The sequence below is a fragment of the Paraburkholderia sediminicola genome (assembly GCF_902859805.1).
Taxonomy (GTDB): Bacteria; Pseudomonadota; Gammaproteobacteria; order Burkholderiales; family Burkholderiaceae; genus Paraburkholderia; species Paraburkholderia sediminicola.
Window position 1 is genome coordinate 1,722,764 of the sequence record NZ_CADIKC010000001.1, and the last position, 112,363, is coordinate 1,835,126.

Below are 112,363 nucleotides of genomic sequence, written 5' to 3' on the forward strand. Positions count from 1 at the left end.
GGGCAGGCCGCTCGCTTTCATGGATCGCGCCGGCGTTCGCTGACACCGCGCCCGCCGGTGGCGGACTCGATGCCTTCCTTGCGCTCTCGCAGCGTCTCACCGGTCACACGGGCTTCGACGCCGTGCTCGCCAAACGCGTCTACGACGCCCTCGCCAGATCCGACAGTCAGTTCTCCCAGAACGTCGCCGCGCTCAATACGTGGCTGCAAGGCCATGGCGGCGTGCCGTCCGATACCGTCACGCAGGCCTTGCAGGCCGACCAGCCTGCGCTCGCGAAATCCGTGAGCGCGATCATGCGTGCGTGGTATCTCGGTCTCGTGGGCGACATGCCGCATGTGGATGTGGTCGCTTATGAAAAAGCGCTGATGTTCGAGCCCGTCAAGGACGTGCTGACGATTCCGTCCTATTGCCGCGACGTGCCGTTCTACTGGACGCAGAAGCCGGTGAGCGCGTGAACGATGTTCCTCTCACGCGTGCTGTGTCGTCGCATGGCCTGATTGAGCCATTCGACGAAACGCCGGTACGCGAGATCAGCAAGCAAAGATAAGCCAGTAGAGAAGAGGGCAACAATGGCAAACACAAATTCCGCCGACATCGTCGTAGTCGGTTCGGGTGTGGCAGGTGGACTGGTTGCGCATCAAATGGCGCTGGCGGGCGCATCGGTGATTCTGCTCGAAGCCGGGCCGCGCATTCCGCGCTGGCAGATCGTCGAGAACTTTCGCAACTCACCGGCCAAGTCCGACTTCGCGACACCCTATCCCTCCACGCCCTACGCGCCGCATCCCGAGTACACGCCCGCTAACAATTATCTGATCCAGAAAGGCGACTATCCGTACAACTCGCAGTATGTGCGGCTGGTCGGCGGCACGACGTGGCACTGGGCGGCCGCTGCGTGGCGGCTGTTGCCGTCGGACTTCCAGTTGCACAAGCTGTATGGCGTGGGACGTGATTGGCCTTATCCGTATGAAACGCTGGAGCCATGGTATGGCGCAGCTGAAGTGCAATTGGGCGTTTCCGGACCGGACAGTACGATCGATCTCGGTTCGCCGCGCTCGAGGCCCTACCCGATGAGCGCGTTGCCGCTCTCGTACATGGATCGGCGTTTTAGCGACGTGCTCAACGCTCAGGGTTTCAAGGTGGTGCCCGAACCGGTTGCGCGTAACAGCCGTCCTTACGATGCGCGCCCTACCTGTTGCGGCAACAACAACTGCATGCCGATTTGCCCGATCGCCGCGATGTACAACGGCGTGGTGCACGCAGAGAAGGCCGAACAGGCCGGCGCGAGGCTGATTCCCGAGGCGGTCGTGTACCGCGTCGAAGCTGACAACAAAGGGCTCATCACGGCCGTCCATTACAAGGACCCGAACGGCAATAGCACACGCGTGACCGGCAAGCTTTTCGTGCTGGCCGCGAACGGCATCGAAACGCCGAAGCTGATGCTGATGTCGACTTCCGACAAATTCCCGCACGGCGTTGGCAACAGCTCCGACCAGGTGGGCCGCAACCTGATGGACCATCCGGGCACGGGCGTCACCTTCCTCGCCAACGAACCGCTGTGGCCCGGACGCGGGCCGATGGAGATGACCTCGATCGTCAACTTCCGCGACGGCGCATTCCGCTCCGATTACGCGGCAAAAAAGCTGCATCTGTCGAATGGCGTGCCGACCATGGGTGTGACCGCCGATCTGTTGAAGAAAGGCCTGACCGGCGCCGAGCTCGACCGCCAGATTCGCGACCGCGCCGCGCGCACGCTGAACATCAACAGTTTTCACGAGCATCTGGCGGAGCCGCAGAACCGCGTGGTGCCCTCGGCGGATCACAAGGACGCGCTCGGTATTCCGCAGCCCGAGATCTACTACTCGATCAACGACTACGTGAAGAAGAGCGCGGCGAACACGCATGAACTCTATGCACAGATCGCCTCGCTGTTCGGCGGCGCCGAGGTCTCGTTCGACGATACGTTCGCGCCGAACAATCACATCATGGGTACCACCATCATGGGCAGCGATCCTGGCGATTCAGTTGTCGACGCGGACTGCCGCACACACGATCACTCGAATCTGTTCATCGCCAGCAGCGGCGTGATGCCGACTGCTGCCTCCGTGAATTGCACGCTGACGATCGCCGCCTTGTCGCTGAAACTGGCCGACAAGCTCAAGCGTGAAATCTGAGCCCTGAACGGAGAGCCACAATGACGAAGAACACCTCTCGCGTGCAGCCGGCCGATGCGCTTGTTCAGCGTGCGCGTCGTCGGCACTTCCGGGTGGCGACGCTGGCGGCCGTCTTTGCACTGTTTGCGCTGTATGTCGCCTGGCACGAAGCGCATGGGCCGATCGCACGACATAACGACGAACTGCCGATCACGCAGGCCCACGCGGATGACGCCGCGCAACCGGACAATGCGGCGGCCACACCGACGGCAGCGGCCAGCAGCGATCTCGTGAAACGCGGTGAATACCTTGCGCGCGCCGGCGATTGCGTCGCCTGTCACACGGCTGACAAAGCACGCCCGTTCGCGGGCGGCCTGCCGATCAACACACCGTTCGGCACGATCGTGACACCGAACATCACGCCCGACCCGGATACCGGCATCGGCCAGTGGACCGACGCCGATTTTCTGCGCGCGATGCATGAAGGCGTCGGCAAGGGCGGCGAACGGCTCTATCCGGCCTTCCCGTACGCGGAGTACACCAAGGTCACCGATCAGGATGCGCTGGCGATTCGCGCGTATCTGAACACGCTCACGCCGATCCACTATGCGCCACCGAGCAACAGCCTAAAATTCCCGTTCAACCAGCGCTGGCTGATGGTGTTCTGGAATCTGTTCAATTTCGACGAAGGCCGCTTCGTGCCCGATCCGAAGCAAAGCGCTGAATGGAATCGCGGTGCGTATCTGGTGCAGGGGCTCGCGCATTGCGAGGAATGCCACACGCCGCGCAACTTCACGCAGGGCCTGAAGACGAGTTCGCGCCTCTCCGGCGCGGTGCAGGCCGGTTGGCATGCATACAACATCACGTCGGACAAGAACAGTGGCGTGGGCAACTGGAGCGACGACGAACTGGCGGCGTATCTGTCGACTGGTGCAGCACCGGGTCGGGCCAATGCCGCGGGTCCTATGGCTGAGGTGGTGACCGATAGCACGCAGTATCTGACGAACGAAGACGTCCGCTCGATCGTCACGTATCTGCGCTCGGTGCCGCCGATCAGCGGGGGCGAATCGCGTCCGCGCGACCAATGGGGCAATCCCGCCGTCGACGACGTCACCGCGCTGCGCGGCACCAAAATCAACGCTGTAAATGGTGCGCAACTGTTCATCGCCAATTGCGCGACGTGCCATAACTGGACCGGTCAGGGTGTCGGCGCCAGCGCGCCGGGCGCGTATCCGTCGCTGATTCACAACTCGGCGGTCGGCGCGAGCGACGCCAACAATCTGGCAATGGTGATCCTGCACGGCGTTAGCCGTACGACGAAACAGGCTGACGTGTTGATGCCCGCGTTCGGCACCCAGCTTACCGACGACCAGGTGGCGGCTATCACGAACTACGTGACCAGACAGTTCGGCAATCCGCAGTCCACGGTGACGGTCGATCAGGTCGCCAAACTGCGCACACAGCAATAACAACTGCGCGGACGGCGCGTTTTCCGGTAAGTCCTGCCGGAGACGCGCCGTTTTTGCGTCGTTTCCACGTCATTCGAGCGATGCGGGACGTCAGGATAAGATGGGCAACGCGCATACGCACTTGCGGATGCCGCACTATCATGAGCGAATGGATTCCGTACTCGTCAACTCCGTTCAGCATCATCCGGCCAATCAGAGCGGCCGCGACTTTGTCGTCGGCGATTTGCATGGCTGTGTCGATGCGTTGCGCTATCTGCTGCGCGACATCGCGTTCGATCCGGCGCGTGACCGGCTCTTTTCGGTCGGCGATCTGGTAGACCGTGGTGAACATTCCGAGGAGGCTTTGGCTCTCCTCGACAAGCCGTGGTTTCACGCGGTGCTCGGCAATCATGAAGACACCTTGTGCGCTGTCGCCGATGGGCGCGTGCGGCGCCAGTGGTGGTATGGAATTGGCGGGATATGGGCGGCGAGTTTGTCTGACGAACGTTTGCAGCAGTACGCCGAAAGACTGCGGCCACTGCCGCTCGTGCGCGTGGTCGGCAGCGGTAAGGAGCGCTTCAATATTCTGCATGCCGAATTCTTCGGCACGGACGCCGAACTCGACGCCGGGAATTTTTCCGCGGAAACGCGCCAGCAATTGTTGTGGGGGCGGGATCTGGCCTTGGGCAATGGCGATCCGCAGCGGCAGCATGGGCTTTCACTGACCTATTGCGGTCATACGCCGATGCGTGACATCCAGCAGATCGGCTCGCAGATTTTCATCGACACCGGCGCATTCGGGCCCGGTGGCAAGCTGACCATCGTCGAGCCGCAGGCGTTGCGACGCTGGTCGATCTCGGTTGAGGCGGCGCGGGAGAGCGGGGCGGCGGCGTTGGCGCTGCCCTGATCGTTTGGACTCTCCTGGCTCTTAGCCCACCTGATTGAGCTCGAACACGATATCGATGCTCGTGCCATTCCAGTTGTATTCCAGATACGCCGCGTGATGACAGTCGCGTAGCAGCGTGGTTCTGAACGCGGCGAGACACTCGCCTTCCTCATCCCGCACCGATGGATACACGATGCCTGGCGCGCCGCCCTCGCGCACGGCACGGCCGAGCGATTGTCCGGCGACATAGTCGTTGGGCGACAGCACCGCGAGATCGAGCGATGCGTCGCCGCGGATATCGACCACGTTGCCTTGCGCCACGACGGTGTAGAGCCGCATCTGCTGCCGCATGGGTGGCTCGGCGGTCGCTTCCAGAAATTTCCCGGTGTGATAGCGCGTCTCCGCGATCGCAGTGGCACGCGAACGGGCGCAATAGAACACGCCGTATGTGCCATCAGAGAAGCGGCTGCCGAGCGGATTCAGGTGTGTCAACGCGGCCATGATCGGCCCATAGCCCGGACCGAAACGGCGCTCCTCGCGCGGCACGAGATCGAGTTCGCCGACTTCGGTGCGCAGGCGGTCGTTGGTCATCGCTTCGAGCGCGTAGAGAGCGTCGAAATCTTCGGGCGATGCAACCCGATCGAACAGATTGACGGCCGGAAAGCGCGTTGGAATCACGCGATACGCGGGCGACCAGTCGAGCGGCGCGCTGCGCCAGCGGTGCTGCCAATGCGGTTCTGTCACGCCCAGCCGCCTCGCATCGCGTCAAGATACTGGCGCACGGCCACGAGATCGCTGATATTGCCGGCCAGCATGCGGTCCAACGCGCGGCGGCCGCCGAACGGCGGCGCGCTGTTGGGGCGCTTGATCCAGGTGTCGGCGGCGCCAGGCTGTGGCAGCAGGATTTGCAGCGCCTTATAGATACCAAGCAGCAGCGACAGGCGTTCCAGCGTGTCGCGCCCGACACGCGCGGTTCCCGGCGCGGATTTCCATTTGAAGTAGGTGGAACGGCCCGGCGAGCCGAGCAACACGATCTGCTCCTCGGCGCTCAAATCCCAGTCTCGCGCGATGTTGAAGAACGCGCGCAGGCCTGCCGCCGACATTTCCGTAAGCGTGGGTTCCGAAACCGGCCGGCGGATGGGCGGTTCGGGCTGGGTAATGCGGGCGGCGTGAGCCATGATGGGGTGAGTCCTTATTTGTACTTGTTGTTGATATTAGTCTAAAAATGGATTTTTGCAAGAGAATATAATCCCGGCTCGTTATGAAGTCGAAGATCAGGAGAAGCAGGAGATGTGGGTTCGAGCAGTAGCAACGGCAGTTGCAGTGTGGTGTGTGTCCGGGGCGGCAATGGCCGCTGGTTATGCGGAAGTGTGGAATCCGCCCGAATCGGCCGGACATACGGCGAAGCACGCAAAGAAAACGACGGGTGCCGCCAAGATCAAGTCTACCGCCGGCGCAAAGGCTGGTTCGAAGCAGGCGGCGAAGGGTCAGCATGGGACGCAACGGGTTGCGTCTGCGTCGAAGAGTGGTGCCAGGCCGGCGGCGCACGGCAGCGTGAAGAAGGTCGCCGCGAGGAATGCTGGCCACAGTGGCGCGGTGAAGGGCGCGGGCAAACCCAAGTCGAAGGCAGCGGTGGTGGCGCAGGGCAAGAAGCCGCACGCAAAACTCGCTCAAGCGAAACCGGCTCAAGGCCGGATCATGCACGCCGACCTGGTTCAAGGCCATGCGGCGCATGGCAAGGTGGTCAATGTGGCGGCGAAAACCAGTGCGGCCAAACCGGCCGTGGTTCACACGAACGCGCCTGCCAAGGCTGCAAACGTAGCGGCGAGTCCCGCGGCGCCCGCGCCCGCTAATCCGGCGACTGCCAGCAGCGGTTCGTTGCCACCGATCCTCCACTGACCTTCTGTTCCATTCAGGCGGCGCGTTTGCGTTTGGCCTTGGCGCCCGGCGGACCCAAGGCGGTGCGGCCGAGTTCGACGATGCGCGCCGAGAGCTTTTCGAGGCGCGGCGACTGGACCTTCCAGGCGTGCCAGTACAACTCGACGTCGGTGGGTTGCTTCGGCGCAAGGTCAACCAGTTCGCCGCGCTCGACGGCATCGCCGAATTCCAGTTCGGGCACCATGCCATAAGCGAGGCCGCGCTGGATCGCCATGTAGCGCGGCACCGGCGCGGGCACGTAGTGGCACGGATAAGCTTCCGGCGGCAGGCCGAAGCGCGTCTCGAGAAAGCGCGCCTGCAGCGCGTCTTTGCGTGAGGACAGGATGACCGGCGCGCGCCGCGCGCTTTCACGCGTCAAGCCATTTGGAAACCATCTCTCGACGAACGCTGCTGATGCCACCAGCCGGTAGCGCATCGCGCCAAGCCGTTCCGCGAAGCAACCGCGCATCGGCGCCGGTTCGGTGGTGATACAGCCGATTGCGAGGCCTGAGGCGAGCAGTGCGTGGGTGTGGTCCTGGTCGTCGACGGTCAGATCGAGCAGCACGTTTTCCTGCAACAGGATTTCGGAGAGCGCGGGGAAAAACCATGTGGACAGCGTATCTGCGTTGACGGCGGCGGCGACGTTCAGCAGCGCTTCGTTGGCGCCTGCGAGATCGCCGGCGAAGTCGTCTTCGAGGAGGGCGGCGCGCCGTAGATATTGCAACAGACGCTGGCCCATCTGCGTCGCGCGACATGGACGCGTGCGCACGATCAGCGGATTGCCCAGGCGCGTTTCGAGCGCCCGCACACGCTGCGATACTGCGGACGACGTGATGTTCAGGCGCACGGCTGCCTGCTCGAAGCTGCCGGTTTCGATGACCGCGCGGACGGCGGCGGTTTGTCGGGGGTCGAGGTCCACTGTTCTGTTTTTAAGTGAAATGGTTAACTTTCCAGCTTAAGCCATAGCCGGCGAACTTTATTCATGGTTTAGGGCGAGAAGTCGTTTTGTCATTGCGTTGCCAACCCATTCGTCACCAACCGCAACGTCTCCATCGACCGCGTATCCCTCACGCGCGAATGCAGGGTCACGCGTGATTCCGGCAGCGGCGGCAAGCCCAGCCGTGCACCGACATCGATCAAGCCACGCGGCGCCACTCTGCGCGCCAGCGGCGACACCGCAAGACCAGCCGCGACCGCGGCGCCGACGGCAGCCACTCCGCCACCGACGAACACTTCCTGCCATGCAATCCCTGCCTCATTCAGCGTGTGCAGCGCGACGTCGCGCACATTGCACGGCGGACTCAGCAGCGCCAGCCCCAACGGCTCGCCGACGCGCGGCAGCCATTCCGGCGTGGCGAGCCAGCCGAGCGGCTCGCTGAACAGCACTTGTGCGTCGTCGCGCGGCGGCTCATCGGCGCCGTAGCGAATGATCACTGCGTCGAGGCGCCGTTCATCGAATTGAGCGAGCAGCGCCGCAGACATGCCCAGATGCAATTCGACCACCAGACCCGAATCATGCGCGTTGAGCCGCGCGAGCAACTGCGGCAAGTTCGTTCCGGCGACGTGCTCGCTCAGCCCCAGCGTGAGCCGCCGACGCTCCACGGACAACGAACCCAGCGCCCGCTCATGTGCACCCAGCAGATCGCGGGCCGCGCCAAGGAACGCATTGCCATCCGCGGAAAGGCGCACGACACGCGGCGTACGCTCCAATAACTGCTTGCCGAGATGCGCCTCCAGCCGTTTCAGCTTCAGGCTGACGGCCGATTGCGTGGTATCGAGCGCGTCCGCAGCCCGTGTGAAGCTGCGCAGATCGGCGACCAGCACGAAAGCGCGCACCGCATCGAGATCGAGGACTTTCATTTCAGTTGGATATGGATGAAATAGCCAAAGATGGCTGTTCATTATGACTGAGTCCGCCTAAGCTGTGTTTACCCAATCACTGCAACCAAGGAGTTTCATCATGCCGCTTACACGAATCGCATTGCGCGCCGGCAAGTCAGAGGAATACCGGAAGGCGCTGACGGAGAGCATCCAGCGTTCGCTGGTGGAGACGTGCAATGTGCCGAAAGACGACATCTTTATGCTGATCACCGAGCACGATGCCGGCAATTTTGTGTACGACAAGCAGTATCTGAACATCGAACGCAGCGACGATCTCGTGGTGATTCAGATCACGTTCAACAACACGCGTACGCTCGAACAGAAGAAGGCGCTGTATAAGCGCATGGCGGATGAACTGGCGGAGTCGCCGGGGCTGCGACGAGAGGATGTGTTCATCAATCTCGTCGAGGTGCTGAAGGAGAACTGGTCGTTCGGTAATGGGATCGCGCAGTACGCGCTTTGAGTGACTGACGAACTCAAGTGGCCTGCGCGTAACTGAGGCGGGTGGGAATGGATGCGCGAGGCAGCCAGACAGGCAGCGATGCGTCGCTATAATGGTTCGCTGTCCTTTCCTAACCCACCGACACGCTGCCGCCATGACATCCGACCGCATCGATCCATCCCACGAAGCCCTCGAACTCGGCGGCTCCGTCTGGTTTAAAGCAGGCGCGCAAACGCTCGGCGGCGCGTCGCGGATCGCGCTGCTCGCGGCGATCGGCGAGACCGGTTCGATCACCAGCGCGGCGAAAGCCATTGGCATGAGCTACAAAGGTGCGTGGGACGCCGTCGACACAATGAACAACCTCGCCGGTGAGCCGCTCGTCGTGCGCTCGACCGGCGGCAAAGGCGGTGGCGGCACGATACTCACGCCACGCGCTGTGAAGCTGATCGATACGTTTCGGGCGGTTGAACGCGAGCATCGGCGTTTTCTCGAACGCGCGGGTGCGGCGATCGAAGGCTTTGCCACGGATTGGGACCTGATCGGCCGCATCGGCGTGAAAACGAGCGCGCGCAATCAGCTTTATGGCACGGTGTCGGCCATCACGCGTGGGACGGTCAACGATGAAGTGTCGCTGGCGCTGCCAGGCGACCATACGATCGTCGCCGTAGTCACGCATGAAAGTACCGAGACGTTGGGCCTCGCTGTGGGGGCGGCGGCGTTTGCGTTGATCAAGGCGTCGTGGGTGGTGCTGTTTGTCGAAGACGAAGCCGGTGCGCCGCTGAAGCTCTCTGCGCGCAATCAGTTGCGCGGCACCGTGCAGAGCGTGAAGCGCGGGGCGGTCAATGCGGAGGTGTCGCTGCTATTGGACGGCGGCGCGGTGATTACCGCGGTCGTCACGAATCAAAGCGTCGATACGCTCGGACTTGTGGAAGGCGGGATCGCGGTCGCGGTATTCAAGGCGTCGAGCGTGATTCTCGGCGTGAAGGATTGAATGAGCCAGGAGCGCTGACGTTATGGCACGCTGCGCTCGTACCCAGCAAACGGATGGTTTTCACGCACACAACCATCGCTGACCTGCACGACCTGATCGCCAAACGCGGCGACATCGTCGGGATCGTGCGTGATCAACACCATCGGAATGTCGAGCCGCGTTTGCAGGTCCGACAACTCGCTCCGCATACGCTGACGCAGCGCGCTATCGAGTGCGGAAAACGGTTCGTCCAGCAATAGCAGGCGAGGCTCAGCGACGAGCGCCCGCGCCAGCGCCACGCGCTGCTTCTGTCCACCCGAAAGCTGTGCCGGATGATTTCCCGCCACACTCTTCAACTCGAGCGCATCGAGCCAGTAATCGACTTGCGGGTGCGAGATTCGCGCGCGCGGATTGAGCCAACCCTGCTGCAAACCGAAGCCGATGTTTTGCCGCACGTTCAGATGCGGAAACAGCGCGTAGTCCTGAAACAGATACGCGATCTTGCGTGCCTGCGGTTTCTGATCGATGTTGCGCGCGCTGTCGAACAACGCGTTGCCGTGCAGCGTGATCGTCCCTTCGTCGGGACGCAGCAAGCCGGCGATGGCCTGCAGCGTCAAACTCTTCCCCGCGCCGGACGGCCCGAACAGCACGACGCGCTGCGTGGTCGCCTTGAACGCGACGTCGAGCGTGAAATGGCGCTCGGCGCTCTCGAAAGTCTTGCGGATGTCGACGGTAAGCAACATATCAGCGGGACGTCAAAAGCGTGTGCTGCGGCACCAGACGGCCCGCCAGCAACAGGATCACGACACACGTCGCCGAAGTCACGAGCACGAGAAAATTGGCGGTGCTGTCGTCGCCGGCCTGCACGGCTGAATAGACCGCAACCGAAAGCGTCTGCGTGCGTCCCGGCAAATTGCCCGCGATCATCAGCGTTGCGCCGAATTCGCCGAGCGCCCGCGCAAACGCCAGCAGACCGCCGGCGAGAATGCCGCGGGCGGCGAGCGGCAGTGTCACGCGAAAGAAGACCGCCGTTTCGCTGACGCCGAGCGTGCGCGCGGCTCGCTCGAGTTGCGGATCGACGGATTCGAAGGCGGCGCGCGCCGACTTCAGCACGAGCGGAAACGCCACCACCGTCGACGCGATCACCGCACCCTGCCAGGTGAACACCAACTGGATATCGAGCTTGTCGAGCCACCCGCCGATCACGCCGCGCCGTCCGAGCAGGACCAGCAGGTAGTAGCCGAGCACGGTGGGCGGCAAAACGAGGGGCAGCATGAGCAGCGAATCGATCACATCGCGCGCGCCCGAGCGCCAGCGCGACAAACCGAAACCGGCCGCGACGCCGAACACCAGATTGAGCGCGGTGGCCCAGCCCGCCACTTTCAGTGACAGCAGGAGCGGAATCCAGGCCTGTTGCATGTGCGTGCGGTACCCAGGTTAATGCGCGGGCTTGAAGCCGTATTTCGCGAGCACGGCCTGGCCGGCCGGCGAGAGCACAAAGTTAATGAAGGCCTGCGCGTCGGCCGCATGACGGCTGCCTTCGACCTGCGCGATCGGATAGGTAATCGGCGTTTGCGTCGGCACATTCATCGCGACCTTGACCTTGTCCGGCATGACAGCGGCATCGGTGCTGAACACGAAGCCGGCGTCAACTTCACCGCGCGACACATAGTCCAGGCTCTGGCGTACGTTCGATGCCAGCACGGCTTTCGCGCTGACTGCGTCCCACACGCCTGCGGCTTGTAGCGCGCCCTGCGTATAGCGGCCGACCGGCACCGAAGCCGGATCGCCATAAGCCACGCGCTTCACATTCGCCGACGTCAGCTCGTTCAGCGAGGCCGGCGCGAAATGGCTGTCGGTCGGCACGATCAGCACCAGCGAATTGGCGGCAAAGTCCTTACGCGTAGCCGGAACGATCACTTTTTCCGCCGCGGCCTTGTCCATCGCTTTCTGATCCGCCGAGGCGAACACGTCGGCGGGCGCTCCCTTGACGATTTGCTGCATCAGCACGTCGGACGCGCCGAAGTTCAACAGCACCTTGGTGCCCGGATGCTGCTGTTCGAAGACCTCGCTCACTGCTTTGAACGCGTTGGTGAGACTGGCGGCGGCGGAGACCACCAGTTCGTCGGCACGTGCGTTGGCGCTGACGGCAACGGAGATGGCGCTGGCGATGAACAGCGCGTGTTTCACAAGGCGGCGGGACAGTGTCATGAAGGCTGGATGTCCGGCGGAGGCCGGAGCGGCGGGTTAAAACGCTATCGTAATATATGAAAGGTTATAGCGGTACCCATGACGATTATTCAGTTGCACGCATAAAGCGGCCCGCGAGCTGCGCATCGGCAGGCGTGGGCTTCAGTTGCGGAACAGGAAATCGATTGAACGTGCTTCAGACGTCTGGCGAGTTCGGTGGCGTCAGCGTGTTGAGCGTCTGCGACAGCGGCGCCGTGGCGGGACGTACGTCGCGCACGGCTCGCCACTTGGCGCGGATAAACGGCCGGTCATGGCCGGACACCTTCAGCGCGATATGCGTGACCCAGCGTTGCGTTGGCACATGCACACCGTGCATCAATAGCGCGAGGATCATGAGACTCGCGGCGACGGGCGCCGCCGACAGCCGGCCCGGCTCGGCATGCCACGCCATGCGCACGAAGAACAGCGCCGCCAGCGCGCCGACCAGGCAGCCGGTTACGGCTTCAGACGGTGAGTGAGCGCTCAGTACGACGCGCGACAAACCGACCGCAATGCCCGCGGCTAGGCCCAATAAGACGCCGAGCAGACGAATCCCCGGACGCGCCGGCAGCAACATCAGGAACAACGCGACCGGATAGACGGCGGTAGACAGCATGGCGTGCCCGCTGACGCCAGTGAAATCCAGTTCGCGCACGCCGACGCCCCAGCCGAGGAAGGCCAGCTTGGTCACGGTCACAACGCCGATGGCCGCGCCAAGCAGCAGCAACCAGCCAGCCGCCATGCGCCACGTGTAGCCGACCGCCAGCCAAAGTGCGATGGCGAACGCAAGCGGCAGCGTCATGCCGGCGGCGCCGAGGCTGGTGATCGAGTACCACAGATGGGCAGGTAAATCGGGCATGGCAAAGACGCGACCAAGGTCGCGTAGAATCGGGTTGGTAATGGTTTAACGCGCGAACGGCGCGAATCGCCGACGCAGCAAAGGTGCCTACCGACAATATTTACCCCGCCAGTATAGACGGGTGCTGCGGGCGGGATTCGCCACGCATCAGGCTTTTTGTGGCGGGCGTTGGCTAGCGAACAAGCTTTGCCATGGTTTGACGTTGGTGCTGCTGCAAGGTTCGCCGGGCGGAAAATTCGGTACCCGGCAGAGGCTTAGGCCGCCAGCATCGCATGAGGATTGGTGTTATTGTGCATTGCACAACAAAGCGTCGTTCGATCGAACGGCACCTGTCTCTTTTTGCGAGGTTACCCACCGATGGCAAAAAGTCTGTCGAAAATCTGGCTGCGCGGTCTTAAGCGGCTGCTCGCGATTCAAACCGAGCACGCTCACGCAACGACCAAGCGCGCCCCCACGCGGCCGGCACGCGCCGCCACCACCAAACCTTCGGCCAAGGCCCGCCCGGCCAAGCCGGTGGCCGCGTTGCGCGCATCCGCAAAACGCGAGGCGCCGCGCGCCGCTCCACGGGAATCACGGGTTCGCCCGCGCGCTTCGGCATGGGCGAGCGGTTCATGGACGCGCTCGTTCCATTCGGCGCCTACCGCGCCTGGGCGGCTCGTCAACCACCTTCAGTACGGGCTTTACATCCCGTCCGGCCACGCGCACGAGGCGATGCCGCTGGTCGTGATGCTGCACGGCTGCACCCAGTCGATTGACGAATTCGCCGAAGGCACGCGGATGAACGTGCTCGCCGACCGGTTCGGCTTTGCCGTCGTTTATCCGGAACAGTCGAAGCATGTGCATTCGCATCGCTGCTGGCATTGGTACGACGCCAGCGACAGCGCCGGCGGTGCCGAGGCGCGCGCGGTCGTCTCGCTGGTGGATTCACTGGTGGCCCAGCATGGTTTCGATAGCGAGCGTGTCTATGTCGCTGGGATCTCCGCTGGGGCCGGCTTGACGGCGCTTCTGGCCGCCAACTATCCGGACCGTTTTGCGGCGGTCGCACTGCATTCCGGCCCCGCTTTCGGCGAGGCTCGCTCCGGCATTACGGCGATGGATGTGATGCGGCGCGGCGCGCGTCGCGAGCCTGCCGAGCTGGTCGACGAACTCGTTAACGTGGCTGAATACCCCGGAATGCCGGCCATCATTCTCCACGGCGACACCGACCATGTGGTCGCGCCGGTCAACGCGGACCAGTTGGCGGTGCAGTTTCTCCGTCTGAACCGGATCGTCGACGAGAAAGGCACGCGCAAATCCGGCGAAGTGAAGGAAGAGCGCAAAGGTGGCGTCGTGATGCGCGACTATCTGCGCGGCGGCCGGCGCGTGGTGCGGCTGTGCCGTGTCCAGGGGCTCGCGCACGCCTGGAGTGGCGGCGACGACGCCGTACCTTTCCATTCCGCCAAAGGTCCGGACGCAAGCGCCATGGTGTGGGAATTCTTTAGGCACCAACGCCGCACGGGCACCGGCCGTATCGCGGAAAGCACCGCCACAGAGGCTTCGGCAGGCGCGCGGTGACATTGGAGCAACACTTCGAAATGAGTATTGGCGTGTTCCTAGGGTTTTCCCTATAATGCGGGTTATCCCTTAGGCGTTAACGCCTAAATTCATTGTCGAGGTTGACCATGTACCTGCTTAGCCGCCTGTTTCTGTTCCTGACCAAATCGCCCGATCAACTCGCGAAAGAACGCGCTGACGCTTTCCTCGCAGAGGCAACCGATCTTTACGATCTGGAATTCCGTATGCGCAAGCTGGACCGCGAGGCGACCGCCCGTCATCCGGCGTGGATGAGCCAGCACTAAGCTGCTCGAGTTTGAAGCATCGGCGCGTAGCGAAACGCCGATGTTTGGGGCAAGCCGCCCAAGCTGTTATGAGCTATTGGAAGGGCTCAAACACGCTTAAACGGCCAGATTCAATTGCCACAGTGCGTTGATTCAACACCGCGGTAAAAGCCACCAAGGCAACCAGGGCTCGAGCAGTTTGCCAGCCCAGCGGTCCCGTTGCCAGAACGCAAGCGGCAGTGCGGCGTTCAGCACTAGCGCGCGAGCTGCGGCCGCAAACGGCGCATCCCTCAGTCTTCGCCAGACGCTTCTGATCAAATCAATGTGAGCGGGCGCTTACTTGCCGAAACGGGCAAGCGTACGCTGCCGCGCGTCGGCATGGTCGACGATCGGGGCGGGATAATCCTTGCCCAATACCACACCACATTCTGCGAGCCGATCCGCACCTGCCAACCATGGCGCGTGAATCCATTTGGCCGGTAGTTTCGCGAGCTGGGGCAGGTAGCGTTTGATAAAGCGCCCTTCGGCATCGAATTTTTCGGATTGCGTGATCGGGTTGAAGATCCGGAAATACGGTTGCGCGTCGCATCCCGTCGATGCCGCCCATTGCCAGCCGCCGTTATTCGCCGAGAAATCGAAGTCGTTCAGTTGTTCGGCGAAGTAGCGCTCGCCGCGTCGCCAGTCGACACCCAGATCCTTCACCAGAAAACTCGCTGTCACCATTCGCAGGCGGTTGTGCATGTAGCCCGTGCGGTTCAGTTGCAGCATCGCCGCATCGACCAGCGGATAGCCCGTGCGGCCGTCGCACCATGCGGCGAACGCCTCGTCCGCTTCGGGGCCTTGCTCCCAGCGCAGTCGGTCGTACTCTTCCTTGAACGACGCACCGTCCGCCAGCCTCGGATGATGCGAGAGAATCATGAAGTAAAAATCCCGCCAGATCAGCTCAGACAACCACGTGGCCGAACCTTGCCCGTCCGGTTGCAGCGACATCTCGTGCGCGAGCCGCGCGAGCGTGCGGATCGAGACAGTGCCGAAGCGCAGATGCATCGACAGGTAGCTCGGGCCTTTGACTGCGGGAAAGTCGCGCCGGTCCTGATAACTGTCGATGCGGGTCATGAAGTCGTCGAGCAGGCGTTGCGCGCCGCTCATGCCGGTGGGCAAGTTCAGCTCTGCAAGATTGCTCGGTGCGAAGCCGAGTTGATCGAGCGCCGGCAACTGGCGGTCCAGCCTGGGCGGCAGTGCTGGCAGATGCTTTGCGTAGGCTTCCACCGGATACGGTTTCAGATCGAAGGCTGTCAGCTGCCTGAGCCATGCATTCTTATAGGGAGTGAACACCGTGAACGGTTTGTTCTGGCCTGTCAGCACCTCGTCGCGCTCGAAAATCACCTGATCTTTAAACGTCAGCCATTGGCGTCCGGCCTCGACAAGCCGTTCGTGCACCGTCTCGTCACGCCCGATCGCGACCGGCTCGTAATCGTGATTTGTGAAGATTGCATCCACGCTGAGTTCATCAGCGAGTCTGGGCACGAGATCGACCGGATCGCCGTACAGCACGATGAGGCCGCCACCTTTGGCGCGCAACGCCTCGTCTAACTCCCCCAATGCAGCAAGAATGAACTCGACGCGGCGGTCGTGCGGTTGCGTATCGGGATGGCGAGTTTGCCAGGCGTCGCTCAGCGGTTGAAGGATCGTCGTGTCGAATACGAACGCGCACCAGACGCGCTCGCAATGCTTGAGCGCGTAGTAGAGCGCGGCGTTGTCCGTGCTGCGCAGGTCGCGGCGAAACCAGACCAGACCGGTATCGAAGGTGTCGTTCAGGCGCCGGAGGCGTGTCATGGGTAACGTGGGTCGGGTAAAGGGCTGCGCGGCGAGACATCGACCGGCGCAATGATTAGCTGCCAGGCGACGATATTACTGAACTGCGCGCTTACTAACGAAGTAATCGGCGAAGTCGCGTGACGGCAGGTGATCAGTCGGATCGGTGCACGCACATTGCGTGCCGCGTCCGCGAATGCCTATTGCGCCGCAAAATGGCACAACGCCCGCGCCTGGTTTGCAGGGTGCGGGCGTTATTCATGACGGCGTGGTTGTGCCGCGCTCGTCAACGATTCATTGGCAATCCATTCAAGCCGCTTGAGCTTAAGCGACTTGCAGGCGCACCGCGACGTTGTTGCGCGTAGCGTTCGAATACGGGCAGACCTGATGTGCTGCGTCGACCAATTCCTTGGCTGCGTCTGCAGCGAGGCCCGGCAACGAGACGCGCAGATCGATGTCGAGCGCGAAGCCGCCGTTGTCGTTCGGGCCGATCCCCACTTCCGCCGTGACTTGCGTGTCAGCCGGCAAAGCCTGCTTGCGCTGGCCAGCGATGAACTTCATCGCGCTCAGGAAACACGCCGAGTAGCCGGCCGCAAAGAGTTGTTCCGGGTTGGTGCCCGCTGCGCCCGTGCCGCCCAGTTCACGCGGTGCCGCCAGCTTCACGTCCAACGCATTGTCCGACGATACTGCACGGCCGTCACGGCCACCGGTACTGGTTGCGCTTGCTTTGTAGAGGATGTTCATTGTGTTGCTCCTAAATCTCGGTTGTCAGGGTGGTTTGCATGCTTGCCGCTGCTTGGCCGCCTTTCTGGCGGAGCGCTATCGAAGCGGCATGTGATAAAGATAGTACACAAATCATTTGTGTGCAAATGAATTTTTGCATCACCGCGATAGCGTGCCTTTTGAAACAGGCTGCCTAGTGGTCCATGTAATCGTTGAGCGTAGTGCGCAGGCGCGTCAGATCGTCGCGCAGACGGAGCAGGAATTCGGGTGTCTGCTGGGTCGCGCAGAAGATTTCCGCCGGCACTTCGCGTGCCTGACGCTTCAGCGCGGTGCCCGCTTTGGTGAGCCGGATATAGACGAGCCGCTCATCTTCGACGCCGCGTACCCGTTCCAGGTAGCCCTGCGCCTCGAGGCGTTTGAGCAGCGGCGTGACCGTGGCCGAGTCGAGATTCAGGCGCGCGGCCATGTCTTTCACCGTGACGTCGTCGGTTTCCCACAGCACGAGCATCGTCAGATATTGCGGGTACGTCAGGCCGAGCTTGTCGAGCAGCGGTTTGTACGCCTTCGTCATCGCAAGCGAGGTCGAATAGAGGGCGAAGCAGAGTTGCTCGTCGAGCGTGAAGGGCAAAGCGGGGCGCTGGGTCATGATGCATCTCGCGAAAAAAAGAGCGTGCAAATCGATTGCGCGCAAACTATTGTGCCGCAAGTCGAGGCGAGATGCCGAACGCGGATGGTGATTTGACGAAGCGCGCGGCCCTGACGGCAGCCTGGCCGGCGCTCAAGCCGCCGGCGTGGTGGGCAGATCCGGTGCTTCGGGCGTTTGCACGCCGAAGCAGCCGCGATAGGTCGCGTAGAACGAGCAATACAGCATGGTCGTGACGATCATCGTGGCCGGCATCAGGATCGCGAACGCGAAGTCGCCCGCGCCCAGCGCCTGCATCAGCGCGGACAAGCCGAACGAGACGGTGGTAGCTACGGCGAACCACAATGCACCGAACACGATGAACGCGCCGCGATTGCGCCAGCAACTGACGACGCTGAAGAACATCGCCTTCACGGGAGGCACGTCATGCCAAGCGATAAGAACCGGCGAGAACCAGAAAATCATCGCGACGGGAATGTAGAAGGCGAACGCGGCGATCACGGCTAGCGGAATATTGCTGTTGGCGATCGCGTCCTGATCCATCGTAGCCATGCCGAGCATGACCTTCAGCAGCATGCCGCCGTCGGCGAGCGCCGAGCCGGCCAGCACCAGCGCCATCGCGACGACATACAGCACGCCCAGCACCAGCAGACGTTTGGCGACCGCGGGGCCGTACGAGTGAAAGCCATCCACCAGAATGGTCGGGAACACCGGCTTGCCCGCGATGGTGTTGCGGCACGCCGCCATGAAACCGACGGCGACACCCGGAATGAAGACCAGCGGCAGCACGCCGCCGACAACCGGAATCTGCGCCGCCAGTGTCATGACCAGCAGATAGGTGAAGAACAGCGTCAGAAACGCGAGCGGGTTCTTGCGGAACAGCCAGATACCCTGCCGGAACCAGACATAGCCGGTTTTCGCGGGGACTTCGATCAGTTGCATGAGGTATGAATGCCTGGAAGAGCAACGCCGGACAGGCGTTCGCGCAGAATGCGCTCGAAATGACCGGGGTCGTGCGGTTTGAGTAGCTCGGCCGCGCGCGGCAAATGAAAATCATACAGGCGCGAGACCCAGAAGCGGTAAGCGCCGGCACGGAGCATATCGCCCCAATGGCGATTTTCTTCGACGGTGAACGGGCGCACGGTCTGGTAGGCGCGCAGCATGGCTTCGGTGCGTGCTTCGTCGAGCTTGCCCGTAGCGAGGTCGACGCACCAGTCGTTGACCGTTACCGCGACATCGAACAGCCATTTGTCGCAGCCGGCGAAATAGAAGTCGAAGAAGCCGCCGAGGCGCACCTCGTGGCCGGTGTCCGGTGCGGCATGCGCGAACAGCGCGTTGTCGCGGAACAGGTCGGCGTGGCAGGGGCCTTCGGGCAATGCGGCGTAATCCGCCGAGGCGAAGAATGCTTCCTGGTGCGCCAGTTCGGACGACAGCAAGTCGCGCTGCGCCCCCTCGAGAAACGGCAGGATGGTCGGCACGGTTTCCCGCCACCACGGCAGGCTGCGCAGATTCGGCTGATAGCGCGCGTAGTCGCGCCCCGCCAGATGCATGCGCGCGAGCATGTGCCCGACCTCGACGCAGTGCTCGATTTGCGGCGCCAACTCCGGCGCGCCTTCGAGCTTGGTCACGATAGCGGCGGGCTTGCCGTGCAAGGTGCCGAACAGCGCGCCGTCTTCGCGCGGCATGGGATCCGGCACCGGCACGCGGTGCGCGGCCAGATGCTGCATCAGATCGAGATAGAACGGCAGTTGTTCGGCCGTCAGCTTTTCGAAAATCGTGAGGACGTATTCACCGCGCGTCGTCGTCAGAAAGAAGTTGCTGTTCTCAATACCGGACGGAATGCCGCGAAACTCGACGACTTCGCCGAGATCGTAGTGACGCATCCATTCTGCTAGTTGGGGTTCGGTGACAGCGGTGAATACAGCCATGCGGGAAACGTCGGATCAGGTTAGTCGGGCTGGCGCTAGGCGACAGTGCGAGATGTGGCAAATGCGTTGCAGAGAGCGCGGTCAAGGTCACGCGGTCAGGTTCAATCAGGCAGCGAATCTTGCCTGCCAATCCTGGCCACCCGCAGGGTCGCCAGGCGCTGTGACAATTCAACGCGGTTTCGCCATGCTGCAGGCGGTGCTGAAAATCGGCAAGCAGGCTAAAAGCCCGAGGCGACACCCGCGGGCCGCACAGCTTTGGGAGCGGCTCATGTCACGCCGCCGCCCCGGCAGCCATCAATAAGTCAGATTCACCGACGGCAAACGCGTGCTCGCGCGGCCGTTGTCGCGCACGGTAGGCGACGTGTCGAGCGGTGCGCTCATCTGATAGCGCGTGCCGAGATTCGAATGCACGTTGATTTCAACGGGCTTGCCTTTGTCGCGGTATTCGGTGATTTCGGTGCCGTTAGCGCTGCGTTCGTAGAAACTCGGCGTGCGCGGGACGTTGATTTCGACCTTCGAGCTGACCTCGGCGGCCGGACGATTGATCTTCTCCAGATCAGGCAGACCGGCCCGTTCATTGGCGGACTGGGGCGCGCCGGGGGTCGGAGTGTCATCGACAGGCTGGGCAGCCATCGCCGCGTTGCCAAAGGCGAGGGCCAGTGCAACGGCGACGGGAAGGAACGGCTTCATGGTGATTCTCCAATATGGTGCCCCGATTCTAGCAAATCCAGCTTGGCCTACGGGCGCGATCGCCTTATTTTGCGCCGCTTTCGCGCGACGTGCGCGCAATCTTGCGGCCGCTGTTGCGGCAGTTGTGGTAGGCGCGGCGAGGTCATTTGGCGATCGCGGGTTCCGTGGTAATGTCATCTCATCAATAGGGGCGAATGAAGATGAACAACGATACCAATCAACGCGCGGTGCAGACTCCCGCCAACAGCTTCCCAACCGAATCCTTTGACGACGCGGCCGAGGCCGTCACGCGTCTGTCGGCGATCTACGAAGCGAACACCTCGTTCCTGCGCGACGCCTTCGCACGCTATCGCCGCAACGAACTGTTCGAGCGCCGGGTGCGCGCCTGCTACCCGTTCGTCAGAGTGCGCACCGAAGTCAACACGCATATCGACTCGCGCCGCTCGTACGGTTTCGTCGCGGGCCCAGGTGTGTTCGAAACCACCGTCACGCGGCCCGATCTGTTCGGCAACTACTATCGCGAGCAATTGCGCCTGCTGGCGAAGAACCATCACGTGAAGATCGAAGTCGGTGTGTCCGACCAGCCGATTCCGATCCACTTCGCGTTCGCCGAAGGCATCCATCTCGAGGGCGATCTGGATCGCGAGCGGCTGTTCCTGATGCGCGACGTGTTCGATACGCCTGACCTCGCGCTGCTCGACGACCGAATCGTCAACGGCACATACGAGCCGCTGCCGGGCGAGCCGCATCCGCTCGCGCTGTTCACGGCGGCGCGGGTGGATTTCTCGCTACATCGGCTGAAGCACTACACGGCGACCTCGCCCACGCATTGCCAGAACTACGTGCTGTACACGAACTACCAGTTCTATATCGACGAATTCGTCAAACTCGGCCGCACGATGATGGCCCATACCGACGACGAAGAACTGCGCGCCTATCGCAGCGAATACACGTCGTTCGTCGAACCGGGCGACGTGATCACGTACAACGAGAATCTCGGCGAGCAGGCGCAGGAAGGCACGGCGCCGCCGCGTTTGCCGCAGATGCCCGCGTATCACCTGAAGCGCGCCGACGGCAGCGGGATCACGATGGTCAACATCGGTGTCGGGCCGTCGAACGCGAAGACGATCACGGATCACATTGCCGTGCTGCGTCCGCATGCGTGGATCATGCTCGGTCACTGCGCGGGTCTGCGCAATACGCAGCGTTTGGGCGACTACGTGCTGGCACACGGCTATGTGCGCGAAGATCACGTACTCGACGACGATTTGCCGCTGTGGGTGCCGATTCCCGCACTTGCCGAAGTGCAGGTGGCGTTGGAGCGGGCGGTCGCGCAGGTTACGCAACTGGACGGCGTCGAGTTGAAGCGCGTGATGCGCACGGGCACCGTGGCGAGTGTCGATAACCGCAACTGGGAACTGCGCGATCACCGTGAGCCGGTGCAGCGGCTGTCGCAAAGCCGTGCGGTCGCGCTCGATATGGAAAGTGCGACGATTGCGGCCAACGGGTTCCGTTTCCGCGTGCCTTACGGCACCTTGCTATGTGTATCGGACAAGCCTTTGCATGGCGAATTGAAATTGCCCGGTATGGCGGATCAGTTCTATCGTGCGCAAGTCGATCAGCATTTGCAGATCGGCGTGAAAGCGATGGAGTTGTTGCGTATGAATGGCCTGCATCGTTTGCATAGCCGCAAGTTGCGGAGTTTCGCGGAAGTGGCGTTTCAATAAGCGCCATTCGATAAGGCGCGGTAAGGCGAGGGCGGGCGTCTGCTCCTCTCGCCTTGGCGCCTTAAAACTGCCCAAACCCCGTCAACCCGATCAAACTCCCGGCCGCCAGCAACCACAGCGGATGAATGCGCGTCTTCAACGCCAGCACAGCGGTAAATGCACAGATTGCCCATGCAATAGCTGTCGGGTTCGACGCTTCGGCGATCAGGGACGCGCTCGCCGCGACGATGCCGGCCGTCACCGGCACCAGTCCCATTTGCGCGTAACGCCGCCACGGACGGTCTTTGAACCGGTCCCACGCATGCAGCGCAAGAATTGTCACGAGCGAAGAGGGTCCGAACTTCGCGATTGAAGTCACCAGCATTCCCGCCCAACCCGCCACGTGCCAACCAACCAGCGTCACGATCATCAGATTCGGCCCCGGCGCGGCTTGCGCGAGCGCGAACAGCGCGCTGAATTCGCTGGCCGGCATCCAGTGATGCACATCCACCACCTGTCTCTGCATCTCCGGAAGAATCGTGTTGCCGCCACCGAACGCCAGCAGCGAAAGCTGACTGAAAATGATGGCAAGAGAAATGAGCGTGTCGTTCATCGTGCAGCCCTCGACGCGATGTAGATGCTGAGTGGCGTGAGCACCAGCATCGTCGGCAGAAGCGGCAGGCGCATGATGGCGATCGCGATGAAGCCGAGCGCCGCGATAAGCGCGGCCATCGGTTTATCCCGCAACGGCAGAAGGATTTTCACGGCCATCGAGATCAGCAGACCGGACGCTGCCGCAGCGAGACCGGCAAACAGATGGCGAACGTGTGGGTCGTTTTGCGTATGTTCGTACAGCACGCCAAGGCCGATCACCACCAGCGAAGGCCCCGCGATCAAGCCGAGCAAACCTGCCAGCGCACCCGGCACGCCGCGAAAGCGCATCCCGATCGCCACGGAAAGATTGATCACATTGCCGCCCGGCAGGAATTGGCACAGGCCCAGCAAGTCGGTGAATTCCGCGCCGGTCAGCCAGCGCCGTTGCTCGACCACGATGCGCCGCGCCAGCGGCAGTGCGCCGCCGAACGAGATCAGCCCGAGTCCGAGAAAGCCGCCAAAGATTTCCCGCAATGTGGGCTTGGGCGCCCCGTCGGCCGTGGCTGAGGTGAGTTCGTGATCCATTTCGCTAAGCTTCCAGTTCAAGCTCTGGAGGTTAGCGCCGAACCGGCTCTGGGCAAAACGATTTTTGAGCGCGCCTTTGTGATCTAGAATCACAAGCATGGCTCGCAATCTTCCTCCTTTTCCGGCGCTCCGTGCCTTCGAAGCTGCCGCGCGGCATGAAAGTTTCACCGCTGCGGCGAACGAATTGCATGTGACGCACGGTGCAATTAGCCGGCAAGTCGCGGCTTTTGAAACCTGGCTCGGCGTGCAGGTGTTTCATCGCCGCGGCAAGCGCGTACGCCTGACCGACGACGGCCGCCGCTATCTGGGCACCGTCCAGGCCGCGTTCGACAGCATCGCGCTCGCTACGGATCAACTGCGCGATACGGGCGTCGTTCACGTTTTGAAGGTGAATGCGCTGCCGACATTCGCAATGAAGTGGCTGCTGCCGCGGCTTCATCAGTTCCAGCGGAAGGTGCCGAATGTGGAGTTGCGGCTATCGACTTCAAACGCACCGGTCGAAACGCTGGACGGCTTCGACGTCGCCGTGCGGCGCGGGCCGGCGCATTGGCCGAACTGCGTGAGCGGCCATTTTCTGGGCGAGAGCGAGATCCCGGTGTGCAGTCCCGCGCTCCTGCAACGCTCGCCGATCAAGGTCGCTGACGATCTCGCGAAACACGTGCTGCTGCATTCGGACACGCGGCCCGATGCGTGGAGCAACTGGTTATCGGCGGCAGGTGTCACGGCGACATGCCGGAAGAAGCAGTCGTTCGATCACTTCTATCTGGCCTTGCAGGCCGCGGTGGATGGGCTCGGCGTGGCGCTCGGCCCGTTGCCTTTATTGGCGGATGAGCTGGCATCAGGACGGCTCGTCGTGCCGTTGGCCGGTCCGCGTATCGATGCACGCGGCTATTGGTGGGTGGCGAGGCGGGAGGTCGCGCAGGCGCCGCTGGTGGCGCAGTTCTGCGAATGGCTGCAAGCGCAGGGCGATCAAACCGATGTAGCGGAAGCGAGCGACCTGGAGGCCACTCGCTAGAACCCGCGTGCGTTGCTCTGCTCAATACGCCTTGAACATCAGCAAGCTGACTTCGCGCACGAGGCGCGAAGCTGCTGCATCACAGATAAAACATCCGGTCTTCATCCGACTTGGCCGGATGCGGTTCGGCTTCTTCACGGTCTTCGTAGAACTTCAGCACCGCTTCGAGCACCTGGTCCGGATCGTCGATCACCTGCATCAAGTCCATATCCGTCGGATTGATCAGGCCCATCGGCGTGAGCGAGTTCTTGAACCACGCAAGCAGGCCTTCCCAGAACTCGCCGCCCACCAGAATGATCGGCACGTGGCGCGACTTCTTGGTTTGAATCAGCGTGAGGACTTCGGCGAGTTCGTCCAGCGTGCCGAAACCGCCCGGCATGACGATCACCGCATCCGAGTTCTTCACGAACGTAACTTTGCGCGTGAAGAAATGGCGGAAGCGCAGCGAGATGTCCTGCCATTGATTGCCCGATTGCTCGTGCGGCAGTTCGATGTTCAGGCCGACCGAAGGGGCTTTGCCCGCATGGGCGCCCTTGTTGGCCGCCTCCATGATGCCGGGGCCGCCGCCCGAGATAACCGCGAAGCCGGCGTCCGACAGCTTGCGCGCGATTTGCGTGGCGAGTTTGTAATACGGCGAGTTCGGTTTCAGGCGTGCTGAACCATAGATGCTGACAGCCGGACGAATCTCCGAGAGGTACTCGGTCGCCTCGATAAACTCTGCCATAATCGTGAACATCTGCCACGATGCGCGGGCCTTCTTAGCCGTAGCGCGCTCTTGATCTGCGAGTGATCGCAGACTCGGAATCACTTTTCTCTTAGTCATAATGCCTGAAGAACGAAGCCTTGAAGGTAAGACCCTGCTATTGGTCGACGGTTCGAGTTATCTGTACCGGGCCTACCATGCGATGCCTGATTTGCGCGGACCCGAGGGTGGCCCGACGGGTGCGCTCTATGGAATGATCAACATGCTGCGGCGCATGCGCAAGGAAGTCACAGCAGAGTATAGCGCGTGCGTGTTCGACGCCAAGGGCAAAACGTTTCGCGACGACTGGTATGCCGACTATAAGGCGAACCGCCCGTCAATGCCCGAGGATCTCGCGCGTCAGATCGAGCCGATTCATGTCGCCGTGCGCGCGCTCGGCTGGCCGCTCCTGATGATCGAAGGCGTCGAAGCTGACGACGTGATCGGCACGCTCAGCACCGAGGCGGAAAAGCGCGGCATGAATGTGATCGTGTCGACTGGGGACAAGGATCTGGCGCAGCTCGTGTCGGATCATGTCACCCTCATCAATACGATGACTAACGAGAAGCTCGACCGCGAAGGCGTGATCGCCAAATTCGGCGTGCCGCCGGAGCGCATCATCGACTACCTGTCGTTGATCGGCGATACCGTCGACAACGTACCCGGCGTCGAAAAATGCGGGCCGAAAACGGCGATCAAATGGCTGACGCAGTACGAAACCCTCGACGGCATCGTCGCACATGCGGACGAGATCAAAGGTGCGGTAGGAGACAATCTGCGACGTGCGCTCGATTTTCTGCCGATGGCGAAGAAACTCGTCACCGTCGAACGCCAATGCGATCTGACCGGCCATATCGTGTCGATCGAAGAAAGCCTGGAAAGCCGGCCGGAATCACGCGAAGAACTGCGCGATGTATTCACGCGCAACGGCTTCAAGACCTGGCTGCGTGAGGTGGAAGTCGCGGAAGTCGTGGAAGGTCCTGAGACCGATGTACCGCCTGCGCTTACCGTGGATCACGAACGTCACTACGACACCGTGCAGACCTGGGAACAGTTCGACGCGTGGCTTGAGAAGATCAACGCCGCTGAGTTGACTGCGTTCGATACCGAAACCACCTCGCTTGATCCGATGACCGCGCAAATCGTGGGCTTGTCGTTGTCGGTCGAGCCTGGCTATGCCGCTTATGTGCCGGTCGCGCATCGCGGTCCCGACGCACCCGTGCAACTGCCGCGCGATGAAGTCCTCGCGAAGCTCAAGCCGTGGCTGGAAAGCGCCGAGCATAAGAAAGTCGGCCAGCACATGAAGTACGACGAACAGGTGCTGGCGAACTACGGCATCGAAATGCGCGGCGTCGAACACGACACGCTGCTGGAATCGTACGTGCTCGAATCGCACCGTACGCACGACATGGACAGCCTCGCGCTGCGCCATCTCGGCATCAAGACGATCAAGTATGAAGAGGTCGCGGGTAAAGGCGCGTCGCAGATCGGCTTCGACGAAGTCGCGCTGGAAACGGCCGCCGAATACGCGGCGGAAGACGCCGACATCACCTTGCGTCTGCATCATGCCTTGTATCCGCAGGTGGCCGCCGAGAAGACGCTCGACTACGTGTATCGTGACATCGAAGTGCCGACCTCGCGCGTCTTGCGCAAGATGGAGCGTACGGGCGTACTGATCGACGCAGAAAAGCTGCGCGCGCAAAGCAGCGAAATCGCCACGCGTCTGATTCAGCTGGAAAGCGAAGCGTACGTGTTGGCCGGCGGCGAATTCAATCTTGGCTCACCGAAGCAGATTGGTCAGATCTTCTTCGAGAAGCTCGAATTGCCGGTGGTCAAGAAGACGCCGAGCGGCGCGCCGTCCACCGACGAAGAAGTGCTGCAAAAGCTCGCTGAAGACTACCCGCTGCCGAAGATTCTGCTCGAACACCGCGGTTTGTCGAAGCTGAAATCGACCTATACGGACAAGCTGCCGCGCATGGTCAACGCCCAAACCGGTCGTGTGCATACAAACTATGCGCAGGCAGTGGCGGTCACGGGCCGGCTGGCGTCGAACGATCCGAATCTGCAGAACATCCCCGTGCGCACTGGCGAAGGGCGTCGTATCCGCGAGGCGTTTATCGCGCCGCCGGGCCACAAACTCGTCTCTGCCGACTACTCGCAGATCGAATTGCGCATCATGGCGCACATTTCCGGCGACGAATCCCTGCTGCGTGCGTTCTCGCAGGGCGAAGACATTCACCGCGCCACTGCCGCGGAGATCTTCAGCGTGACGCCGCTCGAAGTGTCGAACGACCAACGGCGCGTAGCGAAGGTCATCAACTTCGGCCTGATCTACGGCATGAGCGCGTTCGGCCTCGCCGCGAACCTCGGCATTACGCGTGACGCGGCCAAGCTGTATATCGACCGCTATTTCGCGCGTTATCCGGGCGTCGCGCGTTATATGGACGAGACGCGTCTGAGCGCGAAGGCCAAGGGCTACGTGGAAACGGCGTTCGGCCGCCGCCTGTGGCTGCCGGAGATCAACGGCGGCAACGGTCCGCGCCGTCAGGCCGCAGAGCGCGCGGCAATCAACGCGCCGATGCAAGGCACGGCCGCCGATCTGATCAAGCTGTCGATGATCGCAGTGCAGAAGTGGATCGAAGAGTCGAAGGTCGGTACGCGCATGATCATGCAGGTGCACGACGAACTGATCCTCGAAGTGCCGGACGCGGAATTGTCCGATGTACGTAAGCGCTTGCCGGAACTGATGTGCGGTGTCGCCGCGCTGAAAGTGCCGCTGGTCGCCGAAGTGGGCGCCGGCCTGAACTGGGAAGAAGCGCATTGACGTGCATGTGACGGCGCGTGCGATAGGCGATATCGTCGCGCGCATGTCACATATGCGTATTGATGGCTTGTGACAACCCGTGCCGCTCACGGACAATCGCCAGGACAGACGGCGCGCGTTTCATGCTTCATGCGCACCGTTGCGACGCATAACCCATCGGCAAATACGGAGAGTTCAATGCATCGTTTTATCGTCGTTGGCGGGGGCGCGGGGGGACTGGAACTGGCGACGCGTTTGGGCGACCGCTATGCACCCCATAAGAACAAAGGCGGCGTGCAGGCGCAAGTGACGCTCGTCGACCGTAATCCAACCCATATCTGGAAGCCGCTGCTGCATGAAGTGGCAGCCGGCAGCATGGACCCGTTCACCCAGGAACTCGAATATGCGGCGCAGGCGCGCTGGCACGGCTTCGAGTTTCAGCAGGGCGATCTGACCGGTCTGGACCGCGCGAACAAGCGTCTTACGCTGGGTACCGTGCTCGACGACGACGGCGCTGAATTGCTGCCCGCACGTGAACTCGAATACGACACGCTGATCATCGCGATCGGCAGCACCACGGCGTTCTTCGGCGTGAAAGGCGCGTCGGAGTTCTCCCTCGCGCTCGACACAGTCAGCCAGGCGGAGCGCTTCCGCAAACGCCTGATCGCGGCCTGCATGCGTGCGGAGCATCAGGTGCATGAACCGGTCGAATCGGGCCCGGGAACGTCGTCGACCTCTACTGAGCCGCGCATCCAGGTGGCGATCGTCGGCGGCGGCGCGACGGGTGTCGAACTCTCGGCCGAGTTGCGCAATACGGCCCAGGTGTTGTCCGCGTACGGTTTGCATAAGCTCGATCCGCGGCACGACGTCGGCATCGTGCTGATCGAGGCGGGGCCGCGCATTTTGCCGGCTTTGCAGGAGCGTGTGTCGACGGCCACCGCCGAATTGCTCACCAAGCTCGGCGTGAAGCTGATGATCGGCGAGACCGTGGCCGAGGTCGCGCCAGGCATGATCCGCACGGCCAGCGGTAAAACGGTGCGCGCCGATCTGACGGTATGGGCGGCGGGTATCAAGGCGCCAGCCATTCTGAGTGAACTCGACGGCCTGCCGGTCAACCGTCTGGGGCAACTCATCGTGCGCCGCACGCTGCAAACCGAAGTCGACGACAACATCTTCGCGCTCGGCGATTGCGCGGCCTGCCCGTGGCCTGGCAACGAGCGTAACGTGCCGCCGCGTGCGCAGGCGGCTCACCAGCAGGCGAGCTTCCTGATGAAGGCGCTTGCGGCACGGCTCGAGAATAAGCCGCTGCCTGAATTTACCTATCGCGACTTCGGTTCGCTGGTGTCTCTCGGGCACTTCAGCGCGGTCGGCAATCTGATGGGCGGCGTAATCGGCGGCAACATGCTGATCGAGGGGCTGTTCGCGCGCTTCATGTACATGTCGCTGTACCGGCTGCATATCGCGGCGCTGCACGGCTATGCGCGGATGGTGCTCGACACCTTCGCACACTGGTTGCGGCGTACCACGCTGCCGCGGGTCAAGCTGCACTGACGGCTGACTGCGCTTGATAAGGTTGCAAGTGCAACAGGATGCGGGCGAAGCGTATCCTGTTGCCTCCAACCTTCACCCGAGGAGCGCCGCATGCTGAAACCCGATATCGACAGCCTGGTCCCGCACGTTCCCTTCAATCGACGCACCTTTATTAAAGCCGCGCTCGGCACCGGTTTCGCCGCGGCCGTGATGCCTGTGTCGGCCCAAACCATCCATACGGATAGCGATGGTCTCGAAGCCGGCGAGATTGGCGTGCGGTCGGGCGATACGCTCGTGCCGGCCTATCGCGCGCAGCCGAAGGGCAAGACGCATCTGCCGGTGATCATCGTGATTCACGAGGCGTTCGGCGTGCACGAGCATATTGCCGACGTGTGCCGGCGCTTTGCCAAGCTCGGTTATCTTGCAATCGCGCCGGATCTGTTCGTCCGAGAGGGCGATCCGTCGGTGCTGCCGACCATCCAGCAGATCAGCGAGCAGATTCTTAGTAAGGTGCCGGATGAACAGGCGCTGGACGATCTCGACGCCACCGTCGCGTGGGCGGGCGAGCACGGCGGCGATCTGAACCGGCTTGGCGTGAACGGGTTTTGCTGGGGAGGACGCATCGCGTGGCTGTATGCCGAGCACAATCCCCGGCTGAAGGCGGCTGCGGCGTGGTATGGCCGGGTCGGCGGCGATCACAGCGCAACGACGCCGGCGAACCCGCTCGATCGCGTGGCCGATCTGCATGCGCCGGTGCTAGGGCTGTATGGTTTGCAGGATCAGAGCATTCCGCAAGCGTCGCTCGAGCAGATGAAGCAGGCGATCGCTCAGGGTCCGCAAGCGGGCCGCAGCTCGCAATTCGTCGTGTACGACGACGCGGGCCACGCGTTTTTCGCGGATTACCGGCCGAGTTACAAGAAGGCCGATGCCGAGGACGGCTGGCGGCGTGTGCTGGTGTGGTTCAAGCAGCACGGAGTCGCCTGAGGGCGCCAGTTCGATACCTTCGGTTGACGCGCCATAACGGCGTGTCGATGTGCTCGGCTGGAAGAATGCAAAAGGCCGTGGCCGCTTTCCAGCGGCCACGGCCTTTTGCTAATCGTCCTGCTTGATGGACCGCTTAAGGATTCGGACCCGTTGCAACCGGCCGCTTCGGATCAGAGCTCCATTCGCTCCACGACCCCGCATACAGCGCCGCGCCATGCATGCCGGCGATCTCCATTGCGAGCGCGTTCACGCACGCTGTCACGCCCGAGCCGCATTGCAGAACGACGTGTTCCGGTGACGTGTCGCCCAGCAATGCATGGAATTCCTCGCGCAGCGTGTGGGCCGGTTTGTAGCGGCCGTCGGCGGTGAGGTTGTCCTTGAAGAACCGGTTGAGCGCGCCAGGAATATGGCCGCCGACGCGATCCAGCGTTTCGTTTTCACCGCGATAGCGATCGTTCGCGCGTGCATCGACCACGACGCGTTCTTTCGTACCGAGGTTGCGCTCGACGGTTTGCGCGTCGACGGTAACCGAAAGTGGCGCACCCGCTTTGAAGTCGCCGGTGTTTTGTGCCGGAGCGTCCTGCGTCAGCGGCTTACCGGCCGCCTCCCAGGCTTGCAGCCCGCCGTCGAGCAGCGCCACCGCATCGTGGCCGAGCCAGCGCAGCAGCCACCATGCGCGCGCCGCATACATGCCACCCTGCGCGTCATACGCGACCACCTGCTGACCCTGCTTAAGCCCGCGCGACTCCAGCGTCTCCACCAGCCGTGCGCGATCCGGCAACGGATGGCGGCCATTGTGGCCGTTTTTGGGCCCCGACAGATCGCGATCGAGGTTCAGATAGTGCGCACCTGGCAAGTGCCCGGCCAGATAGGCTTTCTCGCCCGCCTCGGTGTCCGCCAGATCGAAACGGCAATCGATGACGAACACGCTGCCAGGCGCGGCTGCCAGCCGCTCCGCGAGGTTTGTCGCGGAGATGAGTGTGGTGTAGTGAGTGTGGGGCATGACGTCTCCAGTCCCATGCAAGATGGTTGCGGCGCTTACGCGGCGGCTTGAGGCCGTTAGCGAATGGCCGAACGATACTGATAGTCTAAACAAAAAAAGACGGGCCGAAGCCCGTCTTCCATGTTTTGATGCGGACCGCGCGAATCAGATCGCGCCGAGTTCTCGCCGCAGGAACTCGTGGAAGTGCTGCATGCCGTCTTCCATCGGGCTCTGATACGGGCCGACCTGCGATTCGCCGCGTTCCATCAGCGCGCGGCGGCCGGCGTCCATGCGTTCGGCGATCTCGTCGTCTTCGCGGGCCGTTTCCATATAGGCGGCGCGCTCGGCTTCGACGAACTCGCGTTCGAACAGCGCGATTTCCTCAGGGTAATAGAACTCCACCACATTGGTGGTTTTCTGCGGACCACGCGGAATCAGCCAGGACACGACCAGCACGTGCGGGTACCACTCGATCATGATGCCGGGGTAGTACACCATCCAGATCGCGCCGAAATCGGGCGGATTGCCGCCGCGGAAGCGCAGCACCTCGTCGTGCCATTTACGGTACGTCGGGCTGCCAGGCTGCTCCAGATCCTTGTGGACGCCGACCGTCTGCACGCTGTACCACTCGCCGAATTCCCACGTCAGATCGTCGCAATTGACGAAGCTGCCGAGGCCCGGATGGAACGGCGCGACGTGGTAGTCCTCCAGATAGACCTCGATGAAGGTCTTCCAGTTGTAATCGCACTCGTGCACTTCGACGTGATCGAACATGAAGCCCGAAAAATCAAAGTGTTGCTTGGTGCCGAGGCGCGCCAGATCCCGCGCGACGTCGCGCCCCTGTGCTTCGAACAGCAAGCCTTGCCAGTTCTGCAGCGGCGTGGCGCCGAGATTCAGGCAGGGGTTATCCGCAAAATGAGGTGCGCCGAGGAGCTGGCCGTTCAGGTCATACGTCCAGCGATGCAGGGGGCAGACGATGTTCTCCGTCTGGCCGCGGCCGTTGAGCATGATGGCTTGCCGGTGGCGGCACACGTTCGACAGCAGCTCTACTTGCGACTGCTGGTTACGGACGAGCACACGCCCTTCGCTCTCGCTGGGCAAAGCAAAATAATTTCCCGCTTCGGGCACCATGAGATCGTGGCCGATGTAGCGAGGACCTTTCTTGAAAAGGGTGTCGATTTCGCGCGTTAGAAGCGCTTCGTCAAAGTAAGCCGTGACTGGCAGCTGGCTGTGGACAGACCGCAACTGCAATGCATTGCTCAGATTGGACATTCCCACTCCCGTGAAGACGTGAAAGCAGTGAACAACCCAACCATCGATAGATTCGATTTAGGGAGCCCGCGATTATACCTGATTCCCCCTCCTCGGGGCGCTTAAGTGCCTGATTTGGGTCAAAAATGTCAAGGAAGTTCAAGGTTTTCGCCGCAGACCAATCGTTTTTTTTCTGAGAGACTGAGGGTCGGGCGCGAAGGGTAAAGGCGGGGCGCGGGCCGGCGATGGGATCGGAAATGTCGCTTTTGCCGTAGAATGTCCGACTTGTTTTAATTTTGCGACTATTCATGGCGAAGACCGCGTCGAAAGATACTGCTGCCGCGCCTGCTGAAGGCGTCGATACCACGCCGTTGCCCGAGAACTACGAGGCCGCCCAGGCTGAGCTGGAAGGGTTGGTGGCGCGTATGGAAGGCGGCAATCTCAGCCTCGAGGAATCGCTCACCGCCTACCGGCGCGGCGCGGCGCTCGTCGCGTTTTGCCAGCAGCAGCTCGAGAAGGTCGAGCAACAGGTGCGCGTGCTCGATGGCGAGACGCTGAAACCGCTGCCTATGAATAGCGCAGGCACAGCCGCTACTGAAAGCGGGGACGACCTATGACATTCGAACAATGGACACGCTCGGTGCTCGAGCGAGTCGAATCGGCACTAGAACACTATCTGCCCACGGAAGCGACCGAGCCGGCCAAGCTGCATGAAGCCATGCGCTACGCTGTGCTGGGCGGCGGCAAGCGGGTGCGCCCGCTGCTGTGTCATGCGGCCGGCGAGTTGACCGGCGCGCGCGCCGAGTGCCTGGACGCGGCCGCGGCGGCGCTGGAAATGATCCACGTGTACTCGCTCGTGCACGACGATATGCCCTGCATGGACGACGACGCGCTGCGTCGCGGCAAGCCCACGGTACACGTCAAGTATGACGAAGCCACGGCGCTGCTGGTCGGCGACGCGTTGCAGTCGCAGGCGTTCGTCGCGCTGACGTCGGACGTACTGGCGCCGGCGCAGCAGGCCGCGCTGGTGCGTGAGCTGGCCCTGGCGAGCGGCTCGATCGGCATGTGCGGTGGTCAGGCCATTGATCTCGCGAGCGTCGGCCATACGTTGACGCGCCCGCAACTCGAAACCATGCACCGGATGAAAACCGGCGCCTTGCTGCGTGCCGCGGTGCGCATGGGCGCGCTGGCGGGCGAGACGCCGAATGCGGACGCCATGCGTTCGCTCGACGCGTATGCGGCCGCCGTAGGCCTCGCGTTTCAGGTCGTCGACGATATTCTCGACGTCACGACCGATTCCGCAACGCTTGGCAAGACAGCAGGTAAAGACGCGAAGGACGGCAAGCCGACCTACGTGTCGATTATTGGGCTAGATGCGTCGCGTGCGCTCGCAGCGCAGCTGCGCAGCGACGCCCACGCTGCGATTGCGCCGTTTGGTGCGCGCGCGCAGCGTCTTGCCGAATTGGCCGACCTGGTGGTGAACCGGGTCAGCTGAACGCGAAAGCCCGCCGCCGCGCACCTTTGCTACGGGGTGCATGTATGAAGTGCGGGCGCGTAAGTTTTCCTACAATGGAACGACGATGTACGACTTGCTGAAAACTATCGACGACCCGGCAGCCTTGCGCCGCCTCGATCGCCGCCAATTGCAACCGCTTGCCGACGAGTTGCGTGCCTTCGTGCTCGACAGCGTATCGCAGACGGGCGGCCATCTTTCGTCCAACCTCGGCACGGTCGAGTTGACCATTGCTCTGCACTACGTGTTCGACACGCCGCGCGACCGGATCGTGTGGGATGTCGGCCATCAAACCTATCCGCACAAGATCCTGACGGGGCGCCGCGACAAGATGCACACGCTGCGTCAGCTCGGCGGCATCTCGGGCTTCCCGAAGCGCGACGAGTCGGAATACGACACTTTCGGCACCGCGCACTCCAGCACGTCGATTTCGGCCGCGCTCGGCATGGCCGTTGCCAGCAAGCTGCAGGGCGATAACCGCATGGGCATCGCCGTGATCGGCGACGGCGCGATGACGGCCGGCATGGCCTTCGAGGCGATGAACAACGCCGGCGTCGAAGACGACGTGCCGCTGTTGGTCATCCTCAACGACAACGACATGTCGATTTCGCCGCCGGTCGGCGCGCTCAATCGCCATCTGGCGCGCCTGATGTCGGGCCGTTTCTACGCCGCCGCACGTGCGGGTGTGGAACGCGTGCTGCGCGTCGCGCCGCCTATGCTCGATCTGGCTCGCAAGCTCGAAGAGCACGCGAAGGGCATGATCGTGCCGGCTACGCTGTTCGAAGAGTTCGGTTTCAACTACATCGGCCCGATCGACGGTCATGACCTCGATTCGCTGATTCCGACGCTGCAGAACATCAAGGAATTGCGCGGTCCGCAATTCCTGCACGTCGTCACGAAGAAGGGGCAGGGCTACAAGCTGGCCGAGGCCGATCCGGTGCTGTATCACGGCCCCGGCAAGTTCAATCCGGCTGAGGGCATCAAGCCTGCCACCACGCCGTCGAAAAAGACGTACACGCAGGTGTTCGGCGAATGGCTGTGCGACGCGGCCGAGCTGGACGCGCGCGTGGTCGGCATTACGCCCGCCATGCGTGAAGGTTCGGGCATGGTCGAGTTCGAGAAGCGCTTCCCGGATCGTTACTTCGACGTCGGCATCGCCGAGCAGCACGCAGTGACGTTCGCCGGCGGCCTGGCTGCGGACGGCATGAAGCCGGTGGTCGCGATTTACTCGACGTTCCTGCAACGTGCTTATGACCAGCTGATCCACGACGTCGCACTGCAGAACCTGCCGGTGGTGTTCGCCATCGACCGCGCGGGTCTGGTCGGCGCGGACGGCGCCACGCACGCGGGTGCTTACGATCTCGCGTTCATGCGCTGCATCCCGAACATGACGGTGATGGCTGCGTCGGACGAAAACGAATGCCGTCAGATGCTGTACACGGCATTGCAACAGCCGAACCCGACGGCGGTGCGCTATCCGCGCGGCGCCGGCACGGGCGTGGCAACGGTCAAGCAAATGACGGCGCTGCCGCTCGGCAAGGGCGAGATTCGTCGCGAAACGTCGCAACCGGCCGGCAAGCGGATTGCGATTCTGGCATTCGGCACGATGGTTGCGCCTTCGCTGGCGGCTGCAGAGCAACTGGACGCCACGGTGGCGAACATGCGCTTCGTGAAGCCGCTGGACGCTGAACTGGTCCGTCAACTGGCCGAAACGCACGACGCCATCGTCACGGTGGAAGAAGGCTGCGTGATGGGCGGCGCGGGTTCGGCATGCGTCGAAGCCCTGCTTGAGAGTGGGGTTATCCGGCCCGTACTACAATTGGGCCTTCCGGATCGCTTCATCGATCATGGGGATCCGGCCAAGTTGCTCGCCGCCTGCGGTCTGGACGCAGCGGGCATCGCCAAGTCGATTCGCGAACGCTTTCTTTCCAGCGGCGCGGTCGCTGGCCAATCCTCGGTGAAGCGCGTCGCTTAATTGCGGCATTAAGTTGCGTCACTCAGTTGCCAGTTGCCTCACCTGGCTGCGTGGATTGGCTGAGTCGTTCAGCTGCACGGCCGTGCGCTACGCCGCGGCTATAGCGGCCATAGCAATCTCCAACTTGAGTCGATGGACCTTCGGGTCCATCATCCAACGCCGGCAGGGGCCGGCGTTTGCCGTTGCGCGATCTGATTCGCACGGCCGCTGAGAGCCCTCAAACGTGTCGTTGTGCGACACCCGCCAATGGGGCAATCTCCAATCCTTGAAGGGGTTTCCTTCGGGGCGGGGGACTTCCTGTGGAGCGGAAAACATGGGACGGCCCGGCGTTTCCTGAAAGGACAAGAATATGAACCAGATGAATCCCGCCTTTGTGATGCCCGACGTGCAGAGCACGCCCGATACGCGTCAGATTCCGATTCAACGCGTCGGCGTCAAGGCAGTGCGCCATCCGTTGACGGTGCGCACGCAAAGCGGCGAAGTGCAGCCTTCTGTGGGCACGTGGAATCTCGACGTGCATCTGCCCGCCGATCAGAAGGGCACGCACATGTCGCGCTTCGTCGCGCTGCTTGAAGAAAACAAGGCGCCGCTCGAGGCGGCCACATTCCGCACCATGCTCGCCGCGATGCTGGAAAAGCTCGAGGCCGAGGCGGGCCGCATCGAAGTGTCGTTCCCGTACTTCGTGAACAAGACCGCGCCGGTGTCGGGCGTGCAAAGTCTGCTCGACTACGAAGTGACGTTGACGGGCGAGACCCGCAATGGCGCGACGCGTCTGTTCCTGAAGGTGCTGGTGCCGGTCACGAGCCTGTGCCCGTGCTCGAAGAAGATTTCGCAGTACGGCGCGCACAATCAGCGCTCGCACGTCACGATCAACGCCGAGCTGGCGGGCGACGTAGCGGTGGAAGAGCTGGTTCGTATCGCCGAAGAAGAAGCCTCGTGCGAACTGTGGGGCTTGCTCAAGCGTCCGGACGAGAAGTTCGTCACCGAACGTGCCTATGAAAATCCGAAGTTCGTTGAAGACCTGGTGCGCGATGTCGCGCAGCGTCTGAATGCGGACGAGCGCATCGTCGCTTATGTGCTCGAAGCTGAGAACTTCGAATCGATTCACAATCACAGCGCGTATGCCGTGATCGAGCGGGACAAGCGGGCGGCGTGATCACGCTCTGACTTCCTGCTTGCAGTAAATAGAAAAAGCCGCTTTCGAAGCGGCTTTTTCTATGGTGTTGCGATTCTCATCGTGTGGCCCGGTATGCGAAGGGCGTCGCGGGTTCAGCGTGCTAGAGAAGTCAGATCCCAGCGCGGCTTCACGGTGAATGCGTAGTCTTTGCCCGATTGATCGGGCCAGCGTTGCAATCGCAACGCGCCTGCCAACGCGATCATCGCGCCGTTGTCCGTACACAGCGACAAATCCGGGTAGTGCACAAAGAAATTGCGCTTCTTCGCCGCAGCGGAAAGCGCCTCGCGCAATTGCCGGTTCGCGCCGACCCCGCCTGCCACCACCAGCCGATTGAGCTTGGTCCGTTTGAGCGCGGCCAGGGATTTCGCCGCCAGCACTTCCACGGCTGCGTCGACGAAACCGCGCGCCAGATCCGCTTTCGCCTGCTCGCAGATATTCGCGCCGCCGAGCTTCTTCGCGTGGGTGAGAACAGCGGTCTTCAGGCCGCTGAAGCTGAAATCGAGGTCGCCGGAATGCAGCATGGGGCGCGGCAGGACCACGGCGCCAGGTGTGCCGAACTCTGCCATCCGCGACACTTCCGGGCCGCCCGGATAACCGAGGCCCAGCAGCTTGGCGGTTTTGTCGAAAGCTTCGCCGGCGGCGTCATCCAGCGTTTCGCCGAGCGTCTCGTAGACGCCCACGTCCGTGACGCGCATCAACTGCGTGTGCCCGCCCGACACCAGCAGCGCGACGAACGGAAACGGCGGCGGCTCGTCCACCAGCAGCGGCGACAGCAAATGCCCTTCGAGATGGTGAATGCCGATGGTCGGCTTGTCCCACGCCATGGCCAGCGAATTCGCCACGCTCGCGCCGACCAGCAGTGCGCCCGCGAGGCCTGGGCCTTGCGTATAGGCGATCGCGTCGATGTCGCTGCGCACCGTGCCGGCGCGTTCCATCACCTCTTCGAGCAGCGGCAGCGCGCGCCGAATATGGTCGCGCGAGGCCAATTCCGGCACCACGCCACCGTACTCCCGGTGCATCGCAATTTGCGAATGCAACGCGTGCGCGAGCAGGCCGCGCTCTGTGTCGTAGAGCGCGAGACCGGTTTCGTCGCAGGAGCTTTCGATGCCGAGAACGAGCATGATGGGTGGTTTGAGCGGGCGCGGGAGCGAAGCCACTCCGGCGTCCAAAAGTGAAAAGGCAAGCCTGAAAGTATAGCAGCGCGGGCAGGGCGCCGCAGACGCGCAGGTACAATGCGGCCCCATGGAATCCTTTGATATCGCAGTGATCGGCGCGGGCGCGGCCGGCATGATGTGCGCGGCCGTGGCCGGGCAACTCGGCCGCCGCGTGGTGCTGATCGACCACTCGCAGCGCCTCGCAGAGAAAATTCGCATTTCCGGCGGCGGCCGGTGCAATTTCACGAATCTGTATGCCGGACCGGCCAATTACCTGTCGGCCAATCCTCATTTTTGCCGCTCAGCGCTGGCGCGCTACACGCCGCGTGACTTCATGGCGCTACTCAAGCGCCATCACGTGACGTGGCACGAGAAGCACAAGGGGCAGCTGTTCTGCGACCAGTCGAGCGACGCGGTCATCAACGTACTGAAGAACGAATGCGACGCGGGCCGCATTGCGTGGCGCACGCCGCTCGCGGTCGAGCAGGTGCGGCAGGACGCCGAAGGGCGCTTCACGCTGGACACCCATTCCGGCCCGATCACGGCTCGCGCGCTCGTGGTGGCGACCGGCGGCCTGTCGATCCCCAAGATCGGCGCTACTGATTTCGCCTATCGTGTCGCCAAGCAATTCGGGCATAAGCTGATCGACACCCGCCCCGCGCTGGTGCCGCTGACCTTTGCTCCGGCTGACTGGGAGCCGTTCTCGGCGCTTTCCGGCGTGTCGCTCGAGGTGCAACTGGCGACCGGCAACAAGAAGACCGGTGCCGAGTTCAACGAAGACTTGCTGCTCACACACCGCGGCCTGTCGGGACCGGGGGTTCTGCAGATTTCGAGCTACTGGCAGCCCGGCGAGCCGATTCACATCAATCTGCTGCCCGAGCAGGACGCCACGACCGCGTTGCTGGAAGCCAAAACCGGCACCAAGCGCCAGATCGCTAATCTGCTCTCGGAATGGGTGCCACAACGGCTCGCCCACGTCTGGCTGGAAACCCACCAGATTCCCGCCGAAGCGCGCGTGGCCGATCTGCCGGACAAGACGCTGCGCCGCATCGGTGAGGCCTTGTCGCGCTGGACGCTCACCCCGAATGGCACCGAAGGCTACCGCAAGGCCGAAGTCACGCGCGGCGGTATCGACACGCGCGACCTGTCGTCGGCAACGATGATGAGCGCCCGCACGCCGGGTTTGTACTTCATCGGCGAGGCGGTCGACGTGACTGGCTGGCTCGGTGGCTACAATTTCCAGTGGGCATGGGCCTCGGGCGTGGCGGCCGGCCAGGCGTCCGCGGAGTACGTTTTAGGGGCTTGACGGCGCAATAGCTTTGTGAGAAAGCTCTGCTATACTCCTGAACCTTTACAAAGTTCCGTTATTGAAAAATGACGACCGTCCTCGTAAAAGACAACGAGCCGTTTGAAGTTGCCATGCGGCGCTTCAAGCGCACGATGGAGAAAAACGGGCTGCTGACGGAGCTCCGCGCCCGGGAGTTTTACGAAAAGCCTACGGCTGAGCGCAAGCGCAAGAAGGCGGCTGCGGTTAAGCGTCATTTCAAGCGTCTGCGTGGCCAGATGCTGCCAAAGAAGTTCTACTGATTCTGGCGTTGCCGCGGTTCCCGTTGACGGAGCGGCGACATCCAACGGTGACGGCACAGCAGGTGCCATCGCGGAAAACACGGCCCTTCGGGCCAGCCGGCAGGGTCGCATCCACTACGCAAAATTGCGCCAACCCGCTTGAGGAAGCAGTCCCAAGCGGGCGTTTGTGTTGGATGCAGCGTATTGGTACGGCGGGTACGGCGCATGGGTGCGGTAAGCGACCGGTTTTTAAATTTTCAACGTATTCAGGTGAGTGATGAGCCTCAAGGACCAGATCAACGACGACATGAAAGCGGCCATGCGGGCGCGTGAGACAGAGCGTCTCGGCACGATCCGCCTGCTGCTCGCCGCGGTCAAGCAACGCGAAGTCGACGAACGTGTTGTCCTTGACGACGCGGCGATCACCGCAGTCATCGACAAGATGATCAAGCAGCGCAAAGACTCGATCAGCCAGTTCGAAGCCGCTGGCCGCACGGATCTCGCCGACAAGGAAAAGGCCGAGCTGGCCATTCTGTCCGCCTATATGCCGGCGCAGATGTCCGAAGCGGAGATCGTTGCCGAAGTTCAGGCCGCGATCGCGCAAACCGGCGCTGCGGGCCCGCAGGACATGGGCAAGGTGATGGGCGTGCTCAAGCCGAAACTGGCCGGCCGCGCCGACATGACCGCTGTCTCGGCGCAAGTCAAAGCCGCGCTCGCGAAGTAATTCCTGTATTTCCGGTCTGCGCGCGCCGTTGTACGACGGCGTGCGCAGCCTTGAGCTTTTTAGGTAGCGTCATTTACTGTGATTCCACCGTCATTCCTGCAGGACCTGCTCAACCGCGTCGATATCGTCGACGTGGTCGGCCGGTACGTGCAGTTGAAAAAGGGCGGCGCGAACTTCATGGGGCTGTGCCCGTTTCACAACGAGAAGAGCCCTTCGTTTACGGTTAGTCCGACTAAGCAGTTTTATCACTGCTTCGGCTGCGGCGCGCACGGTACGGCCATCGGTTTCCTGATGGAGCACGTCGGTTCCACGTTTCCCGAGGCGGTCAACGAACTCGCGCAATCGGTCGGGTTGACCGTGCCGAACGAGCCTTCGCCGGGCTATGGCGGCGGTGGCGGCTCCGGCGGGTATTCGCCGGGTGCGTCCAAGGCAGTGACCACCGCGCTATCCGATGTCATGCAGACTGCTTGCGACTTTTACCGCAAGCAACTGCGCGGCGCGCCGGTCGCGATCCAGTATCTGAAGAAACGCGGCCTGACCGGCGAGATCGCCGCCCGTTTCGGCCTCGGCTATGCACCGGACGGCTGGCAGAACCTCGAGCCGGCTTTCCCCAACTATCGGGACGATTCGCTTGTCGAATCGGGTCTTGTGATCGTCAGCGAAAAGTCGGATGCGCAAGGTCAAAACCGCCGCTACGACCGCTTCCGCGAGCGGATCATGTTCCCGATCCGCAATGTGAAAGGGCAGGTGATCGGCTTCGGCGGGCGCGTGCTGGACAGCGGCGAGCCGAAGTATTTGAATTCGCCGGAAACGCCTCTATTTAACAAAGGCAGCGAGCTTTACGGGCTGTTTGAGGCCCGTTTGGCGATTCGCGAACAGCATTACGTGCTGGTGGTCGAAGGCTACATGGACGTGGTCGCGCTGGCCCAATTGGGGTTCCAGAACGCGGTGGCCACGCTCGGCACGGCCTGCACGCCGATTCATGTGCAGAAACTGATGCGCCAGACCGATACGGTCATCTTCAGCTTCGACGGCGATTCGGCGGGGCGCCGCGCCGCGCGCCGGGCGCTGGATGCCTGCCTGCCCCATGCGGCGGACAACCGGACCATCCGGTTCCTGTTTTTGCCGTCCGAGCACGATCCGGACAGCTACGTGCGCGAATTCGGCACAGAAGCGTTCGCCGAGCAGGTCGAGCGCGCCATGCCGCTATCGCAGTTCATGCTGAACGAGGTGCTGACCGGCAAAGAGCTGGACCAGCCGGAAGGCCGGGCCCGCGCGCTGTTCGACGCGAAGCCGCTGTTGCAGCAATTGCCGGCCAATGCGCTGCGCGCGCAGATCATGCATATGTTTGCCGACCGGCTCGACGTGCCGTTCGAAGAAGTCGCCGCTTTATGCGAAGTCGACGCCCGGATTGCGGCGGCCGCCCGATCGGCGCCAGCGCGCAAGGACCGGCGCAGTGTGACCGGGATCGAAGAAAAAACGCTGCGCAATCTGGTGATGTATCCGCGGACGGTGGCGGTGCTCGACGAGGAAGCCGAACAGGCGCTTCTAAGCGTCACGCGGCACGGCGAACTGTTCGAAGAAGTGACGACGCATGCGCGTGCGCTGGGCGATTCGGCGGAGTTTCAGTTGCTGTCCGACCTATTGCGAAACGGCGCAAATGCCCCAACTTTCGAGGAAATCTTTCGCAAAATTCTAGACTATGATGAAAACGTCCGGGATTTGCTGCTGAAGGACCCGGAGGATGCGACCGTCATCGAGGAACGGCGCGAGCAGGAACGGATCGTCGGAGAGGAGTTGAAAGCGGCGATTCTGAAGATGCGATATGACGCTTACTGCGATCGCCTCGAGCAGCTTTCGCGGCAATCCCGGCACACGCCGGAGGAGTTTGCGGAGCTGACGGGCCTGAATCAGAAGCGGGCTGAGATGAAGCGCCAGCTCGGGCTGTAAGCGGGATGGCAGAAAGCTGAGTGCTATAATAAAAGGTTTCTAGCGGTTTGTTTTTTCAATGGTTTTCCTAGCAAAGGCGAAAAGGCGATTGCGATGGCAAAGACACCAGGCGGAAAAAAAGCAACGGGCACAGGTTCGAACGAGCCGACCAGAAAGGTCACCGAGGCCAAGTTAGCTTCTTCCCCCAGAAAAACGTCTGCCGCGAGCGTCACACCTGCTGCCGGGAAGAAACCCTCGACCACCGCTGCTGCGCGAGCGGAGCCGGTCAGGGCGGCGAAAGCTGTACCACCACCGGCCGCAAAACGGCCGGGTGTCAGAAGCGCAAGGGAAGCGCCTGCCGCGCAGGACGATGCGGTAGAGCGTGAGACTCCAGTATCCACGGTTCAACCGGCTGTTGTCCAACAGCCGCGAGTCGAGACTACAGCCGGTACGACGAACTCCATGACGAAAAAGCTTAACGAAACACCCGTCGATGACGATGCAACCCAAAGCGAAGAAACCCCTGCGGCCGTTCCCGGCAAGGTGGAAAAGGTCAAGGCTCGCGATCGTCGTGCAAAGGAAAAAGCGCTGCTGAAGGACGCGTTCGCGTCGTCGCAGCCTGGCACCGTCGAGGAACTCGAAGAGCGCCGCGCCAAACTGCGCGCGTTGATCAAGCTCGGCAAGGAGCGCGGCTTCCTCACGTACGCGGAAATCAACGACCACCTCCCGGACAACTTCACCGAGACCGAGGCGATCGAAGGCATCATCAGCACGTTCAACGACATGGGCGTAGCGGTGTACGAGCAGGCGCCGGATGCTGAAACGCTGCTGCTGAACGACAACGCACCCGCTGCTTCGTCAGACGACGAAGTGGAAGAGGAAGCGGAAGTCGCGCTCTCCACCGTCGACTCCGAATTCGGCCGCACCACCGACCCGGTCCGCATGTACATGCGTGAAATGGGTACGGTCGAGCTGCTTACGCGCGAAGGCGAAATCGAAATCGCGAAGCGGATCGAAGACGGCCTCAAGCACATGGTGATGGCGATCTCCGCGTGCCCGACCACGATCGCCGACATTCTGGCAATGGCCGAGCGCGTCGCGAACGAGGAAATCCGCATCGACGAACTGGTCGACGGCCTGATCGACGCCAACGCGGAAGATGCGGACGGCTTCTCGGCGCAGGAAGCGGAAGCGATCGAAAGCGAAGACGAGGAAGTCGAGGAAGAGGAATCGGACGACGAGGAAGAAGACGACGGCGCGGCGCAAGCCACGGCCAACGCCGCGCAGATGGAAGCGCTCAAGCGTGCGTCCCTCGAGAAATTCGCCATGATCAGCGAATGGTTCGACAAGATGCGTCGCGCGTTCGAGAAGGAAGGCTACAAGTCGAAGTCGTATCTGAAGGCGCAGGAAACGATCCAGAACGAACTGATGACGATCCGCTTTACCGCGCGCACCGTCGAGCGCCTGTGCGACACGTTGCGTGCGCAAGTGGACGAAGTACGTCAGGTCGAGCGTCAGATTCTGCATACGGTGGTCGACAAGTGCGGCATGCCGCGTGCGGAATTCATCGCGCGTTTCCCGGGCAGCGAAACGGATCTCGAGTGGGCCGACAAGATCGTCGGTGAAGGTCACGCGTATAGCGCAATCCTGACGCGTAATATTCCGGCCATTCAGGAACAGCAGCAACGCCTGCTCGATTTGCAGGCGCGTGTTGTGTTGCCGCTGAAGGACCTGAAGGAAACCAACCGTCAGATGGCGGCCGGCGAACTGAAGGCGCGTCAGGCAAAGCGCGAAATGACCGAGGCGAACTTGCGTCTCGTGATCTCGATCGCGAAGAAGTACACGAACCGTGGTCTGCAGTTCCTCGACCTGATTCAGGAAGGCAACATTGGCCTGATGAAGGCGGTGGACAAGTTCGAATATCGTCGTGGCTACAAGTTCTCCACGTATGCAACGTGGTGGATCCGTCAGGCCATTACGCGTTCGATCGCTGACCAGGCGCGTACGATCCGGATTCCGGTTCACATGATCGAAACGATCAACAAGATGAACCGCATCTCGCGTCAGATCTTGCAGGAAACCGGTCTCGAGCCGGATCCGGCAACGCTGGCCGAGAAGATGGAAATGCCGGAAGACAAGATCCGCAAGATCATGAAGATCGCGAAGGAGCCGATCTCGATGGAAACGCCGATCGGTGACGACGACGATTCGCATCTGGGCGACTTTATCGAAGATACGAATACGGTCGCGCCGGCCGACGCCGCACTGCATGCCAGCATGCGCGACGTCGTGAAGGACGTGCTCGACTCGCTGACGCCGCGCGAAGCGAAGGTGCTGCGCATGCGTTTCGGTATCGAGATGAGCACCGATCACACGCTCGAGGAAGTCGGCAAGCAGTTCGACGTGACGCGTGAACGGATCCGTCAGATCGAGGCGAAGGCGCTGCGCAAGCTGCGTCATCCGAGCCGTTCTGACAAGCTGAAGTCGTTCCTTGAAGGGAATTGATCGAAGCAGGCGGTCGCGAGAAATAACGTAGTAGTTTGAAGGGGCCTTTTCCGGCTGTTTCGCTTAGGCGAAGCGGTTGCGAAGGTCCCTTTTTCGTGTAGTATGTCGGCCAATCAACGAATTGGCCCGGCCTTCATGACCGGGTCTTTTTCTTGGGCCGGACGCCGTGCTGGTTGCAGGCAGCGGACTCATAATCCGCCTCCGAAAGGACACCGTCGGTTCGACTCCGACCCGGCCCACCATAGATGTAAAGAAGGGTTCCGAGTTTTCGGAACCCTTTTTGTTTTATGGTGAGAATCCAATATCAGATGCGGCAATATGCCGCTGATTAAGCGTTGCATGTTCCCGCGGCAATATCCCGCTTCACTTCGAGAAGAGATCGGCGAACTTGATGCAAGCGTGCGCCGACTCTTAACGCCTAACCGGCTTCACGGCAGGCGATATGGAGGGCCGGCAACCGGTGACCGGGCAGTAAGGGAAACTCCGTGTAAAAAAAGTGCACGGCTGTGCCGTTAAATGAATACGGAAGGCTGTTCGATGTATGCCGTCCGCTTTCAGCACGGGTTCTTGTCACGCGGCGGTCGGCGCCGCAGCTCACCTCCGGGCAACGCCCGTGCTGAAGGCTTCACTTCGCCTGACTCCACTTCATCAAGCCGGGTGACAATTCACAGCCCGCGTTAATCACAGCTAATGCAGATATTCGTTTCTCGGAATAGTCGAGAGTTAAATAGACGACTGCATTAATTCAATTAAGTTCCCGCTTTTCCGAAATAAATTTACTCCGCGTCGAATTAGGCCTGCCGCAATTGCCTGATTTCCAGGCAATCAGATGTCTCTCATTTTTCAAACGTTCCGACCCGATTACGTCACGCATATTAAATGCTGTTGCATTCACACAACTTTAATATTGAGATGTTGCGGATAACTTTTGTCCGGAGCGGGCGTACGTTCATCCACATTTTGCGATAAACGTATGAAAGATAAAGACTTAATGCCTATCTCGGTCTGATTGTTGCGGATTCTGAAAAATCCTGTTGCGTAAATTGCGGGCGTTGCTACTAGGGTCTCCACCTACACTCACGCTTCGTTTCAAGGGTGCCCAGCTGATCCGGAACGGTTCGGCGAACAGGGCGGCAGCGAATGATGCATGCGCTGCTGAGGCAGGTCCCGCTCCCCGCGTAAATTTATCGAACTGGAGTCCCACGCATGAAAAAGAGTCTCATCGTCGTTGCGGTTGCCGCATCGTTTGCTTCCGTCGCTCACGCACAAAGCAGCGTGACCCTGTATGGTCTGCTGGACGCAGGTCTGACGTACACCAGCAACGTCAACCACAACGCCAAGTACTCGGCAGGCAGCGGCGGCATCAACCAGAGCATGTTCGGTCTGCGTGGTTCGGAAGATCTGGGCGGCGGTCTGAAGGCAATCTTCACGTTGGAAAGCGGCTTCAACATCAACAACGGCAAGTTCGCTAACAACAACGGCATGTTCAACCGTCAAGCGTTTGTCGGTCTGTCGAGCGCGCAATTCGGTACGGTCACGCTGGGTCGTCAATACGACGCAGCACAAGACTACCTGGCACCGCTGACCGCAACGGGCAGCTGGGGCGGTACGTACTTCGCTCACCCGTTCAACAACGACAACCTGAGCACGAACGGCGGTTACGCAGTCAACAACTCGATCAAGTACTCGAGCGCTAACTACGCAGGCTTCACGTTCGGCGGCACGTACGGCTTCTCGAACCAGGCTGGCGCATTCGCAAACAACCGCGAATACAGCGTTGGTGCTGCATACCAGTGGCAAGGCCTGCACCTGGGTGCTGCTTACGCACAGCAGAACAACCCGGGCGCAGCTAACGGCGGCGCTTCGGACGGTTCGTACGTCAACGCACTGGCAGGCAACGTCGGCAGCTTCCGTCAACGTGAATTCGGCGTTGCTGGTTCGTACGCATTCGGCCCGGCTACCCTGGGTCTGGCATGGACGCAATCGCGTTCGGACAACTTCGTCGGTGGTGCACAGTCGCTGCGCGCTAACAACTACGAAGTCAACGGCAAGTACAACGTGACCCCGGCTCTGGGCCTGGGCGTTGCTTACACGTTCACGGACGGCAAGGGCTACGGCGTTGCTGCAAACGGTGGTTCGGAGTCGGTTCGCTACCACCAGATCGGCGTGCAAGCTGACTACTCGCTGTCGCGTCGTACGGACGTCTACGCTCAAGCCGTGTACCAGCACGCAATGGGCGACGGCGGTGTAGCTTCGATCTACAGCGGCGACAACACGCAACTGCCGTCGTCGTCGAAGAACCAGACGGCTGCTACGGTCGGTCTGCGTCACCGCTTCTAAGCTTCAGCAGAAGAAGCTAGTTGTTGCAGAAAAGGTGCCGTTCGCGGCACCTTTTTTTATGGGCACGCCACTTTGGTGGTCGGCACCCGGCGTGAATGCCGGATGCCTTGCTGCGCCTCGCTGGATCTTGCCGCGCCGTGCTGCGGTGCTTAGAAAATCGTACGCAGACCGAGTGCAACGCCGGTCTGATTGTTCTTGCCCGGCAATTCGACCGAGGCTGCTCCCGACACCTTGTCAAAATCGACCGTACCGTACACCTCGGTGCGCTTCGACAACGCATACTCGGCCAGCGCCACGAACGTATAGCGATTGCCGCTACCCAGCTGACCGTTGCCGATCGCCGCATTGGACATGTGGTCGTAATACGCAGCGCCAGTCAGCATGAGCGTGCGTGTGGCCTGCCACGTTACGCCGGCAAATGGGCCGTTGTCGACACGACCCGAACCCTTCAGGATATCGACGCCCGGTACGAGCGTTTGCTGCGCCAGAGCGCTATCCACAAAGCCAGTGTCGTCCTTCGAATGCAGATAGCCGACGTACACCTTCGCCGAGCTGAACGCATAGACCGCGTTCGCGTTGAAGATGGTCTGCTTGTGATTGCTGTTGTCGCTGTTCTGTTGCATGCCCGCCGCGACGCTGAGCGGCCCGGCCACGTACGACAGCGTGAAGCCGTACATATTGCCGGCGCCGAGATGCCCCGGCACCTGTCCCGAGAACCCGCCGACGCCCGTCGATTCCGAGTTGGTTCCGAACGAGTACATCGCAGCCATGGTCAGGCCTTTGTACGTGCCCGTGTACTTAACGGCGTTGTCCGCGTAAAGTCCGGCGCCGAGCGCGCCCGGCAGCCACGAATTCTCCGCGTAGTTGCCGACCGTGAGCGGATCGTAGGTGTCGCCCAACAGATCGAACAATGGCGTCTTCTGACGGCCAAACGTCACCGTGCCGTACTGGCTGCTCAGGCCGACATAGGCGTTGCGATTGAAGAGCCGCTGGCTGTCCGAGGCCGAACCGTCCTGCAGGTTGATACCGCTTTCCAGATCGAAGATCGCCTTCAGACCGCCGCCCAGATCTTCCGAGCCACGCAGGCCCCAGCGGCTGTTGGTGATCGCGCCGTTGGTCATATAGAGGCGCCCGTCGTTCTTCGCATTGGAGTTCGTCAGATAGCGCACGCTCACGTCGGCGACGCCATACAGCGTGATCGAACTCTGCGCCGAGGCCTGCTCGGATGTCATGGCGAGAGCTGCACCGCCCACGAGTGCGGCGGTCTTGAGGAGTCTTATTTGTCTCACTGGAATTCCTGTGTGTGGTTATGGATTTTTAATTCAAGGCGCAGGGCGCGCGGACTTGCTACGCGCCGGGCGCGCCGATGATAGACCACCACCTCCACCGCGCCATTAATCCATCGGCGCAATAACGTATTGCGATTTCTAACAATTATGCACACGACTCTGACAATAGTTGACTTTCGCGGCAGCGCGCTTGGGGTAGTCTGAAACGATTGAGTTATAGACATTTTTCGCGGCGACGCTAGCACGTGTGCTGCAGGTGCGCGTTCTTACTGCATGGATACTCCCGCTTCAAACCCGCTGGCTTGTTCGCCGGCCATTCAGGATCTCACCGACGAGCAATGGCATCTCATCGTGCCGCTCCTGCCTGAAATGAAGGACCACGGACCTCGGCGTGGCCGTCCCAGCATCGACATCCGTTGTGTGGTGAACAGCGTGCTGTGGGTGCTGCACACGGGCAAGCCATGGCACGCCATGCCCGACCGCTATGCGCCTTATCAGACTGCGCATCGCTATTATTTGCGCTGGAAGAATTCAGGGGTGCTGGCCAATATCGCCTTTGCGCTGTTCGATACCGACGCCATGCTGACGCGGCCAGTCACTCGCAGGGGCTACCCGCGCACGGCATAGCAGGCTTAAGAGCGCTGCGGCATAACAAGCAGAAAGGCCGTCATCCGGTAACCGGATGACGGCCTTTTCAATCGCATACTTTGGTCATGCTGCATGAAGGTGTTGCTTGAGAGTGCTGCATCAAGGCATCACTCAATCATGCATGCTCTTCAACCTTGAACACTGCAACCGCATTTCGCAGACGTTCGGTCTGCTCATCGAGTGATCCGGCCGCAGCCGCTGCCTGTTCGACCAGCGCGGCATTGCGTTGCGTCACATCGTCCATCTGGCGGATCGCGAGATTGACTTCGCCGATACCCGAACTCTGTTCTTTCGAAGCCGCCGAGATTTCGTTCATGATCGCCGTCACGCGTCGAACAGCGTCGACCACTTCGCTGATCGTGCTGCCGGCTTTGCCTGCCAGTGTCGAGCCTTCGCCGACCTGCGCGACGGACTGATGGATCAACACCTTGATTTCTTTGGCCGCCGTCGCGCTGCGCTGCGCGAGATTGCGCACTTCGCCCGCGACGACCGCAAAGCCGCGGCCTTCTTCGCCGGCGCGCGCCGCTTCCACCGCTGCGTTGAGCGCGAGGATATTGGTCTGGAAAGCAATGCCTTCGATCACGCTGATGATCTCGCCGATCTTGCGCGAACTATCGGTGATGCCGGCCATTTTCTCTACGACGTCGTTGACGACTTCGCCGCCACGCGCGGCAATGTTCGATGCATCCGCTGCGAGTTCTGACGCGGTCGCTGCGTTGTCGGCGTTCTGCGTGACGGTCTTGGTGAGCTCGTCCATGCTGGCGGCGGTCTGCTGCAACGAAGCCGCCTGTTCTTCGGTACGGCTCGACAGATCCAGGTTGCCCGCGGCGATTTCTTTTGAGGCAACCGTGATCGTTTCGGCGGACGTCTTGATCCGCGCGACGGTGGCAGCCAGTTGATTGCGCATCTCGCGCAATGAGAACAACAGGCTCGACGTGTCGTCGCGACGCAGGTCGATGTGAGTGGCGAGATCGCCGCGCGCAATCTGCATGGCAATTGCCGCCGCCGCGGAAGGCTCTCCGCCGATCGAGCGCGATACATTGCGCACCACCCGCGAAGCCACGAACGACACCACCACGCCCAGCAGCACCAGCATGCCGGCCGAGCGCGCGAGCGTCGCGTAGAACTGCGCCTGGATGTCATCCATATAGGCGCCGGCGATAAAGTCCCAGTTCCACGGGCCGAAGCGCTTCACATAGCCGATCTTTTCGCTCGGTACCGTCTCGCCGGGTTTCGGCCACCAGTAGCGCAGATAGCCTGCGCCGCTCGCCGAGCCGCCTGCCTGCGCGATGTCTTGATACAGCGCATTGCCTTTGGCGTCGCGGAAGCTGCTCATGTCCTTGCCGTTAAGCTTCGGGCTCATCGGATGAGCGACCATCACCGAATCGCTGCGCACGATCGTCACGTAGCCCGATGCGCCGTAACGTTGCGCGTTGATGCGAGCGATGGCCTGCTGTTTGGCCTCATCGACCGGGAGCTTGCCGGTGTCGGCCTGCTTCGCGTAGTCCGCGACGATCGACACCGCCATGTCGGTGACGTCGGCCAGATCCGCGCGGCGTGCGTCCATTTGAGCGTTTCGTGCATCGAACGCATTGACAACGGTCACGATCAGGAGCGCCGCCCAGCAAAGCAGTATCGGCACCCACAATTTCTGTTTTAGTGTCAGACGGTTCATTATTGGTTTCGACAATACGTTGAACTCGGAATAGGGACGGGCTGCAATCTGCGTTGCATAGTCGGCATAACGGCTATTGCTGTGGATTCTTTATTCCGGCGTCCGAAATTGCTGCCTGAAACGTGAATGTTCGGTCTGAGGTGGTCGATGAAATGTGGAAAACGTCGAGGAAAATCGGGGAAAGTGGAGCCAAACCCGTGGAAAATCACGGGAAACTGTAGCGGGCAGCATGGCGCAGCGCACGCGCTTACCCTAAATCTGCTCCTGACCAAACGCTGACAAGCGTTCGAGGTCCAGCACATCGATCTGGTTGTACGAGAGGCGCAAAATCTGCAGCCTTTCGAGGTTTTGCAGTGCCTGGTTGATCCGTTGCCGCGACACGCCCGCCAGCAGGCCGACTTCTTCCTGTGAAATGGCCAGCGTACGGCCGGTGTCGGGGTAGAGGTCCGGATTGAACAGTTGGGCGAGCGACTGGGCGACGCGCGCGTCGACATCCAGCAGACGGCTATTCTGGATCGACGCGATGAATTCGCCCATGCGGTTGTTCAACTGCCGGATCACAAAGCCGGTAAACGGCAGGCTCGACTCGAGCAGCGCATGGAACGTCTCTGAGGGCACGAACATCACGAGCGAAGGCTGAATGGCGGCCACGTCGTATTTGCGCAATTCGCGCTTGATCACGCTGCCTTCGCCGAACCAGCCGCCGGGCGGCACGCCGGAGAGCGTGCAACTGCGTCCCGAGGCGTTGTAGATGGCGAGTTTGATGAGGCCGGAATGGACGCCGATCCAGTAGTCTGACGGCTCCTGGCGGCGCGCGATCCATGCTCCCCCTTCCAGCCGCTCCGCGTGCGCGCTGGCAAGGATCATGGCCTGGTGCTCGGTGGCGAGCGCCCTGAACCATGCGCAGGTGCCGAATAGCCGCGGCAGATCGGCGCGCGGAACTCGTTCAGGCCGGTGCGGGCGGGAGTCTGCGACGGCGGTAAACGGTGCGTCATCCATAAGCAGCGAGCGGGGTGCAGGCGAGTGAAGTTGGGTGAATGGAGCCAGAGCGCGCCACTCTGTCATTTGAATGACAGACAGTTCACCCTGACAATTGCTAGGCTAGCTCATCAATCAGAAAAATCGACGGCGCGGCCAGCGCCTCAGGAGACAAAGCGATGACGCACATGTTCGAAGAGGGCCTCCAGCGGCGCGAGGCCAATTATGTTCCGCTGACGCCCATCGATTTCATCTTACGCGCAGCGGAAGTCTACGGTGAGCGACTGGCGGTCGTCCATGGGGAGATTCGCCGCAACTGGCGCGAAACCTACGAGCGCGCGCGGCGTCTCGCCAGCGCGTTGCGGCAAGCCGGTGTAGAGCGCGGAGACACGGTTGCCGCCTTGCTGCCGAATATTCCTCCGATGATAGAAGCGCATTTCGGCGTGCCGATGGCCGGCGCGGTGCTCAATACGCTGAACACGCGACTCGACGTGTCGTCGCTTCTGTTCATGTTGCGTCATGGCGAGGCGAAGGCGTTGATCGTCGATACGGAGTACAGCGAATTGGCGCACCGCGCCGCGCTGGAATTCCCGGAGTTGCGCGTGATCAGCGTGGCCGATGCGGTGCCCGCTGACGTCACCAAGTTCATCCGCGCAACCGACTACGAAGCATTCCTGCAAACCGGCGACCCCGACTTCGCCTGGACTTTGCCCGCCGACGAGTGGGACGCTATCGCGTTGAACTACACCTCGGGCACGACCGGCGATCCTAAAGGCGTGGTCTACCACCATCGCGGCGCGTATCTGAATGCGCTCAGCAATATCCTCGAATGGGATATGCCCAAGCACGCGGTCTACCTATGGACCTTGCCGCTCTTTCACTGCAACGGCTGGTGTTTTCCGTGGACGGTTGCTGCGCGTGCCGGCGTCAATGTCTGTCTACGCAAATTCGACGCGAAGACGGTATTCGAGCTGATTCGCCGCGAAGGCATCACGCATTATTGCGGCGCGCCGATTGTGCAAAGCGCGCTTGCGAATGCGCCTGCCGAATGGCGTGAGGGCATCACGCATCGCGTGTCGACGATGGTGGCGGGCGCGGCGCCCGCACCGGCGGTGATCGCGAAGATGAAGGAGATCGGCTTCGATCTGACGCACGTCTACGGACTTACTGAGACCTACGGGCCGGCCGCAGTCTGCGCGAAACAGGAAGAATGGGACACGCTCGACGACAACGCGCGCGCCGAAATGAACGCGCGGCAAGGTGTGCGCTATCACTTGCAGGCAGCCGTAACGGTGCTCGACCCGGACACGCTCGCGCCCGCGCCTGACGACGGCGAAACGCTCGGCGAGATCATGTTCCGCGGCAATATCTGCATGAAGGGGTATCTGAAGAACGAGCGCGCCACGGAAGCGACCTTCCGCGGCGGCTGGTTCCATACGGGTGATTTGGGCGTGCGGATGCCTGACGGTTACATCCGTATCCGCGATCGCAGCAAGGACATCATCATTTCGGGCGGCGAGAACATCTCGAGCATCGAGGTCGAAGACACGTTGTATCGTCACCCTGCGGTGTCGGTTGCCGCCGTGGTGGCGATGGCCGATCCGAAATGGGGCGAGGTACCCTGCGCCTTCGTCGAGCTCAAGGACGGCGCTCAGGTGAGCGCAGAAGAGATCATCGCGCACTGCCGGCTGTTTCTTGCGGGATACAAGTTGCCAAAAGCGGTGCGCTTCGGCGAATTGCCGAAGACATCGACGGGAAAAATTCAGAAGTTCGAACTGCGCGCGAGGATCAAGGCGGAACAAACCGAATAGACCACGCGCGATGGTCTAGCGCGCCGAATGGCGCGCCATGTCGTGTTGAACGATGCAAGCGCGGGGCTCCCGCGCGCATCAGGGGTGACTCGCGCTTAACCGCGCGTGTCGACCCAGCGTCGTGCCCAGCGTGCCGAGTGCTGCAGTGCCTGTTCTTCGTTCGGGAAGTAGTCGAGCGAATAGAACTGGTAGCGCCCTTCGGTACGCGCGCTGTCAGCGCGCTCGAGCAACAGGTTGGACGAAAAACTACCGTCGGGCAAACGATGCGCCGAGGGTTTGACGGCATAGCCGTTGTAATGATGTATATGTTTGTTTTGCATTTTATATTTTAATAATGTTCGAGTGCGCGCCTGCCGTGCGAGCCGTTATACGGGTCACGCGGACGAGCCGATTCAAGCCATTGCGAGCCGAATCCAAACGCAGTCGGAAAGCTAAAAAGGGCGTTAAAGCCAGAGGGGAGAATGAGGTGCAACGAGGCGTTTGGCGCTTAGGCTAGCTGAACAATATATGCAGCTAAAAGCGATCGCGCCAACTGTGGGAGACAAAGCTCCGCGAGGATGTCGCTGCAGCCCGATGTCCGTTGCCGGACACCGAGCCCTTCAAACTTACATCGGCTTGATGTTAGCCGCTTGCAGACCCTTCGGGCCTTGCTTCGTTTCGAAGCTCACCTTCTGATTTTCAGCCAGCGTCTTGAAGCCGTCGCCGGTGATTTCGGAGAAGTGCGCGAACAGGTCGTCACCGCCCTTGTCCGGGGTGATGAAGCCAAAGCCTTTGCTGTCGTTGAACCACTTAACGGTACCGGTATCCATGAAGAATCCTTGAGTAAAAAATAGAAAAATTTGCTCGGTTGAGGAGCGCTTGAAGGGTCAAGGAGGGAGAGGACAACGAATACCGCTGAGGAGCGAGACATTGATGAACAGCAATCGAACTTCTTGAACTTCGGGTGCCACAGTAACCGCCGGGCATGCCAGCGTCAACACTTATCTTGTAACTGTTTTGTCATGGGCCGTGCTTGTGCATGCTCGGCGCGCGCCGATGCGGCCCTCGTTGCTGGTTTGCCGCGTAGCGAGACACGACAAGCCACTCGAGTGGATTTTCTGTTTCAGATGCCCACTTTATGCGCGGTCAGGATCAGACGTAATCCCAGCGCGGCAACGGCGCTTGCGGCGACGCGATCGATCCAGGCCTTCCACTGCAAATAGACTTCACGCGGACGTTTGCTCGAGAAGCACAGCGCGACCACCGTGTACCAGCCGGCTTCAATGGCGAAGATCGCAGGGGGCAACGCAAAGTAGCACCACAGCGGCGGATGCTGCGGAAGCAGGGCCGCGAAGATACTGCCGTAGTAGACCGCTGTTTTCGGATTGCTGAGTTGTGTGCTCAAACCGATCCAGAACGATTTGCGCACGTTGGTAGCGGCGGCTTGCGCAGCATCGAACGCGAGCGGTTTGGCCGCGCCGCGCCAGATCTTCGACGCAAGGTAAATCAGATAAAGACCGCCGGCCACTTTCAAGCCGACGTACAGCCATTCCACTGTCGCCAGCAAGGTGTACAGGCCGAGCAAAGCAATACCGCTAAAGAACACGCCGCCGATGCCCATGCCGGCCGCTGTCGCGAGGCCGTCGCCGCGCGAGAGTCCGATTGCATTGCGTGCAACGATAACGAAGCTCGGTCCCGGGCTCATGGCGCCGAGCAGCAGGGCGGCGAGGATTGTGACGATGGCGGTCGAAGCGGGCATTTTTGTGTGTCTCCTACAGGCGTCGATGCGGGTCAGTGAAACATAGCATGGGAGGGCGAGGTTTTGTTCCCGGTCAGCGCCAATAGAACCTTTAAAGAACCAATAAGAATTGAAAAAGCCGCTAAAGAACACCAACCGAATGGCAAGAAAGCCCGCCATCGCACGCAGACAATCAGTTGCTGCAAGCAGCGGAAATTGGATGCTAGAATGCCCTCCCATACGCTAAAGCAGCCTTGGAACACCAAGGCCGATCGGGCGCGATTCGAGCCGTTTGCCGACGAATTCCCCTAAATCCACGATTTATTGGGCATGACCCCTGATGCGAGTTATCACGCATTGGGAGAGGCATCGCAAGTTCGATTTGCACTCACCTCATCTGATTTACGCATAGGCTTCGCGTTGTTTTGCGAAGCTTTTTGTTTTTCAAACGCGCGCACTATCAGCCGCGAAACCGGTACCTTATGAAAGAGCGAGAAGAACAACGGCTGTTCGACCTCGACGGGAATGCGCGTGAGCGCCTGGTCGTGTGGATCCGCCGACGCATGGACGAATACGGCATTACGATCGAAGCGCTTGCTGATGCAATCGAAGCCGACAAAGCCGCAGTCCGGGCCGTGATGTATCGCGACGCCTACGGAAATACGTGGGACGGTCACGGCGAAAAGCCGGATTGGCTTGCGCGTGCAATCTACGCTGGACAGAACATCGACCATTTCCGCTGTTGAGCGGGGCCTCAGTTTCTTTTGCCAATCGTTTTCCTGCGCGGCTGGGCGGCTGCGCGATGCCGCGCCGTGCCCACTGATTCGGCATCCAAAAAAAAGCCCGCGCGGGGCGGGCTTAACCTACTCGGAGTTTCGCGATCCAGTCGCAAGACGGATCATGTTCAGTGTATGTGAAAGCTTTATGAAAGTATAGGAAATCCGCGTTACAGATCGAAAAACACGGTTTCCTTGTCGCCCTGCATATAGATATCGAATCGGTACACATTGGCCATGTCTGGCTCGCGGCGCGCGATCAGCGTGCCACGCCGGTCTGCCGGAACCGCTGCCAGCACGGCATCCCGTTCGTTAGCCTCGGCTTCGTCCTCGAAATAGATGCGCGTGAAGGTGTGCAGCAGCATGCCGCGCATCGTCACAATCACATTTAGATGCGGCGCTTCGTCCGGATTTGCGCGGCCGGGTTTCACCGTTTCGACGACAAAGCGTTGGAGCGGATCGGTGCCCGTACCGACGCGGGCGAAGCCGCGAAAACCGGTCTTCAGGATTTCCTCGCGTGATTCCGGGTAGTGGCCTTGCGCGTCTACCTGCGACACTTCCAGCATCGCATCGCCGATCACCTTGCCGTCGCCGTCGAACACCTGGCCGACGATCGTGATGTGGTCGCCGGCCGCTTCGCGGTCGGCCAGAACCGGCGTAAACAGGCTCTTGAAGGCGAAGTCGTATTGCTGCGGGCACAGACCGTAGGCGAAGTACGGTCCAACCGTTTGCGAAGGCGTTTGCTTGAGGGTCGTCATGGCTTAGCGCTCCATCGGGGTTTCGTTGCGGCCGCGCAGCACGATGTCGAAGTCGTAGCCGAGCGCATAGGCCTCTTGCGTCGTATCGAGCGAGAAACCTGCAATCAGGCGCTCGCGTGCGTGTTCGGGCGTGCCCTGGAAAATCGGGTCGAAGGCCAGCAGCGGGTCGCCCGGGAAATACATCTGCGTGACGAGGCGCGAGCCGAAATGCTCGCCGAACAGCGAGAAGTGAATATGATTCGGACGCCACGCGTTCGGATGATTGCCCCAGGGGTAGGCGCCCGGTTTGATCGTCAGAAAGCGATAGCGGCCTTCGTTGTCTGTAATGCAGCGGCCTGCGCCTAGGAAGTTCGGGTCGAGCGGCGCGTCGTGCTGATCGTTCTTGTGCACATAGCGGCCGGCAGCATTGGCTTGCCAGATTTCAACCAGCGTATTGCGCACCGGGCGGCCCCCTTCGTCGAGCACACGGCCCGTCACGATGATGCGCTCGCCGAGCGGCTCGCCGTTGCGCACCGCATTGCGCGTCAGATCGTGATCGAGCGCGCCGAGGTCTTCCGTGCCATAGACCGGAACGCGCTGGTCGCGCAGTTTTTCCTTCAACGGAATCAGCGGCCGCGTCGGGCCGCGTTTGACTGAAGAACCGTAGCCGGGATAGACGTAGGCAGGGTGGGACGCGAAGTCGCGCGCGGTGAGAAAGGAATCGTCCATCAGTGTCTCCTTCGAGAATTGTGGGATACGGCTTTATGGAGCGACTTTATCTAACCTGAGAGGTTATGCAAAATGACGTTTTCGCCCATTTCGTATAACCTGCCGTTATGCAACGCAGCCTCGCGGATAGCCGCGTCAAATTCCGTCATCTCCAGTGCTTTCTGGCCGTCGCCCAGTTCGGTGGCGTGCAGCGGGCCGCCGAAAGCCTGTCCATTACGCAGCCCGCGGTCTCCAAGACGGTGGCTGAACTGGAGGCGATTCTCGGTGTGAAGCTCTTCGAGCGCGGCCGGCACGGCGCCGTGCCGACCCGCGAGGGGCAGCTCTTCATGCCGCATGCGAGCGCGTGTGTCAGTGCGTTGCGACAGGGTGTGGACCTGCTGGCGCGCGCAGAAGGCGCGGCGGCCGCCACGCTGGAAATCGGCATTCTGCCGACCGTCGCGGCTGCGCTGGTGCCGCCGGTGCTGAAGCGCTTCGCCGCGCTTTGGCCGCGCGTGATCGTGCGCCTTGCCACCGGCGCCAACCCCGAATTGCTCGAGCGTTTGAAGGCCGGCACGATCGAATTCGCGATCGGGCGTCTGGCGGACCCGGAACGGATGGTTGGGCTCAGTTTCGAGCAGCTTTTCAGTGAACCGTTGATTGCCGTGGTGCGCGCCGGGCATCAGTTGGCGCTGGGGGCCGGCTTGCCGGCCACGTCGCTGGAGGATTTTCCGGTGGTGCTGCCGCCGTTCGGCACGCTGATCCGGCAATCGGCTGAAAGCCTGTTGAGCGCGTGGGGCGTGCCGCCGTTGTCGGGGTTTGTCGAAGTGCTGTCGGTGTCGACGGGGCGTGCGTTGGCGTTGGAGAATGACGCAGTATGGTTCGTGCCGTTGAGCGCCGTCGAATATGAACTGGCGCACGGCATGTTGGTGCGTTTGCCCCTGCAGTTCGCGGGTACCGGCGAGCCCGTGGGGCTGATCCGGCGCTCGGACACGCAGCCGTCGCCGGTGGGACGGGCGTTTATCGATGCCGTGCGCGAGGTTGCGCAGCTGCGCATGGCGGCGGCCGCTGGCAAGCCTGTGGCTAAGCGTGCGTCCAGGCGGAGTAGCCGCGGCGGCGCGTCCAGGACCTGAGGCTCGCCGCCAGGCGGCACGGGAGATGCAGGAGGCGCAGTAGACGCCCTCTGCGGCCCGATTCTCCTGGCGTGAACCATCCAGTACAAAATAAAGTTTGCGAACGTCCTGTTACCCGGTGTACAAACACGATGCAAAAGCCGTCGCGGGCTGCATTACTGCAGCACACCACGCACGCGCTGTCACACTACGAATGAATGACGACGCGCACCGAACAGCAGAAACATCACGAACACGCGCAACAGCGTAAGAAAGACTGCACAAGGAGATTGCCATGCCCAGCGACTTGCCCACTCCAGACGCCGCGCTGCGCGCCGTGTCGGCGCCTGAGCATAATCCGCTCGGCACCGCCGGCCTCGAATTCGTGGAGTTCGCCTCGCGCGAGCCGAAGGCGCTCGGCGAAACTTTCACGAAACTCGGCTTCAAGGCGATTGCGCGTCATATCAGCAAGGACGTCACGCTGTATCGCCAGGGCGAGATGCATTTCCTGATCAATGCCGAGCCGGATTCGTTTGCCGAACGCTACGCCGAGGAATACGGCGCCGGCATCTGCGCAATCGGCATTCGCGTCGCCAACGCGCAGCGCGCCTTCGACCGCGCGATCGAACTCGGCGCATGGGCATTCGAAGGCGAACGCCTCGGCGCGGGCGAGTTGCTGATTCCGGCGATCCAGGGCATTGGCGATTCACACATCTATTTCGTCGACCGGTGGCGCGGCCGTGGCGGCCAGCGCGGCGGCCTCGGCGACATTTCCATCTTCGACATCGACTTCCGCCCGATCGAGATCGATACCGCGCACGCCGATCTGAGTCACGCGGGCACCGGCCTTGTCGCGGTCGATCATCTGACGCAAACGGTTGGTGAGGGCCGGATGCAGGAGTGGCTCGACTTTTATCGCGACCTGCTCAATTTCCGTGAGATTCACGAACTGCACGCGAACTGGCATGTGTCGGCGGAATCGCGCGTGATGGTGTCGCCGTGCGGCGCGATCCGCGTGCCTTTGTATGAAGAAGGCACGCGCCGCACGAATCTGATGCACGATTATCTGCCGGATCATCCGGGCGAAGGCGTGCAGCACATCGCACTCGCGACCGACGATATCTTTGCATGCGTCGAGCAACTCCTCGCGAACGGCGTCGAATTCGTCGAGCCCCCGCCGCGCTATTACGAACAACTGGATGCACGTCTGCCGGGTCATGGGCTCGATGTCGAGCGGCTCAAGCGCACGCACGTTCTGGTGGATGGCGAGATCGGCGCCGACGGTGTGCCGCTGCTGTTCTTTCAGACCTTTGTGCGGCGCGGTGCCGGCGAGATCTTCTTTGAGATCGTGCAACGGCAGGGTCACCACGGTTTCGGCGAAGGCAATCTGAGCGCGTTGGCGCAGGCACGCGAGCAAGCCGGCGCTTGACGCTTGGCGTTTGCCGCTTGCCACTTGGCGCTTACCGTTGGATCAATCAGTCTCGGGATTGCCCGCCAGCCCAGGATTCACCTCGCTGTACGCCGCCGCTTCCTGCAACAGCCACTCGCGAAAGCTCGTGAGCGGCTTGCCGTGGCTCAACTCCGTCGGATAGACGAGGTAATACGCCGAGTCGGCGACGGCGGGTGCATCGAGCGGAATCACAAGTCCGAGCTGTTCGAGCTGAGCGTCGACGAAAAAGCGCGGCACCAGCGCGATGCCGAGACCGGCCGCGGCGGCGCTGATCAGCATCGTGTGGAGTTCGTAGCGGACGCCTTGCATCGCCCGGTTATCGTCGACGCCGAGGTTGGCGAACCACGACGCCCAGCCGTCCGGCCGGGTGGTGGAATGCAGTAGCGGGTAGTCCAATAGATCTGCCGCAGTTTCCACGGGCCGCGCCAGCAGACTCGCGGCACACACCGGCACAACTTCTTCGCTAAACAGAAAATCCGCCGACGTACCCGGCCATGTCGGCTTGCCGTAGTGAATCGCGGCTTCGAAATGCGTATCGGCGAACGGGAACGTGCCGGTGCGCACGCCCATATTGACCCGCACATCCGGATACTGCGCATTGAATGCCGCCAGGCGCGGAATCAGCCATTGCGATGCGAAAGTCGGCAGTACCGCCAGCTCCAGATAACCACCGCCGCTGCCATGCGCAATGATCGACAGCGTGTCGCGGTCCAGTTGTTCCAGCGAGCGCCGCACCTGCGCGCTATAGACCTTGCCCGCCTTGGTCAGCACCACGCGTTGTTTCACGCGCACGAACAGCCGCACGCCGAGATTGCTCTCCAGCGTATTGATCTGCCGGGACACCGCGCTTTCAGTCAGGAACAGCTCGCGCGCCGCATGCGTGAAGCTCTCGTGCCGCGCGGCGGCTTCGAAAGCGAGCAGCGCGCCCATGTTGGGGATTTTGAACTTTCGCACGTTGATTCCAAAAACGCATCAAGTGGCGATTTTATCTCGCTTTACGGCGGGGCTGCGAATTTGAATAATCTCGCATCCAACGATGCCGCGCTTGCGCCTTGAGGCCACGCCGGCAGGCCATCTTCAAACACACGAACGCGTGCTTGCCGCACCCCGCCCGGAACCGATATGCGAAACATCAAGAATGCGAATGTCGAACAACTGCTGGTGAAACTGCTCGGCGCAGAGAAAACCGCGAGGCTGTTCGCCACTCTGAACCATCCGCAGATCCTCAATGAATGGGAGGACGGCACTGTGACACGCGCCGAACTCGCGCAGGCCATGAACATGGCGCTGTTCGAAGACCTGCTGGCGCGCTCTGCGAATGGTCGCCAGTACACCGAGGAAACGATCGCCGCCGGTGGCAGCGTCTACTTCGATCATGGCGCATTGCGCACGGTGCGTTGGGCTGAGAGCGGCGCGCTGCCGCCGGGTGAAGCGGCTTTCGCGCGCATCCTGCGGCCGCTCGGCTTCAGCATCAACGGCCGTTATCCGCTCGACCGCCTGGGCATGACCGGCCGCGCCTGGGCGCACGAAGACGCCCCCGACGAGATCGCGCAGTTCTTCGTCAGCGAATTGCATCCCGAGCGTTTCTCGGCGGAGTTTCAGCAGGCCGTGACGAACGTGATCGGCGCCTCGCGCGATCCGTTGACGCCGCGAGCCGCCGGCCAGTTGTGGGAGCTCGAACGCGAGGGCGTGTTGCCGCTCGAGGCGGCTCACGCATTGCTGCCGGAGATTGTCGGCGCCTTCGCGCGTCAGCATGAGACGCCACGCGAAGCCGATTACGAAGTATTGTTGAAGGAGTCGGCCGAAATGGCGTGGATCGCGACCGAAGGCAACGCCTTCAATCACGCGACCGATCGCGTCGCGGACGTGTTCAAGCTCTCCGACGACGAAAAGGCGAAGGGTCGTCCGATGAAGCCGGAAGTGGAGCGTTCGCGTTCGGGCCGCGTGTTTCAGACCGCGTACCGTGCGGACATCGTGCGGCGCGAATTCCGCGCGGCCGACGGCAGCATCGTGACGCGCGAGGTGCCGGGCTCGTTCTACGAGTTCATTACGCGCAAGCGGACCTTCGATCAGGACGCGCGCCGCTGGGAAACGGACCTGCGTTTCGACGCGGGCAACGCACAGGGCATCTTCAAGATGACCGCGAGCCAGGCGGCTTGATTCGCAAGTGCAGGGCGATAGCGCGGGCATCGGACACGAGACATGAGAGGCGGAGTGGGAACGTCATTAGATGAAGAGCAGGGCGCGGGCGTGAATGCGTCGTTGAGCGATGCAGCTCGTGACCCGTCAAAAGCGCCGCGCGTTGCCACGCCCTTTCAAGGGACCGCGGCAGTGATGGAGGCACTCGAAGCCGACCTTCGCCGCACTGTACGCGGCGAAGTGCGCTTCGATCAGGGCTCGAAAGCGCTGTATGCGGCGGATGCATCGAACTATCGGCAAGTCCCGCTCGCCGTGGTGGTGCCGTCGGACGTCGACGATCTGCTCGAAACGCTCGCAGCGTGCCGCCGCAATGACGTGCCCTTTCTCCCGCGCGGCGGCGGCACCTCGCAGAATGGTCAGTGCGTGAATGTCGCGGTGGTGGCCGACGCGAGCAAGTATGTGAATCGTGTCGTGTCGGTCGATCCTGTCGCGGGTGTAGCGATCGTCGAACCAGGCGTGATCTGCGACACCTTGCGCGACGCTGCCGAAGCACACGGCCTCACGTTCGCACCCGATCCCGCGACGCACAGTCGCTGCACGCTAGGCGGCATGATCGCCAACAACTCGTGCGGCGCGCATTCGGTAATGGCCGGCAAAACGGTCGAAAACGTCGAGGCGTTGGAAATCGCGACTTTCGATGGCGCGCGTTTCTGGGTCGGACCTACTTCGGACGACGAACTCGAACGCATCATCGCGGCAGGCGGCCGCCAGGGCGAAATCTACACCGCACTCAAGCAACTGCGCGACACCTACGCCGATCAGATTCGCGCGAAATTCCCGCAGATCAAGCGGCGCGTGTCGGGCTTCAATCTCGATCAACTGTTGCCGGAAAACGGCTTCAACGTCGCGCGGGCGCTGGTCGGCACCGAGGGCACCTGTGCGGTGACCTTGCAGGCGAAAGTGCGGCTCGTCAAGAGTCCGGCGAAACGCGTGATTGTCGTGGTCGGTTTCACCGATATCTACACCGCCGCGGACGCCGTGCCGCATTTCATGCGCTGCGGGCCGATCGCGATAGAGGGACTCGATCGCGCGATCATCCGCGGCTTGCAGGCACGCGGTTTGAAAAAGGATGAGATCGCACTTCTCCCAGCGGGCGATGCCTGGGTCGTGCTCGAATTCGGCGCGGATACGCACGACGATGTCGTGCATCAGGCGCAAACCGCTGCGGCGTATTTCTCGTCGGGCGCAGCAGGACCGAACGTGTCGGCGATGCTTGTCGAAGATCGTGCGCTGCAGGCGAAGGTATGGTCGATTCGCGAGACGGGAGCATCCGCGGTGGCCTTGTCGGTGGATGCGGGCACGCCTGATCCAGTGGTCGGCTGGGAAGATGCAGCGGTCGATCCCATGCGTCTCGGCGATTATCTGCGTGCGTTTCAGGCGCTGGTGGATCGCTATGGCTACGAGACGAGCCTCTACGGTCATTTCGGCGACGGCTGCGTCCACGCGCGCATTACCTTCGATCTGCGCAGCGCGGAAGGCGTTGCAACTTGGCGCAAGTTTCTGCGCGAAGCGGCGGAACTGGTTGTCGAATTCGGTGGCTCGCTCTCGGGTGAACACGGCGACGGCCAGGCCAAGGCCGAGTTCCTGCCGATCATGTACGGCCCCGAACTGATGCAGGCGATGGAGCAGTTCAAGGCGATCTGGGATCCGGCCAATCGATTGAATCCCGGCAAGGTCGTGCATGCGTATCGCGCCGACGAAAACCTGCGCATGGGGCCGGCCTACAAACCCGTGACACTGCAAACGAAGCTCACCTTCGCGAGCCAGGAAGGCGACGGTTTTCAGCGCGAGATCGAACGATGCATCGGCATGGGCAAGTGTCGTTCGCTCGAAGGCGGCACGATGTGCCCGAGCTTTCGTGCGACGCGTGAAGAGAAATACTCGACACGTGGCCGCGCGCATCTGTTCTGGGAAATGCTGCAAGGCGACGTGATCGCCGACGGCTGGCAAAGCCGCGAAGTGAAGGAGGCACTCGATACGTGCCTCGCGTGCAAGGGCTGCAAATCCGATTGCCCGACGCATACAGACATGGCGTCGTACAAAGCGGAGTTCCTTTCGCATTACTACGAGGCGAATCGCCGACCGCGTCAGGCGTTGTTTATGGGGCGGATTGGCGAATGGGCGCCGTGGGCGGCAAGGTTTCCGAGGCTGACGAACTTTATGACGTCGACACCCGGGTTAGCTGCGGTGGGGAAGTGGGTCGCAGGTGTAGCGCAAGCGCGTGAGTTGCCGAAGTTTGCTACGCAGACGTATCGGCAGATTGCTCGGCGTTCGCCTCAGGCACAACTGAATGCTAACTCTCGTGGTGACGTGAAGAAAGCGATCCTGTGGGTCGATACGTTTAACGATCACTTCACGCCCGAGATCGCGCAGGCCGCTGCCGATGTGCTGACGCAAATGGGGTGGCACGTCGTGCTCCCGAAGAACCGCTTGTGTTGCGGGCGTCCGCTGTATGACTTCGGCTTACTCGACCGTGCGCGCGCGTTGCTGGCCACCATTCTCGATGACCTCGGAGACGACATCGCCGCGGGTGTGCCGTTGGTTGGTCTTGAGCCCGGTTGCTTATCGGTGTTCAAGGATGAACTGCTGAAGCAATTCCCCAATCATGCTTTAGCGAAGCAACTGTCGGCGCAGACGTTTCTATTTTCCGATTTCGTTGCGCGTCAGCCGTTCGATTGGCCGACGCTTCCTGCGGACGTGATCGTGCACGGGCATTGTCATCAGAAGGCGCTGTTTGGTATGCAAGGCGATACCGCGCTGTTGAACAAGCTTGGTGTGAAGTGGAAATTGCTCGACACGGGATGCTGCGGCATGGCGGGATCGTTCGGCTTTAACGACGAGCATCACGCGCTGTCTGAGAGGATCGGTGAAGACACGCTGTTTCCAGCCGTGCGTGCTGCAACGGCGGCAAACGCGGAAACGATCGTGCTGACCAATGGCTTCAGTTGCCGTGAGCAGATCGAACAGGGGACCGGGCAACACGCGATGCATATCGCGCAACTAGCGCAGCGGGCGTTGGCGGCGCGCCGTTAAGGGGCCATTGCGGCGCCTTCGTTATTTCTTCGCCGGTTCCGCAGTAGCCGACGTCTGCGGAATGTCGGCGCTGGTTGCCATCCACAACACCTCGGCGTCTTCGTCGCTGGTGGACACGGCTGCGTGGCCGGTACGGCTGTCGAAGTAAAGGCTGTCGCCCGCATTCAGATGCGTCGGTGCGTACAACTCGGAATAGAGGCACACGCTGCCGCTGATCACGTACAGGAATTCTTCGCCCTCGTGACGGCCCCAGTCATCGAAGGCATCCAGCGTGTGCGCCGAGATGCGGATGCGAAACGGCAACATCGCTTTGTGCGCCAGATCCGTGGCGAGCAACTCCATCTGATAGCCGCGGTAGGCGTGACGCTGACCTTCGTTTTTGCGGGTCAACGCGCGACGGCCGCTGGCGCTGACTTTGGGCGTCGAGCCGAACAACTCGCCGATTTCAATCTTCAGACCGAGCACGATTTTCTGCAGGACGTCGAACGTCGGGGACATCAGACCGTTTTCGACTTTGGATAGGGTCGAGCGGGAGACGCCGCAGAGGCGGCTCGCGGTTTCGAGCGTCAAGTCCTGCGCCTGGCGGGCGGCGCGGACGCGGCGGCCGAGGTCGGTTGTCGATGGATCAGCGGGTTTGGTAGTAAGGTGGGTGTCCATGGGGCTGGCTCAAATACTCGCCTTGCGCGGCGTTCGATGTTTCCGATAATAACATTTGAGAAGGGCTGGTCCGGGTGGCGTTCGGCTCGTGCGACCACCGAGCACCTTTTCCCATCGGAAACGCTGAGCAGCGTGGCACCACCTTTTCCCATCCCTGTACGGGACCGTATCGACGTACTCCTGCCGGTGTACATATCCTGCAAGACATCTCGGTCGTAACGGACCCGCCTTTGAAGTCGTGGCTCATTCGGGAGCAGGTAATGAACGATCTGTTGGCTTTCGCCATCGAAGCGCATGGTGGTATGGGGCGCTGGAACGGTTTCACGAAACTCAAAGCGGCCCTCTCGGTCGACGGGGCGATCTGGCATTTGAAGCAACAACCGGGGCTCCTCACCGACAAGATCTTCGAGATCGACACGCACACAGAGCGCTTGACGATCACGCCATTCAGCGCACCCGATATGCGCAGTGTGTTCGTACCGGACAGGCTTACGCTGGAGACCCTGACTGGCGAAGTCGTAGACAGTCGTGAGAATCCGGAAGCCTCCTTTGCCGGGCAGACTGTCGAGACTCCGTGGGACAGATTTCACGTTGCCTATTTCGCCAGCGAAGCGCTTTGGACCTATTTGACGTCACCGTTTCTCTATACGTACGCCGGTTTCGAAAGCGAAGAAATCGAGCCGTGGCACGAAAACGGCGAAGTGTGGCGGCGCCTGAAAGTCACTTTCCCGGACTATGTTGCGAGCCACACCAGAACCCAGATTACGCATTTCGGGCCCGATGGGCTCATGCGGCGTCACGACTACACGGTCGACATTTTAGGCGGGGCGACCGGCGCGAATTACACGACTAATTATCGTGAGTTCCAAGGCATCATGATGCCGACCACGCGTCGAATCTACGCCTATGACGAGGCCATGCAGAAGGTGCCGGAACCACTACTGGTCTCGCTCGACTTTGGCGAACTCAGTTTCAGCTAAGTGTGCCGTGCTTCACTAGACCCTCACGCCTCCTTCCCTGCCTGGACCGCCAAACAACCAATGACACGCGATTCCATTGCCTAGAATCAGGTTACGCGCAGAACGCTTTCGAGCAAGTCGATTGCAGTAGCGTTCGCAGTCGAGCCTGCGCGCCCGAATCCCGACTCGTGGTAATCGTAAGGGGAATCGTCATGGCAACTTATGTGGTTCTTGCGCAGTTTACTGACCAAGGTATTCGCGCCGTCAAAAACAGCGCACAGCGGGCTGGTCAAGCGGCAGAGATGGCTAAGAGTTTTGGCTGTGAAATGAAGGAGATCTACTGGACGATGGGTCAATACGACATTGTCACGATCGTTGAAGCACCGGATGAGCAAAGCTTCATGTCGTTCGGCCTGGCGCTCGGCGCCGCAGGCAATGTCCGCACGCAAACGCTCCGTGCATTAAACAAAGACGAATTCAGCGCTCTTCTGGGCAAACTCCCATAAAACAGGCGAACACCAGGCTCGCCAACTGTTTCGCTCCGCGAATCTTTTGCTACGCAGGCAAGCGTCACGATGCGCCGCGGCGGGGCGCGCGCATCGCAACGAATCGATCAGCGGTTCACGAGCTTGGCGGAATATGTCAACGCAAGCGCGCAGCCGACGATCATGCATGCGGCGAAGCCGAACAGACCTGCGCTTTGCGAATGAAACGTATCGCGCAGCCAGCCGATGAAATACGTGCTGCCGAAACCACCGAGATTCGCGATCGAACAGGCGAAGGCGATACCCGCCGCCGCGGCTGGGCCCTTCAGGAAGGTCGAAGGCAGCGACCACACCACGGGCATTGCAGCGGCCGCGCCCGCGTTGATCAGCGAGAACAGAATGACCGTTGCGACCGTGCCGTGGTGGCCCGATCCGGCGATAACCAGCGCAACCGCCGCCACGAGGAACGGGACCACGATATGCCAGCGGCGTTCGCGCATCCGGTCGGAACTGGCGCCGCAGTAAAGCGTGCTCAGCACGGCTAACGCATTCGGAATCGCCATCAGCCAACCAATGTGATACGGATCGGCGACGCCGGTATCGCGCAGGATCGACGGCAGCCAGAAGCTCGTTGCGTACAGCCCGAGTAGCACGCAGAGATCGATGAGGCCGAGCGCCCACACCTTGAAGTCGACGAAGGCGCCGCTCAGCGAATGACTCTTGTTGCCGGACGGCTCCGCGTCGAGATTCGCACGCAGTGTTTTCTTCTCCACGGCGCTGAGCCAGCGGGCGGATTCGATGTTATTCGGCAGCCACGCGAGGATCGCAATGCCGAGCGCGATCGACGGCAGCGCTTCGAGCAGGAACAGCCATTGCCAGCCACCCAAGCCGTGTGCGCCGTTGAAGAACGCCATGATCCAGCCGGAAATCGGGCTGCCGATCATGCTCGATAGCGGCAAGCCGACCATGAACAGCGCTACGATGCGAGCACGACGTGCATCGGGATACCACTGCGTCAGATAAAGCAGCACGCCCGGCAGAAATCCGGCTTCGGCGACGCCGAGCAGGAAGCGCACGATATAGAACTGCATCGGCGTGGTGACGAACAGCGTCGCGCCCGACAGCAGACCCCAGGTAATCATGATGCGGGCGATCCACAAGCGCGCACCGACCCGCTGCAGAATCAGATTGCTCGGTACTTCGAAGAGGATATAGCCCGCGAAGAACAGGCCCGCGCCGAGGCCGTAGACGGTATCGCTGAACTTGAGCGCGTCGAGCATCTGCAGCTTCGCGAGACCGATGTTGATCCGGTCGAGATACGCCGCGAAATAACACAGGCAGAAGAACGTGATGAGACGGATCGTAACCTTGCGATAGAGATCGCTGTTGTCGGTGCTGCTCGTGTCGAGCACGGCACTGCCCTGATAAACATTCGCCATGACTGCCACTCCCGGAAGGTGGTGCGAAAAAAGGTGGATGTCGTGCGACAGAGATCACTCGCACTTCGCTTGCAGATGTCTATGTATCACGCTAAAAACGTAGCGTATACGCTTCAAAATACAGTGTGGAAAAATACCCGACGAAGTCCATGAAATTTCCTCGACGATTCGCTCAATTCATCGTAGAAATGCCTGTAATTCGTTTCTTTTTACGAGCATGTAAGTGCCTGACGTACAACGAAAGTGCATGAAGAATGTAAAGCGTGTTAGCTACAAATAAACCGTCCGATGCCGGCGCTTGATTCAGGTCGTATTGAGGGTCCGGTTAGAGGGTGTACACTCTTTCTCTTTCGTCTTCAGGCCGCCCGGCCTTGTACCCCTATGGCGCCGCGTAAGGATTCCTACGACTTTCACGATCAGATCGGCCACTTGTTGCGTCGTGCGTATCAACGGCATGTCGCAATTTTTCAGGAAGCGATTCCCGATTCCGATCTGACCGCCGCGCAGTTCGTCGCACTGTGTGCGGTCAAAGAACAGCAACCGTGCTCACTGAACGACATCGTCAAGGCAACTGCGATCGATCAGGCGACGATCCGCGGCGTCATCGAGCGTCTGAAGGCGCGTGCGCTGATCGAGGTGGGCGCCGACCCGAACGACGGACGCAAGCTCGTCGTGCGTCCCACCGCGGCGGGCCTCGCATTGATCGAGCGCACCGTGCCGTTCGCCCAGGAGGTCACGGAGCGCACTTATGGCGCGCTGAATGCCGGCGAGCGCGTCGCCATGCTGTTTCTGCTGCGCAAAATGATGGAGTCGGACGCGGACGGCGAGTAGGCGGGTCACACCGCGATTCGTCTTGCCTGGCTCCTAGTTATTCGCCGCCTGCGCCGGTTCAGCCGCCAGCAACTTGCCGGCGGCGCGCAAACCTTCGCGCACGGTCTCTTGCGTGAACGGCGGCGCGAGCAGGCGCACGCCAGTCGCGTCGTAGATCGCATTCGCGAGCGCAGCGGGTCCAGGCACGGAGGCCGATTCGCCGGCGCCCAGCGGCGGTTCGCCTTGACGCGGCATCAGCACGATATCGACGGCCGGCAACTCCGGAAAAGTCAGGATCGGGTAACTGCCCCATTCGCGGCTCGCCACCTTGCCGTCGACGAATCGCACGCGCTCCTTGAGCGAGCGGCTCAGGACCTGGATCACATTGCCGTGAATCTGATGACGCACGCCGTCGGGGTTGATCATGGTGCCGGTGTCCTGGCCGACCGTAATGCGCTCGACCCGCACCTGACCGGTTACGCGATCCACCACGAGTTCCACCGCCCACGCCGACCATGCCGCACCAAAGCCTGGAAAGCGGCTATGCACGTAACGTGCGTATGCGATGCCGTGACCGCGCGCATAGCGCTCGTCAGCCGCTTTACTGCCGCGCTTGCGATGCGTCCATCCGGCGCGCACAGCAACCGCTTCGAGCAGTTCGGCAGCGCGTGTGTCGTTCAGATGGCGCAACCGAAATTCCAGCGGGTCGCAGCCGGTTAGCGCGGCCATTTCATCGACGAACGAATCGTGCGCGAACGAATTGGGCAGCGCCGACACACCACGAAACCATGATGAACGCACGAGCGGGGCGAGGTCGTCGCATGCGAAACGGCGATGCGGGCTTTCGTACGGCGAGACAGCGGTGCGGTCGCCCATTTCAAAGACGCGCGCTTGTGGGGCGGCGGCGCCCGTCAGCAGCGAGGCGAGCAGCGGTGCATCGTTCGACGGATAGCGCGTCACGAAGTCGTAGCCAAGCAGGCGGCCATCGTCGCTCACCGTGCCGGTGACGTCGACCACCTGGCCACAGCCTTTCGGCTCCCACGTGTGTTCGTCGGCACGCGAGAGCTGCACGCGCACCGGCGCACCGACCGCGCGCGAGAGCAGCAGCGCATCGCCGCAGACGTCGTCCGCGCAATTGCGTCCGTAGCAACCGGCCGCTTCCATGCGGACGACGTCGATGTCGGCTTCGTCGCGTTGCAACAGGGTCGCGAGGTCGCAGCGTAGCGAGACCGGGTTCTGCGTGCCCGACCAGACGGTGATGCGTCCTTTCCCGGGCTCCCGGTAGTCGGCCACCGAACACGATGGACCGATCGAGCCATGCATCTGATAAGGCCACACGTAGGTGCGTGACAGCGTGGTCGTGCCGGGCAAACCGCGCACGGATTCCACGTCGCCTTCTTCCAGCAGAGGCCGTCGTTTTGCCGGCGCAGCGGAGATCGCAGCGCCTGGATCATCCAGAGAACCGAGCGGCGGCAGCGGCTTCCATTTGACGCGCAACTCGCGTGCGGCGCGAATCGCCTGTTCTTCGCGCTCGGCCACGACGCCCACGAAATCGCCGATCACCACCACGTCTCGTACGCCGGCAATATGGGCGACGGATTCGCGTTCAACCCGCTCGAACGAGGTGCCGACGAAAGCGCCGCTATCGATGCCGCTATAAGGCGGACGTACTACTCGTCCATGCAGCATGCCGGGCACGCGCATGTCGTGCACAAAGGTCAACGCGCCGGTCGCCTTCGCCGGCAGATCGACGCGCGGCGATGAACGCCCGACGAGCCGGTACGTCGATGGATCCTTGACGGGCGTGCCGGTGTCGAGTTCAAGCGTCATGCTGCGGCCAGCGAGCAGTTCGGCAAACGTCACGCGTGCGCCATGCCGGTTGGCCGCGCAGAAAATCTGGGCGTCGTCGGTGGCAAGCTGTTCGGTGGCGACACCGAGGCGCTGCGCAGCGAGTTCGAAGAGCGCGCCGCGCGCCTGCGCCGCCGCACAACGCAGCGGCACCGTCGAAATCTGGATTGTCGCGCTGGCGATTGTGGGACCCTGGTTCGGCGTGGCGGCGGTGTCGCCGAGCAGCACCGTGACGCGCCTCGCCGGCACGTCGAGTTCTTCCGCGACGATCTGGCCGAGCGATGTACGTATGCCTGTGCCGAGATCGACGTGACCGTTGAACGCGAGGATCCGTCCGTCGTCGAGTATTGCGACGAAGACTTCGGGTACGTCGGGCACGTAGGTCGAGAGGCTGCCGGGCTGTCCGGCGGCGGGCCTGACGGGCGCAGCCGGCCGGCGGATTACGGCAAGGCGGCCGACGCTTGCCAGAAGTTCGGAGCGGTTCACGGGCAGAGTCCCAGAGTGTGCGCCACGCCCATGCGTCAACGCACGCGCTGCTCGATCGCGACCAGCGCGTCCGCGAGCGGCATCACCGCCGCATACTTCTGCTGCATGTCGAACAGGTTCGCGTCGTGTGGGCCGATGGCCCGGTCGCCGACACAGTCGGATAGCACCAGTGGCCGGAATCCATACGACATCGCATCGACAACGCTGGCCCGCACACAACCACTCGTTACCGCGCCGGCCACGAGCAGCGTCTGCACGGCGCGCTGCGTGAGCCACGGTGCGAGTTGCGTGCCGAAGAAGGCGGACGGCACGGTCTTGCGCACCACCAGTTCGCCTTTCGCGGGTGTCAGCTCCGGCACGATCGCGCTATTGGGATGGTCTTCGGTGAGCGTCGCCATGCCCGGCACCTTCAGTGAGAATACGTTGTCGTCGCTGCCGTCCTCCGCGTAGACGATGCGACTGTGGGCGACCGGCCAACCCGCGGCGCGTGCGTGTGCGAGCGCCTTCACGGTACGTGCGATCGCCGGCGCGATATTGCCGCCGCCGAATGTAGAGGGATCGGCAAAGCCGACCACGAAGTCGACGATCAACAGGCCAATATTGCCGTGCACGGGCAACGGTGTGCCGAACCCTTGCTGCTGATACACATGGGCTTCGGCGTGTGTTTGGGGAGCATTCATCGCATCAGGTCTCAATGTGTCGATTCGATTACGCGGCCGTCGCGCACGACGACATCGTCGTCGAGCAGCACGGTGCAGTGGCGCAGCGGAATATCGATGTGGCAGGTCGTCGTGCGGCTGCCGCCGCCTTCGTTGTTCGGGCCGAGCGAGAAGAGGAAATTGCCCTCGAACGCACGCGCATCCATGCCGATGGTCGCTTCACGATCGTAGAGCCCGAGCGTCGACCAGCGCGCACGCGGCTGCAAACCCCAGCCGATATGCGAGATCGCATAGCCTTCAGGATCATTGAAGGTTTCCATGTAGTCGCGCAGCAACGCGGCGTCGACACCCCCTTCGATCTTTGTCGCATAGCCGCCTTGAACAGTCAGCACGATCGGCTCGCTCACATAGCGTTTCTGCGGCAGCAGGATGTCACCGCGATCGATCACGATCGTGCCGTGCGCGGTGCGATCGTTCGGATAGGTCAGGGCGAAGCCGCTCGGCCAGTGGTCCCAGCGGCCCGGTTCGTCGACGAAACCGTATTCGGCGGTGGGTCCGAACTCGCCGAGTGGACACACGAGCGACGTGCCGGCCGGGGAGCTCACGCGCATTTCCCGCGCGGCGGAGATGCGCTCCGCGGCGCCCAGCACCCGCGTGCGGTCGGCCTGGGTCGGCACCATGCGCGCGAGCACCTCGGGAGGTTCGACGGCCAGCAGGATTTTCGTGCCGGACTTCAGGATGTCGTGCTGCTCGGGGGAGAACAGCAGGGTCATCAGATCGAGCACGAGATCGCTTGCTTTAAGCGCAGCGATCGCGGGGCCGTTGCCGGTGAGCGGCGTGGTGCCCAGATAGGCGAGCGAATCGCGGCTGAATGCCTTCTCGCCGTTCACCGGCGGCAGATCGAGCCGATTGACGATCGCCCCCATCGATTGCGTCGCGATGAGCGCGCACGACAAGGTCTGCGGATGCGTGGCCGGGCTCGTCAGGATCGTGACGCTCTGGCCGGGTTCGAGGCGGGACAGCGCGAGGACTTCCTTCCACGCTTCGATCAATTGGTAGTCGCTGACTGGCATCGTCGGTTCCTTTTTACGGTCAGTAGGCGAGCGGCGCGCCGAGGAAGTCGCTGAAGGCGGCGTAGAAGCCGGCAGCGTTGTCCCACGGAATCATGTGGCCGGCGTTGGGCACGCGTACGTGCAGCATCGCCGGTGTGGCGCGCTGCAGTTCGGCGACGTCCTCGTCGCGCACCACGTCGCCGTTCTGCGCGGTCATCAGCAGCGAGGGCACGGCAAGACGGGCGGCGTCCGCGTGGAAATCGTCGGTGTGGAAGCCTTCATAGGAGGCGAGTACCGCGCGCTCGTCGCAGGTATGCAGCCATTCGGCGCGTAACTGGCGTTCTGCCTCGGTCCAGGTCGGGCAGAACGCGCGCATGCCTTCGGCGTCGGTGCCGCTTCGCGCGAGCGCCATCGAATCGACGTACCAGGGCAGCTTGCCCGGATAGTCACGGCGGCCGGGCCCGGAAACCGGTGGATCGATCAGCGCCACCGAGGCGAGTCCGCGCGGCGCATGCAGCGCCGCACGCGCCGCAATGCGCGCGCCCATGGAGTGGCCGACCAGGCTGAACTCACGCAGACCGAGCGCCGCGACGAACGCGGCCACGTCGGCGGCTTGCGCGTCCAGGCTGTAGTCGAGGGTCGGCGATGCCGACGACAGGCCGCGGCCGCGCACGTCGAGTACATACGTGTCGTGCGTGCGGCCCAGCACTTCGCCGACGAAGCCCCACGTGATCGCCGGACTGGTAATACCCGGAATCAGCACGATAGCGGGGCGTTTCGCGCGTGAACCGTCGGCGCCGCCGTAGCGCAGATAGTGCTGGCGGATGCCGTTGGCCGCGACGTTCGCGCCATACAGGAAGGTAGTCATGGTGCGTCCTCTCGCGGCGGCGGTCAGTAAGCGCCCGACAGCAGGGCGCCTGCGCCCGGCACGATCGGTTCGAGATCGAGTTCGCGCAGCATCGCGTAGGTGGTGGCGATCGCGGCCGTAATGACCGGCTTGCCCGTCATGGCCTCGACCTTGGCGACCGCCGGCAGGGACGGCATCTGTACGCAGGCGGACAGCACGATTGCGTCGACCTGCTCGAAAGGCATGCTTTTGACGATGTCGGGCAAGCGCGCGGGATCGTGGCGGCCTACGTCCAGGTTGTCGGGGATTTCGAGCGCGCGATAGTCGATGACTTCATACCCTTCGTGGCGGATGTAGTCGACCACGAGTTCGGTCAAGGGCTTCATGTACGGCGCCACGACGATCACGCGTTTGGCGCCGATCACACGCAGTGCATCGACAAGCGCACCGGCGCTCGTCAGGACAGGCGCCTGCCCGCCGTTTTCCGCCGTGCGCTGTGTCAGGCGTGCCTGCGACACGCGGTGATAACCGTGGCCCATGGCCATGATCGCGACGAGGCAGGCATAGCCGAGCACGTCGACGCGCGCGTCGGACAACTCGAGGGCACAGCGGTCCGACTCGGCGTCCATTGCCGCCAGCTCTTCCTTGACGACCTTCTTCATGCGCATCCGGCTCGAATGGAAGGTGAAGCGCTGCGGACGGATCGTCTCGCGCAGTCGCAGCATGGCCGGGATCTCCGTTTCCATTGTGGTGTTCGAGCTCGGCACGATCTGGCCGATCCGGTATGTCCTGGTCATTGTGATGCTCTCCGGTCAATGTGAGTGATACCCGGCGCCTTGCGACGGCGAGGGGTGTCGTACGTTGAAACAAAGTCTAGTGTGTACGTTATAAAAATTCAACAGAATAAAAATGTCACCTGCGAGCGCCATGTGAAAGTTAAGCGCGATTGCACCTATATAGGCGAAAAATTCGACGTTCGGGTAAGTGCAAAATTTTTGTTGTCGAAAGAATTTCGAATGTGTACGCTACATTTAATCGAACTCAACCGGACCGTCGAAGCATGTCGCTGGGCGGGCGCACGAACAGGAGAACATCATGAGAAAAACCCGTATCGCCGTTATCGGCGCAGGCCTCGGCGGCACGGCGGCTGCCGCGTTGTTGCAACGCAGCGGCTATGACGTCAGGCTCTACGAGCAGGCTCAGGCGTTTTCACGTCTGGGTGCGGGTATTCACCTGGGGCCGAATGTGATGAAGATCATGCGTCGCATCGGCTGCGAAGACGCTTTGAACCTGATGGGCTCGCATCCCGACTTCTGGTACAGCCGTGACTGGAAAACGGCCGAAGCGATCTCGCAGATTCCGCTCGGCGATCACGCGCTCAAGGCCTATGGCGCGAGCTATCTGACGGTCCATCGTGGCGACTTTCATGCGCTGATGACCGAGGCGGTTGCGCCCGGCACGATCGTCTTCGGCAAATGCCTGAAGTCTGTCGAAGATACCGGTAGCGACGTGCGCATGACTTTCGCGGACGGTTCGGTCGAGACGGCCGACATCGTGATCGGCGCGGACGGCGTCAACTCGAAGATTCGCGATCACCTGCTGGGCTCGGAGCCGCCGCGCTATACGGGCTATGTTGCGCATCGCGCGGTTTTCCCGGCGTCGCTGCTCGGTCACAAGCCTTATGACATGTGCGTGAAGTGGTGGTCGGAAGACCGTCACATGATGGTCTACTACGTGACCGAGGCGCGAGACGAGTACTACTACGTCACGGGCGTGCCGCAGGCCGAGTGGCCCGCGGGGGTGTCGATGATGGAAAGCAGTCGCGAAGAAATGCGCGAGGCGTTCGCGGGTTTTCATGCGGATGTGCAGAATCTGATCGACGTGTCGCCCTCCATTACAAAATGGCCTTTGCTCGAACGCGATCCGCTGCCGTTGTGGAGCCGTGGCCGTCTGGTGCTGCTCGGCGACGCATGTCATCCGATGAAGCCGCACATGGCGCAGGGCGCGGCGATGGCGATCGAAGACGCAGCCATGTTGACGCGCTGCCTCGACGAAGTGGGCGCATCTGATTACGCCGTGGCGTTCGCGCTGTACGAAGCGAACCGTGCGACGCGCGCCTCCAAGGTGCAACTGGTCTCGCACAACAACACCTGGCTGCGCACGAATGAAGACCCGTCGTGGGTCTTTGGCTACGACGTGTTCAACGTACCGCTCGTGTCGCCGGCCGCCGAGGTCGCTTCGGCCTGAGTGTGAGTGGCAAGCACGCGATACGGAAGCGCGTGGCGCCTGCGTCATAGCACGCCGCGTGCTTCCGCTGTAAGGTCATCCCTTTTCATGTGTGAACAGGCCCAGATATGGCGCATTCGAGTCCGCCCGCCGGTCCGCTGATATTCAGCGTCAACGGCGTTCGTCGCACCGTTCAGGGCGCCGCGCCGGATACGCCGTTGCTGTATATCCTGCGCAACGACTTCGAACTGAACGGGCCGAAGTACGGGTGCGGCCTTGGGCAGTGTGGCGCGTGCACGGTGATCGTCGACGACCAGCCCACGCGTTCGTGCGTCGTACCCGCGAGCATTGCGATCGGGCGCGAAGTCACGACGCTTGAAGGACTAGGGACGGCCGATGCGCTGCACCCAGTGCAGCGTGCCTTCATCGACGAACAGGCGGCGCAGTGCGGTTACTGCCTGAACGGAATGATCATGAGCGCGAAGGCACTGCTCGAGCGCAACCCGGAGCCTGACGACGACGCGATCCGCGACGCGCTGCGCTTCAATCTGTGCCGATGCGGCACGCACTTCGAGATCGTCAACGCGGTGCATCGCGCAGCGCAGTATCTGCGGCATGAAGGTGCGCATGAATCAACACGGTGACGACATCGTGGCGGTGCGTGATGATGAACATGGGCTTGAGCCCATGCGTACGCAATCGGTCGATAACGGCGAAAAATCCGGCGCTGGGATGTACCGATCGGAACGGTATCAATGGCCCGTACGAACGCAAACGGGCGACGCAGCCGCTATGGCCTATGCGGACCTGATGGTTGAGACCGGCCACGAGCGCGACGGCACGATGACAACGTGGCAATACCGTGTGCGGCTGGAGCACAACGAGGTTCCAGCGTGCGATGACCACGTCGAGCCTGGTGCGCCTTTGCTGGTGTACCGGCACGCTCAGACGTCCGTGGCCGTCGAAGCGTCGGCGGCCCGGACAATTCCTGTTCACGCGCATGCATTTGCTCGCGAATCGTTCATCGACGAACTCGCCCATGCGCTGCAACGCGACCCTGTCGCGTTGCGCCTGCAGCACCTCGACGCGCAGCGTGACGGCGGCGCGCGCGAAACGATCCGCATGGTAACTGAGCGTGCCGCGTGGGGCGGGGCGCTTGCGGCTCGGGTTGATCCGGCTTCGCCCTGGGTGCGCGGACGCGGCTTCGCGTTCGACGGCGAAGCGCTTGAACACAGCGCGCCGCTATCGTCGGATGAGAAGGGCAGCTTGCCTGTGCGCGTCACGACGGGAACGTCGAATCCGGGTGCCGATAGCTGGACAGCATGGGTCGTGGACGTCGACGTGAATCGTGAGACTGGCGATGTCGCGATCAGGCGCGTGGTTGCGGGCCGCGGTTCGGGCGATCCGGGTGCCGAGCACGTCTCGGGCTTGCCATCATGGCAGGTGGCCGATGCGATCGAGCGCTCCACCGGCGTGCGCTTTCTTGCCCGTTCATCCCACGATGAAACCGGCTCGGCGAACGGCGATGCCGCGGTGTCGCATGAACTGAGCGTGCCGGGAAGCGTGCTGAACGAGTCGACTGCCGGGACGGCGCGGACCTTGACGCGCGCGGAGGCCGACACGATGGAGCGTGCTGCCGCGCCCGCCGCGGCCGCGATTGCGAACGCCTTGTTCGACGCCACCGGCGTGCGTTTTCGTGCACCCCCGTTCGACGCGGAGCGCATCCGCCGCGCGTTGGCTGAAGCACCTCCCGCTACGTTGGCTGAGGCGCCTGCGCAAATGCGTCGTCCGTCGCGTTGGCGGCGCTGGTTGGCCGGGGGCGGTATTGGTGGCGTGATGGGCGGTTTGATCGGCCTCGCCTGCTCGGTCCTGCCGGGGCCGGCGCCAATCGCACCGATTGCCACCATCGACACGTCGCTGTGGTCGCCGGCCACGCTCGAACGCGGGCGTCAGATCGCCGCCGCGGGCGATTGCGCGGTCTGCCACACCGCGCCGGGCGGCAAGACCAATGCCGGCGGCTTCGCGCTCGACACGCCGTTCGGCACCGTCTACTCGACCAATCTCACGCCCGATGTGCAGACCGGCATCGGCGCCTGGTCATATGAAGCGTTTGCGCGGGCGATGCGTGAAGGTGTGTCGCGCGACGGCTCGCATCTTTATCCGGCGTTTCCGTACACCGCGTTCGCCCGGATGAGCGAGTCCGACATGATGGCGCTCTACGCGTATCTGATGTCGCAAGCGCCGGTCAAAAACGCACCACCGAAAACGAGCTTGCCGTTCCCGCTCAATCAAAGACGGCTGGTGGCCGGATGGAACTGGCTGTTTCATGACACACGTCCGTTCGTCCCTGACGAGACGCGCTCGGCGCAGTGGAATCGCGGCAAGTATCTGGTCGACGGCGCGGGGCATTGCGGCGCGTGTCATACACCGCGCAATGCGATCGGCGCGGAGAAGGGCGGTTTTGCGTATCTGTCGGGCGGGAGCGCGGAAGGCTGGGACGCGCCGTCACTGGTGGCCTCGCGTGCGTCGCCGGTGCCGTGGTCCGAGGCTGCGCTGTTCGACTATTTGCGCACCGGCTTTTCTGCGGAACACGGTGTAGCGGCGGGGCCGATGGCGCCGGTCGTTGCCGGGCTCGCTACGCTGCCGGAATCCGACGTACGTGCGATGGCTCACTACGTCGCGTCGTTGTCGCCACCCGTTGACGCGGAGGTGTCTGCCCGTGCTGCGGCCGTGCGTGCGAATGCTACAGACGCGGGCTCGACGACGACACTTGGTTTCGAAAACGGCCGCCGCATTTTCGAAGCATCGTGCGCTGTTTGTCATGCGGAATCGGGCGGCGTCGGCCATTTCGGCGTGCGCCCGTTGATGGGGCTGAACACGAGCGTTGCCCAGGCCTCACCGGACAATCTTCTGCACGTGTTGCAACACGGAATCGATCAGCCCGCAACGGAATCGCTGGGCTACATGCCCGGATTCGGTGATGTATTCGACGACAGGCAGATGGCCGAGCTCGCGTCGTATATCCGCGCGCGTTACGCGCCGGGGCAGCCGGCCTGGCGCGATCTCGAGTCAGCGTCGGCAAGATTGCGCGCGGGACACTAGCGCCGTCCGAGCAAATACGCGGTAGTCATCTCCACCAGCTCCCGCTTAAGGACTGGCGTTCCCAACGTGCCTCTGTGCGCGGCATCATGAATGACGCCCGAAACGGCAGAGGAAAGGACTTGCGCGGCCACTGCGACTGATTCCCGGCCGCGCCGGTTCCCCGCCGCCGCGACCATCGCGGTGTAGCGCCGGAGATACTCCGTTTCGAACTTGTCGTGAGCGGGCTTCAGGCCTTCAATGTAGGGCGCCTCCTCAAGCAGCACGCGATGCAGTGCGGGATTGATGTTATGGACTCCGATCATGCCGTGGACCAGTTGCTCGATGCGCCACGCAATTGGCATCGTGTCATCGTCGATCGCGCGTAGTACTGCAAGAACCTCGTCGAAGTGACGCGTGGTGATTGCCACCACCAACACGTTCTTGTTCGGAAAGTACTGATACAACGAGCCAATGCTCACACCGGCGACTTCGGCGACCTCGTTGGTCGTGAATCGAGCCCAGCCCCAGCGCCCCAAAACCTGAGCACCCGCCGTGAGAATAGCCTCGACCGTGGCGCGCGAACGCGCTTGCCGTGGGGCTTTGCGCATCGTTGCAGCGTGCGTGGGAATGCGAGTAGCCAAATCACCGCCCTCAAGGGAATATGAGCCCCATGCTCACATTAATCGGCGAGCTTGACAACAGTGTGCTTGCCCGCCTTACGAGGACATCCTGATGACTGCTATACCTGACACCTGCCGCGAAATTCGATTGAAAGTCAGACCTGATGGCCTGCCCGGTGCCGAAAACTTCGAAATCGTTTCGATTCCGTTGCCGATTCCCGCAGACGACGAGGTGCTTGTCCGCAACTGTTATTTCCTCGTATCGGCCTCGTTGCGCATGATGATCAGCAAAGGGGCCGAAGACGTGGAAGGTGTGCCGTTTCCCGCGCTACGTGAGGGCGACGCACTCGCAGGGGAAGCGCTGGGCGAAATCGTCTCAGCGCCTGCAAACAGTGGTTTTTCTCCCGGCGACCTGGTTCTGCATTTCCAGGGTTGGCGCGAATACGCGACGGTGCCCATCGCACAATGCCGGCCTGTCGAGCCTGGATTGCCTGACCCGGTCGGCTATCTTGGGCATGGATGGACGGCTTATGCGGCGCTCACGCGTGGTGTGCAGATCCGGCCTGGCGATACGGTATTCGTTTCCAGTGCTGCGGGCGCGATCGGTTCGATGGCCGGACAGATTGCGCGCTTGCTCGGTGCGAAGCGAGTTATCGGCAGCACCAGTTCCAAAGAAAAGGCAGCCCGCCTTGTGTCCGAGTTAGGGTATGACGCGGCGGTGTTCCGCGGGGCTGCACCGATCGTTGAGCAACTCGCGGCAGCCGCCCCTCAAGGCATCGACGTCATTATCGATAATGTCGGAGGCGAGCAGTTGCAAGCGGCCATCGCCAACGCACGCGTTGGTGCGCGTGTTGTGATTCTCGGCGCACTGTCGGGGCAATTGGTGGCTGAGGGCCCCGGCCGAATCGCACCGGTCGAACTGGATTCCATGCAGCTTCTTCTGAAGAAGATTACGTTGCGCGGCTACAGCGCCGACGATGATCCGCACATGCACGCAGAGTGGATCAGCCGGTTTGCCGATTGGCTGGACGCAGGCAGCATTCGCTTTCCACGCGAAATCATTACTGGACTCGAATGCGCGCCGCAGGCCTTGGCGCGCGTGATCAACGGGGAATGCTTTGGGACGGTAGTCGTGAGGCTATAAGCGAACGTCCGCCGGATTGTCAGCAAAATTACGCCGGCAGACGTCCGTCAGGTCATTGTGCCTTCCGGCGGATCAGCCTGATGAAACATGGCGTAAATAGCGTCGACCAGCCAGGCGATTCCTGGATCCGCCGAGAACTGGGCGTGGCAATGGACCTGAATTTCAATGGGTGGCAGCGAGAAAGGCAACGGGATGATGCGGAAGGACTTGTTGCGGTTAAAGCGCTGCGCGATGCTTCTGGGGAAAATGACGGCGAGATCGGTGTTCTGAACGATCTCGGGCGCAACGACAAAATGAGGCAGACGCAGCACGATATCCCGCCGCAGGTTCAATTCCTCCAGCCATTGCTCGACCATCCGGTGTCCGGTTGCGTTTGTGCTTGCGTAGACATAGCGCAAGCCCGCGAGGTCTTCCTTGGTTGGTTTCAGCTTGCGCAGAGGGTGACCCGCCCGCACAACGCAAACGTGTTCGTCGAAGAATAGCGTCCTGCTCACACACCCTGAATCCAGACCTGGAACATAGCCGAGCGCGAGATCGATTTCGCCGCTGCGCATCGCGGCACTCACAGAGTCGACGGAGACATTGGCGATCTCGATCCGGATGCCGCGTGCAGTTCGGTCGAGCATCGAGAGCAGCGGCGGCAGGAAAAAGTACTCCGACATATCCGACATCGACACGCGGAATACGCGCGTCGTCGTAGCGGGGTCGAATTTCGCGAGCTGCTGCACGGCGCCGTTGATAATCTCGAACGCCTGTGTGAGCGGTGCGTGCAAACGCAATGCCGCATCCGTGGGCACCATGCCGCTGGGTGTACGCACGAAGAGCGGATCGTCGAATAATCCACGCAGCCGGCGGAGCGCGTGGCTCACCGCAGGTTGCGTGAGTCCGAGGCGTTCGCCCGCGGCGGTCAGGCTGCGTAGATCCGAGATGGCCAGAAACACGCGCAGCAGATTCAAATCCGTAATGCCGGAGTTCGACTTTGTCATGACGTTCGGATCGCGGCAGTGAAGGAGTCTGGCGATCGCGCTGCGTCAGACCCTGGCTGTTAAAACGGACGCGCAACTTTCGGTGCGACAGTATCCGGTTCGCAGAGCGGGACCTGACAGCCGCCCACTGCTTAGGGCTATCCGCGTCCGGCTTTACGTCCGCTGCAGGTTACCGTAAATGCTGTGCATAGGGAAATGCGAGGCCGGTCCGCTGTACGGCGGGAACGCGTCGAAATCCTGCTTCATCTGCGCACGTACCGGCGAGGCCAACGCCGCAGCCAGCGCCGTGGGATCGTCGAAGACAACTTTGTTCCGCTGCATGGCGGTTGCTTGCGGAATATCCAGACCGGTTCGATAGTCGACCCGCGTATAGATTTCCAATTCACGAATGCCGGGCAACTGTGCCATGAGCGGGGGATGATGCTTCAGATAGTGCGTCAACCACGCATTGAAATTGTGGGCTTCTCCTTCATAGCCGACGAGATACGTGCATTTCTCAGACGGATCGCCAACGCCGGAGGCATTCGGCGTAGCAAATTTTCTCACCGCCATGAGTTGCTGTGCGAATGCAAGGCGGTCCTGGGTGGCGTCTATCGTTTGCTCCATGATCGTGTGTGCGCCACCGCCGCGTTGAAGCGCCGCTTCAGCAGGACCCAGATCGTCGAAATACCATTGCAGTACCCAGCGTGGCTTCAAAGCATGTTCGTTTGACTGAGGATCGCCATTCGCCGACTCGACAGAGCGATGGATCACGAAGCGCCGCAGTCCTTCAACGTTCCGGGACACCGCCTGAGTCAGCGATATATCGACGTCGCGCGGCTCCGGATGCATGCCATTGCGGTAGCCGACAAGAAACAGACAGACTTCCACGTTCACCTCGCAGCGCTGGCTACGACGGACTGCGCCGTTGTTTCCGGCCGCACGAGGCGGTGGAACTGCCGGCCAAAGTAGATCAATCCGTCGCCCTCCGATCTGGTCGAGATACGCCCGATTTCTACAAACATGACCGAATGCGAGCCGACACTCTTGAGGTCGACAATCTCGCCTTCGAGGCTTGCTATCGCATGCGAGAGGACCGGGGCCGACTGATGCCCGATCGTCCATGCATGACGTGCGAACCGCTCGTCCATCGAACAGGCTGTCATGCCCGCGAAATCACGTGCGACGTCCTGACATTCCGCAGCCAGCACATTGATGCACACGTTCCGGTTGTGATGCAGAACATCGTGGACGTAACTGGCCTGGTTGATACAAACCAGCATTGTCGGCGGCGCGTCCGTCACGGAGCAGACCGCGCTTGCGGTAATCCCGCACCGTCCGCTCGGGCCATCCGTGGTGATGATGTTCACGGCCGCGGGCAGGCACGCCATTGCATCGCGGAAACGCCGCTTGGTGTCGTCGATCGTCATGATTGTTCTCTCATCACGGATACGGCGTTACCGGCGCGATGCCGGCAAACAGCGCGCCTGATGCGTCGTAGGTGCCTTCGCCAAGGAACGCGTGCTGTGTCACAACAATCGAGTCGCGCACCAATCGCTGCAGCCGATTCTCGCGATAGATCGCCGCGATGCCCGCCAATTGATACGCCTGCATCACGACCTCAGCGCACACTTGCGCGGCATGAGTCGCACTGAGGCGCATCAGATTGGCTTGATCCTGTGTCACAGGATCGCCGGTGATGATTGTCTGCCACGCCGACTCGGCGGACTCGTAGAAGAACGCGCGTGCACTGCGCCAGTTGGCCTCTGCTTTCGCGAGACCGGAGCGGTAATAGCCGCGGTCTGCAAGACGCGGGGCGCCGGTGGTGGTTTTAGTCGATCCGGACATGCCGGTCAGCAGATCGAGCGCGGCACGCGCGAGGCCGACGTTGACGGCGGCGTGCACTTGCGCCTGGTACGCAACGGCGGGATAGCGGTAGAGCGGTTCGTCGATCAACGCCTGGCCGCCGCGAACGAATGTCCATTGTGCGTCGACGAATTTCTCGCGAAGCCGCAGATCGTGGCTGCCGGTGCCCTGCATGCCGACCACGTTCCAGTTCTCGACGATCTCGACTTCCTGCGCTGGGAATACGGCGGTGAACGGTTTCCCTGCACCCGTGTCACCCGAATTGGCGGGCGTGCCGCCGATCCCTACGCCAATCCAGTCCGCGCCCTTGCAGCCGCTTGCGAATCGCCATTGTCCGCTGACCATGAAGCCGCCCGGCACTTTGGCGGCCGGCTGCAACGGATAGAGTCCGCCGGAAAAAACCTGATCCGGGCCTTTTGCATAGATGTGCTGCTGCGTTTCGATTGGGAGCGACGCAAGATAGGTATTCGCCGACCCGAACGCGGCGACCCAGGCGGTCGACCCGTCAGCGATCGCGATACGCTCAAGCATGCGCAGAAACTGCGGCGGCGGCAGCGCGTCTCCACCGAAACGGCGCGGCGTACTTGCGCGAAAAATACCCGCGCGTTTCATCTTCGCGATCATGTCACGCGGAACATGCGACAACTGATCGAACTCGTCTCTTCGACGCTCTATTTCCTCGATCAGAACATCGAGCGAAAGGGGACCCGCGTACTCCGGATACGGGTCGGCTTGATCGACGACGAGAGGTTCATAGACGTGCGTCGAAAGGCTGGCACTTTGAAGGCTTTGCATGATGGCAGGGTGTCGGAATTGAATAGTCGATCCGTCTGGTACGGCAGCGCCGTGGCGCTGCCGCTTGACGGCGTTAGGCGCTTTCTTTCGCCTGAAGTCTCAGAGCCTTCGGGAAAGTTTCGGGCGCAAGACAGGTCGCCAGCACGGTGATCAGTCCGAGAACAACTAGATAAATGACGACTGGCGTGGCGCTGCGGTAGTGAGCGAGCAGTGCGGTCGCGATCATCGGCGACAGGCCGCCGCCGAGCACCGACGACATCTCGCGGCCAATGCCGAGACCCGAGAAACGTAGATGGACGGGCAACAATTCGCTGATGAAAGCGGGCTGAGCGCCTTCGAGGATGCCCAGTGTGATGCTGTTGGCGAGCACGAGCGCGAGGATGACTTTCCACAGCACGCCCGAGCCGAGCAACACGAAGTAAGGGTAGGCGACCAGCACCATTGCAATCGCGCCGGCGAGATAAACCGGCTTGCGGCCGATTTTGTCCGTCACGTGACCCATCACGAGCGAAACGGGGATCATCAACAGCATCGACACCGTCAATCCACCCAGAATCCAGCTCGATGGGAGGCCGACAAACCGGCCGTAGGCAATCGAGAAGGCGAAGAAGATGTACGACGCGGCGCCTTCGCCAAAGCGCAGGCCGAAAACAGTCAGCACCTGACGTGGACATTGGCGAAGCACTTCGATAATCGGCATGCGGCTGCCGCGGCGCGCGGCCTTGACCTCGGCGAACTCGGCACTCTCGTCCACGGAGCGGCGCATCCAAAGTCCAAGTGCGACTAACACGGCGCTGCACAGGAACGGCACGCGCCAGCCCCAACTCAGAAAGTCGGAAGACGACAGCGTCTGGACGAGCAGGAACGCAACGGTGGAGAGAACGAAGCCGAATGCCGCGCCGCAGGGACTCCATGCAGAGAGCGCACCGCGTTTCGACGCGGGCGCGTTTTCATGGATGAGCAGAATACTGCCGCTCCATTCCCCACCTGCAGCAAGACCCTGCACGATGCGCAGCAGGACCAGCAAGACGGGGGCCGCGATGCCGATTTGCTGATAGGTCGGCAAGAGACCCATGCAGACAGTCGCGGCGCCCATCATCAACAGCGTGAGCATCATGACCGTCTTGCGGCCGTATCGGTCCCCGATGTGGCCGCAGAGCACGCCGCCAATCGGACGGGCGATAAAGCCGACCGTAAAGCCGCCGAACGCCGCAATCGTCCCAGTCAGCGGGTCGGTGCCAATGGGGAAGAACAGGTGGCCGAACACCAGCGCGGCGGCGGTCCCATACAGAAAAAAGTCGTACCACTCGAGAATCTGGCCGAGCACTGCAGTCGTCACCGCGCGGCGAACCTTGCTGGTCGGACGCAGATCGGATAGGGGAGCAAGCGTGGCTGTTGCGTCAGGATTCATGGCATTTCGCAGATCACAGTGTTGGAGATCCCGCCTCTCGACAACACAGATCGGCAGGTACGACGATGCGAACGGGGCAGGCATGTCCGCACAATATGGCCGAGGCAGGAGCCGGTCAAATTCAGGACAAAAATGAACGATATGAATGGCGTGCATGACGATTCATGCCGATGAACGAAGTCATCCGGAGCGCGGCACGCCACATCTTGTTGCCTGCGTCGACGTCGACCAACGTGATGACTTTGTGGCAAGCTTGCTTCCACATCGAACCGGACGCCGCCCCGAGCGAGCCATTCGTTGCCACCCAACTACGTGATTGCCGTATGCCTCGACAGCCGACTCCATCGCCGCTCAAACCGCGCAGGGCGCCTAGCCAACCACGCTCCGAACGCATGGTTGCCACCTTGCTCGAAGCCGCTGCACAGGTGCTTGAAACGAAGGGGCTCGAAGGGTTCAATACGAACGCGGTTGCGGAACGCGCGGGCGTCAGCATTGGTTCGCTGTATCAGTACTTCCCCAGCAAGGATGCGTTGACGATCGCGCTGATGCAGCGTGAAAGTGAACGCTTCTATCGCGACGCGCTGATTGCCCTCGATCAACCGGGCGGACCGATCGCGCTCACGCATCTGATCGGCGTCTCAGTGCGGCAGCAGTTCGCGAGACCTACGCTTGCACGGCTGCTTGACGTGGAGGAGAGCAGGCCGCAACTGCGCGTGGCGCTGGCCAGCACCGGATCGGTGCGCAGCGTGCTGTTGGAGATCCTCATGCGTGACGGTTTGCCACCGCAAGACGACGTAGCTGTCGCTGCGAGCGATCTGATGGCGATCGTCCGTGGACTCGTCGACGCCGCCGGCGAGCGCGAGGAGTCAGACACGACTGGACTCACCCGCCGTGTGACGGCCGCCGTGTTCGGTTATCTAACGATGATGTCGAGTGAGGGACGCAATGACGATTCGCCTGCCGAAGACACGCCGCAACCCGCGAGCAAACGCGAGCAGGCTGTACGCAAGGCAGGGGCGCGAGGGCTGAAACGCCCATAGGACGGGGCTGAGCGGCTGTCGATGCGAACGCGGCGACGCGAGTATTGAACGCGAGCTTTTACTCGTAACATTCTCCGTACGGAACGCAACGAGCGATCCAACTCAACGGAGATCGACATGACCCATATCACCACCACCATGAAGCTCAATCACGTGAGCTTCCCCTCGTCCGATGTGAGCGCCACCGCCACTTTCTTCGAGGCTCATCTAGGCTGTACCGTCGCCGGGCGCGGCGCGAGCTGGCTTCTGAAACGTCCGGGATTCGATATCGTGATCGATGACGCCGCAGATCATCCAGTCGCGTGGCCGCATAATTTTCACATCGGCTTTGAACTGTCGACCCTCGACGATGTTCGCACGCTCTATGACGAGATGCTTGCAGCAGACGTCGTGATGAAAACCGGCGTGTTCAAGCATGAACGTGGCTCGCGATTTTTCTGTGAAGCACCGGGCGGTGTTCTCGTCGAAATCAATACCCGTTCGGATGCCGACGAGAAGTACCGAGGTACTTTCGATCTCTGACATCCTGGGCAACGCGACTGCAGACATTTTTTGTTAGCGACTTGCGCTTGCCATCAGCGCCTGTCGCGCATCACTTCCCACCAATCGCGATGGTCCATCCGGCTGAGTTTGCGCCGTCGCGTCATTTCGCGCCAATAGTGAACGGCGACCAGCAGCGCGGCGGCGCTCAACGCACACAGCCCCACGACGATTCCTGTCCACGATTCGGCCACGGAACACTCCTTGACTGTGAAACAGATCAAGCGATACGTGTCATTCGTCGTTCAGGATACGAGCGGCAGCCTTCAGAAACATCTGTCCGTCGTGCGTAATGAGAGGGCGTTGTTGCCCGGAAGGGAGGTTCTCCAGCGTGACGAGCTGACGGTCCAGAAGCGCTTCGAGATCTGCACCGTCCAGACTCAGCCAATCCGGTGCATCCTTGAGCAGCATGAGGGTCGCGAATTCATGCGGACTGAGCATCTCCGTCTCCTGGCCATTCCTGCTTTGCTGGGAACCTGATCCGTTGGCCTCGCTACGCGAGCAGGATCGGTTCGGGGATGGCTGCTGCAGGCTGTCACGTTGCGTACGGGTGACATGTCGCGCGCCATGGCACTCATCTTAATGCTGAGTTGTCCAATAGATCAATATTTGGGAAAAACTTTTTCGCTATTTTTACGGCACCTTCGTGAAGTCGTCGCGGTGCAGCATGACTCGTTGAGCGGCAATCGCGTGCCGCTCCGCACAACGTGTTCGTTAGCGCACAGACGTGATGCGTGTCACACTGATTCTGGTGAATATTCTGGCAGCGCTTCCATATGCTTTCGCATACCCGCCTGCATACTCGAGGTGAATTCCGGATACCGGGCGCTGCGATCGAAACCTGAAGGAGACAACCGTTGACCACCTTCCTCCTACGTAACGGCGCACTGCTCGACCCTACCCATCCTGACCTGCTGGAAGGCTTCGAAGTCCTCATCGAGGACGGTTTCGTCCGCGAGGTTTCGGACAAACCGATAAAAAGCAGCAGCGCGCGCGTGATTGACGTCAAAGGCAAAACGATCATGCCGGGGCTGATCGATCTGCATGTGCACGTCGTCGCGATCGAATTCAACCTGCCGCGCGTTGCAACGCTACCCAACGTGCTGGTGACGCTGCGCGCCGTGCCGATCATGCGTGCAATGCTGCGTCGCGGCTTCACCACCGTGCGTGACGCAGGGGGGGCCGGGTATCCATTCAAGCAGGCGGTCGAGTCGGGCCTGATCGAAGGTCCGCGCCTTTTCGTATCCGGCCGTGCGTTGAGTCAGACAGGCGGTCACGCCGATCCGCGCGCCCGCTCCGACTACATGCCGCCCGATTCGCCTTGCGGATGCTGCGTGCGTGTGGGTGCGCTTGGCCGCGTGGCAGACGGCGTCGATGAAGTGCGCCGGGCCGTGCGCGAGGAACTGCAGATGGGCGCCGACCAGATCAAGATCATGGCATCGGGCGGCGTTGCTTCACCCACCGATCCGGTGGGCGCATTCGGTTACTCCGAAGACGAGATCCGCGCGATCGTCGCGGAAGCCCAGGGGCGCGGCACCTACGTGCTCGCGCATGCCTATACGGCTGCGGCGATCGCGCGCGCGGTGCGTTGTGGTGTGCGCACGATCGAGCACGGCAATCTGATTGACGACGAGACCGCCCGTCTCGTCGCGGAGCATGGCGCGTATGTTGTGCCAACCCTTGTTACTTACGACGCCCTTGCAAGTGAAGGCGAGAAATATGGCTTGCCGCCGGAAAGTATTGCCAAGGTCGCGGACGTGCACGGCGCGGGTATGCACTCGATCGAAATCATGAAGCGCGCCGGGGTCAAGATGGGTTTTGGAACGGACTTGCTTGGCGAGGCACAGCGTCTGCAAAGCGATGAATTCCGGATCCTGGCCGAGGTTCTGTCGCCGGCCGAGGTGATCGCAAGCGCGACCCTCGTTGGCGCGGAAGTGCTGGGCATGCAGGACAAGCTCGGCAGAATCATGCCGGGTGCCCATGCCGATGTGCTGGTGGTTGACGGCAATCCTCTGAAGTCCGTCGATTGCCTGTTGGGTCAGGGCGAGCATATTCCACTCGTGATGAAGGATGGCAGGCTCTTCGTCAACGAACTCGAAAGATATTGATCGTAGTACGCTCGTCCGCGGTGCCCCACAGTCCCTATCGGAGCGTGTTCATGACGATGATTTCCGCCCGCATCGAGCGCCTGCCGTTTTCAGCTTTTCACCGCCGTCTGCTTTTGATGGGCGGCCTCGGCTACACCTTCGATGCGATGGACGCCGCCGTGCTCGCTTTCCTGCTGCCCGTGTTGCGCACGCAATGGGGGCTGACGAGCGTACAGACGGGCGTACTGGGAAGCGGCACGTTCATCGGCTATTTCGTCGGCGCGATGCTGGCGGGCATGCTGGGCGATATCATCGGCCGGCGCAAGGTCATGATGTATGCGCTCGTGATCTACTGTGTCGCGTCGCTTGCCAGTGCACTGGCGAACGACTGGGGATTTTTTCTCGCGACGCGGATTGTCGCCGGCTTGGGGACGGGCGCGGAAAGCGCCATCGTCGCGCCGTTTCTGTCGGAGTTCGTGGCGCGGCGGTATCGCGGGAGTTTCACGGGCAGCCTCGCCGGGTTTTTCTCCTTCGGCTTCGTGGCGGCTGCATTGCTCGGCTATCTGGTGATTCCGCTCGCGGCCAATGCATGGCGCGCCGTGATGGTCATCACCGCGCTGCCCATTCTGATGCTGCTGTGGTGGCGCCGCGCGTTGCCCGAGTCGCCACGCTGGCTCGAGGCGCGTGACCGGCACGCGGAAGCCGATGCGATCGTGTCGAGAATGGAAGCGGAGGTCACTCAAGCGGGCGTGCAATTGGAGCCGCTGTCTCCAGTACGTGACGGAACCGTTCCGCTCGCGGCCGGACGAGCCTCGATCGTCGCGAACGTCAAGGCATTGTGGGCAACGAAGCTCGCGCGCATCACAGCCATGACGTGGCTGATGTGGCTATCCATCACGTTCAGCTACTACGCTTTTTTCACGTGGATTCCCGGCTTGCTGGTTCAGAACGGAATGACGATCACGCGGAGCTTTTCGTATTCGCTTGTGATTTACCTGGCGCAGATCCCGGGATACTTTTCAGGCGCGTGGCTCAACGAAAAGATCGGCCGGCAGGCGACGATCGCGTCATACATGATTTTGGGCGGCGTATCGGCGCTTGGGCTTGCATTGACGGGTACGGATGCCGGCATCATGGTGTCGGGAATCCTGTTGTCGTTCTTCATGAACGGCACCTATGCGGGCGTTTACGCCTATACGCCCGAGGTATTTCCCACTGACGTGCGCGCAACGGGCACCGGCCTCGCTTCGTCAGTTGGCCGGCTGGGCGCGATTGCTGCACCTATTCTCGTCGGATACGTCTATCCGAAGCTGGGCTTTGGCGGAGTGTTCGGCGCGACAACGCTTGTGCTGCTTATAGGTGCAATGGCCGTGCTACTCATGGGCGTGCCGACGCGCGGAAGATCGCTCGAGGACATTGCAGCAGGGCAGATCGAACAGTAAGAAAAGTAAGCTGCGGGCTTAACCGGGCTAGCGGCGTCAGGACACGCTCCGATGACGCCACTGTGTCGCGACTCGAATCCGTGAAGCCATGGCGCGCGGTTTTGGCGAACAGGCATTCTTATGACATTATCTGCCAGCGCAGACGTTGTGAGCGTTGATCAGCGAACTACGTCGCGTAGCTATGTAATCAACACGCAGCAGGCGTTTCGCGGCAGATACAGCGCTGAGCGCCACACTGTTATCGCGTCATTCTCTCAGAGGCAAAGCCATGAAGTTGACCATCGTCGCACCACTTTTGATCATTTCGTTACTCGGCACGTCCACTGCCGTCTTTGCGCAGCAGCATGACGACAATCACGGCCACGGCCAGCCTTCTCACGACAGACAGAATCCGGGGCACGGGGACCAGCATGGACATGGCCGCGGGCCCGCGCCACGCGATGCTTCTTTAGGAGGGCCGGGCGGTCCCGTTCCTCACAACGACTGGCACAGGGGTGAGCGGCTTCCGACTGAGTACCGCGACCGCAATTACGTTGTCGACAACTGGCACGAGCACGGCCTGCAAGCGCCGCCGCGCGGCTATCAATGGGTGGGCGTGAACGGGGACTATGTACTCGCCGCCATCGCGACCGGTGTCATTGCCAATGTCCTGCTAGCCGGGCACTAGCCAATCGAGCTGGAGTCGAATAGCGCTAAATGCCGCGTGCTATGCTTGGACCGGCAAGTATCTCCACGCTGCCCAGCTCTATCCGTGTCGACGACGAGGTAAGTGCCATCCAGAACGCCGCACCGGTCGGCGTGCAAAACTGAGCCGGACACGACCGCGATCGTTGACCATGGACTATCGTCATCTGCAGCAGCGTAAGAGCCTGCACGGCCGCATCGTGCAGGAGCTCGGCATGGATATCGTCGGCGGCAAGCTGCAGCCGGGCCAGCGGTTGCCTGCCGAGGCCGACCTGTGCGAGCGCTATGGCGTCAGCCGCCCCGTGCTGCGCGAGGCCACCCGTGTGCTCGTGGCGAAAGGGCTGGTCGTGTCGAAAACGCGTGTAGGCAGTGTTGTGAAGCCTCGCGCGGAGTGGCACATGCTCGACCCCGATGTCCTGTTCTGGACGATCAACAGTGTTCCTGAAGGCGAGTTCTTCAGCTCGCTCCTGACCGTGCGCCGCGTTATCGAACCCGCGGCGGCGGCACTCGCCGCCACGGCTGCAACAAGCGACGATCTTGCGCGCATTGCATCGGCTTACGATCAGATGGAGCGTGCGCAAACCGCAAGCGCGCTACTGGATCCTGACCTCGAGTTTCACCGCGCCATCATGGCAGCCACGCACAACGACCTGCTGGCCTATATCGGCAATATGCTGTCGCTTGCCTTGACGGAATCGATCAAGCTGACGAGTCGTCATCCCGACACACATGCGCTTTCGTTGCCGCGGCACAAGGCGATTCTCACTGCGATCCAGAGTCGTGACCCGTTGGGCGCGCGGCATGCAAGTCTGGTCCAGCTCGACAATGCGCGCGCGGACGCCGAGCGCGTTCTGGAAACCGGTGGCCAGTTTCAGACACAACCCTGAAAACGAACGGATCGGCTGAGCCGAACCATTGGGGAAAGCATAGCGCGCGTGCTTCGTTCTTCCTGTCTCTTTCCTTCCAGAGGCTAACTGGATAGTAATACTATTAAAGTGGCCCATTGTGCAGATCATTTCGACAGCGCACGACCTGCCGCCGACGAACGAGGCCTGTCCTGTCAGCGTGTTGCGCTGCACGGCGGAACGCGAATACGGTGCAACCGCGCTGCACCGCAAAAGATTAATTAGTCGGACTAGTTAAGGGTATACATCGATTAGTAGGCAAATGGGCGTGATATAGCATTTTCTGGTAGGTAGTCATGCGTACGCGCGTGCACGTGGGTTTCATGAAAGGAATGATTCCCGGCTCCGGTGCTGTTCTTGCCGGGGCTTTTCCTGCTTGCGCCGTCATGGACATTGAAGTGTTCAACAACTGAGAGACGGGAGACTGAGATGGCGCAAGCGAAGGAAGGCAAGGACCAAAAGGACGAAGTGCAAGGCATGCGTCGCGGATTGCTGCAGGGCGCGGGGCTGTCCGCCGCGTTGGCGCTAATGGGTGGAATGATCACGCCGGCGCAGGCGGCCGAAGCCGGATCGTTCCCGGCGCACAAACGGTGGAAGATCGTATTCGTCAACCACGTCACAACGAATCCGTTCTTCGTTCCCACGCAATACGGCATTCAGGACGCGACCGCGTTGCTCGGCATGGACTATCAATGGACCGGCTCGGCCAATGCCGACATCGGCGAAATGGTGAATGCGGTCAACGCGGCGATTGCCGGGAAAGCTGATGCAATCGCCGTACCGATCGTCGATCCCAAGGCGTTCGACAAGCCCATCCAGGCTGCGCTCGACGCCGGTATTCCCGTGTTCGCCTATAACGCCGATGCGCCCTCGGGTTCGACGAACCCGCGCCTGGCCTATATCGGCCAGGATCTTTATCTGTCTGGCTACCAGATGGGCGAGCGGATCGTCAGCCTCATCGACAGCGGCCTCGTCGCGCTCTTTATCGCCACGCCTGGTCAGCTCAACATTCAGCCCCGGCTTGACGGTGCTGCGGCTGCAATCAAGAAATCGGGCAAGAAGATCGACGTGCAGACCATTGCAACCGGTGCGACCGTCAACGAAGAACTATCGAAGATCAAGTCCTTCTTTCTCGGCCACCAGGATCTCAAAGGCATGTTTGCCGTGGATGCAGGCAGCACCCAGGGCGTTGCCGAGGTGATGAAAGAATCCAACCTGCCCGCCAAAGGTGTGCACGGCGGCGGCTTTGATCTGTTGCCGCGCACAGTCGATCTGATCCACGAAGGTTTCCTGGACTTCACGATCGACCAGCAACCCTATGTACAGGGTTTTTATACGGTGCTGGAGGCCTTCATCTTTCTTTCATCCGGTGGCCTCGTTGGGCCGGCCAACATCAACACGGGTCTGAAATTCGTCACCAAGGGCACGGTCGATCCTTACCTGAACACTTCGACGCGCTATGAAGGCAAAAGCACGAAAGCCCAGATCGTGCCACGCACAGGCGCGATCAAAGGGTGACCTCTGCCGTGCCGGATCAACCGTCCGCTAAACGCCCGAGGCGCTGGTCAAGCGCGCTCGGGCGTTCCAGTGAGATTCGCATCCTTGCTGTCGCCCTCATTCTTTGTATCTACTTCGAGACGGTCAACCATGACTTCCTGCTGACCGGCGCGAGTCTGCAGAATCTCTCGCAGTTCATCGCCCCGGTGGCGATCATTGCCTTTGGTGAAATCATGCTGATGATCGGGGGAGAGATCGATCTTTCCGCCGGGATGGTTTTCGCGTTTGCGCCTTTCATCATGCATTTTTCTCTCGAGGCAGGACTGCCGGCATGGCTTGCGATGCTCACCGGCGTTATTGCGGCGGGACTCGTCGGGCTCATTAACGGGGCGGTGACGGTCTACTTGCGCATCCCATCCTTTGTGACGACGCTCGGTACGTTGTTCTTCGTGAACGGTCTCACGCTGACGATCTCGCGGGGCACGCCGGTTTCGCCACCTGAGGATTCCGTATTTGCCGCGGTCATGGGGGGATGGGGATACAGCGAGATCATCTGGACGCTGGCCATTGCCGCGATCATGCACGTGCTGCTTCGTCATACGCGCTGGGGTTTGCATACGATCGCGTCGGGAGCGAATCCGCTGGGCGCGAGCGAAGCAGGGATACAGGTCAGGCGGCTGAAGCTCGGCAACTTTATTCTTGCCGCGCTACTGGCCGGTTTGACCGGAATTCTGGAAGGTTTTCGTATTACCTCGATCGATCCGCAAGCGGGCGGTAATCAAATCATGTTTCTTGCCGTTGCGGCAGCCGTAATTGGCGGCACGCCGCTCGCCGGTGGCTCGGGCACGATCATCGGTGGGCTGATCGGTGCGGCGGTGCTTGGCATTCTCAACGACGGCTTCACGCTGATCGGCATCAACGCCTTCACCTTCAACATGATTCTCGGCGCGGCAATCCTCGGGGCCATGATCTTCAACATCCACGTGGTTCGTCTCGCGCGTAAAGGGGACTTGTGATGTCCGAGGTGCTGGAAGCGTTGCGCGGCGAAGATATTGTCAAACGTTTCGGCGCGGTCACCGCGCTCGACGGCGTGTCATTGACGCTAAGACAAGGCGAGATCCTTGGTGTGCTTGGCGACAATGGCGCAGGCAAATCGACGTTGATCAAGATTTTGACCGGGTTTCATCAGCAGACCAGCGGCAAACTTTTTGTAGGTGGCGAGGAGACCATGCTTCGCTCGGTCGATCACGCCCGCTCACTCGGCATTGAATGCGTCTACCAGGATCTGGCGCTCGCCAATTCGCTGAGCATCTATCACAACATGTTTTTGAATCGGGAAATCATACGTCGAGGCCCGTTTCGCCTCTTGAACAATCGCGCGATGCGCGAGCGTGCCGCGGAGTGTCTTGAAGAGATCGGTGTGCACGTGCCTTCGGTCGACCTGCCGGTCGAGCAGCTTTCCGGCGGCCAGCGGCAGGCTATCGCAGTTGCGCGCGCGGTCAATTCGAATGCCAGGATATTGCTGCTTGACGAGCCGCTCGCCGCGATGGGCGCTCGAGAGGCTGGACTGATCATCGACCTGATCCTTCGACTCAAGAATAAAGGTGGCCTGTCCATCATCATGATCATGCACAACTACGCTCAGACGCTCGACATCGCGGACCGCGTGATGCTGATGCAGCGCGGACGTGTCACCTACCAGCGAGAAGCAGCCAGCACGTCCGTCGAGGAGCTGATGGATATCGTGCGACGCGAATATCGGGCAATGCGGGCAGCGGTTAATTGACACCGCGCGGTACGTTTCAGGTCGGTGTTTTCGCCTCCACTTGATAGTCACCGGCAACTGTCGCCCCTTTCTGGTGTGCGGCATTGAATCACTCCGCGTGCACGAAGGCTCTTACCCAAGCGTGTCCCGCTTCGTAATATTCAGCAAGATTGTGCTGATCCCCTTCCAACGGAATATCGGCAGTCCGCCGTTTAAAAGTGGACTGTACGAAATGATGTTTGATAACACTCTAGGTCGCACCGACACGTGATTCCAAAGGGCCTGTAGCGTTAATCCTGAAACGCTCTTCGTTCGGACGGCAACACTTTACGTTGGCTACAGGAGATGAGTTTGAAAGTGACTCGCAGGGCCTTCCTCGCACTTGCCATAGCTGACCTGCTGGCGGGGAGTTCAATCTCTTCCGCGGGCCAGTCATCTGATGCGATGGATTGGCCGGGGGCAGAGTGGGACCGTATCGCGCCCGAGCAGGCAGGATGGTCGGCCGATGCGCTCACGCAGGCTCATGCCTATGCCCAATCGATCGGTACGGCGACGCTCGTCATCGTGCATCGCGGCCGCATGCTCGACAGCCTGGGTGACATTGCTCGCAAGCTGCAGGTCAATTCAGTACGTAAAAGCCTTCTCAGTGCGCTAATCGGCATCGCCGTGGCAGAGAAGAAAATCGATCTCGACGCAAGCCTGGCAAGCCTGAATATCGACGATACGCCTCCCGGTCTGACCGATGCCGAGAAAGAGGCAACAGTTCGGCAGTTACTCCAGGCGCGTTCCGGCGTATATCATCCCGCGCTTTACGAAACAGTTGGCGAGAAGCGACTTCGGCCGGCTCGCGGGAGTCACCCTCCCGGCACGTTCTGGTATTACAACAACTGGGATTTCAATGTCCTCGGTGCGATTTATGAACGTGCGGTCGGGGCATCGATTTTCGAGAGCTTTCAGCAGCGCATTGCGAGTCCGATCGGGATGCAGGATTATCGTCCGCAGGATGGGCATTACGTCCGTGGACCGGAGTCCATGTATCCGGCCTATCTGTTCCATCTGAGTGCGCGCGACCTGGCTCGTTTCGGCTTGCTATACCTTCGGTCCGGCCAATGGAAAAACGAGGCTATTGTTCCCGCAAGCTGGGTTACGGAAAGCACCAGGGCCTGGTCGGAAACTCACCTTCATTCCGGATATGGCTATCTCTGGTGGACAGGCTTGGCCGATCGACGCGCTGCGGTGATGGATTTACCACCCGGTGGTTTCTGGGCCGATGGCCACGGTGGCCAGTTCGTAGTGGTCGATCCCGTGAACGACATTGTCGTCGTCCATCAGACCGATGGGCGGAAGGTCACCGAACGGCAAATGGGCCATCTCATGTGGTTGATTTATACGGCTGCCCACGTTAGCGACCCCAGGGCCGACCCGGTTTAGGCGAGAGGTAACGACCGTACCGCCCCCATCCTGCACACCCGGCGATTCCCGCTGAAGCGTACGCGCGGTGTGCCCCTTTGCGCAAAAGTGATTTCGATTTCCGGCACTTCTGAGGCCAGCGGCTCGCACCTATAGTCAGGTCAGCTTTCGGACGCTAACCCCAACTTCATGAGGGGATGCGAGCGAAATCCGCCTAACCCAAAGGAGCAGACCATGTTGACCAGGACGTCCCCGGCGCTTCTCGCCGAACCCGCTACTGCTACGATGGACGCGCAATACTTCGAGTACACGTCGTCCGCCAATCCGATCGGCGCGAAGCTCATCTCGCGCGTGCCTTTCCGCAATTTCCCGCCTTCGCTGTACGCGGATGGCGCAACGCGAGTCGTGCCGCTCGACCTCTCCGCGGAGTTGGGTTGCCCAGGCCCCGCGACCGGTCCCGGCTTGAGCGCCAATTTCCTGCGCATCAACGCAGGCGACGCATTGACGCTTGTCCCGAACGCGACCTCGCAGGTCTGCTACGTCATTAGCGGTACCGGCAGCGTGACGCAGGCCGAAACGAGCTTCCCGTTCGCACAGGGCGATTTCTTCACCCTGCCAGGCGGCGATGCCGCTGTGCTATCCGCCGACGCGACGGCCACGCTCTATTACGTCAACGACGCCCCGCTGCTCACGTATCTCGGCACGACCGGCGTCCGCGCGCGTTTTGCGCCGACGCTCTATCCGGCCGCCCAGGCGCAGGCGGAATTACGCAAGGTTTCGGAAGAGGCCAATGCAGGTCGCCGCAACCGCATCAGCGTGCTGATGGGCAACGCCAACTTCCCGCAGACGCGAACGGTCACGCATGTGTTGTGGGCCATGTTCGGCATTGTGCCGCCCCACTCGATCCAGAAGCCGCATCGTCACCAGTCGATTGCACTCGACTTCATCGCCGGGGGTAGTCCAGGCGTCTATACGCTGGTGGGTACCGAACTGGATGAGAGCGGCAACATTGCGAATCCGACACGCGTCGATTGGGAGGCCGGGATGGCTTTCGTTACGCCGCCGGGATACTGGCATGCGCATTTCAATGAAACGAACGAAAACGCTTATGTCATTCCGATCCAGGATGCCGGTCTGCAAACCTGGCTGCGCACGCTCGACATCCGCTTCGCCCGTTAAGGCTTAAGCGCCAACGCGAGTCCGTCGTCCCAGTACGGCGGCTCGCCAAACATCCCGGCGTAGAAGTCCACGAACGCGCGCACTTTCGACGAGACGATTTTCTTCGGCGGGTAGACCGCCCAGACCGCGGGTTCGGCTCGGCCCGTGCGCGCCTCCCATTCAGGCAGCACGTGCTGCAGGTGCCCTTCGCGCAGGGCTGTAGACGCGAGCCACGTCGGCAGAAGAGCCAGGCCGCAGCCGGCCACAGCGAGTTCCAATACGGCTTCGGAGTCGTCTGCGCGCAAGCGTCCTTGCAATTCCACCAGCACCTGTTCCGATGACGCCTGTGCATCCGCGACGCGGGTGAAAGACCATTTGTCGTCCGGCAGCAGGGACAGACGAAGCGTCTCGTGCGCGGCCAGATCTTCAGGAGCGCGCGGTATCCCGCTGCGCTTGAAATACGCCGGGCTGCCGCAGACGATACGGCGATGCGGCGCTATGCGTCTGGCCATTAACGAGGAGTCGGGCAGCACGCCGATGCGGATCGCCACATCAATGCCGGCTTCGATCATGTTGAGCGTTTCATCGGTCGACACGATATCGAGGCCAATGTCGGGGTAGCGCGTCATGAATGCCGGCAGATGCGGCACGATATGCCTGCGCCCGAATGCCGAGGGCATCGTGACGCGCAGCACGCCTTGCGGTGTGAGATTCAGTGACGACGTAACCTGGCGTGCGTCATCGAGCGCCTGCAGGGCAATCATGGCGTGTTCGCGAAACAGTCTGCCGCCTTCGGTCAGGACGAGTCCTCGTGTCGAGCGGTTGAACAGGGCAATGCCCAGATCCTTTTCGAGCTCGCTGACGTAGCGCGAGACGGTCGAGGTTTTGACGGCCATTTCATGGGCTGTCTTGCTGAAGCTCTGCAGCTCCGCTGCGTTAATGAAGGCCCGTACCGCGGCAAAATAATCCATGGCTATATTTTCCGCGTGAAAGAACGGACTAGTTGTGGCAAGTGCAAAGCTCAAATTCGTGGCCATCGGGGCTAACCAGGACAATGCTCTTCATGGTCTCGTCATTTAACCCGTCAAGCACGACTGTTGCACCGAGAGCCTTGGCACGGTTCAGAAAGGTATGCAAGGCGGATGCATCGAATTCGAACACCGGTACACAGCCACTGCCGGCGAACTCATCGCCAAAATCATTCAGCAATAGCCCGAAGCGGACTTCGCCTAACGAAAACTCCGTCCACCTTTCCGACTTACGGCTCGGCGAGCGTTCCAATAGGTTTTCCCAGAACGTCGCGGTTCGCTCCATGTCCTTCACTTTCAAATAAGTGGTTCTGATTCGCATCGAATGCTCCGGGAATGAGTTTCGCAAGACGCAACAGATAGTAGACACTCAAAAAATGCCAGGCGAATAACTGTCGGCGATCAACGTGCGTGTGTCGCTGTGACTGTCGAAGGATAACCCTTTACGCTTCATTCTCTTTGGGAAGGTCCACGAAAACCGTATTGGTGCCAGCCGCATACAGGCGCTTGCCTATGTGTGGATAGTCGCAAACATCGTGCTCCAGCCTCTGACCGGCGACGATAAGAACGAGAGGTAGGTGACCGGTGTTCGACAAAGTATGGGCAGCACCTCCGCGTGCAAAACCCATGAAGTCCCCTGGCCATTAGAATATAGTCACGACCGAAAAAGCGAGACAGCAAATGTTGAGCGGAAAGCGAATTTCAATGGTAGCGGCCATGGCCACGAATCGGGTGATCGGCGCGGCTAACCACATTCCATGGAAAGTGCCCGGAGAGCAGCAGCGGTTTCGTCAATTGACCGAGGGGCACCTCGTCGTGATGGGACGACGCACATACGAGTCGATAGGTCGACCGCTGCCAAATCGCGACGTGCTTGTGATTGGCAAGCATGCTGTCGCCGCCGAACGAGTGTCGACATGCAGTACGCTGCAGGACGCGATTGAAATCATCTCGAGCGATTCACGTGAAGAGATTTTTATCGCGGGCGGCGAACAGATCTATCGCCTGTTTCTGCCTTACGCGGATACGGTCTACCTCACAGAAGTCGATTTGGCGCCGGCGGGTGATACGACGTTTCCGGATCTGCCTGCCGACTTTCATTGCACAGAAAGGATCGACGTCAATGGTCCCACTCGCTATACATTTTTTACCTATCGGCGCACATCCGGGCACGACGACAAGCCGTGTTGAGAGGTCGCTGTCACGCATTTCGACCGTGTGCGGAAAAGCGGGTGTTGACCGATCCCGAACGCCTGCGGGCAGACCAAATCGTCAAATTACTACGAAGCGTCGGGGCGATCCCGACTAACGAGATTTAGGTATTCGCTCAATCCGGCCTCACCCAGCGGCTTGATCATGACCCGGACAGTATGGGTGGCATTTCTCATCACGACGCCGTGCCGACGCCGCGTTTCAAAGTAGCCGTTTCGTTCCCAAAAGCGTTCCGCGCGCGTATTGCCGGCAATGACACCAAGGCGCAACCACTTCGCTCCCGACGCCTTAAGCCAACGCTCAAGTTCTCCGTACAAGTCACGGGCTACACCTTGACCGTGTTTGTCCGTTGACAGGATCAATAATCCTAAATGCCACACACCGCCGGTGAAGAGGTCTGAAACGATCGTCGCAAACCCGGTCAACTCTTCGCTTGCGTCGATAAATCCGATCGTATGCTTGCTGGTGAATGCCCATCCCTCCGGCAGTTCGCTTTCGAACTCCTCCTTAGCTTGACTATCTGTCGGTGGACAACCTTCTGCCGACAGGAAGTATTCGGGATTGTTCTCCAAAAAAGTTTGGATGGTCGGGATGTCATCATGACCAAGTTCGACGGCACGATAGCCCTCTATCTGGAACAGTATTGGCTTCTTTTCAGAAATCATCGGCTATCCCCGGATCCGTTTATAAAGTGGATCTCCTAGGATACCAATTGCGATGAACGTCAAGCCATGCTCAATGCGCACAGTTATACGGTTTTGTCGCCTTTGACCACACCCATTTGATGCCCATGACGCCCACCATGAGGGTCAACTAGGTCGTGACCCTCGTCATTTCCGAACGCGAAGCGAACATGACACCAATGTAATGTGCGCGTCAGCGTGCATCCATCTTCGCCGTACAGAATAAGGAACACTCACTCACGTGTTACGAGTCGGTGAGATCGGAGGCTTCGGCCACAGTGGCGTGAAGCTGACCAAACTCAACTTCGAGAGATATTTCATCATGAAAACCCTTATCTATGCAGCGTTGATTGCCGGCATATTCGCCGCTCCAGTTGCTTCTTTCGCGCAGGACGCTACGGCTCCGTTGACGCGGGCCGACGTACGCGCGGATCTGATTCGAGTAGAACAGGCCGGGTACCGGCCGGCCGCCAAAGATGTGCACTACCCAGACGATATTCAGGCAGCTGAGGCGCGTATTCAAACGCAGAATGTCGCGGCGCCGGGGAGCACGGATGTAGGCGGAACGTCGGATGGCTCATCGCAGGCGGGTGCGCCGATGGCAGCCGTGAATACTCATTCAATCTATTTCGGTCACTGAAACTCGCAGACCTCACAAGCCATCGTTGGTTACTTTTTTTCGGCGTGTTGTGTGAATCGCCGTCTGAAAACACAAACATCGGCGAGATGAGCGAATGCCACGGAATGTTTCAGATTCATTACAGGTATGGCGTTCACTGAATGCAGACCATAAATAAGTTTTACTTTCCGATTTTCCACTGCGCCGCCATTGTGTGAGCCATACAGCCGCACCGATGGGGAATGTTGCTATCTGTTCAGATGGACTTTTCTTAAGATTCCTTAAGAAATGGTTCGTCGATCGAAAGCGGTGGGAAGTTCAAATACTCAGGCCAATCCGTGGACCAGCGGTCAAGCCAATAAACGGAAAGGAGACGAATCAATGGAAAAGCGCCTGATGGCCGTGATATTGCTCGCTGCGGCCGCGCTGACCGCCTGTGGAGGTGGAGATAACGTCAGCTCACCGACACCGCCAAAGTTGCTGACGAACATCGCCGTGCCCAACGCTTCGAGCCCACCATTCAGTTTCGACATCGGCTACGTCGAGGCCGGCAAGTACTTTCTTGCTGACCGCAATAACAAAGCAGTCGATGTCGTAGACACCAGATCGAACACGTTGATTGCCCAGATTTCGGGGCCCTTCATCGGTGCGGGCGCCACAACGAACGAGTCCGGTCCCGACGGAATTGTAGGTATCACAGGCACGAACACGATCTATGCCGGCGATGTCGACTCAGTCAAGGTTATCGACACGGCTGCGCAAAAGACAGTTAACACCATCACCATCAGTAATTCAGGTTCGCGCGTCGATGAGGGCTGCTACGATCCTGACGACCATCTCGCGATGTATGCAAGCCCCGGAGACTCGCCGCCGTTCGTCACGTTCATTTCCACGCTGACGCAAACGGTGGTGGTAAAGCTTCCTTTCAACGGTTCGTCGGGACTGGAAGCATGCACATATGATTCTGCCTCGAAGAGCTTTTTGATTAACAACGACGGGACCGCTGCCAATCCCGATGGCGAGCTCGATGTCATCACGGCCAGCTCCGCGGTGGCGGGAAGTCCTGCTGTCAGCAAGTCGTTTCCGCTAGGGAAATGCGGGCCGGCGGGCATCGTGCTCGGCCCGAATAACGATGTGCTCATTGGATGCGATCCACCCGCCGGCGATCCGCTCATCACGCTGATCCTCGATCGTACAAGTGGCGCAATTCAAGCCAGCCTGCCATTTGGCGGGGTGGACCAGGTCGGTTACGACCCTGCGTCCAACCGCTATTTCTTGCCTGCCCGGCATTACGTGGCTAGTGGTATCGCTGCCGCGTCAGGGTTTAGCCCGCAGATGGGCGTGATCGATGGCGCGTCACGGCAGCTGCTCTTTAAGATTCCGGTGGGCACAGGCGCGCATTCTGTCGCCATCGATAGCTCGCTTGGGCAGGTGTATGTGCCGTTCCAACCGGGCGCTGCAGGATTCCCCAACGGCGGCATCTCAGTGTTTTCGACTCGCTAGGTTTATCACCAACGCCCAGGCGATCGGGATGCTCCTCAGGCGAGGGGTGCCTCCCGGTCGCCAACGGAACACTGCGGGCTACGAAGGCTGCGGTCGCGGCTGAAGTACGGCAAAGCAAACAGGTAGAGCCCCGAGAGCAACAGAAGGGCCAGCGGCAGCAGCGGCGCGTAGGTGATCCAGGGCGGCGGAGCGCCATGTCCCTGGGCCATGGCGACAAAGTTGGCGACAACCGTCAGCGTGAAGGCGATGGATATCCACCGGTGAGACCGACGAATCCAGGCGCTGGTATTCATGTCGTGCTCCTCGGTGCCTGGATCATCTTCCAGCCGTTGCCGGCGGGGTCGCGGAAACCGGCATCGACACTGCCGAAGCGGTCGATCGGCTCCTGCGTGAATTCCACGCCGCGCGCTTTCAGCTGGGCGTAGCTGGCGCGACAGTCGTCCACAGAGAGAACCAGGGGCGGCATGGCCCCCTTGGCGACCATGGCGCGCAAGGTTTGCGCAGTGGCGTCGTCGTGGATGGGCGGGCCGGGCGTGAACAGGCCGAGCTGGAACGAGGGCTGATCCGGATGCTGGACCGTGAGCCAGCGGTAGGGACCGTTGCGCACGTCCGTGTGGACCCGGAATTCGAGCTTGTCGACGTAGAACGTGAGCGCTTCGTCCTGGTTATCGACGTACAAGCCAACAACATTTACACCTTGGTTCATGGCACCTCCGTGGTTGATGGTCAGAATGTATCTTTGGCCATGCGGCGGCGCTTCTCCAAAACTGCGATGTTGAGGTCGGGGCGCTGCGCGGCCTTGAGGACGCAGGCGGGGACACGGTCGAGTGGCGGCATGTTCGCACGAGCCTCGAGGCGAAGGGCGCTGGGGCTTTGGCCGGTGATGTCGCGGAAGATTCGGCCGAAGGTGCCCAGACTCTCCCAGCCGGTGGCGAAGGCAATCTCCGTGATGCTGAGTTCGGTGTCGCGCAGGAGAGTGGTGGCCTGCTCGATGCGCCGTGTCAGCAGGTAGCGGTGCGGTGGGAGGCCGAAGGCCCGCTTGAAGGAGCGCGCGAAATGGGCTTCGGAGACGCCGCTAACCTCGGCGAGGCGCTTGACGGGCCAGGCTTCGTGCGACGCGGCGTCCATGCGGTCCTTGGCGCGTAGCAGGCGGCGCAGCAGGGCCGGGTCTTGCAACGCGTCGGCTCCGGCCGGTGTGGGGGACGAGGCAGGCGGCGGGGCGTGATGGTCTTCGCGACGGGGCATGAGTTCCGGGAGGGCCGACGGTATCCCGGTAGTTTAGGCTCAACACGGGTACCCGCAAAGCGGCGCACTGGCGCCCGCCGAGGCCGACACCTCGTGTCTCGGCGTATCGACTCTCAGACCTTGGACAACATCCATTCCCGGAACCGCTTCAACCCCGGCTGTGTTTCCATGCGCCCCGGGAAATAGCAGAGATAGTGTCCATGATCGACGTCGATCGGGGCCGTCAGCGGTTCGACAAGCGTGCCGGCGGCGAGGTTGTCGCGCACGAGAAAAGCAGGGATGAGCGCCAGTCCCAGACCCGCCTGAGCGGCCTGGATCAGCACGGAGTACTGCTCGAAACGCGGGCCCGCAAGCACTTGCATGTCGCGCACATCGTAGAACTCGGCCCATTGACTCCATACCTGTTCAGCCTGGCTGTGCAACAACCGGGGCACGCGCGCCGCATCCTGCAACCGGCGTAACGCACACCTTTGCTGACATTCCGGCGCGCAGACCAGCAGAAACGTACGCCCGTCGATGTAATCGCATTGGACGCCCTCCCAACTTCCATCGCCATAGCGGATAGCCGCGTCCAGATCCAGCGGAAACGGATCGCCATGCGCCAGGTGCCGGCTGAAGCTGATCGTGAGTCCTGGGGTGCTTGAGAGGAATTCCGGTAGCCGCGGAATCAGCCATTTGGTCGTAAATGTCGGCACGCTTGCGATCGTCAGCACGTCGCTCTGCCCGGCGGCGCTCATGAGTTCGAGCGACGCGTTGCCGAGATCCCGCAACGGAGTGGCCACGCGCGCGAGGTAAAGGCTGCCTGCCCGGGTGAGCGCGAGATTGCGGCCGTCCCGAATGAAAAGTTGCACACCGAATGAATCTTCCAGGCTGGCGATCTGCCGGCTGACTGCGCTGGGCGTCAGTCCCAGTTCACGCGCCGCTCTCGAGAAGTTCAGGTGCTTGGCGGAGCTTGTGAAAGCGAGTAATTCGGTGACGTTCGGGTAAAGGTGTTTCATCGGTCTGGCGTCGAGGTATTCCGGATGCGCACAGCGCAATGCGTGTTTTGTACGTTTTTTTCATGACGGCGCCATGTCGCATCCGCACACTTGCAAGCAAATCGAAATCTTGCGCCCCGTCCTGTCAGGGCGCGCGGGTTTCTGTCCGTATCACGAGGAAAGCTTGCATGCAATCGCCCGCCGCACCGGTCATCCAACCCCATGTTCCCGCTCGTCACAGTAGCGGGCGCTTCGCGTCGATCCAGCGCGTTGTGCTTCAGGTCGTCGTGGTGCTCTTCGCGATCTACATGCTGCTGCCGATCGCTCTACTGCTGATTGGCGCATTCGGTGAAACGTGGACCAACACAGTGCTGCCGACCGGCGTCACCGCACACTGGTTCACCGACCTCGCCGCCAACACGAGTTTCCGGCGCGCTTTCGGCGTGAGCCTGATGGTCGCATTGGCCTGTTGCTGCGCGGCTGCCGTGATCGGCTTGCCGCTCGCGTATGCGCTGCATTACCGCTCGCTCTTCGGGCGCGGCATGACCGCGCGGCTGGTCGCGTTGCTGCCGGTAGGCGTGCCCGCGCTCACGCTGGGCTTCGGCTACATCGCCATTTTTAGCGGCGACACGCTGCCATGGCTCGGATCGTTGCCGTTACTGATTGCCGCCCACACGGTGCTGACCTTGCCGTACCTCACGCAAACGCTGCTGAGCGACTTGCGCCACCTCGATATCGCGCGCCTCGAAGCGTGCGCTGCGACGCTCGGCGCTACGCCGCTGCGGCAGTTCTTCACAATCGTCTTGCCCAACCTCCGGCAGAGCCTGTTCTCGGGACTCGTCATGGTGGCCGCACTGTCGATCGGGGAATTTCAGGTGTCCAACCTGATCGCCGGCTTTCGCTACCGGAACTATCCGGTGGTGCTCCTGCAGGCGTTTTACGGCGCGACCGGCATGGCGTGCGCCGCCACCGTGGTGCTGCTTTGCCTCGCGGTGATTGCGACCCTGGTATCGATCAACGCTGTTCAACGACTGAAGTAAAACGATGAGCCTCCATTTCGACAACGTGAGCTTTACTTATCCCGGCGCGCAACACGGTATCGAAGCCGTCACGCTGTCGGTCACGCCTGGCGAACTGCTCGCCGTGATGGGCCGCAGCGGGTCCGGCAAGTCGACGATCCTGCGCTTGACCGCGGGCCTGCTGGACGGCTATCGAGGACGGATTGCCATCGACGGGCGCGACGTGGCGGGCGTCCCGGTGTGGCGCCGCGAGGTCGGCATGGTGTTCCAGCAATACGCGCTTTTCCCGCATCTGAACGTGCTGGACAACGTGGCCTACGGGCTGCGGATGCGTGGCATCGATGCCGCAAAACGCCGGGCTCGCGCGCTCGACATGCTCGAGCGGGTCGGTCTTGCCGAACATGCCGGACGGCGTACGACCTTGCTGTCGGGCGGCCAACAGCAGCGCGTCGCGCTGGCTCGCGCGCTGGCTTTCGAACCGAAGGTGCTGCTGCTCGACGAACCGCTTGCCGCGCTCGACGCAGGCATTCGCCAGCAGTTGCGCGACGAGATTCGCACGCTGCAACGCGCATGCGGCGCCACCACCTTGCTGGTCACACACGATCAGGACGAAGCGTTGAGCCTTGCGGACCGCGTGGCCGTGGTCGACGGCGGGCGTGTCTTGCAGGTGGATACGCCTGAGCGTCTCTACGAGCAGCCGGTATCGACCCAGGTTGCGCGTTTCGTCGGTCATTCGAGCGTGATGCCGGGGCGCGTGATAGCGAACGGCACGGTCGACGTTTCCTTTGCGCTGCTGTCCGCCGATACCCATGTTTTCCGCCCCGGCGATCAGGTCGAGGTGCTGCTTCGTCCCGAGCACGTGCAACCCGATCCGCCGGCGAACGCGGTCAACCGGCTCGCCGGCCGCCGCGCCGAGGTGCGCTACTTCGGGGCGACGTGCCGCTACGACTTCGTTCCGGATTCCTCACAGAAGCCGCTTCTGTGCGAAGGGCGTCGTCTTGCCGAGCACGCCATCGCGATCGACCCCGAACACTTGCGTGTGCTGCCCGCGTCGGCCAGTCAATTTTGCTAATTCACCTTGTTTGACGGAGAACCAGAATGTTTGCAGGGCTTAGTCTTTTGTCGCGAGTCCGCCGTGTCGCCGGAGTCGTTTGTGCGTTGTCGGTACTGACTGTCACGTCTGGCGTTCATGCCGCGCCGGCCGCGCCGCTTTACCCCGGGGAAGAAGCGTTGTACGCGAAGGCGGCGGACGAGGGGCTCGTCGTGTCGTTCGACACCGGTCCCGAATGGGCCAACTGGAAGGCGCTATTCGCCGAGTTCAGAAAGCGCTATCCGAAGGTCGAGATTACGTACAACGACATCGGCTCGGCGGCGACGGTGGTGGCGCTGGATAAGTCGCGGCGTCGTCCGCAGGCCGACACGGCGTACTACTTCGCTGCGTCCGCACTTGATGCCGTCAACAAGGACGTGGTAGCGCCATTCAAGCCGCTCAATTTCGACAAACTGCCGCCGGTGTTTCGTGAGCGCGATGGCCGCTGGTTCACGGTTCATTCGCTGAACATCGCCTTGCTGGTCAACCGCAAGCTCGTCAAGGACGTCCCGCAAGGTTGGGCCGATCTGCTCAAGCCCGAGTACCGGAATTCAGTGGTCTATCTGGATCCGCGTTCGACCGGGCAGGGACAGGTTGCGGTCTTCGCTGCGGCCTATGCATTCGGTGGCAGCGTCGACAATCCGAAGCCGGGTGCCGACTTTTTCGGCAAGTTGCGTGAGGCGGGCAACGTGATGCGCGTTGAAGGCACCACCCCGTACGCGAAATTCGTCAAGGGCGAGATTCCGATCCTGATCGGCTATGAAAACGACGGCCTCAAGGCGAAGTACGCCGATGGCATGGGCGACGCTGTCGAAGTGGTGATTCCGAAGGAAGCGACGGTTTCCGCGCCGTACGCCATGAGTCTCGTGAAGGACGGCCCGAATGCGAACGCGGCGCGTCTGTGGTTGAACCTGGTCATGAGCGATGTCGGCCAGGCGCTGTTCGCGCAAGGCTATGTGCGTCCCGCGGTGCCTGACGTGCAACTCTCGGCGGACATCCGCGCGAAGATGCCCGACGTACCGCAGATGCATCCGCTCGACGTGGTCAAGGCCGCGGCGAAGAAGGCGGAAGTCGATCAGTTGTGGGCGCAGGCCGCGCTTGCGAAATAAGGTGCGGCAGATGGGGACTTCCTCGATGAACGAAGGGCTCGCGCGACGCTTCGGCGCGGTTCCGGCGGGCCTCCTTCTCGCGCTGTTCTTTGCGCTGCCGCTCGGCGCATTGCTGGTTTCGGCGACCGAGGGGAATGGCGCGGCCTTCGTGCGCCTCGCCCATGATCCGCTGGTGGTCAGTGCGCTCGGTCACTCGCTCGCACTGGCGTTCGCTGCTGGCACCGTGTCGCTGCTGGTGGGGCTGCCGCTTGCGATGGTATTGGCGGGACAGCCGCCGCAGCGGCGCGGCTGGTTGCTCGCATTGCTCGGTGTGCCGTTGGCGTTTTCCGGTCTGGTGATTGCGTACGGCTTCATTCTCGCTTTCGGCCGCGCCGGCTTCGTGACGAGCATCGTCGCTCGACTCGGCGCCGACCCGGCTACGGTCGGGGCGTTGATCTATACGACTGCGGGTCTGGTCGCGGCTTACGCGTACTACCTGATTCCACGCGTCGCGCTGATGCTTTATCCCGCGATTGCCAACCTGGACCGCCGTCCGATCGAAGCTGCTTTGACACTGGGCGCGTCGCCGCTGCGGGCGCTCTTCGACGTGGCGTTGCGGGAGCTGTGGCCTTCGATCGCTGCGGCCTGGTGTCTCGTCACATCGATTGCATTGGGAACTTACGGTACCGCACTCGCGCTCGCCGGGACGCAGATCAATATCCTGCCGCTACTGATGTACCTGAAACTTTCGGACGGACAGACGGATTTCCCGCAGGCAGCCGCGCTTTCGCTGGTGTTGATGGCGGTCTGTACGTGCGTTCTGGCACTAGGAGAATGCCTTGCACGGCAACGACGACACTGAATGGTCCAACGCAGCGTATCTGGCGCTGCAGAGACTGGCGGTTTACCAGACAGGGCCAATGCGTCATGCGATGCCGGTCGGATTGATCGGTCCAAGGGAAGCCACACCGGAACAACTGCAGGCGGCGAGAAGCCTGGGCTACGCGTTAGCGGGCACCGGCATGACGATTCTCTGCGGCGGCAAAGGCGGGGTGATGGAAGCGGCCGCATTCGGCGCGAAACGCGCGGGCGGCATCGTGGTCGGCCTGCTGCCCGAGGACGATGCGAACGAGGCTAACCCGTTTCTTACCGTGGCGCTGCCAACCGGACTGGGCATCACACGAAATGCGTTGATTGCGCGCGCTTCGCTCTGTCTCATCGCGATTGGAGGCGGGCTGGGCACGCTATCGGAGATGGCGCTTGGCCTGCAGTGGAACAAGCCCGTCTTCACCCTGCTAGGCGCACCTTTGGTACGGGGGGCCGAGGTGTTCGACGATGTTGATACGCTCGTCGCCAGTGTGGCGAACTGGCTTGTAACCGCGAGACAGACGCAAACAGCCAAAGAGTGAAACGGAATGCGGGCGCGAGTTACCGACTCGCGTCCGAAGCTCTGACGTAACAGGTATTCAAATCTATTTGATCACTTCTCTCTAATAAATAGGCATCCTTATCATGATGAAAAAACTACCGTTACATTACTCGCGATGAGCAGCCTTTCGCTCACTGCACACGCACAGAGCAGTGTGACCCTGTACGGGATTGTCGACGCAGGTCTTGGCTATACGAGCGGCCAACGCGTCGTGCAGACCAAGGGGGCGGCAGGCAAGCCGGCCGTCTATAGCAATGGATCCAGTTATGGGTTTGCGAGCGGCACCTGGTCAGGCGATCGCTGGGGGCTGAAGGGCAACGAAGACCTGGGTGACGGGTTGTCGGCGGTGTTTCAGTTGGAGAACGGCTTTAACATCGGTACGGGGCAGCTCGGCCAGGGCAGCCGCGAGTTCGGCCGTCAGGCATGGATGGGATTGTCGAGCACCAAACTCGGCAAGCTCACGCTGGGTCGCCAGTACGATCCGATCGTCGACTTCGTCGGCAGCATCAGCGCAGGTACCTTCCTGACGGGCATGGGCGCGCACCCGGGCGATCTGGATAACATCGATAATCAGGCGCGTGAGAGCAATTCGATCAAGTACACGAGCCCGGTATTTTCGGGGCTTCAGTTCGGCGCACTGTACGGTTTCGGCGGTCAGGCGGGCAGCGTCAAGAACCAGAATACGTGGAGCCTGGGCGGCCAATACACCCATGGTCCGTTCGCTATCGGCGCGGCCTACATGCAGGCAACCAACGCTTACGGGGCCAATGGCGGCGCCTGGACCAGCGCGTACGACGGCACATTCGCTTCGTCGATCAACGAAGGCTTTGCATCGGCAAAGAGCCAGCAGATCATCGCGGCTGCAAGCACGTACCAGATCGGCCAGGTGACGCTCGGCGTGTCGTACAGCAATACGCAATACCAGGCCGGCAGCTTCTCGTTGTTCTCCGGAAAAGAGACGTTCAACTCGGCTGGCGCGACGGTGTCCT

Annotated in this window: 109 protein-coding genes, 1 tRNA gene and 1 pseudogene (2 of these 111 cut by a window edge); 59 read left to right on the forward strand and 52 right to left on the reverse strand. The window is 61.5% G+C overall.

Annotated elements, in window-relative coordinates; translation table 11 throughout:
• The 4 genes from R8871_RS07620 to R8871_RS07635 all read left to right on the forward strand — a co-directional run.
• Positions 1–455 carry the 3' portion of a sugar dehydrogenase complex small subunit gene (locus R8871_RS07620; protein WP_175049751.1) on the forward strand. The gene continues 160 nt to the left of window position 1, outside the view, so the window shows 455 of its 615 coding nt (coding positions 161–615); its start codon lies beyond the left edge, outside the window; the stop codon is at positions 453–455.
• Positions 456–569: 114 nt separating this feature from the next.
• Complete coding sequence (locus R8871_RS07625) at positions 570–2,171, forward strand: GMC family oxidoreductase (RefSeq protein WP_175049752.1); 1,602 nt, start codon at positions 570–572, stop codon at positions 2,169–2,171.
• Positions 2,172–2,191: 20 nt separating this feature from the next.
• Complete coding sequence (locus tag R8871_RS07630; protein ID WP_175049753.1) at positions 2,192–3,619, forward strand: cytochrome c; 1,428 nt, start codon at positions 2,192–2,194, stop codon at positions 3,617–3,619.
• A 148-nt stretch (positions 3,620–3,767) separates the two neighbouring features.
• The gene (locus R8871_RS07635) at positions 3,768–4,505 is read left to right on the forward strand and encodes a metallophosphoesterase (RefSeq protein ID WP_175049754.1); all 738 of its coding nucleotides are present in this window, start codon (positions 3,768–3,770) and stop codon (positions 4,503–4,505) included.
• Positions 4,506–4,526: 21 nt separating this feature from the next.
• Here the strand turns inward: R8871_RS07635 and R8871_RS07640 are convergent, their stop codons facing one another.
• Positions 4,527–5,228: an RES family NAD+ phosphorylase gene (locus tag R8871_RS07640; protein ID WP_175049755.1), complete on the reverse strand. Its 702-nt coding sequence runs from the start codon at positions 5,226–5,228 to the stop codon at positions 4,527–4,529.
• Positions 5,225–5,662 carry an MbcA/ParS/Xre antitoxin family protein gene (locus R8871_RS07645; RefSeq protein ID WP_175049756.1) on the reverse strand — a complete coding sequence of 146 codons (438 nt, stop codon included), beginning with the start codon at positions 5,660–5,662 and terminating at the stop codon, positions 5,225–5,227. The genes R8871_RS07640 and R8871_RS07645 overlap by 4 nt, the downstream gene beginning before the upstream one ends.
• A 112-nt stretch (positions 5,663–5,774) precedes the next feature.
• On the opposite strand from R8871_RS07645, the gene R8871_RS07650 reads away from it, so the two are divergent.
• On the forward strand, positions 5,775–6,383 hold the full coding sequence (locus tag R8871_RS07650) for a hypothetical protein (RefSeq protein WP_175049757.1): 609 nt from the start codon (positions 5,775–5,777) through the stop codon (positions 6,381–6,383).
• Between the two features lie 13 nt (positions 6,384–6,396).
• Here the strand turns inward: R8871_RS07650 and R8871_RS07655 are convergent, their stop codons facing one another.
• Together R8871_RS07655 and R8871_RS07660 are read right to left on the reverse strand one after the other, a co-directional pair.
• A complete protein-coding gene (locus R8871_RS07655) occupies positions 6,397–7,320 on the reverse strand; it encodes an HTH-type transcriptional regulator ArgP (RefSeq protein WP_175049758.1) in 924 nt (307 codons plus the stop codon).
• Positions 7,321–7,409: 89 nt separating this feature from the next.
• Positions 7,410–8,261, reverse strand: coding sequence for a LysR family transcriptional regulator (locus R8871_RS07660; protein ID WP_175050033.1), 852 nt, complete (start codon positions 8,259–8,261; stop codon positions 7,410–7,412).
• A gap of 100 nt (positions 8,262–8,361) precedes the next feature.
• On the opposite strand from R8871_RS07660, the gene R8871_RS07665 reads away from it, so the two are divergent.
• Positions 8,362–8,745, forward strand: coding sequence for a tautomerase family protein (locus R8871_RS07665; RefSeq protein ID WP_175049759.1), 384 nt, complete (start codon positions 8,362–8,364; stop codon positions 8,743–8,745).
• Between the two features lie 133 nt (positions 8,746–8,878).
• Positions 8,879–9,715 (forward strand): TOBE domain-containing protein, encoded by an 837-nt coding sequence (locus R8871_RS07670; protein WP_175049760.1) that lies wholly within the window; start codon positions 8,879–8,881, stop codon positions 9,713–9,715.
• Positions 9,716–9,735: 20 nt separating this feature from the next.
• Here R8871_RS07670 and R8871_RS07675 read toward each other — a convergent pair whose 3' ends face one another.
• The 4 genes from R8871_RS07675 to R8871_RS07690 form a co-directional block, all read right to left on the reverse strand.
• Positions 9,736–10,437, reverse strand: coding sequence for a sulfate/molybdate ABC transporter ATP-binding protein (locus tag R8871_RS07675; RefSeq protein ID WP_175049761.1), 702 nt, complete (start codon positions 10,435–10,437; stop codon positions 9,736–9,738).
• Between the two features lies 1 nt (position 10,438).
• Positions 10,439–11,113, reverse strand: coding sequence for a molybdate ABC transporter permease subunit (gene modB, locus R8871_RS07680; protein ID WP_175049762.1), 675 nt, complete (start codon positions 11,111–11,113; stop codon positions 10,439–10,441).
• Between the two features lie 18 nt (positions 11,114–11,131).
• Positions 11,132–11,905, reverse strand: coding sequence for a molybdate ABC transporter substrate-binding protein (modA, locus tag R8871_RS07685; protein WP_175049763.1), 774 nt, complete (start codon positions 11,903–11,905; stop codon positions 11,132–11,134).
• 175 nt (positions 11,906–12,080) lie between these two features.
• Positions 12,081–12,782, reverse strand: a complete 702-nt coding sequence (locus R8871_RS07690; protein WP_175049764.1) for a phosphatase PAP2 family protein — start codon at positions 12,780–12,782, stop codon at positions 12,081–12,083.
• 357 nt (positions 12,783–13,139) lie between these two features.
• On the opposite strand from R8871_RS07690, the gene R8871_RS07695 reads away from it, so the two are divergent.
• The gene (locus R8871_RS07695; RefSeq protein WP_175049765.1) at positions 13,140–14,336 is read left to right on the forward strand and encodes an extracellular catalytic domain type 1 short-chain-length polyhydroxyalkanoate depolymerase; all 1,197 of its coding nucleotides are present in this window, start codon (positions 13,140–13,142) and stop codon (positions 14,334–14,336) included.
• Positions 14,337–14,443: 107 nt separating this feature from the next.
• Entirely contained in the window at positions 14,444–14,620 is a 177-nt protein-coding gene (locus R8871_RS07700) for a DUF3563 family protein (protein WP_175049766.1), read from the forward strand.
• A 315-nt stretch (positions 14,621–14,935) separates the two neighbouring features.
• On the opposite strand, the gene R8871_RS07705 is transcribed toward R8871_RS07700, so the two are convergent.
• From R8871_RS07705 to R8871_RS07730, 6 genes are all read right to left on the reverse strand, one after another.
• Positions 14,936–16,435: a cryptochrome/photolyase family protein gene (locus R8871_RS07705; RefSeq protein ID WP_175049767.1), complete on the reverse strand. Its 1,500-nt coding sequence runs from the start codon at positions 16,433–16,435 to the stop codon at positions 14,936–14,938.
• Between the two features lie 303 nt (positions 16,436–16,738).
• Positions 16,739–17,158 carry an organic hydroperoxide resistance protein gene (locus R8871_RS07710; RefSeq protein ID WP_054034819.1) on the reverse strand — a complete coding sequence of 140 codons (420 nt, stop codon included), beginning with the start codon at positions 17,156–17,158 and terminating at the stop codon, positions 16,739–16,741.
• A gap of 172 nt (positions 17,159–17,330) precedes the next feature.
• Positions 17,331–17,783: a MarR family winged helix-turn-helix transcriptional regulator gene (locus tag R8871_RS07715; protein WP_175049768.1), complete on the reverse strand. Its 453-nt coding sequence runs from the start codon at positions 17,781–17,783 to the stop codon at positions 17,331–17,333.
• Positions 17,784–17,915: 132 nt separating this feature from the next.
• Positions 17,916–18,722 carry a BPSS1780 family membrane protein gene (locus tag R8871_RS07720; RefSeq protein WP_175049769.1) on the reverse strand — a complete coding sequence of 269 codons (807 nt, stop codon included), beginning with the start codon at positions 18,720–18,722 and terminating at the stop codon, positions 17,916–17,918.
• Positions 18,713–19,708 carry a homoserine kinase gene (locus R8871_RS07725; protein ID WP_175049770.1) on the reverse strand — a complete coding sequence of 332 codons (996 nt, stop codon included), beginning with the start codon at positions 19,706–19,708 and terminating at the stop codon, positions 18,713–18,715. Before R8871_RS07725 ends, R8871_RS07720 begins: the two co-directional genes overlap by 10 nt.
• A 294-nt stretch (positions 19,709–20,002) precedes the next feature.
• Positions 20,003–20,398 carry a hypothetical protein gene (locus tag R8871_RS07730; RefSeq protein WP_175049771.1) on the reverse strand — a complete coding sequence of 132 codons (396 nt, stop codon included), beginning with the start codon at positions 20,396–20,398 and terminating at the stop codon, positions 20,003–20,005.
• A gap of 200 nt (positions 20,399–20,598) precedes the next feature.
• Here R8871_RS07730 and R8871_RS07735 point away from each other — a divergent pair, with 200 nt between their 5' ends.
• Positions 20,599–22,125 carry an AMP nucleosidase gene (locus tag R8871_RS07735; protein WP_054034928.1) on the forward strand — a complete coding sequence of 509 codons (1,527 nt, stop codon included), beginning with the start codon at positions 20,599–20,601 and terminating at the stop codon, positions 22,123–22,125.
• Positions 22,126–22,186: 61 nt separating this feature from the next.
• On the opposite strand, the gene R8871_RS07740 is transcribed toward R8871_RS07735, so the two are convergent.
• Both R8871_RS07740 and R8871_RS07745 read right to left on the reverse strand, forming a co-directional pair.
• Positions 22,187–22,717 (reverse strand): chromate transporter, encoded by a 531-nt coding sequence (locus R8871_RS07740; protein ID WP_175049772.1) that lies wholly within the window; start codon positions 22,715–22,717, stop codon positions 22,187–22,189.
• Positions 22,714–23,283, reverse strand: a complete 570-nt coding sequence (locus R8871_RS07745; protein ID WP_175049773.1) for a chromate transporter — start codon at positions 23,281–23,283, stop codon at positions 22,714–22,716. The genes R8871_RS07740 and R8871_RS07745 overlap by 4 nt, the downstream gene beginning before the upstream one ends.
• A gap of 97 nt (positions 23,284–23,380) precedes the next feature.
• Here R8871_RS07745 and R8871_RS07750 point away from each other — a divergent pair, with 97 nt between their 5' ends.
• Positions 23,381–24,298 (forward strand): transcriptional regulator GcvA, encoded by a 918-nt coding sequence (locus tag R8871_RS07750; protein WP_175049774.1) that lies wholly within the window; start codon positions 23,381–23,383, stop codon positions 24,296–24,298.
• Positions 24,299–24,377: 79 nt separating this feature from the next.
• Here R8871_RS07750 and R8871_RS07755 read toward each other — a convergent pair whose 3' ends face one another.
• Positions 24,378–25,121 (reverse strand): LOG family protein, encoded by a 744-nt coding sequence (locus R8871_RS07755; protein ID WP_054034825.1) that lies wholly within the window; start codon positions 25,119–25,121, stop codon positions 24,378–24,380.
• A 1-nt stretch (position 25,122) separates the two neighbouring features.
• Here R8871_RS07755 and polA point away from each other — a divergent pair, with 1 nt between their 5' ends.
• The 3 genes from polA (at position 25,123) to R8871_RS07770 (ending at position 30,357) form a co-directional block, all read left to right on the forward strand.
• The gene (gene polA, locus R8871_RS07760; protein ID WP_175049775.1) at positions 25,123–27,864 is read left to right on the forward strand and encodes a DNA polymerase I; all 2,742 of its coding nucleotides are present in this window, start codon (positions 25,123–25,125) and stop codon (positions 27,862–27,864) included.
• A 177-nt stretch (positions 27,865–28,041) separates the two neighbouring features.
• A complete protein-coding gene (locus R8871_RS07765; protein ID WP_175049776.1) occupies positions 28,042–29,394 on the forward strand; it encodes an NAD(P)/FAD-dependent oxidoreductase in 1,353 nt (450 codons plus the stop codon).
• Between the two features lie 90 nt (positions 29,395–29,484).
• On the forward strand, positions 29,485–30,357 hold the full coding sequence (locus tag R8871_RS07770) for a dienelactone hydrolase family protein (protein WP_175049777.1): 873 nt from the start codon (positions 29,485–29,487) through the stop codon (positions 30,355–30,357).
• Between the two features lie 133 nt (positions 30,358–30,490).
• On the opposite strand, the gene R8871_RS07775 is transcribed toward R8871_RS07770, so the two are convergent.
• On the reverse strand, positions 30,491–31,360 hold the full coding sequence (locus R8871_RS07775) for a sulfurtransferase (protein WP_093634996.1): 870 nt from the start codon (positions 31,358–31,360) through the stop codon (positions 30,491–30,493).
• 144 nt (positions 31,361–31,504) lie between these two features.
• Positions 31,505–32,611 (reverse strand): aromatic ring-hydroxylating oxygenase subunit alpha, encoded by a 1,107-nt coding sequence (locus R8871_RS07780; protein ID WP_175049778.1) that lies wholly within the window; start codon positions 32,609–32,611, stop codon positions 31,505–31,507.
• 287 nt (positions 32,612–32,898) lie between these two features.
• Between R8871_RS07780 and R8871_RS07785 the strand changes: the two genes are divergently transcribed.
• From R8871_RS07785 to folE2, 4 genes are all read left to right on the forward strand, one after another.
• Positions 32,899–33,207, forward strand: coding sequence for an exodeoxyribonuclease VII small subunit (locus R8871_RS07785; protein ID WP_054034828.1), 309 nt, complete (start codon positions 32,899–32,901; stop codon positions 33,205–33,207).
• Complete coding sequence (locus tag R8871_RS07790) at positions 33,204–34,085, forward strand: polyprenyl synthetase family protein (protein ID WP_175049779.1); 882 nt, start codon at positions 33,204–33,206, stop codon at positions 34,083–34,085. Before R8871_RS07785 ends, R8871_RS07790 begins: the two co-directional genes overlap by 4 nt.
• An 85-nt stretch (positions 34,086–34,170) precedes the next feature.
• Positions 34,171–36,078 (forward strand): 1-deoxy-D-xylulose-5-phosphate synthase, encoded by a 1,908-nt coding sequence (dxs, locus tag R8871_RS07795; RefSeq protein ID WP_097394779.1) that lies wholly within the window; start codon positions 34,171–34,173, stop codon positions 36,076–36,078.
• Positions 36,079–36,427: 349 nt separating this feature from the next.
• On the forward strand, positions 36,428–37,234 hold the full coding sequence (gene folE2, locus R8871_RS07800; protein ID WP_175049780.1) for a GTP cyclohydrolase FolE2: 807 nt from the start codon (positions 36,428–36,430) through the stop codon (positions 37,232–37,234).
• 113 nt (positions 37,235–37,347) lie between these two features.
• Here the strand turns inward: folE2 and tsaD are convergent, their stop codons facing one another.
• The gene (gene tsaD, locus R8871_RS07805; RefSeq protein ID WP_097394777.1) at positions 37,348–38,376 is read right to left on the reverse strand and encodes a tRNA (adenosine(37)-N6)-threonylcarbamoyltransferase complex transferase subunit TsaD; all 1,029 of its coding nucleotides are present in this window, start codon (positions 38,374–38,376) and stop codon (positions 37,348–37,350) included.
• Positions 38,377–38,497: 121 nt separating this feature from the next.
• Between tsaD and R8871_RS07810 the strand changes: the two genes are divergently transcribed.
• From R8871_RS07810 to R8871_RS07840, 7 genes are all read left to right on the forward strand, one after another.
• Positions 38,498–39,715 carry a BaiN/RdsA family NAD(P)/FAD-dependent oxidoreductase gene (locus tag R8871_RS07810; protein ID WP_175049781.1) on the forward strand — a complete coding sequence of 406 codons (1,218 nt, stop codon included), beginning with the start codon at positions 38,498–38,500 and terminating at the stop codon, positions 39,713–39,715.
• Positions 39,716–39,783: 68 nt separating this feature from the next.
• The gene (rpsU, locus tag R8871_RS07815; RefSeq protein WP_175049782.1) at positions 39,784–39,996 is read left to right on the forward strand and encodes a 30S ribosomal protein S21; all 213 of its coding nucleotides are present in this window, start codon (positions 39,784–39,786) and stop codon (positions 39,994–39,996) included.
• Between the two features lie 256 nt (positions 39,997–40,252).
• The gene (locus tag R8871_RS07820) at positions 40,253–40,699 is read left to right on the forward strand and encodes a GatB/YqeY domain-containing protein (protein WP_175049783.1); all 447 of its coding nucleotides are present in this window, start codon (positions 40,253–40,255) and stop codon (positions 40,697–40,699) included.
• Between the two features lie 78 nt (positions 40,700–40,777).
• The gene (gene dnaG, locus R8871_RS07825) at positions 40,778–42,649 is read left to right on the forward strand and encodes a DNA primase (RefSeq protein WP_175049784.1); all 1,872 of its coding nucleotides are present in this window, start codon (positions 40,778–40,780) and stop codon (positions 42,647–42,649) included.
• 93 nt (positions 42,650–42,742) lie between these two features.
• Entirely contained in the window at positions 42,743–45,133 is a 2,391-nt protein-coding gene (rpoD, locus tag R8871_RS07830; RefSeq protein WP_175049785.1) for an RNA polymerase sigma factor RpoD, read from the forward strand.
• 154 nt (positions 45,134–45,287) lie between these two features.
• A tRNA-Ile gene (locus tag R8871_RS07835) sits at positions 45,288–45,375 on the forward strand.
• Positions 45,376–46,339: 964 nt separating this feature from the next.
• A complete protein-coding gene (locus tag R8871_RS07840) occupies positions 46,340–47,473 on the forward strand; it encodes a porin (RefSeq protein ID WP_175049786.1) in 1,134 nt (377 codons plus the stop codon).
• A gap of 149 nt (positions 47,474–47,622) precedes the next feature.
• Here R8871_RS07840 and R8871_RS07845 read toward each other — a convergent pair whose 3' ends face one another.
• Positions 47,623–48,705 (reverse strand): porin, encoded by a 1,083-nt coding sequence (locus R8871_RS07845; RefSeq protein WP_175049787.1) that lies wholly within the window; start codon positions 48,703–48,705, stop codon positions 47,623–47,625.
• A 330-nt stretch (positions 48,706–49,035) separates the two neighbouring features.
• On the opposite strand from R8871_RS07845, the gene R8871_RS07850 reads away from it, so the two are divergent.
• Positions 49,036–49,389: a transposase gene (locus R8871_RS07850; protein WP_175049788.1), complete on the forward strand. Its 354-nt coding sequence runs from the start codon at positions 49,036–49,038 to the stop codon at positions 49,387–49,389.
• Between the two features lie 136 nt (positions 49,390–49,525).
• On the opposite strand, the gene R8871_RS07855 is transcribed toward R8871_RS07850, so the two are convergent.
• Positions 49,526–51,085: a methyl-accepting chemotaxis protein gene (locus R8871_RS07855; RefSeq protein ID WP_175049789.1), complete on the reverse strand. Its 1,560-nt coding sequence runs from the start codon at positions 51,083–51,085 to the stop codon at positions 49,526–49,528.
• Positions 51,086–51,337: 252 nt separating this feature from the next.
• Positions 51,338–52,084: a Crp/Fnr family transcriptional regulator gene (locus R8871_RS07860; RefSeq protein WP_175049790.1), complete on the reverse strand. Its 747-nt coding sequence runs from the start codon at positions 52,082–52,084 to the stop codon at positions 51,338–51,340.
• A gap of 158 nt (positions 52,085–52,242) precedes the next feature.
• Here R8871_RS07860 and R8871_RS07865 point away from each other — a divergent pair, with 158 nt between their 5' ends.
• Entirely contained in the window at positions 52,243–53,874 is a 1,632-nt protein-coding gene (locus tag R8871_RS07865; protein WP_175049791.1) for an acyl-CoA synthetase, read from the forward strand.
• 95 nt (positions 53,875–53,969) lie between these two features.
• Here the strand turns inward: R8871_RS07865 and R8871_RS07870 are convergent, their stop codons facing one another.
• From R8871_RS07870 to R8871_RS07880, 3 genes are all read right to left on the reverse strand, one after another.
• Positions 53,970–54,194, reverse strand: a complete 225-nt coding sequence (locus R8871_RS07870) for a hypothetical protein (RefSeq protein ID WP_025495857.1) — start codon at positions 54,192–54,194, stop codon at positions 53,970–53,972.
• 285 nt (positions 54,195–54,479) lie between these two features.
• Positions 54,480–54,683, reverse strand: coding sequence for a cold-shock protein (locus tag R8871_RS07875; RefSeq protein ID WP_175049792.1), 204 nt, complete (start codon positions 54,681–54,683; stop codon positions 54,480–54,482).
• Between the two features lie 293 nt (positions 54,684–54,976).
• On the reverse strand, positions 54,977–55,612 hold the full coding sequence (locus R8871_RS07880; protein WP_054034842.1) for a LysE family translocator: 636 nt from the start codon (positions 55,610–55,612) through the stop codon (positions 54,977–54,979).
• Between the two features lie 461 nt (positions 55,613–56,073).
• Here R8871_RS07880 and R8871_RS07885 point away from each other — a divergent pair, with 461 nt between their 5' ends.
• Positions 56,074–56,337 carry an H-NS family nucleoid-associated regulatory protein gene (locus tag R8871_RS07885; protein ID WP_175049793.1) on the forward strand — a complete coding sequence of 88 codons (264 nt, stop codon included), beginning with the start codon at positions 56,074–56,076 and terminating at the stop codon, positions 56,335–56,337.
• A gap of 200 nt (positions 56,338–56,537) precedes the next feature.
• Here R8871_RS07885 and pcaG read toward each other — a convergent pair whose 3' ends face one another.
• Together pcaG and pcaH are read right to left on the reverse strand one after the other, a co-directional pair.
• Complete coding sequence (pcaG, locus tag R8871_RS07890; protein ID WP_175049794.1) at positions 56,538–57,125, reverse strand: protocatechuate 3,4-dioxygenase subunit alpha; 588 nt, start codon at positions 57,123–57,125, stop codon at positions 56,538–56,540.
• Positions 57,126–57,128: 3 nt separating this feature from the next.
• Positions 57,129–57,833, reverse strand: a complete 705-nt coding sequence (pcaH, locus tag R8871_RS07895; protein ID WP_175049795.1) for a protocatechuate 3,4-dioxygenase subunit beta — start codon at positions 57,831–57,833, stop codon at positions 57,129–57,131.
• A gap of 107 nt (positions 57,834–57,940) precedes the next feature.
• On the opposite strand from pcaH, the gene pcaQ reads away from it, so the two are divergent.
• Both pcaQ and R8871_RS07905 read left to right on the forward strand, forming a co-directional pair.
• On the forward strand, positions 57,941–58,942 hold the full coding sequence (gene pcaQ, locus R8871_RS07900; protein WP_175049796.1) for a pca operon transcription factor PcaQ: 1,002 nt from the start codon (positions 57,941–57,943) through the stop codon (positions 58,940–58,942).
• Positions 58,943–59,216: 274 nt separating this feature from the next.
• Positions 59,217–60,350, forward strand: coding sequence for a 4-hydroxyphenylpyruvate dioxygenase family protein (locus R8871_RS07905; RefSeq protein ID WP_093635016.1), 1,134 nt, complete (start codon positions 59,217–59,219; stop codon positions 60,348–60,350).
• 42 nt (positions 60,351–60,392) lie between these two features.
• Here R8871_RS07905 and R8871_RS07910 read toward each other — a convergent pair whose 3' ends face one another.
• Positions 60,393–61,325: a LysR substrate-binding domain-containing protein gene (locus R8871_RS07910; protein ID WP_175049797.1), complete on the reverse strand. Its 933-nt coding sequence runs from the start codon at positions 61,323–61,325 to the stop codon at positions 60,393–60,395.
• A gap of 168 nt (positions 61,326–61,493) precedes the next feature.
• On the opposite strand from R8871_RS07910, the gene R8871_RS07915 reads away from it, so the two are divergent.
• Together R8871_RS07915 and R8871_RS07920 are read left to right on the forward strand one after the other, a co-directional pair.
• Positions 61,494–62,531, forward strand: coding sequence for a DUF1338 domain-containing protein (locus tag R8871_RS07915; RefSeq protein ID WP_175049798.1), 1,038 nt, complete (start codon positions 61,494–61,496; stop codon positions 62,529–62,531).
• 42 nt (positions 62,532–62,573) lie between these two features.
• Entirely contained in the window at positions 62,574–65,603 is a 3,030-nt protein-coding gene (locus tag R8871_RS07920) for an FAD-binding and (Fe-S)-binding domain-containing protein (RefSeq protein WP_407673112.1), read from the forward strand.
• A gap of 21 nt (positions 65,604–65,624) precedes the next feature.
• Here the strand turns inward: R8871_RS07920 and R8871_RS07925 are convergent, their stop codons facing one another.
• The gene (locus tag R8871_RS07925) at positions 65,625–66,260 is read right to left on the reverse strand and encodes a helix-turn-helix domain-containing protein (protein WP_175049800.1); all 636 of its coding nucleotides are present in this window, start codon (positions 66,258–66,260) and stop codon (positions 65,625–65,627) included.
• Positions 66,261–66,520: 260 nt separating this feature from the next.
• Between R8871_RS07925 and R8871_RS07930 the strand changes: the two genes are divergently transcribed.
• Positions 66,521–67,240, forward strand: a complete 720-nt coding sequence (locus tag R8871_RS07930; RefSeq protein ID WP_175049801.1) for a hypothetical protein — start codon at positions 66,521–66,523, stop codon at positions 67,238–67,240.
• Positions 67,241–67,431: 191 nt separating this feature from the next.
• Entirely contained in the window at positions 67,432–67,725 is a 294-nt protein-coding gene (locus tag R8871_RS07935) for a GYD domain-containing protein (protein ID WP_175049802.1), read from the forward strand.
• Positions 67,726–67,832: 107 nt separating this feature from the next.
• Here R8871_RS07935 and R8871_RS07940 read toward each other — a convergent pair whose 3' ends face one another.
• Complete coding sequence (locus R8871_RS07940; RefSeq protein ID WP_175049803.1) at positions 67,833–69,143, reverse strand: MFS transporter; 1,311 nt, start codon at positions 69,141–69,143, stop codon at positions 67,833–67,835.
• A gap of 381 nt (positions 69,144–69,524) precedes the next feature.
• On the opposite strand from R8871_RS07940, the gene R8871_RS07945 reads away from it, so the two are divergent.
• Positions 69,525–69,974: a MarR family winged helix-turn-helix transcriptional regulator gene (locus R8871_RS07945; RefSeq protein WP_175049804.1), complete on the forward strand. Its 450-nt coding sequence runs from the start codon at positions 69,525–69,527 to the stop codon at positions 69,972–69,974.
• A 33-nt stretch (positions 69,975–70,007) separates the two neighbouring features.
• Here R8871_RS07945 and R8871_RS07950 read toward each other — a convergent pair whose 3' ends face one another.
• Genes R8871_RS07950 through R8871_RS07970 form a run of 5 tightly spaced genes read right to left on the reverse strand, consistent with a single transcriptional unit; the run spans position 70,008 to position 75,642 of the window.
• Positions 70,008–72,287: a xanthine dehydrogenase family protein molybdopterin-binding subunit gene (locus R8871_RS07950; protein WP_175049805.1), complete on the reverse strand. Its 2,280-nt coding sequence runs from the start codon at positions 72,285–72,287 to the stop codon at positions 70,008–70,010.
• A gap of 35 nt (positions 72,288–72,322) precedes the next feature.
• Positions 72,323–72,967, reverse strand: a complete 645-nt coding sequence (locus R8871_RS07955) for an isochorismatase family protein (RefSeq protein WP_175049806.1) — start codon at positions 72,965–72,967, stop codon at positions 72,323–72,325.
• Positions 72,968–72,978: 11 nt separating this feature from the next.
• Complete coding sequence (locus R8871_RS07960; protein ID WP_175049807.1) at positions 72,979–74,019, reverse strand: M29 family metallopeptidase; 1,041 nt, start codon at positions 74,017–74,019, stop codon at positions 72,979–72,981.
• Positions 74,020–74,038: 19 nt separating this feature from the next.
• Positions 74,039–74,866, reverse strand: coding sequence for an alpha/beta fold hydrolase (locus R8871_RS07965; RefSeq protein ID WP_175049808.1), 828 nt, complete (start codon positions 74,864–74,866; stop codon positions 74,039–74,041).
• Positions 74,867–74,889: 23 nt separating this feature from the next.
• A complete protein-coding gene (locus R8871_RS07970; RefSeq protein WP_175049809.1) occupies positions 74,890–75,642 on the reverse strand; it encodes a maleate cis-trans isomerase family protein in 753 nt (250 codons plus the stop codon).
• A 298-nt stretch (positions 75,643–75,940) separates the two neighbouring features.
• Between R8871_RS07970 and R8871_RS07975 the strand changes: the two genes are divergently transcribed.
• The 3 genes from R8871_RS07975 to R8871_RS07985 all read left to right on the forward strand — a co-directional run bounded on the left by R8871_RS07975 (position 75,941) and on the right by R8871_RS07985 (position 80,173).
• Complete coding sequence (locus R8871_RS07975) at positions 75,941–77,092, forward strand: FAD-dependent monooxygenase (protein ID WP_175049810.1); 1,152 nt, start codon at positions 75,941–75,943, stop codon at positions 77,090–77,092.
• A gap of 107 nt (positions 77,093–77,199) precedes the next feature.
• Positions 77,200–77,715, forward strand: a complete 516-nt coding sequence (locus R8871_RS07980) for a (2Fe-2S)-binding protein (protein WP_175049811.1) — start codon at positions 77,200–77,202, stop codon at positions 77,713–77,715.
• Positions 77,699–80,173, forward strand: a complete 2,475-nt coding sequence (locus R8871_RS07985) for a c-type cytochrome (RefSeq protein ID WP_246287439.1) — start codon at positions 77,699–77,701, stop codon at positions 80,171–80,173. The genes R8871_RS07980 and R8871_RS07985 overlap by 17 nt, the downstream gene beginning before the upstream one ends.
• Here the strand turns inward: R8871_RS07985 and R8871_RS07990 are convergent.
• Positions 80,170–80,760 (reverse strand): TetR/AcrR family transcriptional regulator, encoded by a 591-nt coding sequence (locus tag R8871_RS07990; RefSeq protein ID WP_175049812.1) that lies wholly within the window; start codon positions 80,758–80,760, stop codon positions 80,170–80,172. The two genes, R8871_RS07985 and R8871_RS07990, sit on opposite strands and share 4 nt — an antisense overlap.
• Positions 80,761–80,884: 124 nt before the next feature.
• Between R8871_RS07990 and R8871_RS07995 the strand changes: the two genes are divergently transcribed.
• Entirely contained in the window at positions 80,885–81,916 is a 1,032-nt protein-coding gene (locus R8871_RS07995) for an MDR family NADP-dependent oxidoreductase (protein WP_175049813.1), read from the forward strand.
• A 47-nt stretch (positions 81,917–81,963) separates the two neighbouring features.
• Here the strand turns inward: R8871_RS07995 and R8871_RS08000 are convergent, their stop codons facing one another.
• From R8871_RS08000 to R8871_RS08020, 5 genes are all read right to left on the reverse strand, one after another.
• Complete coding sequence (locus tag R8871_RS08000; RefSeq protein WP_175049814.1) at positions 81,964–82,902, reverse strand: LysR family transcriptional regulator; 939 nt, start codon at positions 82,900–82,902, stop codon at positions 81,964–81,966.
• A 153-nt stretch (positions 82,903–83,055) separates the two neighbouring features.
• A complete protein-coding gene (locus R8871_RS08005) occupies positions 83,056–83,772 on the reverse strand; it encodes an EthD family reductase (protein ID WP_246287441.1) in 717 nt (238 codons plus the stop codon).
• Positions 83,773–83,774: 2 nt separating this feature from the next.
• Positions 83,775–84,311, reverse strand: a complete 537-nt coding sequence (gene hpaC, locus R8871_RS08010; RefSeq protein ID WP_175049815.1) for a 4-hydroxyphenylacetate 3-monooxygenase, reductase component — start codon at positions 84,309–84,311, stop codon at positions 83,775–83,777.
• 13 nt (positions 84,312–84,324) lie between these two features.
• Positions 84,325–85,542, reverse strand: a complete 1,218-nt coding sequence (locus R8871_RS08015) for an acyl-CoA dehydrogenase family protein (RefSeq protein ID WP_175049816.1) — start codon at positions 85,540–85,542, stop codon at positions 84,325–84,327.
• Between the two features lie 73 nt (positions 85,543–85,615).
• Positions 85,616–86,953, reverse strand: a complete 1,338-nt coding sequence (locus R8871_RS08020) for an MFS transporter (protein WP_175049817.1) — start codon at positions 86,951–86,953, stop codon at positions 85,616–85,618.
• Between the two features lie 392 nt (positions 86,954–87,345).
• Between R8871_RS08020 and R8871_RS08025 the strand changes: the two genes are divergently transcribed.
• Complete coding sequence (locus R8871_RS08025) at positions 87,346–87,993, forward strand: TetR/AcrR family transcriptional regulator (RefSeq protein ID WP_246287443.1); 648 nt, start codon at positions 87,346–87,348, stop codon at positions 87,991–87,993.
• 117 nt (positions 87,994–88,110) lie between these two features.
• Positions 88,111–88,515: a VOC family protein gene (locus R8871_RS08030; protein WP_175049818.1), complete on the forward strand. Its 405-nt coding sequence runs from the start codon at positions 88,111–88,113 to the stop codon at positions 88,513–88,515.
• 53 nt (positions 88,516–88,568) lie between these two features.
• On the opposite strand, the gene R8871_RS08035 is transcribed toward R8871_RS08030, so the two are convergent.
• Complete coding sequence (locus tag R8871_RS08035) at positions 88,569–88,727, reverse strand: hypothetical protein (protein WP_175049819.1); 159 nt, start codon at positions 88,725–88,727, stop codon at positions 88,569–88,571.
• Between the two features lie 40 nt (positions 88,728–88,767).
• Positions 88,768–88,974 carry a hypothetical protein gene (locus R8871_RS08040; protein WP_054034863.1) on the reverse strand — a complete coding sequence of 69 codons (207 nt, stop codon included), beginning with the start codon at positions 88,972–88,974 and terminating at the stop codon, positions 88,768–88,770.
• 416 nt (positions 88,975–89,390) lie between these two features.
• Here R8871_RS08040 and R8871_RS08045 point away from each other — a divergent pair, with 416 nt between their 5' ends.
• From R8871_RS08045 to R8871_RS08085, 9 genes are all read left to right on the forward strand, one after another.
• The gene (locus R8871_RS08045; RefSeq protein ID WP_175049820.1) at positions 89,391–90,641 is read left to right on the forward strand and encodes a metal-dependent hydrolase family protein; all 1,251 of its coding nucleotides are present in this window, start codon (positions 89,391–89,393) and stop codon (positions 90,639–90,641) included.
• 50 nt (positions 90,642–90,691) lie between these two features.
• Complete coding sequence (locus tag R8871_RS08050) at positions 90,692–92,062, forward strand: MFS transporter (RefSeq protein ID WP_175049821.1); 1,371 nt, start codon at positions 90,692–90,694, stop codon at positions 92,060–92,062.
• 268 nt (positions 92,063–92,330) lie between these two features.
• Complete coding sequence (locus R8871_RS08055) at positions 92,331–92,729, forward strand: RcnB family protein (RefSeq protein WP_175049822.1); 399 nt, start codon at positions 92,331–92,333, stop codon at positions 92,727–92,729.
• 169 nt (positions 92,730–92,898) lie between these two features.
• A complete protein-coding gene (locus R8871_RS08060) occupies positions 92,899–93,633 on the forward strand; it encodes a FadR/GntR family transcriptional regulator (RefSeq protein WP_175049823.1) in 735 nt (244 codons plus the stop codon).
• A 447-nt stretch (positions 93,634–94,080) separates the two neighbouring features.
• Positions 94,081–95,169: a sugar ABC transporter substrate-binding protein gene (locus R8871_RS08065; RefSeq protein ID WP_175049824.1), complete on the forward strand. Its 1,089-nt coding sequence runs from the start codon at positions 94,081–94,083 to the stop codon at positions 95,167–95,169.
• Positions 95,166–96,164 carry an ABC transporter permease gene (locus R8871_RS08070; RefSeq protein WP_175049825.1) on the forward strand — a complete coding sequence of 333 codons (999 nt, stop codon included), beginning with the start codon at positions 95,166–95,168 and terminating at the stop codon, positions 96,162–96,164. The genes R8871_RS08065 and R8871_RS08070 overlap by 4 nt, the downstream gene beginning before the upstream one ends.
• Positions 96,164–96,934, forward strand: a complete 771-nt coding sequence (locus R8871_RS08075) for an ATP-binding cassette domain-containing protein (RefSeq protein ID WP_175049826.1) — start codon at positions 96,164–96,166, stop codon at positions 96,932–96,934. Before R8871_RS08070 ends, R8871_RS08075 begins: the two co-directional genes overlap by 1 nt.
• 324 nt (positions 96,935–97,258) lie before the next feature.
• Entirely contained in the window at positions 97,259–98,344 is a 1,086-nt protein-coding gene (locus R8871_RS08080) for a serine hydrolase domain-containing protein (RefSeq protein ID WP_175049827.1), read from the forward strand.
• A gap of 213 nt (positions 98,345–98,557) precedes the next feature.
• Positions 98,558–99,502: a cupin domain-containing protein gene (locus tag R8871_RS08085; protein WP_175049828.1), complete on the forward strand. Its 945-nt coding sequence runs from the start codon at positions 98,558–98,560 to the stop codon at positions 99,500–99,502.
• On the opposite strand, the gene R8871_RS08090 is transcribed toward R8871_RS08085, so the two are convergent.
• The 3 genes and pseudogenes from R8871_RS08090 to R8871_RS38420 form a co-directional block, all read right to left on the reverse strand.
• On the reverse strand, positions 99,499–100,452 hold the full coding sequence (locus R8871_RS08090) for a LysR family transcriptional regulator (RefSeq protein ID WP_175049829.1): 954 nt from the start codon (positions 100,450–100,452) through the stop codon (positions 99,499–99,501). The genes R8871_RS08085 and R8871_RS08090 overlap by 4 nt on opposite strands.
• Before the next feature lie 28 nt (positions 100,453–100,480).
• Positions 100,481–100,831: a VOC family protein gene (locus R8871_RS08095; RefSeq protein ID WP_175049830.1), complete on the reverse strand. Its 351-nt coding sequence runs from the start codon at positions 100,829–100,831 to the stop codon at positions 100,481–100,483.
• Positions 100,832–100,952: 121 nt separating this feature from the next.
• Positions 100,953–101,150: pseudogene (locus R8871_RS38420) on the reverse strand (cupin domain-containing protein); the annotation flags it as partial.
• Between the two features lie 76 nt (positions 101,151–101,226).
• Between R8871_RS38420 and R8871_RS08100 the strand changes: the two are divergent.
• Positions 101,227–101,700 carry a dihydrofolate reductase gene (locus tag R8871_RS08100; protein WP_246287445.1) on the forward strand — a complete coding sequence of 158 codons (474 nt, stop codon included), beginning with the start codon at positions 101,227–101,229 and terminating at the stop codon, positions 101,698–101,700.
• Positions 101,701–101,789: 89 nt separating this feature from the next.
• Here R8871_RS08100 and R8871_RS08105 read toward each other — a convergent pair whose 3' ends face one another.
• The gene (locus tag R8871_RS08105) at positions 101,790–102,386 is read right to left on the reverse strand and encodes a GNAT family N-acetyltransferase (protein WP_175049832.1); all 597 of its coding nucleotides are present in this window, start codon (positions 102,384–102,386) and stop codon (positions 101,790–101,792) included.
• Between the two features lie 301 nt (positions 102,387–102,687).
• Here R8871_RS08105 and R8871_RS08110 point away from each other — a divergent pair, with 301 nt between their 5' ends.
• Positions 102,688–103,044: a DUF4148 domain-containing protein gene (locus R8871_RS08110; protein ID WP_407673113.1), complete on the forward strand. Its 357-nt coding sequence runs from the start codon at positions 102,688–102,690 to the stop codon at positions 103,042–103,044.
• Between the two features lie 360 nt (positions 103,045–103,404).
• Positions 103,405–104,526: a YncE family protein gene (locus tag R8871_RS08115; RefSeq protein WP_175049833.1), complete on the forward strand. Its 1,122-nt coding sequence runs from the start codon at positions 103,405–103,407 to the stop codon at positions 104,524–104,526.
• A gap of 35 nt (positions 104,527–104,561) precedes the next feature.
• Here R8871_RS08115 and R8871_RS08120 read toward each other — a convergent pair whose 3' ends face one another.
• The 4 genes from R8871_RS08120 to R8871_RS08135 all read right to left on the reverse strand — a co-directional run bounded on the left by R8871_RS08120 (position 104,562) and on the right by R8871_RS08135 (position 106,769).
• Positions 104,562–104,819: a hypothetical protein gene (locus R8871_RS08120; protein ID WP_175049834.1), complete on the reverse strand. Its 258-nt coding sequence runs from the start codon at positions 104,817–104,819 to the stop codon at positions 104,562–104,564.
• A complete protein-coding gene (locus R8871_RS08125; protein WP_175049835.1) occupies positions 104,816–105,232 on the reverse strand; it encodes a VOC family protein in 417 nt (138 codons plus the stop codon). The genes R8871_RS08120 and R8871_RS08125 overlap by 4 nt, the downstream gene beginning before the upstream one ends.
• A gap of 20 nt (positions 105,233–105,252) precedes the next feature.
• A complete protein-coding gene (locus tag R8871_RS08130; RefSeq protein WP_175049836.1) occupies positions 105,253–105,771 on the reverse strand; it encodes a helix-turn-helix transcriptional regulator in 519 nt (172 codons plus the stop codon).
• 113 nt (positions 105,772–105,884) lie between these two features.
• Positions 105,885–106,769, reverse strand: coding sequence for a LysR substrate-binding domain-containing protein (locus R8871_RS08135; RefSeq protein WP_175049837.1), 885 nt, complete (start codon positions 106,767–106,769; stop codon positions 105,885–105,887).
• A 287-nt stretch (positions 106,770–107,056) separates the two neighbouring features.
• Here R8871_RS08135 and R8871_RS08140 point away from each other — a divergent pair, with 287 nt between their 5' ends.
• From R8871_RS08140 to R8871_RS08165, 6 genes are all read left to right on the forward strand, one after another.
• Positions 107,057–107,788 carry an ABC transporter permease gene (locus R8871_RS08140; RefSeq protein ID WP_246287492.1) on the forward strand — a complete coding sequence of 244 codons (732 nt, stop codon included), beginning with the start codon at positions 107,057–107,059 and terminating at the stop codon, positions 107,786–107,788.
• A 4-nt stretch (positions 107,789–107,792) separates the two neighbouring features.
• Positions 107,793–108,839 (forward strand): ABC transporter ATP-binding protein, encoded by a 1,047-nt coding sequence (locus R8871_RS08145; protein ID WP_175049839.1) that lies wholly within the window; start codon positions 107,793–107,795, stop codon positions 108,837–108,839.
• A 26-nt stretch (positions 108,840–108,865) separates the two neighbouring features.
• Positions 108,866–109,966 (forward strand): extracellular solute-binding protein, encoded by a 1,101-nt coding sequence (locus R8871_RS08150; protein WP_175049840.1) that lies wholly within the window; start codon positions 108,866–108,868, stop codon positions 109,964–109,966.
• A gap of 10 nt (positions 109,967–109,976) precedes the next feature.
• Positions 109,977–110,807 (forward strand): ABC transporter permease, encoded by an 831-nt coding sequence (locus tag R8871_RS08155; RefSeq protein WP_175049841.1) that lies wholly within the window; start codon positions 109,977–109,979, stop codon positions 110,805–110,807.
• A 58-nt stretch (positions 110,808–110,865) separates the two neighbouring features.
• Positions 110,866–111,354: a TIGR00725 family protein gene (locus tag R8871_RS08160; protein ID WP_175050038.1), complete on the forward strand. Its 489-nt coding sequence runs from the start codon at positions 110,866–110,868 to the stop codon at positions 111,352–111,354.
• Between the two features lie 135 nt (positions 111,355–111,489).
• Positions 111,490–112,363, forward strand: partial view of a porin gene (locus R8871_RS08165; RefSeq protein ID WP_175049842.1) — the 5' portion only. The gene runs 296 nt beyond the window's last position; the window shows 874 of its 1,170 coding nt (coding positions 1–874); its start codon is at positions 111,490–111,492; its stop codon lies off the right edge, out of view.

Coding starts and splice junctions, on each gene's coding strand:
- R8871_RS07625 (WP_175049752.1), top strand. CDS start 570: ATGGCAAACACAAATTCCGCCGACATCGTCGTAGTCGGTTCGGGTGTG.
- R8871_RS07630 (WP_175049753.1), top strand. CDS start 2,192: ATGACGAAGAACACCTCTCGCGTGCAGCCGGCCGATGCGCTTGTTCAG.
- R8871_RS07635 (WP_175049754.1), top strand. CDS start 3,768: ATGGATTCCGTACTCGTCAACTCCGTTCAGCATCATCCGGCCAATCAG.
- R8871_RS07645 (WP_175049756.1), bottom strand. CDS start 5,662: ATGGCTCACGCCGCCCGCATTACCCAGCCCGAACCGCCCATCCGCCGG.
- R8871_RS07650 (WP_175049757.1), top strand. CDS start 5,775: ATGTGGGTTCGAGCAGTAGCAACGGCAGTTGCAGTGTGGTGTGTGTCC.
- R8871_RS07660 (WP_175050033.1), bottom strand. CDS start 8,261: ATGAAAGTCCTCGATCTCGATGCGGTGCGCGCTTTCGTGCTGGTCGCC.
- R8871_RS07665 (WP_175049759.1), top strand. CDS start 8,362: ATGCCGCTTACACGAATCGCATTGCGCGCCGGCAAGTCAGAGGAATAC.
- R8871_RS07670 (WP_175049760.1), top strand. CDS start 8,879: ATGACATCCGACCGCATCGATCCATCCCACGAAGCCCTCGAACTCGGC.
- R8871_RS07675 (WP_175049761.1), bottom strand. CDS start 10,437: ATGTTGCTTACCGTCGACATCCGCAAGACTTTCGAGAGCGCCGAGCGC.
- modB (WP_175049762.1), bottom strand. CDS start 11,113: ATGCAACAGGCCTGGATTCCGCTCCTGCTGTCACTGAAAGTGGCGGGC.
- modA (WP_175049763.1), bottom strand. CDS start 11,905: ATGACACTGTCCCGCCGCCTTGTGAAACACGCGCTGTTCATCGCCAGC.
- R8871_RS07690 (WP_175049764.1), bottom strand. CDS start 12,782: ATGCCCGATTTACCTGCCCATCTGTGGTACTCGATCACCAGCCTCGGC.
- R8871_RS07695 (WP_175049765.1), top strand. CDS start 13,140: ATGGCAAAAAGTCTGTCGAAAATCTGGCTGCGCGGTCTTAAGCGGCTG.
- R8871_RS07700 (WP_175049766.1), top strand. CDS start 14,444: ATGTACCTGCTTAGCCGCCTGTTTCTGTTCCTGACCAAATCGCCCGAT.
- R8871_RS07705 (WP_175049767.1), bottom strand. CDS start 16,435: ATGACACGCCTCCGGCGCCTGAACGACACCTTCGATACCGGTCTGGTC.
- R8871_RS07710 (WP_054034819.1), bottom strand. CDS start 17,158: ATGAACATCCTCTACAAAGCAAGCGCAACCAGTACCGGTGGCCGTGAC.
- R8871_RS07715 (WP_175049768.1), bottom strand. CDS start 17,783: ATGACCCAGCGCCCCGCTTTGCCCTTCACGCTCGACGAGCAACTCTGC.
- R8871_RS07720 (WP_175049769.1), bottom strand. CDS start 18,722: ATGCAACTGATCGAAGTCCCCGCGAAAACCGGCTATGTCTGGTTCCGG.
- R8871_RS07725 (WP_175049770.1), bottom strand. CDS start 19,708: ATGGCTGTATTCACCGCTGTCACCGAACCCCAACTAGCAGAATGGATG.
- R8871_RS07730 (WP_175049771.1), bottom strand. CDS start 20,398: ATGAAGCCGTTCCTTCCCGTCGCCGTTGCACTGGCCCTCGCCTTTGGC.
- R8871_RS07735 (WP_054034928.1), top strand. CDS start 20,599: ATGAACAACGATACCAATCAACGCGCGGTGCAGACTCCCGCCAACAGC.
- R8871_RS07740 (WP_175049772.1), bottom strand. CDS start 22,717: ATGAACGACACGCTCATTTCTCTTGCCATCATTTTCAGTCAGCTTTCG.
- R8871_RS07745 (WP_175049773.1), bottom strand. CDS start 23,283: ATGGATCACGAACTCACCTCAGCCACGGCCGACGGGGCGCCCAAGCCC.
- R8871_RS07750 (WP_175049774.1), top strand. CDS start 23,381: ATGGCTCGCAATCTTCCTCCTTTTCCGGCGCTCCGTGCCTTCGAAGCT.
- R8871_RS07755 (WP_054034825.1), bottom strand. CDS start 25,121: ATGACTAAGAGAAAAGTGATTCCGAGTCTGCGATCACTCGCAGATCAA.
- polA (WP_175049775.1), top strand. CDS start 25,123: ATGCCTGAAGAACGAAGCCTTGAAGGTAAGACCCTGCTATTGGTCGAC.
- R8871_RS07765 (WP_175049776.1), top strand. CDS start 28,042: ATGCATCGTTTTATCGTCGTTGGCGGGGGCGCGGGGGGACTGGAACTG.
- R8871_RS07770 (WP_175049777.1), top strand. CDS start 29,485: ATGCTGAAACCCGATATCGACAGCCTGGTCCCGCACGTTCCCTTCAAT.
- R8871_RS07775 (WP_093634996.1), bottom strand. CDS start 31,360: ATGCCCCACACTCACTACACCACACTCATCTCCGCGACAAACCTCGCG.
- R8871_RS07780 (WP_175049778.1), bottom strand. CDS start 32,611: ATGTCCAATCTGAGCAATGCATTGCAGTTGCGGTCTGTCCACAGCCAG.
- R8871_RS07785 (WP_054034828.1), top strand. CDS start 32,899: ATGGCGAAGACCGCGTCGAAAGATACTGCTGCCGCGCCTGCTGAAGGC.
- R8871_RS07790 (WP_175049779.1), top strand. CDS start 33,204: ATGACATTCGAACAATGGACACGCTCGGTGCTCGAGCGAGTCGAATCG.
- dxs (WP_097394779.1), top strand. CDS start 34,171: ATGTACGACTTGCTGAAAACTATCGACGACCCGGCAGCCTTGCGCCGC.
- folE2 (WP_175049780.1), top strand. CDS start 36,428: ATGAACCAGATGAATCCCGCCTTTGTGATGCCCGACGTGCAGAGCACG.
- tsaD (WP_097394777.1), bottom strand. CDS start 38,376: ATGCTCGTTCTCGGCATCGAAAGCTCCTGCGACGAAACCGGTCTCGCG.
- R8871_RS07810 (WP_175049781.1), top strand. CDS start 38,498: ATGGAATCCTTTGATATCGCAGTGATCGGCGCGGGCGCGGCCGGCATG.
- rpsU (WP_175049782.1), top strand. CDS start 39,784: ATGACGACCGTCCTCGTAAAAGACAACGAGCCGTTTGAAGTTGCCATG.
- R8871_RS07820 (WP_175049783.1), top strand. CDS start 40,253: ATGAGCCTCAAGGACCAGATCAACGACGACATGAAAGCGGCCATGCGG.
- rpoD (WP_175049785.1), top strand. CDS start 42,743: ATGGCAAAGACACCAGGCGGAAAAAAAGCAACGGGCACAGGTTCGAAC.
- R8871_RS07840 (WP_175049786.1), top strand. CDS start 46,340: ATGAAAAAGAGTCTCATCGTCGTTGCGGTTGCCGCATCGTTTGCTTCC.
- R8871_RS07845 (WP_175049787.1), bottom strand. CDS start 48,705: ATGACATCCGAGCAGGCCTCGGCGCAGAGTTCGATCACGCTGTATGGC.
- R8871_RS07850 (WP_175049788.1), top strand. CDS start 49,036: ATGGATACTCCCGCTTCAAACCCGCTGGCTTGTTCGCCGGCCATTCAG.
- R8871_RS07855 (WP_175049789.1), bottom strand. CDS start 51,085: ATGAACCGTCTGACACTAAAACAGAAATTGTGGGTGCCGATACTGCTT.
- R8871_RS07860 (WP_175049790.1), bottom strand. CDS start 52,084: ATGGATGACGCACCGTTTACCGCCGTCGCAGACTCCCGCCCGCACCGG.
- R8871_RS07865 (WP_175049791.1), top strand. CDS start 52,243: ATGACGCACATGTTCGAAGAGGGCCTCCAGCGGCGCGAGGCCAATTAT.
- R8871_RS07870 (WP_025495857.1), bottom strand. CDS start 54,194: ATGCAAAACAAACATATACATCATTACAACGGCTATGCCGTCAAACCC.
- R8871_RS07875 (WP_175049792.1), bottom strand. CDS start 54,683: ATGGATACCGGTACCGTTAAGTGGTTCAACGACAGCAAAGGCTTTGGC.
- R8871_RS07880 (WP_054034842.1), bottom strand. CDS start 55,612: ATGCCCGCTTCGACCGCCATCGTCACAATCCTCGCCGCCCTGCTGCTC.
- R8871_RS07885 (WP_175049793.1), top strand. CDS start 56,074: ATGAAAGAGCGAGAAGAACAACGGCTGTTCGACCTCGACGGGAATGCG.
- pcaG (WP_175049794.1), bottom strand. CDS start 57,125: ATGACGACCCTCAAGCAAACGCCTTCGCAAACGGTTGGACCGTACTTC.
- pcaH (WP_175049795.1), bottom strand. CDS start 57,833: ATGGACGATTCCTTTCTCACCGCGCGCGACTTCGCGTCCCACCCTGCC.
- pcaQ (WP_175049796.1), top strand. CDS start 57,941: ATGCAACGCAGCCTCGCGGATAGCCGCGTCAAATTCCGTCATCTCCAG.
- R8871_RS07905 (WP_093635016.1), top strand. CDS start 59,217: ATGCCCAGCGACTTGCCCACTCCAGACGCCGCGCTGCGCGCCGTGTCG.
- R8871_RS07915 (WP_175049798.1), top strand. CDS start 61,494: ATGCGAAACATCAAGAATGCGAATGTCGAACAACTGCTGGTGAAACTG.
- R8871_RS07920 (WP_407673112.1), top strand. CDS start 62,574: ATGAGAGGCGGAGTGGGAACGTCATTAGATGAAGAGCAGGGCGCGGGC.
- R8871_RS07925 (WP_175049800.1), bottom strand. CDS start 66,260: ATGGACACCCACCTTACTACCAAACCCGCTGATCCATCGACAACCGAC.
- R8871_RS07930 (WP_175049801.1), top strand. CDS start 66,521: ATGAACGATCTGTTGGCTTTCGCCATCGAAGCGCATGGTGGTATGGGG.
- R8871_RS07935 (WP_175049802.1), top strand. CDS start 67,432: ATGGCAACTTATGTGGTTCTTGCGCAGTTTACTGACCAAGGTATTCGC.
- R8871_RS07940 (WP_175049803.1), bottom strand. CDS start 69,143: ATGGCGAATGTTTATCAGGGCAGTGCCGTGCTCGACACGAGCAGCACC.
- R8871_RS07945 (WP_175049804.1), top strand. CDS start 69,525: ATGGCGCCGCGTAAGGATTCCTACGACTTTCACGATCAGATCGGCCAC.
- R8871_RS07955 (WP_175049806.1), bottom strand. CDS start 72,967: ATGAATGCTCCCCAAACACACGCCGAAGCCCATGTGTATCAGCAGCAA.
- R8871_RS07960 (WP_175049807.1), bottom strand. CDS start 74,019: ATGCCAGTCAGCGACTACCAATTGATCGAAGCGTGGAAGGAAGTCCTC.
- R8871_RS07965 (WP_175049808.1), bottom strand. CDS start 74,866: ATGACTACCTTCCTGTATGGCGCGAACGTCGCGGCCAACGGCATCCGC.
- R8871_RS07970 (WP_175049809.1), bottom strand. CDS start 75,642: ATGACCAGGACATACCGGATCGGCCAGATCGTGCCGAGCTCGAACACC.
- R8871_RS07975 (WP_175049810.1), top strand. CDS start 75,941: ATGAGAAAAACCCGTATCGCCGTTATCGGCGCAGGCCTCGGCGGCACG.
- R8871_RS07980 (WP_175049811.1), top strand. CDS start 77,200: ATGGCGCATTCGAGTCCGCCCGCCGGTCCGCTGATATTCAGCGTCAAC.
- R8871_RS07985 (WP_246287439.1), top strand. CDS start 77,699: ATGAATCAACACGGTGACGACATCGTGGCGGTGCGTGATGATGAACAT.
- R8871_RS07990 (WP_175049812.1), bottom strand. CDS start 80,760: ATGCGCAAAGCCCCACGGCAAGCGCGTTCGCGCGCCACGGTCGAGGCT.
- R8871_RS07995 (WP_175049813.1), top strand. CDS start 80,885: ATGACTGCTATACCTGACACCTGCCGCGAAATTCGATTGAAAGTCAGA.
- R8871_RS08000 (WP_175049814.1), bottom strand. CDS start 82,902: ATGACAAAGTCGAACTCCGGCATTACGGATTTGAATCTGCTGCGCGTG.
- hpaC (WP_175049815.1), bottom strand. CDS start 84,311: ATGACGATCGACGACACCAAGCGGCGTTTCCGCGATGCAATGGCGTGC.
- R8871_RS08015 (WP_175049816.1), bottom strand. CDS start 85,542: ATGCAAAGCCTTCAAAGTGCCAGCCTTTCGACGCACGTCTATGAACCT.
- R8871_RS08020 (WP_175049817.1), bottom strand. CDS start 86,953: ATGAATCCTGACGCAACAGCCACGCTTGCTCCCCTATCCGATCTGCGT.
- R8871_RS08025 (WP_246287443.1), top strand. CDS start 87,346: ATGGTTGCCACCTTGCTCGAAGCCGCTGCACAGGTGCTTGAAACGAAG.
- R8871_RS08030 (WP_175049818.1), top strand. CDS start 88,111: ATGACCCATATCACCACCACCATGAAGCTCAATCACGTGAGCTTCCCC.
- R8871_RS08040 (WP_054034863.1), bottom strand. CDS start 88,974: ATGCTCAGTCCGCATGAATTCGCGACCCTCATGCTGCTCAAGGATGCA.
- R8871_RS08050 (WP_175049821.1), top strand. CDS start 90,692: ATGACGATGATTTCCGCCCGCATCGAGCGCCTGCCGTTTTCAGCTTTT.
- R8871_RS08055 (WP_175049822.1), top strand. CDS start 92,331: ATGAAGTTGACCATCGTCGCACCACTTTTGATCATTTCGTTACTCGGC.
- R8871_RS08060 (WP_175049823.1), top strand. CDS start 92,899: ATGGACTATCGTCATCTGCAGCAGCGTAAGAGCCTGCACGGCCGCATC.
- R8871_RS08065 (WP_175049824.1), top strand. CDS start 94,081: ATGGCGCAAGCGAAGGAAGGCAAGGACCAAAAGGACGAAGTGCAAGGC.
- R8871_RS08075 (WP_175049826.1), top strand. CDS start 96,164: ATGTCCGAGGTGCTGGAAGCGTTGCGCGGCGAAGATATTGTCAAACGT.
- R8871_RS08080 (WP_175049827.1), top strand. CDS start 97,259: ATGAGTTTGAAAGTGACTCGCAGGGCCTTCCTCGCACTTGCCATAGCT.
- R8871_RS08085 (WP_175049828.1), top strand. CDS start 98,558: ATGTTGACCAGGACGTCCCCGGCGCTTCTCGCCGAACCCGCTACTGCT.
- R8871_RS08090 (WP_175049829.1), bottom strand. CDS start 100,452: ATGGATTATTTTGCCGCGGTACGGGCCTTCATTAACGCAGCGGAGCTG.
- R8871_RS08095 (WP_175049830.1), bottom strand. CDS start 100,831: ATGCGAATCAGAACCACTTATTTGAAAGTGAAGGACATGGAGCGAACC.
- R8871_RS08100 (WP_246287445.1), top strand. CDS start 101,227: ATGGCCACGAATCGGGTGATCGGCGCGGCTAACCACATTCCATGGAAA.
- R8871_RS08105 (WP_175049832.1), bottom strand. CDS start 102,386: ATGATTTCTGAAAAGAAGCCAATACTGTTCCAGATAGAGGGCTATCGT.
- R8871_RS08115 (WP_175049833.1), top strand. CDS start 103,405: ATGGAAAAGCGCCTGATGGCCGTGATATTGCTCGCTGCGGCCGCGCTG.
- R8871_RS08120 (WP_175049834.1), bottom strand. CDS start 104,819: ATGAATACCAGCGCCTGGATTCGTCGGTCTCACCGGTGGATATCCATC.
- R8871_RS08125 (WP_175049835.1), bottom strand. CDS start 105,232: ATGAACCAAGGTGTAAATGTTGTTGGCTTGTACGTCGATAACCAGGAC.
- R8871_RS08130 (WP_175049836.1), bottom strand. CDS start 105,771: ATGCCCCGTCGCGAAGACCATCACGCCCCGCCGCCTGCCTCGTCCCCC.
- R8871_RS08135 (WP_175049837.1), bottom strand. CDS start 106,769: ATGAAACACCTTTACCCGAACGTCACCGAATTACTCGCTTTCACAAGC.
- R8871_RS08140 (WP_246287492.1), top strand. CDS start 107,057: ATGCTGCTGCCGATCGCTCTACTGCTGATTGGCGCATTCGGTGAAACG.
- R8871_RS08145 (WP_175049839.1), top strand. CDS start 107,793: ATGAGCCTCCATTTCGACAACGTGAGCTTTACTTATCCCGGCGCGCAA.
- R8871_RS08150 (WP_175049840.1), top strand. CDS start 108,866: ATGTTTGCAGGGCTTAGTCTTTTGTCGCGAGTCCGCCGTGTCGCCGGA.
- R8871_RS08155 (WP_175049841.1), top strand. CDS start 109,977: ATGGGGACTTCCTCGATGAACGAAGGGCTCGCGCGACGCTTCGGCGCG.
- R8871_RS08160 (WP_175050038.1), top strand. CDS start 110,866: ATGCGTCATGCGATGCCGGTCGGATTGATCGGTCCAAGGGAAGCCACA.